This is a genomic window from Bacteroides hominis, assembly GCF_033042785.2.
In the GTDB taxonomy this organism is placed as follows: domain Bacteria; phylum Bacteroidota; class Bacteroidia; order Bacteroidales; family Bacteroidaceae; genus Bacteroides; species Bacteroides hominis.
Genome location: NZ_CP178829.1, coordinates 4,435,439 through 4,550,781, shown reverse-complemented (window position 1 = coordinate 4,550,781; position 115,343 = coordinate 4,435,439). Strand labels below are relative to the sequence as shown.

Sequence of the window (115,343 nt, the reverse complement as noted above, 5' to 3'; positions counted from 1 at the left end):
GGCAGCATGTGTAGTGACAGAGTATAGGGTTACTACTGTTATAAACGTTATATTAATAAACTTTCCCACAGTAATTGTTGTACTTCCGGTGTTTGTTTTATGCTTGTTTATGATGCATGTAGTGCAAAGCTAAATAAAAAGAGTGAGAATCAAACAGAATCTCACTCTTTTTTTTATGTTTTGTTCACAAAAGGACTTTTTTAACTGTTCATGCTCATCAGGAACTCGTCGTTGTCTTTGGTTTTTTCCAGTCGGTCTTTTACAAAGTCCATTGCTTCGATCGGGTTCATATCCGACAGGTACTTGCGCAGGATCCACATGCGGTCCAGTGTCTGTTTGTCGAGCAGCAGATCGTCGCGGCGTGTGCTCGATGCCACAATGTTGACAGCGGGGAAGATACGCTTGTTGCTCAGGTTGCGGTCGAGCTGCAACTCCATGTTACCTGTACCCTTGAACTCTTCGAAGATCACTTCGTCCATCTTAGAACCGGTGTCGATCAGGGCGGTAGCGATGATTGTGAGCGAACCTCCGTTTTCGATGTTACGGGCTGCTCCGAAGAAACGTTTCGGTTTGTGAAGTGCGTTTGCATCCACACCACCCGAAAGTACCTTACCCGATGCCGGAGATACAGTGTTGTATGCACGTGCCAGACGTGTAATCGAGTCGAGGAAGATAACTACGTCGTGTCCGCACTCTACCAGTCTTTTGGCCTTCTCAAGAACGATGCCGGCTATTTTTACGTGGCGTTCGGCGGGTTCGTCGAATGTAGAAGCAATCACTTCGGCATTGACGCTGCGGGCCATGTCGGTAACTTCTTCCGGGCGCTCGTCAATCAGCAGCATAATCATATATACTTCCGGATGATTGGCAGCAATGGCATTGGCAATTTCTTTCATCAGGATGGTCTTACCCGTCTTAGGCTGGGCTACGATCAGTGCACGCTGTCCTTTACCAATGGGCGAGAAGAGGTCTACCACACGTGCCGACATGGAGTCGGAATAGCCACCTTTGCAAAGCTTGAACTTTTCGTCCGGGAAAAGCGGAGTAAGGTGGTCGAACGGCACACGGTCACGCACGAAAGCAGCGTCACGTCCGTTGATTTTAGAAACCTTCACCAATGGGAAGTATTTCTCACCCTCTTTGGGCGGACGGATTACACCTTCTACTACATCACCGGTTTTCAGTCCGAATAGTTTGATTTGTGATTGAGATACATAGATATCGTCCGGTGAAGAGAGGTAGTTGTAATCTGATGAACGGAGGAATCCGTAGCCATCCTGCATGATTTCCAATACACCGGTTCCGGTGAGGATATCATCGAATTCGTATGGTTTTTCGCGTTCAATCACACGGCGTTCCTGAACAGGAGCGGGCTCAGTTGCATTTTGTTGCGGCATGGGACGTTGTTGTACAGGAGGACGCTGGTTGTTGTTGCGCTGATTGTTATTATTGTTGTTATTATTGTTATTGCTGTAATTGTTGTTGTCGCGTGGGCGAATGACACGGGGACGTTGAGGTTGTGCAGCCGGTTCGGGAGTGGTGGTTACCGGTTCTGTTTTTGTTGATTCGAATTTGCCGAATAATTCGGTAGGCAGTTCTACTTTTTCTGAAGGCAGATCTTCGATGGGGATAAAATCATCATCTGCATCCATATCCGAGAGGATTGAGCTTTCTTCGTCTACAACGGTTGGTTTCGGTTTGAGGATCGGTTTGCTGATAGGGCGTTTTTCCGTTTCCGGTTGAGCAGCCGGCTTTTCTTCCTGTACCGCTGGGGCTGTTACAGGTTTGTCTGCTGTAACCTCTGCAGGTTTGGTTTCTGCTTCCACTGCGTTTTTGCGGGGACGTCCCGGTTTCTTTTTCGGAGTGGCATAAGGGGTCACCTTTATCGATTCTGCCGGAGTGGCGCTCGTTTCAGTGCTCATCTCTTTAGTTGCTTCCTTAGTCGGTTCTGTTGTCTTAGCTTGTGCTTTGGTTGCAGGTGCGTTGGCATCTGTCTTGGTCAGTTCGCCATTTTTGGTAGAAGAGAAAACCTTGTCGGCGTTTTCCTTCTTTACTGTCACTCGAGAGCGTTTTTTCTTGTCTTCTTTACGTTCCTCTTTAAGTTTGTCAGCTGCTACTTTTTTAGTAGCTCCGGCTATAGCTTGTTCATCAAGGATTTTGTAGACAAGTTCTTCTTTCTTAAGTGAGTCTGTTTTTTTGATACCCAGTTCCTGGGCAATAGTTTGTAGTTCCGACAAATTTTTGTCGTTCAATTGGATAATGTTATACATACAGTATATGTGAGTTATTTAATATTTTAATTTTATTTGTTGAAATACGTACGGCCGAAGCTACGACGCAATGGCCGGAAGCTTAACAAACGCAACAGTTTTTATATGATGAATTTGGGATGTTTTGTTGAATCGGAAATCCGAGTTTCGTCTCCCGTTGGAGGATTATCGGAATGTTTCAACGCCGCAAAGATAATAAATAAATTTGGTTTTTATGATCGTTTACTCTTTTTTTCTTCATAAAAGTGTACCTTTGTTGCACAAAACATAACTATTATGACAGCAAACGAAGTCCATCTGATTTATTTCTCGCCTACCCACACCTCAAAACAAGTTGGAGAGGCAATTGTTCGTGGAACTGGAATAACAAATGTGATAAACACGAATTTAACACAACAGGCAGCTCAGGATTTAGTAATTACCGAATCTGCGTTAGCCATTATTGTCGTACCTGTATATGGAGGGCGTGTGGCTCCTCTGGCCATGGATCGTCTGGCAAGTGTACGCGGGAATAATACTCCGGCAGTTATCGTGGTGGTATATGGTAATCGCGCTTATGAAAAATCGTTGATGGAACTTGATTATTGGGCTATTCAACAGGGATTTAAGGTGATTGCCGGTGCAACCTTCATCGGAGAACATTCATATAGTACAGAGAAATATCCCGTAGCTGCCGGACGTCCTGATGAACGTGATCTTACTTTGGCAGCTGATTTTGGAAAGCAGATCTCGGATAAAATAGCATCTGCTGCCGAGCCGGAGAAGCTGTATGCAGTGGATGTCCGTAAAATCCGGCGTCCGCGCCAGCCTTTCTTTCCGCTGTTCCGTTTTTTGCGAAAGGTGATTGCTTTGCGTAAGAGCGGTGTCCCACTTCCGCGTACTCCTTGGGTAGAAGACGAATCCTTGTGTACTCATTGTGGTGCATGTGCGAAGATGTGTCCCGTGAGTGCTATTATAAAAGGTGACGAGTTGAATACAGATGCCGAACGCTGCATTAAATGCTGTGCCTGTGTAAAGGGGTGTCCTCAGAAAGCAAGAGTATACGATACTCCGTTTGCCGTGCTGCTGTCACAATGCTTTGTTAAGCAGAAAGATCCTTGTACATTGCTTTAAAAAGGTCGGAGCACTGACTTTTAATCTTAATTTCCTCATTTTCCGGTTGGGTGTATCAGTGCTCTTCATTAACATTGTTAACGCCCTCTTCCGGCCATTTTATTCTTAGATGCAAATAACAAGTCTTTTGCATTTAAAACACTTGTTATTTGCATCCAAAGAACAAACTTTAACTCTGTGTTAAAGCAAAGCTTTTACCGACAGGAATCTTGTACATTAAAAGCGCTGTGTTTTAGTTTTTTAAGTACGCTCTTTGCTTCTTTGTTTCACTGAATCCCTTTCAGACCAAAAGTCTGGATACTTGCTTTTTTGTCAACTACAAATCGGAGACTAACACTTCCTGCTATCTTCTTTTCGCCTTGTTTAGCGCCGCTATCAGATACCTTCCTTTTGCCCCTATGTCACTCCAGCAAGTGTTGGCAATCAGCCGCCACACCGTCGTTCCCTTCCTTCCATAGTCCGACAGCCTGAGTATGGAGTTTACTTCCCCGGTGTCGGTAATGCTCAATCTCTTCAGCGTGTCCATCAGTCCCGGATAATTGTGTGTCATCGTATTGAAGGCGTATCCCGGTATCGGAAGAGAAGCGGAATCATCCTTCCTTTCTTCCTCCTTCCCCTCGGGGGGAGCTGAGGGGGGTAATTCTTTATTTTCCTTTGCTTTACTTTCCTTTACTTTACTTTGTCCGGAATTGCATGCATTTTTTGCGTCAACGGCTACATGATGTACTACATTTTTCGGGTTAACAGGTGTTTTTTCCCCTTTGAACAGCTCCGGTTGCTGAATTTCCTGTGTTATAGAAGGAGTATCGGGTTTTCCGTTTTCCTTTTCCGTTTTTACTATTAGGTAGGGGAGTTCCGACAGTTCTCTCTTCCTTCGCTTCGTTGCCTCCAGCCATACCTTTTGTATGTTTTCTGAAGTCAGTATTCCGTTTTCCAGATAACTGTTTCTGTCCAGTATCCCTTTGATAAAGAGAATTTCGATAATTCCCTGCACCTCCTCGGCCTGCACTTCCCTTCCTGCCTTGTTGGCAAAGATCAGGCACTGCTCCTCATCCCACCGTATGAAGTATCCCTCCTTGTATATTTTGCAAAGGAGCTTCAGTACGATTGCGGGGCCTTTGATTCCGTATTTTGCCTCTATCACTTCCATTGCGTTCTCTTCCATGAAGTTTACGCCCATCGGGAAATAGTTGATCCCGTCGTATGCTATTGCCATTGTATTTTCAAATTAATCGTTTGTACTTTCAATAAAACATTCATCACAAATTACCCCGGATTCCCAAAGACGTTTTCACTTGATTCCTCAAAATAGAAATAATTCATCTGTGAAAATCCGTGTAATTCTGTGGTGCCCACCCTATGCCATCGGCCTCCATTCCATGAAGTTCTCCACCTGGAACGTTGTCCACCGCTGTTCGTCCACATTCCAGTAGACTACGGCACCTTCTATTTTTGTGGGATCATACTTCTTGTGGAATTCCGCTTCGTAATAGATCAGTGTCGCCTTCACCAGCCTGAAGTCTCCGTTCTGCTTCTGATAAGCAATAACTGCGTGCCCGTATTGCAGGTGGTCTGTTAATGCTTCCAGACGCTCTGCCATCCATTCGGCACATTGTTCGGTATATCCTTTCTCAAAGACAATCCGTTTCTTCCATCTCAGTTTCATGGCTTCACTCTGTGATGCCGGTCTTTTTTTTCGTTTCATACGTATATTTTTTAAGTTGATAAAATGTTATCGCCACGAAGATAGGGGGCGTTTCATGTAAGGCGGATTATGATAATTCATTGTGCGTATTTTTGTGGATGGCGGGTTTGTGCTGTCTATCCTTTTCCACTTCTTCCCAAATGCTGCTGATATAGACTAATATTGAACTGATGGATAATGGTTTAAATACTCCGTTTTTAATATTTCCGATTAGTCTTTTTTCATTGATGTAGCGTGCGAGTGAAGCCTGACATGTATTGATATTTTGTATATTCGCATCCTCTATGTAGGATTCTATCAACGCTTTGATAAGTTCTTCTTTATGTGAAATTATTCCACGTATCGGTATTCCTTTCTTTCTGCCTCTTGTTTCTTTAACTATTTCTGTAATAGTTGATTGCGTTTTGCTAATAGCGTTTTTTTACACTTTTGTCTACGGCTTGAAATACTACTTTTTGTTTCTTCATTGTGATTTTTATTTTATTAAAAACTAATTTGTGTTAATGTGTTGCAAAGGTAGAAAGGAATCTCTCAGCGGACAAGTAAATGTGAAATTAAAGAAAAAATGAACGTTCTTTCGTTGGTTAAATATTTGATATATAGTTTGATATGGGATGGAAATGTGAGTGTTTCAATAGACGTTCGTTTAATTGAACGCAAAGATAGAGGGTATTTTTAGAACTACAAAATGTTTAATAAAAAAAATAATATTCCTCTTTCACTTATTACATTAATGCACTAATATATAGTTGTTTATGAATTAATAAAAAACTATTTATTATCTGTCTGATTTTGTTTGTCTGATACTTTTGATTTATTTACAAAAAAGGTGTTTCAAAAGACGAACGTCTATTGAAACATTTCTGCTTCATAATACGCTTGTTTACAAAATCTAAGATCAAAAATTCCCTGCTTCTTTATGAAGATGGTCTTTTTTGCTCTGAATCCCTTTTCAAACCGTCTCTCCTGCGATAGGGGAGTGCCTGATGAAATGATATACGCTGCAAGGCAAATAATAGAATTAGCAAACTTGACCGGAAGGTATTTCACTACCCCGGTGTCCCCCAATCATATCCTTTCGTGAACAACAGCATTGATAAATCCTGGTACGCCCTTCGTATCACCTATAGCCGTGAGCTTGCCTTTAAGGAATACCTGGACTCCCGTGGAGTGAAGAATTTTCTTCCCATGCGCTATGAATACGTATTCCGTGGTGAGCGTAAGATCCGTAAATTGGTTCCTGTTGTTCACAACCTGGTTTTTGTTTATGCTACCCGCAGTGAGGTTGACGAAATGAAATCCACTGTCGGCGCTTCTCTTCCCATTCGTTATATCATGGACCGTGAGAGCTGTCAGCCCATTACCATTCCTGAAGTCCAGATGCGTAGTTTTATAGCTGTTGCCGGTAATTACGATGAACAGGTTGTTTATCTGGACCCTTCCGCCGTTTCCATGAAGAAGGGAGACCGTGTTCGTGTCACCGGTGGCATCTTTGAGGGTGTCGAGGGTGAGTTTGTCCGTATTAAAGGTGACCGCCGTGTGGTGGTTTCCATCCAGGGGGTTATGGCGGTTGCCACAGCCTTCATTCATCCCTCTTTAATCGAGCTAATAAAGAATTAAAAACTCAGTGAACTCTGTGCCCTCTGTGGTGCATATTCCAATACGTAAATAAATCACCATGTTGTCTTTGCAATCAGAAATCGATTCTTTGTGCGCTGTTTCGCACGAACTTCTCCATTTAGGTCTGGATGGCGAACCCATCTACTCCGACCGTTTCCGCCAGTTGAATACGGATGTGTATCATCGTTGTGAGCATCTTTTCGGTTCACACGGACGTACTCTTGAAGAGGAAGCTTCTCTTTGTATCGCTTTGTTGACCGGCTATAATGCTACCATTTATAATCACGGTGATAAGGAAGATAAAATCCAGTCGGTTCTCGATCGTAGTTGGGATATCTTGGATACACTTCCCGCCTCGCTTTTGAAATGCCGTTTGTTGGTAGCCTGTTACGCCGAGGTCTTTGACGAAGAGCTGGCAGCGGAGGCACACGCAATAATAGACGGTTGGAAGGAGCGGGAATTGACAAGGGAGGAGCTTGAGATGGTGGAGCATTTAAAGAGTTTGGAGGAAAATCCGTATCCGAATATGGATATGGAATAATATCATTTGTGAAGTATTTATCTCGTTGAATAGTGAAGTCACGTTTTGGCTGAGGCCTCGCCATAAGTGATTTATCTATATAATTATCTTTGTTTCTTAACTATTAAAATTCAGCATTATGAAAAAACAATGGTTTGTATTTACTTCTCTTGAGAATCCACAAGAGACGAAAACAGCTTCTCCGTATCTTGATTATCTGACTTGGAATACTAAAGGCCGTTGGACGGCGGAGTACAAAGATGGCAAGTTCTATCATTATGAAAATGGTGCTAAGGATAAATGCCATACAGATTCCATCTTGAATTACATATCGGATGCGGGTGAGAACTGGCAGATGAAGATAGAGGGTGATCATTTTGTCCATGCTCCCAATGGTGACTATTCACGTGCGCATACAGACACGGTAATGCATTATATTGGTTGGGATGGCCGTAAGTGGCGTGCTGAACTTCTGACTTTGATTGACAATCTTCATCCAGAACTGGCTTCCGACTGTCCGGAAGGTATGCTCCTCAAAGCTGACAATGCGGATGCGGTTTATTTGGTTCAATTCGGTAGCCTCCATCACATTCCCAATCCGGATGTTTATTTTGCCTTATTTCCTGCCTGGGATAAAATCACGGTGAAAAGTCCGGAGGAAGTGAATGCTATTCCTTTGGGTATTCCTCTCTCTTTGGATGCTTGTCTGATTAAAGCCAATGACTCTGATCCGGTGTATCTGAGTACGAATGGTGTGAAAAGTCACATTAAATCTGTAGAAGATTTTAATAAGGTCGGTTTCGATTGGGATAAAATCAAGGTGATGTCTCCGGCAGAAGTGGATGCAATCCCTACTGCTCCGGAATATGAGATCGTTAATTGGTAATTCATTCGGTTGAAAATAAAATCATAAGGGGGAGGATGTTTTCTTTCCCCTTTTGCGGACCCTCTTTATTTATCATAAATATAATTAGTTATTAGTTTATATTTAACTTAGACTTTGGTTGAACGATTCGTTTTTACATAGGTGATGTGAAAAGTAAAATCTTTTTCTAAATACATACATCGTAATAAAATGTCGGCTACTGAATCCCGAACTGCTAAAAGCATAAAGAACGCTAAGGTTGCGTTATTTTTCTATTTTATAAATTTACTCCTTCAGTTTTTTTCCCGGAAAATATTTTTAGAATATTTGGGCGCAGAAGTGTTAGGATTAAATACTACAGCTCAGAATTTACTTGGATTTTTAAATTTAGCAGAATTGGGGATTGGCAGTGCAGTAGCATATAATCTCTATAAACCTATTTTTGAGAAAGATATACAAAAAGTTAACGAAATAGTTTCTGTACAGGGTTGGTTATATCGGCGAGTAGCTTATGTCGTTATAATTGGAGCTTGCTTACTGATGTGCTTTTTTCCGTTAATATTTGCGAAAGCTGAAGTTCCTTTATGGTATACTTACGGTTCATTTGTTGTTTTGTTAGTTGGTGCACTTCTTAGTTATTTTATTAATTATCGGCAAATTGTTTTGACCGCTAATCAAAAAGAGTATAAAATAACACTTAATGTACAGGGGTTTAAAATATTGAAAGTAGTCTTTCAAATACTTGCTATCCGTTATTTGGTAAGTGGGTATGTCTATTGGATGTTTTTAGAGTTTCTTTTTTCAATTATTGCCGCAGTAGTTTTAGATAGGATTTTGAAGCGAGAATATCCATGGTTGAAATCCGTCCCTGGACAAGGTAAGGAATTGAAGAAAAAGTATCCTGAGATAATTACAAAAACGAAACAAGCATTTTTTCACCAAATAGGGGGATTTGTGTTAAGCCAGACCAGCCCGCTGATTATTTATGCTTATGCTTCATTAACATTGGTAGCTATTTATGGTAATTATATGTTGATTGTTATTGGAGTAACAATGTTGGTAAATTCGTTGTTAAATAGCGTTGGTGCCGGGATCGGAAACTTAGTGGCTGAAGGGGATAAGAAACGAATAAAAAAAGTATTTTGGGAGTTGACTTCTTTTCGTGTCTGGCTGTCATCTGTTGTTTGTTTTGGTGTTTATAAGTTGGGGCACTCTTTTATTATACTTTGGGTAGGTGAACAGTTTGTTTTAAAACAGTCTGCTTTTATAGTCCTTATTCTCATAACTTTTATTTCGTTATCTCGGACTAATGAAATTTTCTTGTTTGCATATGGGCTATTTCAAGATATATGGGCACCTATTGCTGAAGCTATATTGAATTTGGGATTATCTATTTTGTTGGGGTATTTCTTTGGGCTAACAGGCATTTTGCTAGGTGTCGCTATCAGTTTGTTGATAATAGTATGTGGATGGAAGCCTTATTTTCTTTATAAATCGGGTTTTAGGGAATGCATATGGGAATATGTTTTACACTGGGGAAAGTATCTTCTTTTAATAATAATTTCTTTTTCTGTGACTTCTGCTTTATCGAATATATTACTTGTAATGGATGTGTCATCTTACTTTTCATGGGGGATCTATGCATTGGGACTTTTGTTATTGTATTCAATGATTAGTCTTTTTTTATTCATTTCTACAGATGCTGCTTCGCGTTCATATGCAAAAAGATTCTATACTTTCTTTACTTCTAATAGAAAGGTTTGAAAGGTTTTAAGTATAAATACACTGTGATATGAAAAATGATATTGTTTTATTTCTCTTTATTAAGGATATAACTTTGGGAGGGGGAGCAGAGCGGGTAGTAGTTAATATGGCCAATGAGTTTGCTGAAATATATGGCAGGGTACATATAATAAGTAAATACAGAAAAAACCCAGAGATAAAATATGCTTTAAATCCTTTAGTTATGGTGCATTATCTCAAACCGAAATCAAAGTATGATACATGGAGATGGCAGGATAATCCGGTAACTAGACTAATGGGGACTTGGATCTACTCATTGGGATTTACCAGGAATATGTATCGTATTGTAGAGGAATATACGCAGCCCCAAGATACGGCTGTTATTCTTTTAAATAGTTATGAGATTCCTCTGTATCACAAAAGACATACTGTTTTAGTAGGTGTTGATCATTGCTCTTTTCCGTATATGGTGGATGCATACCGAAGGCAATCGTGGCTACGTCAGATATACTCTTATTTTGAGAGACTGCTTCCACGGAATATAGATATAGTGACTTGTCTTACTGATGCTCAATTAAATGAATGGAAGTCTTTAAATAGACCTGTGTATGTAATGCCAAATTTTGTGGGAGAGATACCATATAGAATACCTACATATGCTTCACGCAAGAAAATTATTTTATCTATGGGGCGCATGTGGGACGATATTAAAGGGTTTGATCGACTAATAAATATATTCTCAAAAGTAGTTGCTCAGTTCCCTGACTGGAAACTTAGGATATTAGGCGAAGGGGTTCTAAAAGAAGAATATGAGAAAATGATTGATGAAAAGGATTTAAGAGCTTATGTTGAGATATTAGATTTTACACAAAATCCATTATATGAATATCAAATGGCTTCTATTTATGCTGTGTGTTCACGTTTTGAAGGATTTTCTATGGTACTAGCCGAAGCTATGGTGAATGGTCTACCCGCAATCTCTTATAAAACGTTTGGTCCCAACTCTATTATAAAGGATTCAGTGACAGGGTATTTAGTTTCCAATGGCGATGAAAAATCTTACTGTGAACGATTAATTCAAATGATGGAAGATTGTGATCTTAGAGAACAGATGGGGAAAGATGCCCGAGAAGACATTATAAGTCGTTTTTCTCCAAGTGTCGTTGTGAAAAGATGGATTGATTTATTTGATAAAATATGAATATATCTATTATTGTTCCTGTTTATAAAGTTGAACATTTCGTTGAGCGCTGTATTACCACCATTATAAATCAGACTTATACGGTAGATGTAGAATGTATCATTGTTGATGATTGTTCTCCTGACAATAGTATGGAAGTGGTAGAAAAAATTATAGCTCATTATAATGGTCCGATACAATTTCAGCTGTTATCCCATGAATATAATAGAGGTTTGGCTGCGGTTCGTAATACTGGTATGCGTGCTGCGACTGGGGATTATATTATCCATATTGATAGTGATGATTATTGTGAGTTGAATATGCTGGAAAGTATGTATTTGAAGGCTTTGGAGGAGAATGCAGATATAGTTATTGCTGATTATTTCATAGATCATGTAAATGATAACATAGAATATGTAGAACAAAAATGTGATGTGGATAATGTATCTAATATAAAAAAACTTCTCAATGGAGAGTTGGGAGGGTATATGTGGAATAAATTGATAAAAAGAGAAATTATACAAGAGAAACATATACATACTGTTGAGGGAGTGGATTATGGAGAAGATTTTCTTTTTTCAATCTCTTTGTTTTTCTTTGCGAAGAAAGTCGTTTCCATTCATCAAGCATTTGTACACTATTGTCAATATAATCCAAATTCTTATTGTAAGAATAGAACTCTAAAGAGTTTTAATGATTCTATTAATAGTAGTTTGCTGATAGAAAGTAGAATAAAGGAATATGGATTAATCGATTTATGTTATAAGGAATTATATTCAAAAATATTGAGTACAAAGATAAGCCTATTGGTATTCAATGAAGGCTGTCTACGTAGGAAATGTAATGCTTCTCTTTGTATAAAAAGAAAGTATATACTTTCTGCTATGTATGTGAATGTATTTTGGAAAATTTGTTTGTTGCTAGCTTCATATAATATTTTATGGATATATACTCCAATAAAGAGTATATTAAATATGCGAAATAAAATCTTGACATGAAACGTATAAAAATTAAATTTGTTGATTTTTGGCCTGGATTTGATTTAGATTCTAATTTCATAGTGAAGACTTTATCAATAAAATATGAGGTAATTCAGGTAGAGTCTCCAGATTATTTGTTCTTTTCTTGTTTTGGCTTTACTCATTTATCATATGAGTGTGTAAAAATATTGTTTGTTGGGGAAAATTTAGTGCCGGATTTTAATATCTGTGATTACGCATTAGGATTTGACTATTTGAGTTTTGGTGACCGTTACTTAAGATTACCTTTATATGTAACTTATGATAGTTTTGAGTGTTTGAAGGAAAGTAAACTAATCGATAATGAGAAATTGCTAAATAGAGAATTTTGCAGTATTGTTGTCTCTAATAATCATTTAGCAGATCCTATGCGCGAACGTTTCTTTCAATTATTATCAGAATATAAAAAAATAGATTCTGGTGGGAGAGCTTGGAATAATATTGGAGGGCCGGTGGATAATAAATATGAATTTATAGCTAAGTATAAGTTTAATATTGCCTTTGAAAATAGTAGTGTAATGGGATATACGACGGAGAAAATAATGGAACCGATGACTGTAGGCTCTATCCCGATATATTGGGGGAATCCTTTAATTAGTAATGAGTTTAATACGAAATCTTTTGTGAATTTGCATGATTTTAAGTCATTGGAGGAAGTGGTGGAAAAGATTATGATACTTGATACTATAGAGGAAGAATACTTAAAGGTGTTGAAGGAACCTTGGATTGTAAATGACGATATTTTGAAATGGAGAGAAAAACTTTTGGATTTTTTATCGTCCATTATTGAAAAACCCTTATGCAGCGCTAAATATCTGGTAAAGTATGGCCGTTCTGAAATGTATAGAAGGAATATGTTAATGTCTGAATGGTGCAATAATAGATTTAAAATAGGACGTTGGGTTTATGTTGTAAAAGAATCACTATTTAATACTCATTGAGATGAATTCTATAATGGTTTCAATAATAATCCCCGTTTATAATGTAGAAAAATGTATTGGTAAATGCTTAGAGTCTGTTTTTACCCAATCTTATACTAATATAGAATGTGTTATCGTAAATGACGCAACTCCGGACCATTCAATGTCCATTATCAATGATTTATTAAGTCTTTATTCTGGAGATATTAAATTTAAAATAATAGTCCATGAATATAATAAAGGATTATCTGCGGCTCGTAATACGGGAGTGACAAACGCTACAGGAGATTATGTCTTTTTCTTGGATAGCGATGATGAATTACCAGAAAGATCGATAGAGTCATTTATTAGGTGCTTGGATAAATATGGAAATGTAGATTTTTTAATTGGAAATTTTGATGTAATTGGTGATTTTTATTACAAATTATTGCACTCTGAAATACTTTTAAGATCTAATGATGAAATTTTGAGAAGGTATATTTCTGGGGATTTGTATGTGATGGCTTGGGGTAAGTTAATAAACCGTTCGTTTTTTACAGAGAAAGGAATTTGGTTTATTGAGGGCATTTTACATGAGGATGAATACTTTTCTTTTTGCCTTGCTATGAAATCGAATACTGTTGTTATGATTGAAGATATTGTATATCGATATATTATTCGTCGTAATGATTCTATAACAGCTTCGAAAAGTAAAAGAAATTATTGGGATTATCTGAAAGTGATAGAAATGAAAATCCAATTGGCGCAAGAAATGAAAGTTTCTATAAAAGGGATGTATTCTTATTTGATGTCTATACTATATGGTTTTGTAACTTATATGTTTGAAAACAACTGTTTAAGTATGAGAGATAAAAGGACTATGCTAAAGCAAATTAGATGTTTGAAAAAAGATATAAAGCTGAATGATAGGAATTTATCTATGCGAGATTGTATAAAAGGAATGATTATAAAATATTCTTGGACTATTTTGTGTATTGTTGCTAATGTTAGAAAAGTAAAAAGTAGAATGAATGTCTTAAAATAGTATGGAGGATTTAGTATTAATTTCCATAATCGTACCTGTTTATAATACTGGTCGATTTCTGAAAAGATGTTTAGATAGTTGTCTTTCACAGACTTATCAGTATGTTGAAATTGTCGCTATTGATGATGGTAGTACAGATAATAGTTTGGAGATATTATTGGATTATTCACGAAAGGATCAGAGAGTTCGGGTCATTAGTAAAAGTAATGAAGGATTGATCTTAACAAGAAAACGTGGCGTCATAGAAGCTTTGGGGCGATATATCTTTTTTTTGGATAGTGATGATTATATTCCTCAAAACTCCATCGAAATATTATTTTCTGCATTAAAATCAGCTAAGGCGAAAATGGTCATGGGGCAAGCGTACTATTTTTGGGATGATGGGAAGTTTGCATTAAAAAATAAATATGATCCGATTGGGGAGTCAGATATTGAATTGTATGCTTCTCTGATGCAAGGGCGTATTGGAGGACATATATGGGGGGCATTAATTGAGAAAAAAATATTTGATTTGATCGATTTTCCGAAAGAGTTGATTGTTGGTGAAGACTTGGCTTTACAAATGCAGTTGAGGTATCTTACGACCAAAATTGTTTATATTCCGGATGTAGTATATTATTATTATCAAAATTCTGGCTCTATAATGCATAAACAAACGGAAAAAATATTACGATCTCATTTAGCGTTTTGTAAATGGCAGATACGATATGTTGATACATTATCCTTTAAAGGAGATGCTTTAATTCAAGGAACTTTGGCTTATAGCGTTTTGAACGGGCTTTTCACATTTATATTTAATGGGGGACACCAACAAGAATATTGTGACTATGTGAAAATGGTTAATTCAACTTATTTGAGAAATCGGTTTGCAAAAGCTAACTTACCTTTTTATAAATGGGGAAGTCTCTATTTAAATGCTTTCTTTCCTTTTTGGGGAACCCTTCTTATTCGAAGTTTGTATTATCTGAGAATTACAGTTAAACGATAAATGATCGTGTTTTATTCTCGATAGTATAGCTTTATAATTTAATACTTTGTTCTTGTATACTTATATTCTATTATGTAGCAAAGGCTGCGAATAAAAATTGCGATGATAAATAGTAATTATAAGCAGTGTTTTGAACTAGTAAAAAGCGATTACTTTAGATATAGAGGAAAAGATTCTTCTTGGTTGTTAATCATACTTTATGCTTGTTGGAATCATTCTTTCGCTTACTCTGTTTGGCTACGATTTTCTTCAAAAACAGGATGGCTTTATCCTTTGAGCTGTTTTATGTTGAATAGATTGTCTCGTAAATATGGCTTGCAAATTCCTCGTAATACCCAAATTGGTTATGGACTGTATATTGGTCATGGGATAGGGATAGTCATAAATCCTACGACAATCATAGGAAATAATTGTAATTTGAGTCAATTTACGACGATCGGCTCAAATCATGGAAAAGCTGCAATTATAGGAGATAATGTCTATATTGGACCTTCGGTGTGCATTGTTGAGAATGTAATTATAGGTAATAATGTAACGATCGGGGCAGGTGCTGTTGTGGTTAAAGACGTGCCTGACAATGCAACGGTAGCTGGCTGTCCGGCTAGAGTTGTATCTTATAAAACTCCGGGGCGATACATTCATAATAGATATATAATAGAAAAAGGAAGATAGTTTATGCCAAAAGTATCTGTTTTAACTCCTGTGTATGGTGTCGAAAAATACATTCGGAAGTGTGTTAATTCATTGTTTTGCCAGACCTTGCAAGATGTAGAGTATATTTTTGTGGATGATTGTACACCAGATGGGAGTGTAGCTGTTATAAAAGAGGTTTTAGATCAATTTCCCAATTACAGATCTAAGGTAAATATTTTACATCACTTAGAGAATCGAGGCTCTGCTGCGGCCAGGAATACGGCCTTAGAAGCTGCATCAGGTGACTACATTATTGTCATTGATGGAGATGATTATATAGAGTCTACAATGCTGGAAGATTTGTATAATATGGCTATAAAAGAGAATGCCGATATTGTTATTTCCGATTATTGGATTGATTATAAAAATAAAATAATATATAAGAAGCAGTTTGCTCCTTCCGTGGGAATGGATTGTTTGAAGGATTTGCTGAACGGTAAGTTGCATGCCTCAACTTCTAATAAACTAATCGCTAAAAAATTATTTATAGAAAATAATATAGAACATGTTGAGGGAGTTAATGTCTGTGAGGATATGTCTATACTATTTCGCTTATTTTATTATGCAAAGAAAGTGGCATATTGTCCACATGCTTATTTACATTATGTACAGTATAATACTTCTTCTTATACAAAACGGCTTTCAGAGAGAGTTCGCCAAAATATTATTAGTGTAGTTGATCTTATTTATGATTTTTTTATTAATAACAACGTGAGGGATAAAGATTTGTGGCAAGCTTTTGAATATTATAAACTGACTGTGAAGTCTATTTTGCTGATATCAAGTGGCAGGAAAGAAAGAGAGAAATATTATACTATATATAATGACTCTGTTCAACATTTAAATACGCATCCCGGATTGGCCATATATTATAAATGGATTGTGCGTATGGCTTCTGAAAATAATGTAGTCAGACTCAGTTCGTTTTTGTTCCTTTTTAATATAATAAGGAGATGGATAAAATGAAATGGAGTAATATTCAAATTTTTACTCTTTTGTTTTTTATATCTCCATTATTGAGCTTTCCATTAATTATATATTACGTTTATCATGGAAAGAGGTATGCTTATACTTTTTTAGCTTTATTTTTAGGGTTTATTGCTTTATTGTATGCTCCTACACATGATTTGTTTCGGCATAATTTATTTTATTATGATTGTGTTTCTTCTGTAGTAGACAATGGAGTTGTATTTAAGCAAGACTTGATATTGTACACCTTAACAGCTTGGTTTGCAAAGTGGAATATCAATTTTGAATTTATTCGGTTTCTATTTGTTTTTATTTCATATCAATTATATTTCTTAGTCTATCTTTCTTTACAAGAGAAAAATGGATTCTTGAAAAACAGTAGAAGTACTAGTTTTTTCTTGTTCTTGTTGTTATTATTTTCTATACGTTTCTTCGTGATATGCTGTGGGTTACGTCAAGGGATGGCAACAGCTTTGGCAATATATGGAGCCTATGTATTGTTAGTGGAAAACAGAAAAATAGCATATTTATTTTTGGTATTGGCTCCTCTTACTCATTTGTCCTTGCTATTGGTATCTTTAAGTGTCCTGTTAATTAAAATAAATGTGATTCGCTTTAACTTTAAAATAGGGTTGTCTTTAGCCGTAATACTATATTGGTTGAGTTTAGTGCTTATGGGGTATTTGGCATCCATATTGGGTGGAGATGTAGGAAATGCTATAGAGGTATATACTACAGGGTATTGGGGAAGTGGAGGAGAAGCAGAAGGTCAAATATCTTTTAATGGATTGGTTGCTTCTTCTTTTAATAAAATTCAAATGCTTCCATTACTTTATTTTTTGTATAAAATGGAAATAGCTAACAGATATTATTCTTTTGTTATAGTTTGTTTTATTTTCTGTGCTGTAACCTTACCTTATTTTGCAGTTGTTGATCGGATGATAATGCTTTTTGTTACTTCTTCTATTATTTATTTTTTGAAAAATTATAATGGCAGTCAATTTCATGGAAAAATAGCTAAAGTTGAATTTGTTTTAGTCGCTATTTTCTTTTCTATTTCTTTATATGCGGAGAGAGGGACAATGCGTTTAAGTCGTGAATATAAACTTTTAGCTCCTGTTCCATATATAATGTCGAATAATTTTAGCGAGCAGTGGCTTTGGGAGAATATGGATAATTGGAGAAAGTGACTTGATTATGAAAATAGCTTATATTGTACCTGCTCTAGTTAATAGGGGGCCTGTTATTGTTGTGAAAGAATTAGTGAATCAAATGTTGAAAGCAGGTAATGAATGTTGGGTCTTTTACTTTGATGGCATGACAGAACTTACTTTCCCTTGTCCAACTATTCGAGTACATTTTTTTGAAAAAATTGAGTTTGATCGATTTGATATTGTACATACTAATGGCTTACGCCCTGATATATATGTTTATTTTCATAGATCAAGTTGTGATAAGGCGCGATTTTTGACAACTATCCATAGCTATGTATTACGAGATCTCACTTCTCAATATAATAAATTAGTAGCTTTTGTTTTTGGAAATCTGTGGATGAGATTATTGAAAAGACATGATTTGATTGTTTCTTTAAGTGAAGATGCCATGAAATATTATTGCAAATGGTTTGATAAATCTCACCTAACATATGCCTATAATACTCGAGAGCTTTCTTTGAATGCGATTTTAACTTCAGAGGAAAAAAAGCAGATACTTGATTTTAAGGGTGAATGTATATTGATTGGAGTTAATGCGCTTTTATCACCGATTAAAGGTATTGATTTGTTGATAAGGAGTCTTGAGGTATTGCCTGAATATAAACTATTCATTGTGGGCGATGGTAAGTCTAGAAAGTACTTATGTGATTTGGTTGAAAAATGCAAATTGGGAAATAGGGTAATGTTTGTTGGATACAAAAGAGATGCATATCGTTATTTATCTTACTATGATATATTTGCAATGCCTAGTCGAAGTGAGGGCTTTCCTTTGGCTTTGTTGGAAGCCGCTGCGATAAAAGTGCCTACAGTATGTTCCAATATTCCAATATTTAAAGAAATTTTCAATTCTACCGAGGTGGCTTTTTTTGAACCTGAAAACATTGATGATTTAGCAAGGGCTATCATGAATGCGAAATATAATTTAGAAATGGCTGATCTTATGAATAGGAGGTATCTATCAATGTATTCCCCAGCCGTGTTTGCTGAAAGGTATATTGATATATATATGTCTTTGATGAAATAGACCCTAGTTTGAATATTATGAAATTCACCGTTTTAATGTCTGTCTATAGTAAGGAAAATCCTTATTATTTAAAATTAGCTTTAGATAGCATTTATGAATCGTCTTTATTACCTAATCAAGTAGTAATTGTAAAAGATGGTTGTTTAACAAAGGAATTGGAGGATGTCTTGGATCATTATACTGAAGTGGATTACTTGTTATTAGATGAAAATAAAGGACTTAGCTGTGCTTTAAATGCAGGACTTTCTATTTGTAAAAATGAGTTAATAGCTCGTATGGATACAGATGATATTTGTCATTCAGAACGTTTTAGAAAGCAGATAAATTATTTAAAGCAGAATCCTTCGGTTGATATTGTGGGAACTTATGCTGTAAGGATTGATGCTGACAATAAACAGTGTGGAATATTAAAAGTTCCAATAACACATACAGATATTTCCAAATATATCTGGGCATGTCCTTTTATACATCCTACTGTTATGTTTCGGAAGTCCAGTATAGAACGAGTGGGAGGATATAATCCAAATTCAGGTTTGCGGCAAGATGATTATGAACTGTGGTTTAGATGTGCTTTTTATAACTTGAATTTTGCTAATATTCCTGAGGTATTATTTTATTATCGTTTTTTTCAAAATAGCGTTAGTAAGAATAATGTAAAAGTTGGATGGGATCGTTTAAAAGTCGGTATAAAAGGATGTCGTAAGTTGCATTTACCTGTATGGACTTATTTAGGGGTTGCAACTCCTCTTTTTAGGGCTATACTTCCTTATCCATTTAATATTTTATTTAATAATTTGATGGTTAAATTTAATCCTCGGAGTAAGTGATTCTATCTTACTGTTTTGTGTGTATTTATAGTGGAAAATGATGAATGTTCTGATTACAGGTATTAGTGGATTTGTTGGCTCTAATTTAGTAAGTAAATTAGTTAATGATTATCGTTTTTATGGATTAGATATTATAAATTTTGATAGAATTAATGTGTCTAAAACTTTTTCTTGGCTAGATATCGAATCCACATCTTTTCCTTTTCAAACTCTTCCCCAATTCGATGCCATTATTCATCTTGCCGGAAAGGCCCATGATACGAAAAAACAATCGGCCGCTCAGTTCTATTTTGATATCAATACCGGTCTGACTCAAAAGATATTCGACTTCTTTTTGGAGTCTTCCGCCAAGAAATTTATTTTCTTTAGTTCGGTGAAAGCTGCTGCCGATAGTGTAGTAGGAGACGTGCTTACCGAAGATGTGATTCCTACTCCGGTCGGTCCTTATGGGGAGAGTAAGATTAAGGCGGAAGAATATATAAAAAATCATTTTATGTTTCCAACTGCTTCTATTGGTGAGGATCGGTCTTTGCGGTTGGAGAAAGATAGGGGGAGGATGCCCAAGAATAAACAGGTGTATATTCTTCGTCCCTGCATGATTCACGGACCGGGAAATAAAGGGAATCTGAATTTATTATATAATGTAGTGAAAAAAGGAATCCCTTGGCCTCTTGGCGATTTTGATAATCGTCGTTCGTTTACTTCAATCGATAACCTTTGTTATGTGATTGAGGGGCTTTTGAATCAGGATGTACCTACGGGCATTTATCACATGGGGGATGATGAAGCTTTGTCAACAAATGAATTGATTGCCATCATGTGCGAGGCAATGGAAAAACAACCTCGTATCTGGAAGATGAATAAGCGTTTTATGGAAGCTTGTGCCGGATTGGGCACTTTACTCCACTTGCCTTTAAATACCGAAAGACTTCGTAAACTGACGGAAAATTATGTGGTAAGTAATGCTAAGATCAAAGCAGCTTTAGGTATCGATAAATTACCTGTCACTGCTAAAGAAGGATTAATGAAGACTATTCGTTCATTTGAAGAAACTGAATAACTTATGTATTATCTGATAATCTTAGTTCTGCTATTTTTGGCAGAACTTTTTTATTTTCGTATTGCCGATAAATGTAATATTATCGACAAACCGAACGAACGGAGTTCGCATACCCGGATTACTCTGAGAGGTGGAGGAATCATATTCTATTTGGGTGCATTGACTTTTTTCCTGACGAATCAGTTTGAATACCCTTGGTTTATATTGGCTTTGACCTTGATCACTTTTATCAGTTTTGTAGATGATATCCGGTCTACTTCGCAGGGTTTGCGTTTAGTCTTCCATTTTACGGCAATGGCCCTGTTGTTCTATCAATGGGGATTGTTCAGTTTACCTTGGTGGACGTTGCTTGTCGCTCTGATTGTCTGTACGGGGATTATCAATGCCTATAACTTTATGGATGGCATTAACGGCATTACCGGCGGGTATTCATTGGTTATCCTGGTTTCTTTGGCATATGTGAATGCGGAAGTGATCTCCTTCACAGAACAGAGTTTTATTTATACGATGATTTGTTCTGTGTTGGTGTTTGACTTCTTTAATTTCCGTAAGAGAGCGAAATGCTTCGCCGGTGATGTGGGTTCGGTCAGTATAGCTTTTGTAGTCCTGTTCCTGATCGGGAGTTTGATTCTTCAAACGAAAGATTTCAGCTGGCTTGTATTGCTTGTTGTGTACGGAGTGGATAGTGTGTTGACGATCGTACACCGCCTGTTACTACATGAAAATATTGGTTTGCCTCACCGGAAACATTTGTATCAGATTATGGCTAATGAATTGAAGATTTCTCATGTAACTGTATCATTGACTTATATGTTCGTACAAGCCATGGTTGTGGTAGGATATCTGGTATTACGAGAGCATGGATATTATTATTTATTAGGGATTATCTTACTGTTGGGTATGTTATATCTTCTATTTATGAAGAGATTTTTCTATTTACATAAATCTAATTAATCAGTTATGAAAAATATAACAGAAAATGATTTTTAATATGCAGTAGATTGGTTGGAATTGGAGAGGCTATCAGTGGTGTTTTGTTAATTGAGATTCTGTTTGGGGGAACTATTCTTTTCTATCTTTGTTTTTAAAGAAAAACGTATAGAACACAATTTCCTCAATATCTATGTTGACATTTACCGATAACTTTGAGAATGATAAAGAGTTGATACTCCGTGATCATTTGGCACTTGAAAGAACAAAGTTGGCCAATGAAAGAACTTTGTTTGCATATATCCGCATGGCACTTTATCTCTTGACTGTAGGAATAGGGATCTTTCAAGTTGAAAGTATCTCACGTCTGCATGGGCTGGCGTGGGTGTGTATTATGGCCGGGATCATTTTATTCTTTTTAGGCTTTGTCCGCTTCGGGCAGATGAGAAAGCATCTGAAACAGTATACGAAAACATGTCGTGAGGCTGAGAGTAAGTCATTGCAGGAGAAGTAATCCCTGTTCTCAATCATCCAATCCGATTGGTTTGTTTTCGTGTATTTCTATGGTTTTGGTGGCTACCGCATATTCATCGGGGAAAATCTTACCACCCATTTCGTTTGCCCATGCTTTGGTGAACTCTGCGCCTGTATATATGATGATGGAAGAATAATAAATCCACGTAACGAAAACGACCATGAATGCTGCTGCTCCGTAAACGGTTCCTACGTTTGCAATCCCTATATAAAATGAGATTCCCCATTGACCTACCAGTAGCAGTAATGTGGTCACAATCGCTCCAATAAAAACATCTCTGCTTTTTATTTTGGCATCGGGCAATATTTTGAAAATCAATGTGAAAATGATGGCCGTTACACCTATATTTATAATGATTCCTACTACCTGAACCAATGACCCGGCTATTTCAGGATAATTAACCATAAACTTTTTACTCAATTCTCCGATGATGCTGGTGATGGTAAATGTAATCAGAAGGATGAAAGCAAATACAAGTATTATGGAAAAAGAGAGTATTCTGTTTTTGATAAACTTGAGCCAGCTTTTTTTAGGAACAGCTTTTATTCCCCAGATTGTGTTCAATGAACTTTGTATCTCTGCAAAAATAGTGGTAGCACCGAAAATAGAAATGCCTAAGCTGACAATGGCAGCAGATCTGGAAGAATCTGTATTTTCTGCATTTTCTATAATGGAGCGAAGTGCTTCGGTAATTTCCGGTCTTACAATGGGTTGTAACTGGACATAAAGCTGGTTGGCCAAATCCATATGGAAAAAGACTCCGACAGTGACCAGGAGAGAAAGAAAAGGGATAATTGAAAACAATGTCGCATAAGCCAATGAAGCGCTCAGCCTCATAACGCTGTCGTCTATAAATCCCCAAACTGTATCTTTTATTATTTTGAACAGTAGGGGTAAGCTAAGCTTTTTCTTTCTCTCCGAATGAATTTCCATTTTAACTTTTCTTTATCCAAACGGCAATATTACGGGCATTAACAGAGAATTTTCCGTTTCCTTTCTCATCTAAAGTGACCTCTTCGGGAATGCTTCCGGTGATTTCATGCCATACTTCACCTTCATGTTCCTCACCCGGATTCATCATTTTGCTACCGGCTTCATCATTTGACATTAAGAAGACCAGACCGGAGCCGGTGTGTTCTTTATCTCCCGTACGGATGAAACCAATGGTAGAAGGATGGTCGAAATATTCGATTTGATCACCGTAGGCATATTTTCGCCTTGCATTCAGTAAAATATCAATGATCGGGGCATGGGGAGACTTTTCGCCTTTTACACCATAATAGTCTCCATAGAACAGGCAGGGATAACCGTTTTTCATCAATAATATCAAACCATAGGCCAGTGGCTTGAACCAGTTCTCTATTTGTGATTCTAACGAACTGCCCAATTGTGAATCGTGATTGTCGACAAAGGTGACTGCTAAATCGCAATGATGTTCGACCAATGTGCCCTTCAAGATATTCTGCAAATCATAATTTTTGCCTTCCTGTGAAGCCTGAAACATATTGTAATGTAACGGAACATCAAATAAGTTGACTTTATGGCCCACAGATTCTATGTATGCATCGAGTGTTTTCAGATCTCCGTTCCAGTATTCACCTACAGCGTAAAAGTTGTTTCCTCTTTCACTCCTTACCGCATCCAGAAATTGTGCGATGAACTTATCCTTCATGTGCTTGATGGCATCCAAACGCATTCCGTCAAGGTTCAGTTCTTTGGAAACCCATTTTCCCCAGCGATTCAGTTCGGCAATTACTTCCGGATGATCCAGATCGATATCGTTACATAGCAGGAAATCATAGTTTCCATTTTCGCTATCTACACCCTCGCTCCATGCTTTGCCTTCTCCTTGTATCTGGAAGATGCCGCTCCGCTTTTTGGCATCGTCAAAACCGGTTCCGGAGAAGTGATACCAATGCCATTTGAAATCAGAATATTTATCCTTGCGTCCATGGAAACTATATCCGGTCCAGCTTTGTATCTCGAACGGCTTTCCCAATCCTTGGGTTCTGTCATGGGGATCGACTTCCACAACCATAAATTTTTCAGTGAAATCACCTCCGGCTTTATGGTTGAGTACTACATCCAGATATACTGAAATATGGTTTTTATGTAACTCGTCGATCGCTTCTTTCAATTCATCTTTTGTGCCATACTTCGTTCTTACGGTTCCTTTTTGTTCGAACTCGCCAAGATCATACAAGTCATAGGTTGCATAACCTTCATCTTGTTGCTCGTCGGCTTTATAAGCAGGCGGAATCCAAACTGCTGTCACACCGATTTTATGTAGATGTGATGCGTCTTCTTTTAATTGTTTCCACAACTTTCCATCGTTTGGCAGATTCCATTCAAAATACTGCATCATTACGCCATTTTCCATCATCTTAATGCATTTAATTATCAGCAAATAACAAAAAAAAGCGGCATAAGGTTCCTTTGTATTTGCAAAAAAGCACTTTGGGCTATTTTGCTTTAAAAAGCTATCTGATGTTGACGGTGGCGTGATTATGACTTTCTGTGGCTAAGCTTGTGTGCTGGTGGCGTTATTTATCTTTCCGTCATATCCCCATTTCACGTAGACGGCTCCCCAGGCAAATCCGGCTCCGAAAGCGGTAAAGATCAAATTATCACCTTTTTTGAGCTTATCTTCGAAATCCCATATACATAATGGAAGTGTGCCGGCACTGGTGTTGCCATAGCGTTCGATATTGATCATGACTTTTTCTAATGGCATATCCAGGCGTTGGGCGACAGCATTGATAATGCGTTGATTGGCTTGGTGGGGAATAACCCAGTCGATTTGGTCTTTCGTTAGCTGATTTCTTTCGATAATCGATTCACAAGCATCTGACATATTGGCTACAGCATATTTGAATACTGTACGGCCTTCCTGATAAAGATAGTGCATGTGATTGTCTATCGTAAAATAAGAAGGAGAACATACGGAGCCGCCGGCTTTCATATGTAAAAAAGGGAGTCCTTTGCCGTCTGTTCTTAAAACAGAATCTATAATGCCTAAATGATCCGTAGTAGGTTCCAGTAAGAAAGCTGCTGCACCATCACCAAAAATAGGACAAGTGGCGCGATCGGTGTAATCTATCACCGATGACATCTTATCGGCACCAACTATGATGACCTTTTTGTATCTTCCCGAACGGATAAAGTTGGCTCCGGTCTCCAGAGCATATAAGAAACCACTGCATACTGCCTGCATATCAAAGGCGAATGCATTTTTCAATCCCACTCTTTCACACAGAATGGAAGCTGTTGAAGGAAGCCGATAATCGGGAGTGGTTGTAGCGACAATTACCAGATCGATGTCATCCGGATGGCTTTTTGTACGTTGCATCAATTGCTTCACAGCCTTACGTGCCATGTATGAAGTGCCAAGACCTTCTTCATTCAGAATACGTCTTTCCTTGATGCCAATACGCCCCATGATCCATTCATCGGTGGTATCTACAATTCTGGATATCTCATCATTAGTCAGGATGTAATCGGGTACATATCCTCCAACTCCTGTAATTACTGCATTGATTTGTTTCATTAACTTTGTCTAAATAAGTAAGTTCTTAAGTGGGGGAAGTATAAAATGACTCCGAAAACTTACGACTTTTCGGAATTGCATCTAAAATACCGGGCGCAAATATACAGAAAAGAAAGACTTATTCTATATTTTGTAATCTAAATGCATTGATTTTCGTAGTGAGATTAGGATAAGTTATAATACTGAAAATAGAATTAGGGAAATGATAGAGAAAAGGAGAGGTGGTTTTTGTTTAAAAAGGAAGAAATAATCTATTCTGATTTATACAATAAAAAACTCCTGCAATCATATGACTGCAGGAGTTTGTCAATATAGAATGGCTTAAATTACTTTGCCAAAGCCTGAGCTACGTCAACTGCACAAGCTACTGTACAACCTACCATCGGGTTGTTACCAATTCCTAAGAATCCCATCATTTCTACGTGAGCAGGAACTGAGGATGAACCGGCGAACTGAGCGTCTGAGTGCATACGACCCATTGTGTCTGTCATACCATAAGAAGCAGGACCAGCAGCCATGTTGTCCGGATGAAGAGTACGACCTGTACCACCACCTGAAGCTACTGAGAAGTATGGCTTACCGGCCAATACACGTTCTTTCTTGTAAGTACCTGCAACCGGGTGCTGGAAACGAGTCGGGTTAGTAGAGTTACCTGTGATAGATACGTCCACGCCTTCTTTCCACATGATGGCTACACCTTCACGTACATCATCTGCACCATAGCATTTTACTTTTGCACGAGGACCGTCAGAGTAAGCAATTTCACGTACTACTTTCAGTTCGCCTGTGAAATAGTCAAACTGTGTCTGAACATAAGTAAAGCCGTTGATACGAGAGATGATCTGAGCAGCGTCTTTTCCAAGACCGTTCAAGATACAACGCAGAGGTTCTTTACGTACTTTGTCTGCTTTTGCAGCGATTTTGATAGCACCTTCGGCAGCAGCGAAAGATTCGTGACCTGCCAGGAAAGCGAAACATTTAGTTTCTTCACGCAACAACATAGCAGCCAGGTTACCATGACCGATACCAACCTTACGGTCGTCGGCTACAGAACCCGGGATACAGAATGCCTGCAGACCGATGCCGATAGCTTCGGCAGCGTCAGCTGCATTTTTGCAACCTTTCTTGATAGCGATAGCAGCACCTACTACGTAAGCCCACTTAGCATTTTCAAAACAGATCGGTTGAGTTTCTTCACACGTTTTATAAGGATCAACTCCAGCAGCTTCGCAGATAGCGTTAGCTTCTTCGATGTCTTTGATACCGTTAGCGTTCAAGGCTTCGATGATGCCTTTGATACGGCGGTCCTGACTTTCAAATTTTACTTCTCTAATCATAATTTCTTTTCCTCCTTATATTATTCGTGACGTGGATCAATGTGTTTAACAGCTCCCTGTTCTGCAGTGAAGCGTCCGTAAGTACCGGTAACTTTCTTCAATGCTTCATTCGCATCAGTACCCTTCTTGATTTCGTCCATGAATTTACCCATGTGGACGAATTCGTATCCGCAGATTTCATCGTTTTTGTCAAGAGCAATTGTCTTGATGTAACCTTCAGCCATTTCAAGGTAACGAGGACCTTTAGCCAAAGTACCGTACAATGTACCTACCTGGCTACGCAGACCTTTACCCAAGTCTTCCAGACCTGCACCGATGATCAGACCACCTTCTGAGAAAGCTGACTGAGTACGTCCGTAAACGATCTGCAGGAAGAGTTCGCGCATAGCAGTGTTGATGGCATCACAAACTAAGTCTGTGTTCAATGCTTCGAGGATAGTTTTTCCCGGGAGGATTTCAGCAGCCATAGCAGCTGAGTGAGTCATACCTGAACAGCCGATAGTTTCAACCAGAGCTTCCTGGATGATACCTTCTTTTACGTTCAGAGTCAGCTTACATGCACCCTGCTGAGGAGCACACCAACCCACACCGTGTGTCAGACCTGAAATATCAACAATTTCTTTTGATTTTACCCATTTTCCTTCTTCGGGTATGGGAGCCGGTCCATGGTTAGGACCCTTCTTTACAACACACATGTGTTCCACTTCGTGTGAATAAGTCATAATTAGCTCTTTTTTTAAGTGATATAATTAAAAATACGTAGTCACGATTCTCAAATCGCTCACAAAGGTAGTCGTTTTATTTGTTTTTGCAAATCGGGTTTTATTACTTTTTTATGAAAAGGGAAAAATAGAAATTTCAGTTTCGTTAGATTGTAATGTGGAGATGACATTTTAGATAATCTTTATTTTGTTGAACTATTACTCTGATTCTTTGTTTCTTTTGAGAAAAATTGATCGGTTATGAATTTGAATGAAGTAGATATACATTATTTAATAGCAGCCATTTGTGTGATAACTTCTGCATTGGTGTTTTACACAATAGGAGTGTGGGGAGAGCGGTTGCAGAAGAAACTGAAATTTTGGCATCTGGTCTTTTTCTTATTGGGGCTATTGGCCGATTCTGTGGGAACAGCTTTAATGGAGAATATTGCGCGACTCACACACCTGCATGATGAAATACATACTGTGACCGGCATTATCGCTATCTTGTTGATGTTTGTTCACGCTATGTGGGCTATCTGGACGTATGTAAAAGGGAGTGAAAAGGCTAAAGAACATTTCAATCGTTTCAGTATTGTTGTGTGGTGCATTTGGTTGATACCCTACTGTATAGGCGTATATCTTGGTATGTCGTTGCATCATTGAAAATAACCTTATTTGAGAAAGTAATAAAGCTTCATCTCAGCCGCTAAGATGAAGAATTATCCCGTAAGAGAACCATTGAAGACCTCAAGGGATATATCCCAAAGCGATTGGGGAATTTTTAATTATGGGCTTTAAAAATAGGACAGTTTCTAAAAAACTCTTCAAAAAGCCTTTCTGAACCATATATTTCCGTATTTTTGTTTCCTGATATTTATAAATGTAGAATTTACCTTATTATATATAGTGGAAATGATAGAAGTTACGGATGCCTCCTTGCAAAAAGCTGCGGGCGAGGGAATGGATGAATTTATCCAGGTGTTTACAGATAAGTATAAAGAAGTGATTGGCGGGGAGCTTACTGCCGAAACAATGCCACTATTGACAGGAGAGCAGCACTCTTTGTTGGCCTATCAGATTTTTCGGGATGAAGTCATGTTTGGTGGTTTTTGTCAATTGATTCAGAATGGGTATGGAGGTTATATCTTTGATAATCCTTTTGCGAAAGTGATGCGTTTGTGGGGAGCCGAGGATTTCTCGAAGTTGGTTTATAAAGCTAAGAAGATATACGATGCCCATCGCCAGGATCTGGAGAAAGAGCGTACGGAGGATGAATTTATGGCGATGTACGAGCAATATGAGGCCTTTGATGATCTTGAAGAAGAATATCTGGATATTGAGGAGGAGGTTACAGCACTGGTAGCAAGCTATGTAGACGATCATTTGGAGTTGTTTGCAAAAATAGTTAAGTGATGGATGCAGTATTTTTTAAGTCTCTGCATTTACTTATTGTGAATTAGAATTTATATCTTTGCAAACTCTAAAAAATAGATTTATGAAACAATTGAAATTAATGGTGTTGGCCTTAACCCTGTTGATGGGTACTATGTTTACTTCATGTATGGATTCCGGAGAAAACGGTCCTCAGCAGTGGGCTGGTGTGGTGAAAGTTAATGATAGAATGGGTTATGTTACGTTTACAGATGCCGCCGGTACGGAACTTATCCCCACTAACACAGTTCCTGTTACTTTGAGTGCAAGAATGGCCTATATTTATTGTCAGGTTGATGAAGGTCAGGACCTCTCGACAAATCCTAAACAGATTAAGGTTACGCTTTTAGCAGATGCGACTGGAATCGATGCTCCTGCAGTTACTACTACGGCTGTCGGTGGTTCGGGAGATGTGACTACTAATGCACCAATTGGTTCATTGAGTTTTGCATCAGGATATTCAACGGTAGCCCCATTCCAGTTTAGTGAAAATACAATTGTATTGCCGGTACTTTACCGTGTGAAAAATGTAACTACTCCGGAAGATGTTAAGAATGAACTCGCTAAACATTCTTTTACTCTGGTTTGCTATACAGATGATATTACTTCAGGTGCTACAGAACTGAAACTCCATTTGCGTTATGCTGTTAATGATGAAACTACTGCTATAGTAGAACGTGCGACACGTACTTCCAGCTTTAAAGCTTATGATATCACTGAATTTTTGAGAGAATATAAGCAGAAGAGTGGACAAGATAAACCAGCCAAAATTATTGTGGTGGCACAGCAGAATGAATACAACAATAAAATAGAAGATTCTTCTACTACAGGGAAGGCGTATGAAATAGAATATAAAACCGCTAAATAATTTGAATTACAAAGCATTATTTCAAATAGCAATGTCATTGATTTCCTCTCCGGCCAAGGCCTGGGAGGAAATTCGTTTAGAGGATAGACGGGCAGTTCTTACTGTTTTTGTCTATCCTATGATTGGTTTATGCGGTTTATCCGTATTCATTGGTGCTTTGTGGACCAATGGATGGGGAGGACCGCAAAGTTTCCAATTGGCCATGACGCAGTGTTGTGCAGTGGCGGTAGCTTTGTTCGGAGGCTATTTTCTGGCAGCTTATGCCATCAATCAGATGGGGATAAAAATGTTTGGCATGTCCAATGATATCCCTTTGGCACAGCAGTTTGCAGGCTATGCATTAGTTGTCACCTTTTTGTTGCATATAGTGACCGGATTGCTTCCGGATTTCAGTATTATCGGTTGGTTGCTCCAGTTTTATATCGTTTATGTGGTATGGGAAGGAGCAAGAGTCGTGATGCTGGTGGAAGAAAAGAATCGGTTGCGTTACACCATTTTCTCGTCGATTTTGTTAATACTATGTCCGGCGGTAATACAAGTTGTGTTCAACAAGCTAACAGCTATATTAAATTAAGAAAATAAAATGAAACTGGCTCCTATAAATATAAAGAATAAACGTGCTACTTTCGACTATGAGTTGATCGATACTTATACAGCAGGTATTGTGCTGACAGGAACGGAGATTAAGTCCATCCGTTTGGGAAAAGCAAGTCTTGTAGATACGTTTTGTTATTTTGCGAAAGGTGAATTGTGGGTGAAGAACATGCACATTGCCGAATATTTTTATGGTTCGTATAATAACCATGCGGCCCGACGTGACCGTAAATTGTTACTGAGCAAAAAGGAGCTGAATAAGTTGGAACGAGGGACGAAAGACGCCGGATTTACCATTGTCCCGGTTCGTTTGTTTATTAATGAAAGAGGTCTGGCCAAAGTAGTTGTGGCTTTGGCAAAAGGTAAAAAGCAATATGACAAGCGGGAGGCTTTGAAAGAAAAAGACGACCGCCGCGATATGGACAGAATGTTTAAACGATGATAGGTTTGTACCTTTAGCAATGAAAAGAACTATTCAACAGCTGGTACCCGAACGTATCCTTATATTGGATGGCGCTATGGGTACTATGATTCAGCAATATAATCTTAGAGAAGAGGATTTCCGCAGTGAGCGCTTTGCGCATATTCCCGGTCAACTGAAAGGGAATAATGATTTACTTTGTCTCACGCGCCCTGACGTGGTTCAGGATATACATCGTAAATATCTGGAAGCCGGTGCCGATATCATTGAGACGAATACATTTAGTTCCACCACAATTTCTATGGCCGATTATCATGTACAGGAGTATGTGCGTGAAATCAATCAGACGGCCGTGAAGCTGGCACGAGAAGTAGCCGATGAATATACGGCACTCAATCCCGATAAACCTCGTTTTGTGGCCGGTTCGGTTGGTCCTACCAATAAAACATGTTCCATGTCTCCGGATGTGAATAATCCGGCCTATCGTGCTGTGACTTATGATGAAATGGCCGATGCTTATCAACAGCAAATGGAAGCGATGCTTGAAAGTGGGGTAGATGCTTTGTTGATAGAAACTATTTTTGATACGCTGAATGCAAAAGCTGCTATTCTGGCAGCGGAGCGTGCTATGCAGGCAACCGGGCTTAAAGTACCGGTTATGTTGTCGGTGACGGTTTCTGATACAGGGGGGCGTACTCTTTCCGGCCAGACACTGGAAGCTTTTCTGGCTTCGGTACAACATGCCGATATTTTTTCTGTCGGTCTGAACTGTTCATTTGGTGCAAAGCAATTGAAGCCGTTTTTGGAGCAACTGGCCGCACGTGCTCCTTACTATATCAGTGCATATCCGAATGCAGGTTTGCCTAACAGTCTGGGAAAATATGACCAGACCCCGGCGGATATGGCACATGAAGTAAAAGAATATATCCATGAAGGTTTGATTAATATCATTGGCGGATGCTGTGGTACTACCGATGCTTATATTGCCGAATATCCCGCGTTGATTGCCGGTGCCAAACCGCATGTTCCGGCTCGTAGGCCGGATTGTATGTGGCTTTCGGGATTGGAACTGCTGGAAGTAAAGCCTGAAATTAACTTTGTCAACGTTGGTGAACGTTGCAATGTAGCGGGTTCCCGTAAGTTCCTCCGTCTTATAAATGAAAAGAAATACGATGAAGCATTGTCTATAGCCCGGCAGCAGGTGGAAGACGGGGCGCTGATTATCGATGTCAATATGGATGACGGACTGTTGGATGCGAAAGAAGAGATGACAACTTTCCTGAATCTGGTGGCTTCGGAACCTGAAATAGCTCGTGTCCCTGTGATGATCGATTCTTCAAAATGGGAGGTTATCGAGGCCGGCTTGAAGTGTCTCCAGGGAAAATCAATTGTGAATTCCATTTCGTTGAAAGAAGGAGAGGAAAAATTCCTTGAACATGCTCAAATAGTTCGTCAGTATGGCGCGGCTGTAGTAGTGATGGCCTTTGACGAAAAAGGACAGGCTGATACGGCTGCCCGTAAAATAGAAGTTTGTGAACGTGCTTATCGTTTACTTGTAGATAAGATTGGGTTTAACCCGCACGATATCATTTTCGATCCGAACGTGCTGGCTGTAGCAACAGGTATTGAGGAACATAATAATTATGCGGTAGACTTTATAGAAGCAACTGCCTGGATTAAAAAGAATCTTCCCGGAGCACATATCAGCGGAGGAGTAAGTAACTTATCGTTCTCATTCCGTGGAAATAATTATATTCGTGAAGCTATGCATGCCGTATTCCTTTACCATGCCATTCAGAAAGGTATGGATATGGGGATTGTAAACCCTGGTACTTCTGTGCTGTATACGGATATTCCGGCGGATGTGCTTGAGAGAATAGAGGATGTGGTATTGAACCGGCGTCCTGATGCTGCCGAACGATTGATTGAACTGGCTGATAAATTGAAGGAGGCTTCGGCAGGTAATGCTGCGGCAGGACAACCGGTGAAGCATGATGCCTGGCGGGACGGGACGGTAGAAGAACGGTTGCAATATGCTTTGGTAAAGGGGATCGGAGATTTTCTGGAAGAAGATCTTGCAGAAGCCTTGCCACAATACGATAAGGCGGTAGATGTGATTGAGGGACCGTTGATGGATGGAATGAATCATGTAGGCGAGTTGTTCGGTGAAGGTAAAATGTTCCTTCCGCAAGTGGTAAAAACAGCCCGTACGATGAAGAAAGCCGTTGCAATCTTACAACCGGTCATAGAGTCGGAAAAGGTGGAAGGAACCTCTTCTGCCGGAAAGGTTCTGTTGGCTACAGTGAAGGGAGATGTGCATGATATCGGTAAAAATATTGTTTCGGTTGTGATGGCTTGTAACGGCTATGATATCATTGACCTGGGAGTGATGGTGCCGGCTGAATCGATTGTTCAAAAAGCCATAGAGGAAAAGGTAGATATGATAGGCCTTAGTGGATTGATTACTCCTTCGTTGGAGGAGATGGTGCATGTGGCTATGGAGTTGGAGAAAGCCGGACTGGATATTCCATTATTAATAGGTGGAGCAACCACATCCAAACTACATACTGCACTGAAAATTGCTCCGGTATATCATGCACCAGTGGTTCATCTGAAAGATGCTTCACAGAATGCCGGTGTCGCTGCCCGGTTGATGAGTCCGAAATTGAAAGAAGAACTGGCGCAGGAGCTGTCTGGTGAATATCAGGTACTCCGTGATAAGAGTGGTCTGATGAAGCGGGAAACTGTTTCATTGAAAGAAGCTCAAGAAAAAAGGTTGAAACTATTTTGATAAAAAAGAATCTATGGGAACAAAGAAAGTGATTTATGCATGGGCGATTGGATTGCTTTGGATGATTTCATTCACTGCTTGTTCATCTTCTTCCCCAAAAGAAGTCCCGTCAGCATCCAATGCTGCCTTGGATAATATTTTTGCGCGTAAGAGTGTACGTGCTTATCTGGATAAGGAAGTAGAGAAAGAGAAAATAGACTTGATGTTACGTGCCGGTATGGCTGCTCCGTCAGGAAAAGACCTTCGTCCCTGGGAGTTTGTGCTGGTCACTGATCGGGTTGCTCTCGATTCTATGGCTTCTGCATTGCCTTATGCAAAGATGTTGACTCAGGCTCGTTATGCCATTGTTGTATGTGGTGATGTGGCCCGTTCTTCTTATTGGTATCTGGATTGTTCGGCTGCTGCGCAGAATATTCTGTTAGCTGCTGAGGCTCAGGGATTGGGTGCAGTATGGACAGCTGCTTATCCTTATGAAGACCGCATCCGGGTTGTCCGCAAGTATACGGAGCTTCCGGGAAACATAGTGCCCTTATGTGTGATTCCTTTCGGGTATCCGGCTGCTCTGCAGGAACCTAAGCAGAAATACGATGAGAAGAAGGTTCATTACGAGAAATATTAAACCGTAAATTGATTTTTCTGAAAGCTGCCCTGATAAAAAGAGGCGGCTTTTTTATTTTTGTTCCTTTTCTTTTTTTATAAATTCTGCCTTTTGTTTTTCCATTTCAATAAATTCCTTACATTTGCACCAATATTAATCGAAATCTAATACAAGAATGTTTGGAATAAGCGACTCTCTTATCATTTTGCCATATCTGCTTTCGGTAGTATGTGTGCTTTTTGCTGCCTGGTTTGGTCTTAAATATTGGAATAAAGACGACGAAAAAGATAAAACACGATGAATACATTTACACTTGGACTGATTGTGATAGCTTACCTGCTATCATTGGCTTATCTTGGTTTTTTAGGTTATAAAAAGACAACTTCCGCCAGTGATTATCTGGTAGGGGGGCGACAGATGAATCCATTTGTCATGGCACTTTCTTATGGTGCTACTTTCATATCTGCTTCTGCCATTGTCGGTTTTGGTGGGGTGGCTGCTGCCTTCGGTATGGGTATTCAGTGGCTTTGTTTTCTGAATATGTTTATCGGGGTGGTGATTGCGTTTATCTTTTTCGGCCTCCGGACACGCAGGATGGGAGCCAGACTGAATGTCAGTACATTTCCACAATTGTTGGGCAGGCATTATCGTTCACGGGGGATACAGGTGTTTGTGGCCGCAGTTATTTTTCTTGGAATGCCTTTGTATGCGGCAGTGGTAATGAAGGGAGGAGCAGTTTTTATCGAACAGATTTTTCAGATTGATTTTAATGTCTCGCTTTTGATATTCACCCTGGTGATAGCGGCCTATGTGATAGCTGGAGGAATGAAGGGGGTGATGTATACGGATGCTTTGCAGGCGGTTATTATGTTTGGCTGTATGCTGTTCTTGCTTTTTTCATTGTATCGGGTACTGGATATGGGCTTTACGGAAGCTAATCAGGCGCTGACAGATATTGCTCCTTTGGTTCCGGAGAAATTCAAAGCGTTAGGACATCAGGGATGGACTGCCATGCCTGTTACCGGTTCACCTCAATGGTATACATTGGTCACTTCTTTGATTCTGGGAGTTGGGATCGGTTGTCTTGCTCAACCTCAACTGGTGGTTCGTTTTATGACTGTAGAGAGTAGTAAACAACTGAACCGGGGAGTCCTTATCGGATGTTTTTTCCTGATTATCACCGTAGGTGCTATTTATCATGCAGGGGCACTAAGTAATCTTTTCTTTCTTAAAACCGAAGGTGTAGTGGCTACAGAAGCAGTCAAAGATATGGATAAAATTATTCCATACTTTATAAATAAAGCAATGCCGGACTGGTTTGCCGCACTTTTCATGCTTTGCATTCTTTCTGCCAGTATGTCTACACTGAGTTCACAGTTCCATACGATGGGTGCCTCGGTCGGTTCTGATATTTATGGTACTTACAAGCCTCGTTCACGTGGCAAACTGACTAATGTAATTCGTCTGGGAGTGCTGTTTTCAATATTAGTGAGTTATATCATTTGTTATATGTTGCCCAATGATATTATTGCCCGTGGAACTTCTATTTTTATGGGTATCTGTGCAGCAGCTTTCCTTCCCGCATATTTTTGTGCCTTATATTGGAAACGCGCTACCCGGCAGGGAGTGATGGCAAGCCTTTGGATAGGAACTATAGGAAGCTTATTTGCTTTAGCCTTTCTTCATCAGAAAGAAGCGGCAGCTATGGGGGTATGCAGATGGATTTTCGGTAAGGATGTGTTGATTGAAACCTATCCTTTTCCGATGATAGATCCTATATTGTTTGCATTACCATTGTCAGTGGTAGCTGTTATCATTATAAGTTTGCTGACAGGAAAAGGAAAAAAATAAAAATGCGTTGTCAAGAGTCTGCAATTTTTTTGATTGCAGACTTTAGAAGCATTTCAGCTTTTTATTTTTTTCTTGTACGATTCGTACCTCGAATTGATATCTCTCACAAAATTATATGTTTCTATTCCACGAAAATATCCGTTTTTACACACCGGATCGGTGAAGTACTCTTCATTGCTTTTCAGTAGGATGTAATTTTCTACATTATCGGTCCATACCGTTTTATTTTTGCCATATTTATCTGCCAGTGCAATAGCGTCAAAAATATGTCCCAATCCGGCATTATATGAAGCGAGGATAAATTTAATCCGCTCCTGTTTATCCGGAACTATACTCAGACTACGGTCTGTGGCTGCAATATATTTTACGGCAGCTTTGATACTTTCTTCCGGATTTTGTTCTTTTCCCGGTGGGACTCCCATTGCACGTGCGGTAGCAGGCATTAATTGCATCAATCCCTTTGCTCCCGCCCATGATACGGCAGTAGTATCGAAATTGGATTCTGTATAAGCTAAAGATGCCAGCAGGCGCCAGTCCCAGCCAATCTCTTTGGCGTATTTTTTGAATAAGTTATCGTAGTGAGAGATTTTGCCTTCTTTTAGGGACAAGATGGGAGAGTGGGGCATTGCTTTGCTGATTTCGAAATATCTTTTCATACTGGCTGTATACGCAGGTGAGGTCATATTTTCTTTATGCCATTTGTTTGCTGCTTCTGCCAGTTGCGGGCAATCTTTACGCACTGCCCATGCAGCCCGTTGGTCAAAACTGATAGAAAGGCCGGTATTCAGATTGGGATAATAAGTAGCATTCAGTTTGGCTACATCATTATCCGCAACTGTATAGGGGATTTTACCTTGTGCAACCTGAGTTATCAGATCTTCAGCGGTAATGCTGTCATTAGTTACTTTATGAATATGAATACCCCCGCCAAGCTCTTTATTCAGATTGACCAACCGCTCGTAATATTTGCCAGGTTTCACGTATATATCTTTGCCGATCAATTCGGTTACATCCTTCAGTGGTTTTATTTTTCCGGTGTTTCGCTGAACAATCACCTGGTGAGTGATCACTTCTTCACCGCAATAAATCAGACTGTCTTTTAATTCTTTGGTAATTGGAATATTATATGCGATAAGATCTCCTTCACCATTCAGCAATTTCCGGATTAATTCCGGTACATTCTTGGCAACCTCTATGCGTAATTTTACGCCTAAATTTTTAGCGAATTGTTCACTGAGCTCATACTGGAAACCCATGTCTTGCCCACGGTAAATGAAATAAGATGTTGAACTGTAAAGAGTGAGAACGACGAGTTCGCCACTATCTTTGATTTGCTCCAGATCGTGTGCCGAGGTATCTTCTGTAACGATTACCTGCTTATTACGGCAGGACAGTATACAGAAGAGCAGGAAAAAGAGAGAGTAAACTACGAGGTGCCGTTTCATGACTAACCGATGTGTTTTTTGATGTACATGGTCAATATATCGATAGCTACTTGATTGCTTCCCCCTTCAGGGACAATCAGGTCGGCATAACGCTTACAAGGTTCGATGAACTGCAAATGCATGGGTTTCAGGACGCGTGTGTATCGCTCCATTACAGCTTCTGCCGTACGGCCCCGTTCCACTACATCACGTTGGATGACGCGTATCAGCCGTTCATCCGGATCGGCATCGACGAATATTTTCAGGTCCATCATATTACGCAGTTTTTTGTCGCATAGGGCCAGGATACCTTCGATAATGACAACTTCACGTGGCTTAATATGTATTGTTTCGGGCTGACGGGTACAGGTCAGATAGGAATAGGTGGGCTGCTCAATGCACTTGCCTTCTTTCAGCATGGAAACATGTTTAGACAAAAGGCTCCACTCAAAAGCATCCGGATGATCAAAATTGATGTTCTGCCGTTCCTCCACCGGCACATGACTGCTGTCTTTATAGTATGAATCCTGTGGCAGTAATACTACTTCGCCAGCCGGCAGACTCTCAATGATTTTCCGTACGACGGTGGTCTTTCCTGAGCCTGTTCCGCCTGCTATTCCTATTATTAACATCCTTTTATAGTGTATATTTGAAACAAATAGAGTAATTTTGCAACTGTAAAAAACAACTTTGGCTGACAAATATAAAAACAAATAATTAAAATAACAACGTAATGGTAAAACACATTGTATTATTTAAGTTAAGAGACGATGTTTCTGTAGAAAAGAAACTCGTTGTGATGAATAGTTTTAAAGAGGCTATCGAAGCATTGCCTGCTAAAATCTCTGTGATCCGTAAGATTGAGGTCGGGCTGAATATGAACCCGGGGGAAACCTGGAATATTGCGTTGTATAGTGAATTTGATAATCTGGATGATGTAAAGTTCTACGCTACCCATCCCGAACATGTGGCTGCCGGTAAAATTCTGGCGGAAACGAAAGAGAGCCGGGCGTGTGTAGATTATGAATTTTAGTTATAAAAAATGATAGCTATTTAAGATTTGCCGAAAACTCAAACCCGGAAATTTGGATAGCTGTTATATTTTTAGAAACATCATAAACAATTTAAAGAATGAAAAAATTATCCTCTTTTCTGCTTTTACTGCTGGTTGTGTTTACGGCACAGGCGCAGATACAAGAGCCTGTAAAGTTTAAAACAGAGCTGAAAACCCTGTCGGGAGCTGAAGCGGAAATCGTTTTTACTGGTACGATTGATGCCGGTTGGCACGTATATTCTACCGATCTGGGTGATGGCGGCCCTATCTCTGCAACTTTTAATGTAGAGAAGATATCAGGTGCCGAAGTGGTTGGTAAATTGGCCCCGAGGGGAAAAGAAGTTTCGAGCTTTGACAAACTGTTCGAAATGAAAGTGCGTTATTTTGAAAAGACGGCCCAGTTCGTACAAAAGATAAAGTTTACTGGCAGTGATTATTCGATTGAAGGTTATCTGGAGTACGGAGCTTGTAACGATGAGAATTGCCTGCCTCCTACACAAGTCCCTTTCAAACTTTCGGGTAAGGCGGTTGCGACCTCTGCAGCTTCGGTAAAAGAGACCCCTGCAGCACCGGTTGAAGAGCCTGTTGCATCAGTTTCTGATAGTATTATAGAACCGGTAGCTACTGCTGTAACTTCTGCTGTAGGCAGCATTGATTTATGGAAGCCGGTTATTAATGATTTGAAGAAGTTCGGAGAAGCAAATTCTCAGGAAGATATGTCTTGGATCTATATCTTTATTACAGGATTCCTGGGAGGTTTGCTGGCCTTGTTTACTCCTTGTGTATGGCCTATTATACCGATGACGGTAAGCTTCTTTTTAAAAAGGAGCAAAGATAAAAAGAAAGGTATCCGTGATGCATGGACTTATGGTGCATCTATCGTTGTGATCTATGTGGCATTGGGACTTGCCATTACTTTGATATTCGGTGCCAGTGCGTTGAATGCTCTTTCTACCAATGCGGTCTTCAATATTCTGTTCTGTCTGATGTTGATCGTATTTGCCGCCTCTTTCTTTGGAGCTTTCGAACTGACACTTCCTGCAAAATGGAGTACGGCTGTAGATAGTAAAGCAGAAGCTACCAGCGGATTACTGAGTATTTTCTTGATGGCATTTACATTATCGCTTGTATCTTTCTCTTGTACAGGCCCTATTATCGGATTCCTGTTAGTACAGGTTTCTACTACCGGCAGCGTAGTTGCTCCTGCGATTGGTATGCTCGGTTTTGCCATTGCGCTGGCTCTGCCGTTCACTTTATTCGCCTTATTCCCGTCTTGGCTGAAATCAATGCCTAAGTCAGGAGGCTGGATGAATGTGATTAAAGTAACATTGGGCTTTTTGGAATTGGCTTTTGCTCTAAAATTCCTGTCTGTTGCCGATTTGGCATATGGATGGAGAATTCTGGATCGTGAAACTTTCCTTGCTTTGTGGATTGTGATTTTTGCTTTGCTTGGTTTTTATCTGTTAGGCAAGATCAAGTTTCCACACGATGACGATGATACGAAAGTGAGCGTTCCTCGTTTTTTCATGGCACTGATCTCTTTGGCTTTTGCCATTTATATGATTCCGGGCCTGTGGGGAGCACCTTTGAAGGCTGTCAGTGCGTTTGCACCACCTATGAAGACTCAGGACTTTAATCTTTATACCAATGAGGTACATGCTAAGTTCGACGATTATGACTTGGGTATGGAATATGCCCGCCAGCATAACAAACCGGTGATGCTCGATTTTACAGGATATGGTTGTGTGAACTGTCGTAAGATGGAGCTTGCCGTATGGACTGATCCGAAGGTAAGTAGCATTATCAATAATGATTATGTATTGATTACCCTTTATGTTGATAACAAGACTCCACTTACCGAACCGGTGAAGATTACAGAGAATGGAACAGAACGTACTCTGCGTACGGTAGGTGATAAATGGAGTTATCTGCAGCGTGTGAAATTTGGTGCCAATGCCCAGCCTTTTTATGTTCTGATTGATAATGAAGGTAAGCCGCTGAACAAGTCATATGCTTATGATGAAGATATATCCAAGTATATAGACTTCTTGCAGACCGGACTTGAGAACTACCGGAAAGAAAAATAAATAGTGTGTTCAATGAATGAAAAGAAAGGCTGCCTTCGCATAAAGCGGGGCAGCCTTTCTTATGTTTTATTATTGCTTTATCGCATTGGTACTTCCATTAACAATAAAGTTGCTTCCTGGATTACCTCCACTTTAAAGTTTTTCGTATCCCAGAGTCCGATACCGTCACGCTTTGATAACAGATTATCTGCAACCTTCACATCCCCTTCGATGATGAAGATATAAACTCCGTTACCTTCTTGGTGCAATTTGTATTCAAAGCTTTTTCCGGCATCAAATGTTCCCATGGAAAACCAGGCATCTTGTTTGATGGAAGCAGGTACCTTACCGTCAGGCGAGATAATCAAGACCGGTTCGTTTCTTTTCAGTAAGGGGCGGATATCGTAGTTGTTATATTCCGGTTCTGTATTCTCGATTCTCGGAAATATCCATATTTGTAGGAATTCTAACTGTTCTTTATCGCTGCCATTATATTCGCTGTGAAAGATACCTTTACCCGTACTCATTACTTGGATATCGCCGGGAGTGATGGTTTGGGTGTTTTTTACACTGTCACCATGTCTCAGATAACCTTTCAAGGGAATAGAAATCACTTCCATATTCTGGTGAGGATGTGTATCAAATCCCATTGATGGAGCTACACTGTCATCATTCAGCACCCTCAATGCGCCAAAATGCATTCTCGATGGGTTGTAATAGTTTGCAAAGCTAAATGTATGGTAGGTTTTAAGCCAGCCATGATTGAAATAACCTCTGGAGGAGGATTTGTCTACTACTGTTTTCATATTTTTCCTTTCTTCAATAGAATATCCGTATAACAAATGAATGATAGATAAAGTTCTGGTAGCGAGAATTGTGCATTTTACAAAAAGATTTATATCTTTGAGCAATTTAAAACAGAAAAGTATGAAAAAGATTATTAATCCTTGGAAGGGAATGGAAGGATATAATTGCTTTGGTTGTGCTCCCAACAATGAAGCCGGTGTGAAAATGGAATTTTATGAAGAGGATGATGAAGTGATAAGTATCTGGCGTCCGCGTCCCGAATACCAAGGATGGATTGATACGTTGCATGGAGGCATTCAGGCGGTACTTCTCGATGAAATCTGTGCCTGGGTGGTTCTCCGGAAGTTACAGACGACAGGAGTGACATCGAAAATGGAAACTCGCTATCGTAAGTCGATCAATACTAATGATTCGCATGTAGTACTCAAGGCACATATTAAAGAGGTGAAACGCAATATTGTACTGATAGAGGCACGTCTTTATAACAAAAATGGAGAATTGTGTACGGAAGCGATCTGCACTTATTTCACTTTTCCGAAGGAAAAAGCTAAAGAAGAGATGCACTTTTTATCATGTGGAGTAGAAGATGAAGAGATACTCCCTTTGATTTGAAAGAAAAACGGAAGTTTTTCTGATAATTGTTTGGTGATTCGGAACTAATAGTTTATTTTTGTCGCATAAAGAATGAAGATATGAACATTACTATTACACATCGCCATCATCATTACTCGATCGAATAACTCGGTGGGCAGGATGATATTGTGTATATATATGATAGAATACGAGGCTTACCGATAAGGTGGGCCTTTTTTATTTTCCGGATATTGAATTTAAATTGTAAATTAAGATATTGTAATTATGTTAAGAATCGCAGTACAAGCCAAGGGGCGCCTTTTTGAAGAAACGATGGCCCTTCTTGAAGAATCAGACATCAAACTGAGCACAACTAAACGTACTTTACTCGTACAGTCGTCTAATTTTCCAATTGAGGTGCTTTTCCTCCGTGATGACGATATTCCACAATCTGTGGCTACGGGAGTTGCTGATCTTGGTATAGTGGGAGAAAATGAATTCGTAGAAAAACAAGAAGACGCAGAAATTATTAAGCGTCTTGGATTCAGCAAATGTCGTTTATCTCTGGCTATGCCCAAAGATATTGAATATCCCGGTCTAAGTTGGTTTAATGGAAAGAAAATTGCTACTTCATATCCGGGAATTCTGGATAATTTTATGAAAAGTAATGGAGTTAAAGCCGAGGTTCATGTCATTACCGGATCTGTAGAGGTTGCTCCAGGCATCGGACTGGCGGATGCTATTTTTGATATTGTCAGTTCCGGTTCTACGTTGGTCAGCAATCGTCTGAAAGAAGTGGAGGTCGTGATGAAGTCGGAAGCTCTGCTGATAGGCAATAAGAATATGAGTAAAGAGAAGAAAGAGGTATTGGACGAATTGCTTTTCCGTATGGATGCCGTGAAAACAGCCGAAGATAAAAAATATGTATTGATGAATGCACCTAAAGATAAGCTGGACGATATTATTGCCGTATTGCCGGGGATGAAGAGTCCTACCGTAATGCCATTGGCACAGGAAGGCTGGTGTTCTGTGCATACAGTACTTGATGAAAAACGATTTTGGGAGATTATAGGTAAACTGAAAGCACTGGGAGCAGAGGGAATTTTAGTATTGCCTATTGAAAAGATGATTATTTAGGCGAGTCTGTTTGTTGAACTTTTAATTAAAAAATAATGAAACTGATTAAATACCCCGATAGATCGCAGTGGGATGAAATTCTGAAGCGGCCCGTACTCAACACAGAAAGCCTTTTTGATACTGTACGTGATATTATTAATCGTGTAAGAGTTGGTGGAGACCGGACGGTGATGGAGTATGAAGCTATGTTTGATAAAGCCGAACTCACTTCACTGGCCGTTACACTCGAAGAGATTGAAGAAGCTGAAAAAGAGGTTCCTATAGAATTGAAAGCTGCCATTTATCTGGCTAAACGCAATATTGAAGCTTTCCATGCTGCACAGCGTTTTGAGGGAAAAAAGGTAGATACTATGGAAGGGGTTACTTGTTGGCAGAAGGCAGTAGCCATTGAAAAGGTCGGCTTATATATCCCCGGAGGAACGGCTCCTTTATTCTCTACCGTGCTTATGCTTGCAATTCCTGCCAAGATTGCCGGCTGCAAAGAGATTGTACTTTGCACACCACCTGACAAAAATGGGAAAGTGCATCCGGCAATCCTTTTTGCTGCCCATCTGGCCGGAGTCAGCAAAATATTTAAGGCGGGTGGAGTACAGGCCATTGCTTCCATGGCATACGGAACAGAGAGTATTCCTAAGGTTTATAAGATATTTGGTCCGGGAAACCAGTATGTTACAGCAGCCAAACAACTTGTCAGTTTGAGGGATGTAGCCATTGATATGCCAGCCGGACCTTCAGAAGTAGAAGTGCTGGCTGACGAATCTGCTAATCCAGTGTTTGTTGCCGCTGATCTTCTGTCTCAGGCGGAACATGGAGTGGATAGTCAGGCTGTGTTGATTACGACGTCTGAAAAATTGCAAACGGAAGTCGTATATGAAGTTGAGCGACAGTTGGGCTATCTGAACCGTCGCGACATTGCCGAGAAATCTTTGGCCAACAGTAAGTTGATATTAGTGAAGGATATGGATGAGGCGCTGGAATTGACTAATGCTTATGCGCCAGAACATCTGATTATTGAGACTAAGAATTACATGGAAGTATCCGGACGGATCATTAATGCCGGTTCTGTATTCTTGGGAGCCTTCTCTCCCGAAAGTGCAGGTGATTATGCTTCGGGAACTAATCATACCCTGCCAACGAATGGTTATGCCAAAGCTTATAGTGGGGTAAGTCTCGACAGTTTCATCCGTAAAATTACCTTTCAGGAGATACTCCCTGATGGAATGGCTGCTATTGGTCCGGCTATCGAAGTAATGGCTGCAAATGAACATTTGGATGCACACAAAAATGCAGTAACCGTTAGATTAAAGGAGATAAGAAAATGAGAACATTGCAAGAATTAACCCGGTCGAATATCTGGAGGCTAAAACCTTATTCTTCGGCTCGTGACGAATATAACGGAGCGGCTGCATCCGTCTTTTTGGATGCTAACGAGAATCCCTATAACTTACCGCACAATCGTTATCCCGATCCGATGCAGCGGGATCTGAAATCGGAGTTATCCAAAATCAAAAAAGTACCTCCCGCCCATATATTTCTCGGGAATGGCAGTGATGAAGCTATCGACCTGGTATTCCGTGCTTTCTGTGAACCGGGTGAAGATAACGTAGTAGCCATTGATCCTACATACGGCATGTATCAGGTTTGTGCCGATGTCAATGATGTGGAATATCGCAAAGTGTTACTCCACGATGATTTCCAGTTTTCGGCTGAAGAGTTGTTGGCGGCGGCGGATGAACGGACAAAGATGATTTTTATTTGTTCTCCTAATAATCCCACGGGAAATGATCTGCTTCGTTCTGAGATAGTAAAGGTCATTGGCGGATTCGAAGGATTGGTTATTTGGGATGAAGCTTACAATGACTTCTCTGACCAACCGTCATTCCTATCCGAGTTGGATAAATATCCGAATCTGGTTGTCTTACAGACCTTTTCCAAGGCATTTGGGTGCGCAGCCATTCGTTTGGGAATGGCCTTTGCTTCCGAAGGGATTATCGCAATCCTGAACAAAATTAAATATCCGTATAATGTGAATCAGTTGACCCAGCAGCAAGCTATAGAGATGCTTCACAAATATTACGAGATAGAACGTTGGGTAAAAACGTTGAAAGAGGAGAGGGGATATCTGGAAGAAGCTTTTATTGAGCTGCCTTGCGTGTTACAGGTGTTTCCGTCGAATGCGAATTTTTTCCTGGCGCGTGTAACCGATGCGGTGAAGATTTATAACTACCTGGTGGGAGAGGGAATTATTGTACGTAACAGAAATTCCATTTCATTGTGTGGTAATTGTCTTCGTGTAACTGTAGGTACACGGGCTGAGAATGCCAGACTGATTGGAGCACTGAAAAAATATCAATAGGAAAAATGAAAAAAAAAGTACTGTTTATAGACCGTGATGGCACTCTTGTCATCGAACCTCCCATCGACTATCAACTCGATTCTTTGGAGAAGCTTGAGTTTTATCCTAAAGTCTTTCGTAATCTGGGATTTATCCATAGTAAACTCGACTTTGAATTTGTTATGGTGACCAACCAGGATGGACTGGGTACTTCTTCTTTTCCGGAGGAGACATTCTGGCCGGCCCACAATCTGATGCTGAAAACTTTAGAGGGAGAAGGTATTACGTTCGATGATATATTGATAGACCGTAGTATGCCGGCAGATCATGCACCTACGAGGAAGCCGCGTACCGGTATGCTGACTAAATACATTTCTAATCCGGAATATGATCTGGAAGGCAGTTTTGTCATAGGTGACCGTCCGACAGATGTCGAACTTGCCAAAAATTTAGGTTGCCGTGCTATCTATCTTCAGGAGAACACTGACTTATTGAAAGAAAAGGGATTAGAATCCTACTGTGTCCTTGCTACTACAGACTGGGACCGGATAACTGAATTTCTTTTTGCAGGAGAACGAAAAGCAGAAGTGCATCGTACGACAAAGGAAACGGATATTTGGGTAGCTCTCAACTTGGATGGTAATGGTGCCTGTGAAATTTCTACCGGATTGGGCTTTTTCGACCACATGCTTGAGCAGATCGGTAAGCACTCCGGCATGGATCTGAGCATTCGGGTGAAGGGTGATCTGGAGGTAGACGAGCATCATACCATAGAGGATACGGCCATAGCTTTGGGCGATTGTATTTATCAGGCGCTGGGCAGTAAACGTGGAATTGAACGTTATGGCTATGCTTTACCCATGGATGATTGCCTTTGCCAGGTATGCCTTGATTTCGGAGGTCGTCCTTGGTTAGTATGGGATGCCGAATTCAAACGTGAAAAAATAGGAGAGATGCCCACTGAGATGTTTCTACACTTTTTTAAGTCGTTGAGCGATGCTGCCAAGATGAATTTGAATGTCAAAGCCGAGGGACAGAATGAACATCATAAGATAGAAGGTATTTTCAAAGCTTTGGCCCGTGCACTGAAAATGGCATTGAAACGGGATATTTATCATTTTGAATTGCCATCCAGTAAAGGGGTACTGTAAAGAATTAAGGATTATCTTTGCTTTTTTAATTATAAATCCCCCTTTTGTAATAAATGCACGTTTATTATAAAAGGGGGATTTATGAATAACTCTGTAACTTTCCTTATAGAACGTTTTGTGTAAGCTGAAAAAGAAGGATCTCTATTTCTTTTTCACGAACGAGTCCGGATAGGTGCAGACATTTAGCTTTTCCGTATTTTCTTTCTCACGAAGCCAAGTGTCGAATTCCCGTTTACCTTCTTTAAGAACGATCATACGGCTGCCGGGTGTTTTGTCACCATAAGTGTTTTTACCGCCCGAAGCGCGTCCGTACCCCAAAGCGATATTGTAAAGTGTAGCGATGTAGTCGTTCACATGGTCATGACCGGCAAAAATTCCCATCACATCACCGCATTCCAGCATTTGGGTAAACATTCCGCTATTTATGTTTGGGCTGCATTCTTTCTCGTTGCGGTCGCCGTATCGTTTGGTATCAAATGACTCCCATGCCTGAGTATATTCCGGCAATGGAATATGGAGGAAAGCTAATGCGGGCAGAGGTTGTCCTCCGTTCTGCTCGGTATATTTTTGGCTTTCACGGGTATACCAGTTGATTTGTGATTGTCCGATCCAATCGTATCCTTTCACTGTTTTGAGTTTTGAGTAGGCATTCGTGTCCAGACAGTAGAGCAGTGCAGCTACTTTTTTGTTATCTGCCGAACCATAGATTGGGATAATGTGATTACCTTCTCCCTTAATACCTTCAGCGATGTTTTTTATCATACAATAAGGTTGTTGCTGGATGATACGTATAATCTCATCCCGTTTTACTGCATATTCATCATCGTGGTTACCCAAGACGGCAGTCCAGGGGAGCTGGCGAGTGGCGAGTTCGCCGGCTATGGCTTCCCATGCCTGGCTGACCTCGTCCATCGTGGTAATGTCTCCTGTGAAAACCACAAGATCCGGCTTTTCAGAGTCAAGTACTTCTTTTATCATGTCTGCTACAATCATGTTTTTTTCCTGGTCATGTCCCAGGTGCATATCGGTAAACTGTGCAATCTTGAATTCTCCGTTCTTATTGAAGTTTATTTTTTCTGGAGCCTGTTGTGCCTGTCCGCATAAGCTTGCCAGTAGCAGTGCACTGCTTAGAATTATTTTTTTCATCGTTATAACTTTTTTGAATTTGGGTTAGTCTTTTTTTTGCCACCAGGTGGTTTGATTGATTTTATCATTTCCTGTACCAAACTGCCGCATGATGGCCGCTTCTACGTTAGCTCCGTTGTTGTCGTACTCACCTTGCGGATACATCCAACGTTTAGGGATCTCTGTTCCGGCAGGCCGGCGGAAGTCCGGGTAACCGGTGCGCAATTGTTCGTAGAAAGAATCCCAGTTGCCTTGATAGAAGGTTACAAGGTACTTTTGCATAATGATGCGCTCTATCTGTTCGTCTACGTTGGCAGCTTTGCCGAAGGCGACCAAAGGTTCCTGTAAGTATCGGTTGACCGCATCGGCATTGAGATAAGAGGCGTAGGCTTTGGCATGTGTTTCATAAAAGGAGAAAGAGGCACGGATACCATTCTCATAATATGTTTGCGCATTGCCATTGATCCATCCTCGTACGACAGCTTCGGCGAGAATCTGTTGCAGTTCTGCATACCCCATTAACATGGTTGGTTCTACAATAGGGTCTGTGCGGAAACGGTCATTGATAGGTGATATGGTTCCTTCACTTACTTTAATGATAGCATCACTGTAAGGAGCTGCCGGGTCACCTCCTTCGTAAGAGCTGAAATCGTCGATGGCCTTTCCTTCAGTCTTTCCTTTATTGGTTTGTGCGCTGAAGATAAAAAGCCGTGGATCCCGACGTTCACGCATTCGTTGGATAAAAGTATCATCCATGTAATAGCCGGACCATTGTGCGTTAAATTGAGGGTATCGATTCCCTTGTTGATCCAGATAAACCAGCTGCCCGTTGTCGGTCAGGCTTTCCATTAGTGGGCTGCCTGTTGCAATGGCCTTGAATTCGGAGGCAATATTAAGATTCCCCACAGTCGTATGGTTCGAAAGAGTCATCAGTACTTTCAACCGGAAAGAATTGATCAGCTTTCTCCATTGATTGCCATTACCATTGTAAATAATATCACCATCAATTACAGAGGCGTCATTTGCCAGTATTTCATCTGCCTCTTTCAGTTCTTGAAGGATGCCCGTGAAAACATCTTCCTGAGTATCGTATTCAGGAGTATAGATCTCTTCTTTTTCTCCTTTTAAGGCTTGGCGGTAAGGAATGTCCCCAAAGCGTAAGGTCAGTTCGTAGAAGTAATAGGCACGGAAGAATTTGGTAAGCGCCGTATATACCGGAGCGTTCACACGTTCGGCTTCTTCACCCATTTTTTGTACATTTCTCAGGTTATCGTAGTAGCCAAAGCTTCCCCGTGTCCATTTGTAGTATTGGTCGGCACTTTCTCCGTCAGTCTGAATCACTTTTTTAGTAGCATACATTCCGTCGGTTCCTCTTTTGAATGCATTCATACTGATTTGTGTCAGCAAAAGTTTGGGATGGGTTTGAGTGGCGTTGTCCGGATCTATATTTATCTTTTCCAAGTTTCCGCAGGATACGCACATCCATATGGATGCCATAAATAATAATATCTTTTTCATTTTATAAATTCTTATTGGTTTCATAACATGTTTAGAATTTTATGTTGACTCCCATACCGATATAGCGTGCAGTAGGATCGTTGGCCCCTCCGTCATTGCTGTCTCCCGTATAGTCAGGATCGACGAAAGGAACTTTCTTCCATACAGCAAGATTGTTGCCGAAGATTGTGGCAGTCAGTCCTTTCACGGGACTTTGTTTTGAAAGTAATTTAGTGAAGTTGTAGGTCAGGGCTACTCGGCGCAATTTAATGTAACTACGGTCGAATACATTGGCAAACTTCGCATTCTCTTTGGATGACACATAAGCCTGATAAGGGTAATTCTGACACCATTGCTGCCAATCGACGGCTGTTGTATTACGTCTGTATGTACGGGTATCCGAGATGACATTTCCGTCAATGTCACGTTTCAGTTCACCTCCGGTTACCACTACACCGTTGGGCACATATACCGGATGTCCGGCTGCGTATTGTGCATCTCTGTATTCAACAGACTCCGGATGTTTACCACCCCACCATAACTTTTCGCTCAGTACGGAATAGATGACTCCTTTGTACGCACCATCCAGATCGACAGACAGGGTGAAGTCTTTATAACGGAACGTATTCTGCATACCCATACGGAAGTTGGGGTCCAGATGTCCCAGATATTGTTTGTAGGCGTCTTTGGTCGGCATGCCATTTTCATCGAGAATCAGTTCTCCATCAGCACTTTTTTGCCATTGTGAACCGTAGAATGCGTCGGCACGGTCGCCTACTTTCAAGTCACCGAATTTTTTTTGTCCACCATATATTTCTGTCAGCTTCTTTATGCTTTTGCTCCAGTTCAGGGCAAATTCCCATTGGAAATCTCTATTTTGGATTGCCTGTACGTTTGCCATGATTTCCCATCCGTTAGTGGTATATTGATTACCGTTCACTTTACGGCTGGTGAAACCCGAAGCATTCGATATGTTCAGGTCGATGATCTGGTTCTCGTCAATCGTGTGATAATATGTCAGGTCGAAGGAGAGACGGTTCCGGAAAAAAGAAGTTGATAAACCTGCTTCCCAAGAGGTCGTTTTCTGGGGTTTGATGTAATAGTTCACCAGAGACGAGGGATAGGAGATAGACGGGTTTGAACCATAGTTGGTATCTTTAGTGTAGGTAGATATAATCTGGTATGGAGACAAGTCGGTAGAAACGACTGCCCATGAGCCATACATTTTAAGATAATCCATGAATGTAGGTAGTTTGACATATTCAGACACCATTGTACTGATTGCTACGGAAGGATAAAAGTAAGAATTGCTGCCTTTTGCGAGAGTGGATGACCAGTCATTACGTCCCGTCAGGGTCAGGTAAGCATATTTATAAAGGTCGAGGTTGACAGAGCCATAAATACTGCGGATGGATTTCTCGTTCCGGTTGGCATCGGTAATGGATGGTCCTTGGGTGTTTTTGATACTGTATACGAAAGGAACGATCAAACCGTCGGTAGACTGGTACTCTTGACGGTAATTTCGGTAAAATACAGAGCTACCCGCATTCAGTGTAAAAAGAATATCGGGAGTAAGGTCTTGTGTATAGGTAGCCAGTATATCAGCATCCACATTGGTCTGGTGGTCATTCCAGACTTTGTAGTCGCCTTCACGTGAGTCACCATAGTTCATGTAAGTTTTGGGAACTTTCATTTCCTGTAGAATTGTCTTCTGACGTAAGGCTGCGCGTCCCTGAATGTTCAGGTTGGGCAGGAGTTGATAATTGAGACGTAGTTGACCGTTCACTACATCACGGTTTTCCGACTGCTGAAGCTCTTCGGCGGCAAAATAAGGGTTGTTGTACCATGCGTAGTTATAGCTGGCCTGGCGATATCCCTCCTGTCCCGGAACATATTTATGTTTACGGAGTTCTTTACCGTTCACATCGTCTCCCATCCATACAACAATGGTGTACATATGGTTTTTAGGTCCGTATCCATAGCGTGGATAGCTTGGAGAAACCACCTTGTTATACGCCAGATTGGCGTCAAGTTGCAGGTTTTGAGCAAGATCGAAAGTGGAGTTGAAGTTGACCCCTCCGCTGTGCATTTGTGTAGAGGGTACCTGTCCTTTTTGATAAGCATACTGTCCGGTTACAAAGTAGCGTGCTTTCTCTCCTTTATAGGCGATAGAGATGTTGTTGTTGGTTACTAATCCTGTTTGCAGGAAGTCTTTCAGGTTATCATGAGATACCCAGTCGATAGGAACTCGTTCGTAGCGTGATTTGTCATCATATTGAGTCCCTTTCACATCTCCCCACCAAGGAATTTCTTTCCCGGTCACTTTGTCTCGGATGGGGCTATTCCATTGGGCTACTTTGGTCCCGACGTTTAGTTTGGGACCCCATGTCATATCACCATCTGAGATACCACCGTCGGCACCGTCCCAAAATTCGTATTTGCCGTTCGAACCACTACCATATTGATGCTGTGTTTCGGGTAATACGGCAAAACCGGCAGTAATCATATTGTTGGTGGAAAAGTTGATTTCCAACCCTTCTTTCTTGGCTGTTTTGCTGGTAATTAAGATAGCTCCGTTTTTTCCGCGTGAACCATATAACGCCGAAGCTGCTGTACCTTTCAACACGTTGACACTTTCGATGTTCTCACTCGATATATCGAAAAAGTCCGTTTCTACCGGAACACCGTCTAATACAATCAAAGGAGTATTACCGCGTAATTTGAAACTTGGTGCCTGAAAAATACCGGTCGGATTGGCTACCAATAAGCCGGCTACTTGCCCGGAAAGTGCAGAACCGACATTCAGGCTGGGAGTTGCATTCAACACGTCACTGTTGATTTGCTGGGTGGTGTAACCGATCTTTTTCTTTTGTTGTTTGATACCGATAGCAGTTACTACTACTTCATCTATAGCCTGTACATCGTCTGTCAGTTCAACGTTGATCATAGGATTATTGCTTTTCACTTCTTTTTCTACCGTATTGTATCCGACGAAAGAGAAAGTCAGGATATCACCTATGGAGGCCTCGAGACGGTAACGTCCGTCTATGTCGGTGACCGTACCGTTCGTTGAGTTTTTTACCATGATTGTGGCACCGATTACCGGTCCCATTTTGTCTGTTACTGTTCCTGTTACTTTGATTGTCTGTGCAAAAGCAAGTGATGTGCACAAAAACATACAACAAAGAAACAGATAAAATTTACTGTTCATAAGTTATGTACTAATTTAGTGTTTGGGCATAGCAGATGCCGGGACAAGAGATTTACCATTGTCCGAGGCTTGCTACAAGTATAAGTTTACCTATTGAAAAAGTTTAAATATCGGTTAGTTTTACGTTTTGGAAAACGGAAAGAAGGGCGGCTGCATTTTTGCGATTTTGTTGTAAAGCGTCTTCGAATGATTCGGTTTCAGAGTCGAAAGCAGAGATGGCTATTTTGAGTACATTTGTAAATTCGGCAGTTACTTGTTCCTGCCCCATTTTGTTACTTTTGAGTTCTCTGTTCAGTTGTTTTTCGATAGAACGTACGGCATTGTAGATAGTAGGTTTCCGAATGACGGTACGACGGGTAGGATCACCCGGAACTACTTCTTCCCTTACCACATAGATATTCATGAACTGGTTATAGAGATAACCGGCTTCTTGTCCGAATTTGTAATTAGTTACATTGGCCAGTGCTTCTGCCGATGGCTGTTTAATGGCAGAATAGAACTCCCATGTTGTTTTTACGACTGAGCTTACTTCCGCTTTATTCTTGTTGTCGGATTTGTCATCATCCGGCACTGAATTTGCAGCGTTCAGGGCAATACTGGATACAAATAGTACAAATGCTAAAATAAATTGTCTTTTCATAACTTTACCTCTTTTTAATATGACGTTGCAAAGGTCGCGACATCATATTAAAAAGAGGTATCGTCATTGTTACAATTCGGATACTTCTTTCAACCATGCAGCCGAACTGGCATCGCTTGGCATACGCCAGTCACCTCTCGGACTGATGGAGACACTTCCTACCTTTGGACCATCGGGCAGACACGAACGTTTGAATTGTTGATTGAAGAACCGGCGGAAAAAGGTTTGCAGCCATTTTTTTATGGTTTCAGCATCGTATATTCCGTTGAATACGGTTTGTGCCAGAAAGTATATTTTCGACGGGCGGAAGCCGAATCGCAGGAAATAGTACAGGAAAAAGTCGTGGAGTTCATAAGGACCTACCAGATCTTCCGTTTTTTGTTTGATTTCTCCATTCTCATCTGCCGGTATCAGTTCAGGACTGATAGGAGTGTCTACAATGTCCAGCAGGGTTATTTTAGATTCCCCGTCGACTTCATTTTCAGCTACCCATTGTACAAGATGTTGTACCAGTGTCTTGGGTATGCTTGCATTGACGCCATACATCGACATGTGGTCACCGTTGTATGTGGCCCATCCCAATGCAAGTTCAGAGAGATCACCCGTCCCGATTACTAATCCACAGATTTGGTTGGCTACATCCATCAGGATTTGCGTGCGTTCGCGCGCTTGTGAGTTTTCGTATGTTACATCATGTACGTTGAGGTCATGTCCGATGTCTTTGAAGTGCTGGATACATGCTTCCCTAATACTGATTTCGCGAATCGAAATCCCTAACGAGTTCATCAAAGCGATGGCGTTATGATAAGTGCGGTCGGTCGTTCCGAACCCCGGCATGGTTATACCTAAAATGTCTTTACGGGATAATCCCAGCTTGTCGAATGTTTTGACGCATACTAATAATGCCAGTGTAGAGTCGAGCCCTCCGGAAATTCCCACTACAGCTGTTTTGGCTCCTGTGTGTACTAAGCGTTGTGCCAGTCCGGCGACCTGTATGGAGAAGATTTCTTCGCAACGGTTGTTGAGTTCAGCTCCTTGTGGAACAAAAGGGTGTGGGTTGAATGTACGGGTAAGATTCAGATCTTTACTGTTGGTATATTCCGTAGAGACTCTGATTGCTTCTTTACCCGGGCAATTGGCTTTGTTGGCAGCAAAAGTTGTATTAATACGGCGTTCGGCACGGATACATTCTACATCTATTTCGCTGATAACTAATTGCTCTTCCAGGCAGAACCGTTCACTTCGTGCAAGCAGGCCACCGTTTTCGTATATGAGTCCGTTTCCTGCAAAAACCACATCCGTCGTTGATTCGCCGAAACCACTGGATGAAAAAACATAACCGGAGAGGCACCGTGCGGATTGCTGGCTGATCAGAGAACAAAGATAGCTATGCTTGCCGATCCCTTCATCGTCGGCAGAAAGATTAAAAATGATTTCAGCCCCTTGCAGCGCCAGTGAAGAACTTGGAGGAACCGTAGACCAAAGGTCTTCGCATATTTCTATTCCAAAAGTTGTTTCTGCTGTTTCAAACAACAGGTTGTTGCCCATCGGAACAATTTGTCCACACAAACGTACACTGGTTTCCGAGACCTGCAAAGCAGATGTAAACCAACGCTGTTCATAAAACTCTTTATAATTAGGTAGATAGGTTTTAGGTACTACTCCCAGTATTTTGCCTTTCTGGATAGCGACTGCGGCATTGATAATCGTGGAATTGACTACTACCGGCATACCCAATATAGAAATGATGTCCAACTGGCGGGTATTGTTCAGAATCTGCATTAACGCCATTTCTGCTTGTTCAAGCAGAAGTTGCTGGGCGAACAAATCTCCGCAGGTATATCCGGTAATACACATTTCGGGAAAAGTAAGGATCTGCACCCCTTTGCCTTCGGCAATGGCAATAAGACCCTCCAGTCTTTCTGAATTAAATTTGCAATCTGCAACCTTTACGCGGGGAACAGCCGCCGCAACTTTTACGAATCCGTAGTTCATTTTCTATCAGGGTTTATCATTTCTACCGGCAAAAGTAGGCATTTAAATCGAATCTTTGTATTTTTGTCAAATTTGAATTGATACATTATAATATTAAATCGCACAAAAACATGAAGAAGATGCTTATGGCTGCCGGAATGGCTGCCGTGATGACTGCTTGCGGCACAAGTGCACAGAAAGCAGCCACCGATGCCGGAAACCCTTTTCTGGCTGAGTATTCAACTCCTTTTGGTGTTCCACCGTTCGACCGGATCAAAGTAGAGCATTACAAAGAGGCTTTCCTGAAAGGGATGGAAGAGCAGAAAAAAGAAATCGATGCTATTGTAAATCAACGTTCGGTTCCGGATTTTGATAATACTATTGCTGCATTCGATCAGAGTGGAGAGTTATTAAATAAGGTGAATACAGTATTTTATGGGTTGAACAGTTGTAATACGAACGATGAAATGCAGACCCTAAACAAAGAGCTTACCCCATTGCTTTCGGCACACCGTGATGATATTAGTCTGAACCCTGCTCTGTTTGCTCGTGTGAAAGAGGTTTATGAACGACGCGAGCAATTGGGTTTAGATAAAGAACAGAATAAATTACTGGAAGAGACTTACAAGAAATTTGTTCGTGGAGGTGCTAATCTCGATTCTGTTGACCAGGCAAAGTTGCGCCAGTTGAATAGCGAGATTTCAATGTTGCAGTTGACTTTTGGGCAGAATCTGCTGAAAGAAACCAATGCCTTCCGGTTGGTTATAGATAAGGAAGAGGACCTTGCCGGATTGCCGGAAAGTCTCGTGGCATCTGCAGCCGAAGCAGCTAAGTCAGAGGGGCTGGAAGGAGAGTGGCTTTTTACTTTACACAATCCGAGTGTGATGCCTTTTTTGCAATATGCAGATAATCGTGAGTTGCGTGAAAAGATATTTAAGGGATACATCAATCGTGGCAATAATGGTAACGAGACAGACAATAATGAAATTGTGAAGAAATTGGTTACTTTACGTCTGGAGAAAGCTAAACTGATGGGATATGCCGATTATGCTTCTTATGTTTTGGAAGACCGTATGGCGAAGAACGAGGAGAATGTGTATCGTTTACTGAATCAGATCTGGACTCCTGCAGTTGCGAAAGCTAAGGAAGAGTTAGTTGACATTCAGGCTGAAATTAAAAAAGAAGGAGCTAACTTCACCCCTGAAGGATGGGACTGGCGCTACTATTTTGAGAAAGCAAAGAAAGCAAAGTTCAGTCTGGACGAAAATGAAATACGTCCCTATCTTGAATTGAATAATGTTCGTGACGGCGCCTTCTATGTGGCTAATAAACTTTATGGTATCACTTTTTCCGAAATAAATGACATACCAAAACCGCATGAAGAAGCACAGGCTTTCGAGTGCAAAGATAAGGACGGTAGTCATCTGGGGGTGCTTTATATGGATTTCTTTCCCCGTTCAAGCAAGCGAGCAGGTGCATGGTGCGGGACTTACCGCTCTCAAACCTATCGTGACGGCAAACGTTTGGCACCGGTAGTAACAATTGTGTGCAACTTCACCAAACCCTCTTCGGGTCAGCCTGCTTTGCTCAGTGCAGATGAAGCCAGCACTTTATTCCACGAGTTTGGGCATGCATTGCACAATTTGTTTAAAGATGTACGTTTTTATGGAGTATCCGGAGTGCCGCGCGATTTTGTAGAGCTACCGTCCCAAGTTATGGAACATTGGGTATTTGAGCCGGAAGTACTGAAGGTATATGCAAAACATTACCAGACCGGTGAGGTGATTCCTTCTGCTTTGATTGAAAAACTTGATAAGAGTGGCAAGTATGGACAAGGATTTGCTACGACCGAATATCTTGCTGCTTCTTTGCTTGATATGGATTATCATGTGCTCAAAGAAATTCCCGGAGATATGGATATCGTTAAATTTGAAACAACTGTACTTAAAGAACGAGGGTTGCCGAATCAGATACCTCCCCGTTATCGTACTACTTATTTTAACCATATTATGAATAGTGGATATACGGCTGGTTATTATAGCTATATTTGGGCTGAAGTGCTTGATAGTGATGCTTTTGAAGCCTATAGGGAGACTGGAGATCTTTTTAATCAGGAAGTAGCATCCAGATTCCGTCGCTATATTCTCACTCCGGGAGGAATTGACGATGCTATGAATATGTATAAGAACTTTCGCGGAAAGGAACCGGGTATAGAACCTTTGTTACGGAACAGAGGATTGTAGATTGGCTTATACAGGGCTTTTACATTGTACTATAGGGGAAGAAACAATCTTCCCCTTTTATTTTTTGCTAAAAATAAACGCAGAAAATATAAAAAATACAAATAATAGTTATTATATTTGCAGCGGTTTATTGAAATAAACACAAAATACCAACAATTATTAACTATTAAAAGAATTAGAAAAATGAAAGAGTACATTGATGTTTTGAAGAAGTGGAAAGACTTTGACGGAAGAGCCAGAAGACGTGAATACTGGATGTTTGTCTTGTTTATGGCTATTTTCGCTATTGTTGCAGGTATTATTGATGGCATTTTAGGTACAGTTTGTGTATTTGTAGGGCTTTATTATCTGGCTATGCTCCTGCCTATGATTGCTGTTAGCGTGCGTCGTATGCACGATATCGGTAAAAGTGGATGGTGGTTGTTTATCACTTTTGTGCCGGTAATCGGTAGCCTTTGGTATCTCTTCCTGACTATCCAGGATGGACAGCCGGGCAGCAACCAATATGGTGAAAATCCCAAAGGAGTTTAATACGTACATATTATTGTCATAAGAAACGGCATGCAAAAGTCATTTTGTATGCCGTTTTTCTATTTTATCAAAAAAATATCCGTATTTTGTTTGCGAAAATAAAAGAACTCTTTATCTTTGCATCAGATTTAAAATTGTAATGAATACAATTTTGTAAAAGAGGAAGAAGATGGAATCATACAACCGATTATTAGAGCATAACATTAAACCGTCCATGCAGCGTATTGCTATCATGAACTATTTGATGGAACATAGGACACATCCGTCGGCTGATGAAATATACACTGCATTATCTCCCTCTATGCCAACACTTTCGAAGACAACGGTTTATAATACTCTTAGACTGTTTTCGGAACAGGGAGCGGCACAAATGCTTACTATCGACGAACGGAATACCAATTTTGACGGAGATACTTCACAACACGCTCATTTTTTGTGTAAACGTTGTGGACGTATTTATGATTTGAAGTGCCAGGTTGAAATGAAACAAGTAGAAGGACTTCAAATGAATGGACATGAAGTAAGTGAAATGCATTACTATTATAAAGGTATTTGTAAGAATTGTTTAAATGATATACGTATTGACTAATTAATTTAAAATTAAGACGAAATGAAAAAGTTTAGATGTACTGTCTGCGGTTATGTTTATGAAGGTGACGCAGCTCCTGAGAAATGTCCTTTGTGTAAAGCTCCTGCAAGCAAATTCGTAGAAGTTGTTGAAGAAGAAGGTGGTGCACTCACTTTTGTTGACGAGCACGTAATCGGTGTGGCTAAGGGTTGTGACGAAGAAATGATCAAAGACTTGAACAATCACTTCATGGGCGAATGTACTGAAGTTGGTATGTATCTGGCTATGAGCCGTCAGGCTGACCGTGAAGGCTATCCTGAAGTAGCTGAGGCTTTCAAACGTTACGCTTGGGAAGAAGCTGAGCATGCTTCTAAGTTTGCCGAACTGCTGGGAGATTGCGTATGGGATACTAAGACAAACCTTGAAAAGAGAATGAATGCTGAAGCCGGTGCTTGCGAAGATAAAAAGCGCATTGCTACACGTGCTAAAGCTTTGAATTTGGATGCTATCCATGATACAGTGCACGAAATGTGTAAAGACGAAGCTCGTCACGGTAAAGGTTTTGAAGGACTTTATAACCGTTATTTCGGTAAGAAATAAATCATATAGATGATTATAGAAAAAGGCTTGTATCTATACGGATACAGGCCTTTTTTGTTAAACTTTCTTTTGAAATGGGGCCGTTAACTGATGATTTTTTTATATTTGTATTTCACTTAAAAGAAAAAGGATTATGAAAAAACTACAGTCTTTAGTGTGTTTTCTTCTTTTGTCAATGACAATTTATGCTGCCGATCAGGTGATTCAGCTGCCCAAGCCCAATATAAATCGTAGCGGACAGTTAATGAAAGCGTTATCCGAGCGCCATTCTGTCCGTGAATATGCTTCCCAAGCTCTGAGCAACACCGATTTATCCGACCTGTTGTGGGCCGCCAATGGAATTAGTCGTCCGGCAGAGGGCAAGCGCACTGCTCCGTCGGCCATGAATCGTCAAGATGTTGATATCTACGTAGTCCTTCCGCAAGGTACTTATTTGTATGATGCTAAAGGACATAAGCTTAACTTGATTTCTGAGGGCGATTATCGTTCGGCAGTTGCAGGGGGACAGGCTTTTGTCAATAGTGCTCCGCTATCATTGGTACTGGTCAGTGATTTATCAAAATTGGGAGATGTGAAAAATAATCGCACTCAAATGACAGGAGCTATGGATGTAGGGATTGTTTCTCAGAATATTTCATTATTTTGTTCCGCAGCGCGACTGGCTACGGTTCCACGCGCAACAATGGATACAACCCAGCTCAGAAGTGCCTTGAAATTGAAAGATGGTCAGATTCCGATGATGAATCATCCGGTTGGATACTTTAAGTAATTGATAAAAGGGTATGGTTTGCCAAAGACGGCACCATACCCTTTTATCATGTTTTTTATTAAAACTTTATTTCTGTTTCAGCAAAAATTCGTCTATTGCTTTTTTATAAGTGGCTTTATCTGCTGCTCCACGGAACAATTGAGGTTCGCCTTCCATGGGAATAAATACAAAAAGAGGAATGCTTGTTGCATTGAACAGGGCAGCCAATTCTTTTTCTTTATCTACATTCACTTTATATATCACGATCTTCCCGTCATACTCTTTAGCGAGCGATTTCATGATAGGGGCTGTCATGCGGCAAGGACCACACCAATCGGCATATAAGTCGATGATAGCTGGTTTATCACCTTTGTATTTCCACTCTTTTGAGTTTTGGTAATCAAACACATCGTTGATAAACATCTCTTTATTCATCACAATGACTTCACCGCTTTTTGCTTCCTTTTTGTTTTGATTTGTCTTGGCTCCATCGTTTACAGCAAACATAATGGTGCTGATCATGGCCAAAGCTACTAATGATAATACTTTCTTCATTCTTTGTCTTTTATTGTGTATTGTTCAATAACTCCTTTCAGTTCGCTACCTTGGATCATACCGGAATGTCTCCAGACTGCTTCTCCCGTTTTGAAAAGGATGAAAGTAGGCACTGCCTGGATTCTGTATTTTACCGCCAAGTCCTCATGGGTATCCACATCTATTTTTACAATGCGGGCTTTTTCTCCTATCTGTTGTTTCAAATCTTCAAGAATCGGTTTCATTGCTTTGCAAGGTCCACACCATTCTGCAAAAAAATCTACTAAAACGGGACTTTGTGACTGTATTAAATCTTCGAATTTTTCCATAATTTTTTCCTTTCTTTTGATAAATATAAGCCCTCGTTTAGACAGGGCAAATATAGCTATTTGTTTTATTATAATAACAGAGAAACCCCGATTTTGTTCATCATATAGTAACCTTGCATTCATCCTCCTGTAATCTGAAAACAGGATCTTTGCGTAACGAAAAAACAAAAAGTTATGCATTTACGCACGTATTATCCCACAGTAGTTCTTTCGGATATTCATCTGGGAACACAGCATTCTAAAACAGAAGAGGTTACTCACTTTTTGAAATCGATTAATTGTGACCGCCTGATCCTGAATGGTGATATCATCGATGGATGGCATTTACAGAAAAGCGGTTTGGGAAAATGGAAAGCTAAACATACGGACTTCTTTAAAGTGATTATGAAAATGATGGAGAATTTCGGAACACAGGTGATTTACGTTCGTGGCAATCATGATGACTTTCTGGATAATCTGGCACCTTTGAACTTTTATAATGTCCAAATTGTGAAAGACTGCATCTATGAGAGTCATGGCAAACGTTATTATGTGACCCATGGAGATATTTTCGATACAGTGACCACCCAAATGAAGTGGTTGGCGAAACTGGGAGACACTGGATATACTTTTCTGTTGTGGTTGAATAAAGTTTATAACGCCCGCAGAATGAAGCAGGGTAAGCCTTATTATTCTCTTTCTCAATCTATCAAGAATAAAGTGAAGACCGCTGTTTCTTATATTTCTGATTTTGAAAAAGAGCTTGTAGGACTGGCAAAAGTTAAAAGGTGTGATGGGGTGATATGCGGGCATATTCATCACCCTGCCAATACTTATTGTGATGGTATTCATTATCTTAATTCGGGTGACTGGGTAGAAACACTTTCGGCTTTGACAGAAGATGAAGAAGGAAACTGGACTATCCGTTATTTTGATAGTGAACTATTGAAAGAAAATAATAACAAAGAGAAAAAAACTACACCAATAACTAAAGCATCATGAAATTTTTGTTTATCGTTCAAGGAGAGGGGAGGGGACATTTTACCCAAGCCATTACTCTGGAAGATATGTTGTTGCGTAATGGACACGAAGTAGTGGAAGTACTTGTCGGGAAAAGTTCATCACGTACTTTACCCGGTTTCTTTAACCGAAGTATTCAGGCACCCGTAAAGCGCTTCACCAGTCCGAATTTTTTGCCTACCACTGAGAATAAGCGGGCTAATCTGAAAAAGAGTTTTGTTTATAACCTGATACGTACACCGGAATACTTTCGCAGCATGTGTTATATCGATCAGCGTATTAAGGAAACAGGGGCGGAAGTCGTGATCAACTTCTACGAACTTCTGACCGGACTTACCTACGCACTCTTCCGTCCCTCTGTTCCTTATGTCTGCGTCGGGCATCAATATCTGTTCTTGCATAAAAACTTTGAGTTTCCACGGAAATCTATGATCCAACTTTCCATACTTCGCTTTTTTACACGTTTGACGAGTCTGCGTGCCAATAGGCGGTTAGCGCTTTCTTTCCATAAGATGAATCCGGACCGGGCAGAAGGTATAACCGTCGTTCCTCCTCTGCTTCGTAGGGAAGTGACTGCCATCCAACCGGAACAAGGCAATTATATTCACGGATATATGGTTAATTCCGGTTTTGCAGATAGTGTAGAAGCCTTTCATGTCTTACATCCTGAAGTACCTATGCATTTTTTCTGGGATAAACAGGATGTTGACGAGGTAATCAAGGTAGATGCTACCCTAAGTTTCCATCAGATTGATGATGTGAAATTCCTCAACCGAATGGCCGGTTGCAGAGCATATGCCAGTACGGCCGGTTTTGAATCTATTTGTGAGGCAATGTATTTGGGAAAACCTGTACTGATGGTACCTGCCCATATCGAACAGGATTGCAATGCCTATGATGCTTACCGGTCCGGTGCCGGAATTATTGGCGAATCTTTTGATTTGGAGTCGTTGCTACGTTTTGCCGGGACGTATGTTCCCAACAAAGAGTTTATTCGTTGGGCCCGTAGTAGTGAGCGGCAGATTATAGGAGAACTCGAACGACTTATCGACCAGCAGTCGGTCATTACTGTACCTACATTAACTAATTATTTTCCGATATGAAATTGAATAAAACTGATTATGTGCTTGAACGTACATCCGATGGAGGTTATTATGCCTGGCTTACTGTAAGTATGCAGTGTAATGCGTATGGTGATTCACCTGAAGAAGCGGTAATAAATCTGGAACAAACCATGGAAGATATGGTTGAAGAGATGTATTTGGTAGAAGATTTTGTCTGAAGCTATCAGGTAATCAGTGGGAGTGAAGAATTTTATTGAGAAATACTTCCATTGATATTTTAAAGAAAGAGAGTACACTTTAAGCGAAGTGCACTCTCTTTTTATATTATTCCACAATATCGAGTTCTTTGATGATATGTGAAGCGCCTGCATATTTATCAATAATAAATAGAGTATAGCGGATGTCAACCACTGCTGCACGTTGTGAAGAAGGACGGAAAGCAATATCTCCTGTCAAACCTTCATAATTACGGTCGAATCCGGTACCAATCAGTTGACCTTTTCCATTGAATACCGGACTTCCGGAGTTTCCTCCTGTGTTGTCTGTATTGACAATGAAACATACTGGCATTTCTCCGTTTTTCATAGCGTAGCGTCCGAAGTCTTTCGCCTGATATAGTTGTTTCAGTTTGGTGGGTACTACAAACTCCCAATTGCCAGGATCTTCTTTCTGCATCACACCTTTCAGAGTCGTATAGTAGTTGTATACTGTTCCGTCAGCAGGTTCGTACGGCAATATCTGACCATAAGTCAATCTGAGAGTCGAGTTTGCATCCGGATAGATAGGTGTGCCGGCGGCCTGGCGCATGTCCATCATACCTTTCACCCATACTTTGTGGGCGGCATCATAGTTTTTATTGGCATCTTTCATTGCAAGAGCTGTTTGCAGCAATCCGTCTGTGATGGAGTATTTGAAGAGAATCATCCAGTCCTTATCGAGCTTGTTCAGGGTAGGACGAGCGATAAACTTGTCGAAGTTTTCTTTCGACCCGAAGATTGAATACTTGAAGCAAGCATCGATAAAGGCATTCTTGTCTCCTTTGAAACGGCTGTTTATTACTTTGAAAATACCGATCTGTTGATCTTCCGGAATATATCCGGCATAGGTTTCGAGCATTTTTTTGCCTACGATTTGTTCTACTTCCGGGAAAGGGACAGATGCAAAATATTTATCTGCTGCAATTTTCAGTTTATCGGTTTCTTCTTTAATTTTTGAAGCATTTTTACTTTCAAGCGCTTTTTTCAATCCGTCGGTTGAAGGGATTTTCATAAAATCAAGTGCAGTTACCAATGCTTCGTTAATAGCCTGTTGATGATACATCGCATCATGGCGGTGAGCTACAATCGAACGTATTTCGTCGAAGGCCTTCTGGTAAGAATCATTTTTCTTCTCACGTCCCATTGCCAATAACTGTTCTTGTTGCTTTTCTTTGGTATCCAACACTTTCAGGCGAACAAGCCCTTCGTTCATGCCAATGGCATTTTTCCAGTAATTAGCTGAAGAGGCATATTTGCTTGCGTAATGTATGCGCACCGCAGGATCTTTCAGCATTTGTTCCATCAGTACAGCTTGTCTTGCTTCGCGTACATGATGGCGCATGAAGTTAGTGGTTTGCATCCGTTCTTTTACTTCGTCGGCAATCATGTAGCGCCAGTTGCGTCCGGGAAATCCCATAACGAAGGTGAAGTCACCCTCTTTTACTCCTGCCAAACTAATTGTCAGGTGTTTTTTTACTTGTAGGGGCACGTTGTCTTTAGAATATTCTGCCGGCTGGCCACTTGGGTCTGCGTAAATGCGGAATAAAGAGAAGTCTCCTGTGTGACGCGGCCACATCCAGTTATCTGTGTCAGCTCCGAATTTGCCAATAGAGGAGGGAGGAGCACCTACCATGCGGATGTCACTGTAGACGGTCTTTACAAACAGATAGTACTTGTTACCGCCATAAAACGGTTTCAGTTCCAGGCGTGTTGCCGGTGTGATTTGGATTTTTTCCGCCTTTGCGAAACGGTCGGCAACCGTTGCCAGATATTTGGGAGACAAATAATTGACTCCGTTAGGATCATCATCTTTTTTGAGCTGTTCATTTACATAGTCCGTTACGTCGAGAATACGGTCGATAAAGGTTACTGTCAGTCCTTTGCATGGTAACTCTTCGTTTCGGCTCATTGCCCAGAATCCGTCTGTCAGATAGTCATGATCTACACTGCTGTGTTGCTGGATCGCCCCATATCCGCAATGGTGGTTGGTCAGTACCAATCCTTCCGCTGAGATAATTTCACCGGTACATCCGCCTCCAAAATGCACAACAGCATCTTTTAAAGCTATTCCGTCCGGATTGTAAACCTCTTCAATGGGGATTTGTAATCCAAGGTCCATCATGGCAGCTTCATTCTGCGCTTTCAGGTCAGTAAGCATCCACATTCCTTCGTCGGCACTGATGGTCAGTGCCATCAGTGCGAACGTAGTAGATAATAATTGCTTTTTCATCATTATTCAACAATCGTCATTTCGTTAATCAAATGTCCGCATCCTCCCAGTTTTTCAAGGATAAATAGTACATAGCGAATATCCAGATTGATACAGCGTTGCAGGTTGTTATCGAAATTGATGTCGCCACTCAGTGACTCCCAGTTACCATCAAACGCACAGCCAATCAGTTCTCCATTTTCATTCAATACCGGACTTCCGGAGTTACCGCCGGTAATATCGTTAGTAGACAGGAAGCAAACAGGCATTTCACCATTCGGTAATGCGTAGCGTCCGAAGTCCTTTTTCTCAATCAGCTCTTTCAGTTTGGCCGGGACCACGAACTCACGGTCTTCCGGGTTCTCTTTTTCAAGGATTCCATCGGTTGTTGTGTAATATTTATAATATACACCGTCTTTGGGGCTATATGGCTTCACATTTCCGTAAGTCAGTCGGATTGTGAAATTTGCATCGGGATAAGATGGTGTAGGCAATTTCATTTCACCCAATCCACGGATATATGTTTTATGTAATAAAGCCAGTTCTTCCGGCAGTTTGCCCATCTGTGCAGCCAGGTCGGTATATTTATCAAATTTAGCACGTGAGTATTGTGTGGCTATATCTTTTTCGATTGCCTTTACAGTTGGCTTTTTGATAAACTTATCAAAATTAGACTGATTTGCTAAAATTGAAGTATCATACATTGCATCCACGTATGCATTGTAGTCTCCTTTATATTCTTTTTCAATCACCTCGTAGATAGCGGGACGCTGTCCGGCAGGAACCATCTCTGCATAAAGTGGTAGCAAAGCTTTGGCTACTTTACGATCTACTTCGTGGTCGTAATCTTTATTATGGATGTTGTCAAACACCTCTTTTAATACCTTGATGTTAGCCTGAATATTAGAGTCGTTTTTCTGCTCTAACGCTTCTTTCAGTTTATCCATCACCAGATAAGGACTGCCAAATTCAATACCGCCGAAGAATGTTTCGGTCAGGCAGGTCTGCTGATATTTGATCGGAGAGGTTTTTGATACGGCTTCATTGATCTTAGATACAACCTGCATATAGTCAGTGTTATTTTTTTCTTTGGCGAATTGCGCAAATTTTGCTTCCTGGTCTGCTTTCGTGCCTAAAACATTATTATCGATAATGGCTTTGTTCATACCGATAGAATTTTTCCAATAATTGCTGGAACCTGCATATTTGTTGGCATATTGAATACGTACTTTGTCGCTGGCATTCATGGCTTCTTTCAGTACGTCCTGACGGGTGCCGCGGATGCGGATACGGGGAGCATTGCTTGCTTCCATACGCTCTTTTACTTCCGATACAGTGAGGTAACGGCTGGTACTTCCCGGGAATCCCATAATCATTGCATAATCTCCCTCTTTAAGCCCTTTGATAGAAATGTTCAGGTGCTTTTTAGTTTTCAAGGGTACATTGGAAGCATTGTATTCTGCCGGTTCTCCGTTGGCATCGGCGTAGATTCTGAACATTGAGAAGTCACCGGTATGGCGTGGCCACATCCAGTTGTCGGTTTCTCCGCCGAACTTGCCGATTGATGAAGGCGGGGCGGCAACCATGCGTACATCCGGATATACTTTCTTATAAAACATGTAGAATTTGTTTCCGGCATAGAAAGGCAATGCTTGCGGAACGATTCCTTTTTTTCCTTTCAGGTCACTCTTTTCGAACAATTCCTTGGCCAGTTTATTGAGAAAAGCACTGCTGAATGATTCTGTCTCGGTGATTTCTTTTGCAGCGATTTTGGCATTTACGATATTAGTGATGTCTTCTATACGTTCGATAAATGTAAACTTTAACCCCGGTGTAGGCAGCTCTTTGTCTCTTGAGGTTGCCCAAAAGCCATCTGTCAGATAATCGTGTTCAACAGAACTATGTTGTTGGATAGAAGCGTATCCGCAGTGATGGTTAGTTAATATCAATCCTTCCGGTGAAATGATTTCTCCGGTACATCCCCCACCGAAGATACCTACAGCATCTTTCAGTGAAACTCCGTTCGGATTATACAGGTCTTGGGCTTCAAGTTTCAGTCCCTGTTTTTTCATCATATCGATAGAGTGTTGTTCCTGCATCAGTTGCAGTAACCACATACCCTCGTCCGCCTTTGCGGAACAAACGACCAACGCAGTCAGCGCCAGTAAGTAAAGTTTGAGTCTGTTCATTAGTTTATTAAAAAATTAGTATGATTTGTTGCTTTTCTATTTTAATCTATGATCAATTTGTTTCCTTTGATAGCGTCCATCACATTAGCGGGCGGACGTTGGTTTATTAGTTCATTTTTCATAAAGTCCATGTAAGGAGCCACATGTTTGAAGAACTGATGATATCCTTTGCACAGGTAGTTGAGCCCCGGTTCGCCGTTTGCTGTGCGGCTGAAGCGATTCTTAGGGCATTCGCCATTGCAGGCAAACAGAAATTCGCATTCCTTGCATTGGGTGGGCAGTGAATTCTGTTTCATTTGTCCGAAAGACGTCTGGCGTTCGCTGTACATCATTTCTACCAGAGTCTGATTGTAAATGTTTCCCAATTTGAATTCCGGAAACACAAAATGGTCACATGAATATACATCGCCATTGAACTCCATTACACCGGCATGTCCGCAAGTTTTTGCCATAGAACAGACACCCGGTTGTTCTCCTACCCAGTTGGCAAGCGTTGAGTCGAAAAGTTGGATATAATAGTTACCTACATCTTCTTTCACCCACTCGTCGAAAAGTGTACAGAGAAAGTTTCCCCATTGTTCAGGAGTAACGGAGAATTCAGCTATTTTTCCATCTTCCCGTTGTGTCAGGGATGCCAGATGGCGTCCGTCTTTATGGGGAAAAATTCGTTCCACTATTGGGGCAAACTGAATATAATGGCAATCTAACTCCTTGAAAAAATGATAAAAGTCGAGCGGATAGTCTGCATTAAAATCGTTCACTACCGCCATGGCATTCCATTCTACTCCATGCTTTTTTAAAAGATTGATACCATTCATGACTTTCACAAACGATGGCTTTCCAAGTTTGTTCTTTCGGTATTCGTCGTGAAATTCCTGAGGCCCATCTATCGAAACTCCTACCAACCAATTGTTCTCACGAAAAAAATCGCACCACTCGTCGGTTAGCATGGTACCGTTGGTCTGTATACAGTTGTCTATGCTTCTTCCGCGAGCATATTTCTTTTGCAGTTCCATCGCTTTCTTATAGAAAGAGAGTGGACGCATCAATGTCTCTCCTCCGTGCCAGGTGAAGAGTACCTGCGGCATAGTTTGCGAATTGATGTATTGTTCGATGAACTTTTCGAGTAATTCATCACTCATCACATGTTTGGGATTTTCTTGATAAAGTCTGGACTTTTCCAGATAATAACAATAATCACATGCAAGGTTGCATACAGCCCCTACGGGCTTGAGCATTACGTATAGCGGCTTGGCAAAGGGTGCGTAGGTAGTAGACATTTTCTATATTATACGATTACAATTTTACGGGTTAACGGGCTGACTAATTCAATAACTCATTGACTATTTGTCAACTCCGAAAGTGCAAATTTAGATAAAGTAAATGAAAAATCCGTCCTTATATAGATGTTTATAAGGATTATTAAAGAAAAGAGTCTTACAAGTTTTAAATATTGATAAAATGTTTCATTTGCTTACGAATCCGTTGTACCTTTGTCACCGAAAAAGTTGTGTATCCTATGAATAAAGTATTGCCTTTTTTACTTTTGCTTTTTGTTTTCACTTCTTGTAGCCGTAAGTATAAGATTGAAGGCGCCTCTTCTGTAACCAGCCTGGATGGTAAGATGCTTTTTATTAAAGTGCTTCAGAACGGTGAGTGGCTTAATATTGATTCTGCAGAAGTGATACATGGATTGTTTTCGATGAAAGGCAAAGTGGATTCGGTAGTGATGGCTACACTTTATATTGGCGACGAGAGTATCATGCCTTTGGTAATTGAAAAAGGTAATATTCAAGTTTCAATTACAAATACTGAATTGGTTGCGAAAGGCACCTCCTTGAACAATGCACTTTATGCTTTTATTGATAAAAAGAACTCATTAGATATCCAGATAGAAGAGTTGCAACGTAAAGAGGCACGCATGGTGATGGATGGTGCTGACTTGGCAGATATTCATGAACAACTGACTCACGAAGGTGATTCGTTGATGCAGGATATGAATGGTTTTATCAAAAAATTTATTTCCGATAATTACGAAACGGTTTTAGGTCCAAGTGTATTTATGATGCTTTGCAGTACTTTGCCTTATCCGGTTATGACTCCCCAAATTGAGGACATCATGAAAGATGCTCCTTATTCTTTTAAAAATAATAAATTAGTAAAAGATTTTATTACAAAAGCGAAATCAAACATGGAGCTGATTGAAGAGCATCAGCGCATGGAACAAAATGCAACTTTAAATCGTTAAACTTTAAGTTTTTTCCGTATTTTTGCGAAAAACTTAATGAAAATGAACACGCACTTACGATTTAGTTATCTTTTTGTTGTTTTATTTGGTCTTTTGGTTGTATCATGTCATTCGACACCGGATACAGTTGTATTATCATTGTCTCAAGCTGAGAGAATAATGGAATCTGATCCGGATAGTGCTATGACTATTTTAAAGCACATCCCAACTCCTGAAAGCCTTCATGGCAAAGCTCAAGCAGATTATAGCCTGCTAATGACTCAGGCTATGGACAAGAATTACATGAAATTTACTTCGGATTCCCTCATTAAATTTGCGGTTGGTTATTATGGATCTTATACTGAAGATATTGTATCCAAAGGAAAAGCTTTCTATTATTATGGAAGAGTGATGGAAAGTCTTGATAAAGTGGAAGACGCTATGAAATTTTATTTGAAGGCGAAAGATGTATTAGGAAATAGCCATGAATATAAATTGTTAGGATTGATGTCTGAGGGAATAGGAAACTTAAATAGAAAACAAAAGCTTTTTGATGCTGCATTAAATGACTTCAGAGCTTCTTTACAATTTTATTCTCAAATACCAGATTCTTTAGGGATTAGTTTTGCTTATAGGAATATCGGTAGGGTATTTCTATATAAAGAACAATTGGATAGTGCATATCACTATTTTGATAAAGCTTTGCATATAGCTGATATTAAAAAATATCCGTCTGCATCCTCGATATTGTTAGAAGTCGGAGTAATACATCGGTCTGCAAATGATTATTTGGGCGCTGAGAATTGTTTTTTATCTTTTATAGAAAGGGAAATTAATAAAGACAACCTGTATTCAGGTTATTTAGCTTTGGGAAACTTATATCTTTATATGAATCGGCTAAAAGAGGCTAAAATGTATTTAGCTTTATGTCTTAAAAGTCCAAATATTATTGTAAAGAGAGATGCTTGTGAATGTTTATATGATTTAGAGAAAGAATTAAATAACTTTGGAGTAGCTATTGGTTATAAAGATATAGCTGACTCTTTACAATCAATAACTCAAGATATTGATATTCGAAATACCATAGCTGATTTGCGGAGTAAATATGATAGTGAAAAATGGCAAAAAGAAAGTTTGCAAGCCAGTATTGAGAAAAAGAATATTCTTTTGACAGGTTCATTTGTAGGCTTTATTGCTATATTAGTCATTATATATATTTATTATAAATATCGAATTAACCAGAAGTTAATCAGAGATATCAGCCAAAGGATTCGTCAGAATGCTACTGAGATAGAGATGTATCAAGAGCAAATACTCAATTATAGAAATTTACAAAAAGAAACATTAAAAGATTATCGAAATCAGATAGGAGAATTGCAAGGAAAAGTGTCTGTGCTTGAGGACCAGAATAAGACATTATCTATTCATTTAGTTGAAAAGAAAGGGAACATACCAGATAGTGACGATAATGATCTTTATTTGCTATGTCCGGAAGGTGAGAAATCCAGTTTGGTTATAGTAGATTGGGAAGGCAGGCCAATAGCGCGTTATCGTTTGGATGAAAAGATATTTTTCTTTTTTATCGATTCCGGCCGAAATCTTTTTTGTGGTATTAATTCGAATCATGAGCGGTCCTTTTATTTTCTCGATTTGGATATAAATTAGTAGATATTTATGAAATATTTGTATGTATTGTTAGCTTTTTCCTTTTTGTTTTCTTGTAAAGATGAGAACAAGAAACAAGCGGAGTCTATTTTGAAAGAATGGATGAATAAGGAAATTGTTTTTCCAAAGAAAATGTATTTTAGTATTCAAGGTAAAGAGAATGTTGATTTTCGTATAAAAGACACCGAATATAAGATTGTCGCCTATGTTGATTCTGCCGGTTGTACCAGTTGTAAGTTACATTTATCTAAATGGAAAGAGTTAATTCACTATATGGATTCTGTGCAGCCTGAGCATGTGCAGTTTTTGTTTTTCTTTTTTCCTAAGAATGGTAGAGATATATATCATACTATGCGGATGGATAAATTTACTTATCCGGTTTGCATTGATACTCTTGATCATTTCAACCAATTAAATCATTTTCCTTCAGATGTAAGATTCCAGACCTTTTTACTTAATCAAGATAATAAGGTTGTGGCAATGGGTAATCCTGTGCAAAATCCTCAAATAAAAGATTTGTATTTAAAGATTATTTCCGGTGGTAAAGCTGATTTAAAAGAAAATCGCACTCAGACCGATGTCGAGCTTGAAGACACATTAGTGGATTTGGGAATTTTCGATTCTAAGAAAGAACAAAAATGTATTTTTACTATACAGAATACCGGTAAGAATCTATTAGTGATTGATGATATCAACACTTCGTGCGGATGTACTACCGTAGAGTATTCAAAAGAACCGGTTCAATCAGGAAAATCGATAGATATAGCGGTAACTTATAAAGCTGAGCATCCGGAGCATTTTAATAAAACAATCACGGTTTATTGTAATTCGGAATCTTCGCCTTTGCAACTGAAGATAAAAGGAGACGCTAAATAAAGGTAAAAATATTGCCGGCTGACGATTGGGTTGTGGTGGACAAATAACCAAGGGGGGCGATTTTGTTCAATGGTTTATTTCTAGGAGTAGTTGGTAAACTTGCTGCAATTCATTGTAAGCCGGCTTTTTATGAAACATAGTATGATTGGGGTATCAGGAAAGAAGAAAATTATGATAAAGATCTATTTGCTTTGCGGATTATTGGGTGCTGTTGTCTGCTGTTCTTGTACGGAGAACAAGCGGCTGAAGTATGCTCTGGAGTTTGCCGGAGAGAATAGGGGAGAACTTGAGAAAGTTTTGGAACACTATAAGGATAGCGGGCTGAAACAGGATGCCGCACGATTCCTGATTGAAAATATGCCTCGTTATTTTAGTTATGAAGGGTGGCAGTTGGATACTTTAAAAGCAATTCATGCGGCTACAGTACATACGGATGGTTGGGTAAATAAGGAAGCTCGTAAAAAGTGGGAGCATTTCTCTTATCGGACTTTAAAAAGGGTATATGATGCTAAGGTAATTAGAGCTGAGTTCCTGATTCATCACATTGATCAAGCATTTGAGGTTTGGGAAAAACGACCTTGGAATAAATATTTGCCGTTTGATGATTTTTGCGAGTTGATTTTACCGTATCGGGTCGGGGATGAACCTTTAGAGGAGTGGCGTAGTTGGTATAAAGAGCGTTATGAATCTATATTGGATTCACTCTACCAAGGGACAGATGTTGTGGAAGCTACTGATTGTTTGGGAGCTTATTTGCGTCAGGAAAAAGATTTCAGGTATAGTGTCGAGCTGGAACTACCGCATCTGGGTGCAGGATTTTTGCTGGCCAATAGGGTTGGAAGTTGTGAGGCTTCTTGTGATTTTACGGTTTATGTCTTACGTGCTCTGGGTATTCCCGCCGCTACAGACATTTATCATTATGGTCCCGGGAAAGGGGCCGGACATGTCTGGAATGTATTGAGGGATACAACAGGGGGATATGTACCTTTCTGGTTTATTCAGACTAAAGTGGAACGGGGAGGAAATGATAAACGTGAAAAAGGGAAGGTGTACAGGCAATGCTTTGGAGCGCAGCAGGAAAAGATATCGGGTATCCGGCGTGATCAGTCGGTTCCGTTCCCACTGAAAGATCCGTATCTGAAAGATGTGACTGATGATTATTTTCCGGCAAACCAGGTTGAAATCGAAATTGATTCTCAGGTTAACAAGAAATACATTTGTTTAGGCGTGTTTACGTTGGAAGGGTGTATGCCAATAGATATTACATTGCAGAAAGGAAACAAAGCTACATTTACAAATGTGGAACCGGGCATTTTGTTTCAACCACTTTATTTTAATGGCCTTAAGTGGGTAGCGGCCGGATACCCTTTTCTTGTGGATGAAAAGGGAGAGGTGAAGTATCATAAGCCTGATTTTTCCAAAAAAGAAAGTATGGATCTGAATCGTAAATTCTTGTTACGGCAATATCTGAAAGATTATCTCAGTGCTGTGGTGGGAAGTAAGATAGAAGGGGCTAATCATTTGGACTTCTCGGATGCTTGCCTGCTGTATCAGATAGTAGATACTCCTAAAGTAAGCTATCAGGCAGCTTATCCGCCATCGGAAAAGAAGTATCGGTATATTCGTTACACATCACCTCCCGATAAGCCACTTCAACTGGCTGAACTACAGTTGTTCCGAAATTCAGATGATCAAGAGAAGCTTTGTGCGAAAGTTGTTGGTGGCAGTAATACTTTTATTGCGGATGACCGGTTCGATAGTTTAAAAGTGAATGATGGCGATGGGCTAACTTTTTTTCTCACCAAAGAAAAAGGAGCTTTTGTGACACTTGATTTAGGGAAAGCGGAAAAGATCGGAAAGATTGTCTATATGCCTCGTAACGATGATAACTTTATTCGGTTAGGAGATCAGTATGAGTTGTATTATCAGGATGGATTTAATGGTTGGATCTCGTTGGGTAAGCAAGTGGCTACAGAATTAACATTGCATTATGATAATATTCCCCAAAATGCAGTGCTTTGGCTCCGAAATTTATCAAGAGGAAAAGAGGAAACTGTATTTCGGAACGAGGCAGGTCGGCAGGTTTTCTTTGTGAAGTGGTAGAAAGATGAAAATATCAGACCATAAAAAGAAAACTATGTTGATTTTCTTTGTCGGGTATGATACAAATGCTCAAATGACCTGAATTTACTGCTTTTTGACCTGTAATTGTCCCTTAAAGCCCTTTTTTTTCTCAAACTTTGTGGCGTAAAGCTGACATAAAAGTTTGATTATCATGAAAAAAAGATTGAGAGTTCGTGGAATTTTATGGGGGATTTTATTGATAGCTGTATCAAGTTGTATAGAATCTGATAGGATTATGCATTATGCTCAATTTGAGCATACCATAAATTTGAAATCCGGTAGAGTACAGGTTCCTTCGGTGTTATTGTATCCACGGAGTTTAGTTTTATGTGATAGTAATCTGATAGTATTCAATGAAAAAATGGATACTATGTTTCAATGCTTCCATTTGCCGGATTTGACTTTTCAATATAGTTTTGGAACACAGGGGCAGGGACCGAATGATTTCGTTCTCCCTTCTATTACCCCTGTGAAATATCAAAAGAATGGATTTGTCATGTTAGACGGAATTAACCTGAAACATATTAGTGTTGAGAAAGATAAAACTACCGTACAGACTTCGACTTTAAATTATGGATTTAATTGTTTTAATGACTTGATAAGTATTTCCGATAGCAGCTACTGTTGTAATGGCGGCTTTGAGAATGAAAAAGAATTTAGGTTTCTTTATCCTGACGGAAATCATGAATCATGGGGAGAATATCCCGAAACAGAGGAACGTTTCGGATCTGTTTTGGGCAGGAATCAAGCGTATATAAAGATGACCGTCGCCAAGCCTGATAAGAGTTGTTTCGTTTCGTTCTACCAACATATACGCCGTTTCAGAATTTATGGCCAGGATGGAAAACTAAAAAGAGATGTAATTTTAGATCTTTTCCCAGGACAGGAATGTCCGGAGGTAGATGATAATATGAGGCTTATACATCCTATATGTGTGTACACGACGGATAATTACATTTATACGCTAAATCTGGATATGACAACAGAAGATGTAGAGGATAGGAAAACAACCCCTAATATTCAAGTCTTTGATTGGGAAGGGAAACCACTCATACAATATAAACTCGACTGTTTTATTAACACTTTTGCTGTTGATGAAGTTGCACATAAGATTTATGGCGTTTTTGTGGAGGACGAAGATCATATTTATGTATTCAATTTACCCCAGTTATGAAATTGACAGCTTTGCTTCTTTTAAGTTTTTTATTTTGTGCTCAGGTTGTTGCGCAAGTTTCTCAACCCCACGGAGATCTTTTGCGTGGTGAGACGTATGTGATTGAAGTGCCTAAAGGATGGAATCGCCCTTCTGCTGTGCGTTCCTGTGATGAACCTTTGAGGCGTACAAGAGAAGGGTATGAAACGACAAAGTTTATGAGGGTATATTCTAAGCGTAAAGATCGTTGTGGTTCTGTTTTGACTATTATAGAAGTACAAAACTGTAAATGTTATCAGGAAATATTTGAGAGGGACAGTGTTTCGGCATTAGCAGATGCTACTCGGGTAAAGGTTATATATAGATCGATTAATGGTAGAAAAAAGATGATTGTCTCTTCTTAATAAAGCCGATCGCCATCCGGAAACTAATGAATTATCAGCGCTACAGAAAGTCGAATGGTATTTGCAAGGGAATAAATGCGTGTATTATATTAGTTTCTCATCCTGTTCTATGTTTCTGGAGTTACTTCCACAGGTCAAAGGGATTGTAGCATCGTTAAAGGAAATCTGAGCGGAATTGATAATTTAGTATAGTATAAATATAGCATTTTATTGGTATTATGATAATGATTAGGAGTTTTGTATTTGTAGTTTTATTGGGGATAGTTGTAGGTTCTTGTCAGCAGGATAAGAAAACTGTAATTCATAGAACTGATGATTATACATTAGTAGCGAAGGAAGATAAATGTTTTCCGTTGGACAGTGAAACGGTTCAATTATCAGATTATTTACAATTGATCTATATGGATGGAAAACTGGTTTTTTCGTTTATAAATAACTATGATAACTCGATTGTACTGTATGATTACGGGACTGTGAAAAATATGGGTAAGATTAAGTTTGAGCAGGAGGGCTCGAATGGAGTTGGCAGTATTACTTCATACTTGTTTTTGAATAAAGATTCGATTTATTTGTATGATAGGATGACACGTTATCTGTACCTGACGAATGATAGTAGTCATGTGAAAGATAAGAAACGAATAGACATTGTCAGACGTTTGAAAGGAGATTCCATTTTTGCACCTTCTGAATTGTTTCCGCGTACAAATTCTCCTATTTTAAAAATAGGTGATGAATTATTGTTGTCCGGAACTCTTTTTTATGAATTTGAGGGTGAGAATGATTCAAATCGTCCTGTGATGGCTTTCTATAATTTGCAGAAGAACACTATTAGGTATTCTGATAGTTATCCATCTATGTATCATTCTGGAAATTGGGGAGGAAGTTTTACATATCGTTTCCCTTATTATACCTTGTCTCCTAATAATGAACTGGTTATTAGTTTTGCTGCCGATCATAATATAAGAGTACATCATGTAGACTCACTGCAATATCATGAGTTTTATGCCGGAACTAAAGAAGATATCGTTATTGAACCAGTTGAGAAAAGTCTTGATTTCGAACATTTTTCTCCAGAAGCCGATAGAGATCACTATGTCCATAGTTTGAATTATGGATGCATTCACTATGACTCATATAGAGAGGTTTACTATCGTTTGGCAGGACATCCAGACAGTAGTATTGATCCTAAAGAGGGGGTGCTGCGCAAACCAATGTCAGTGACTATTTTAGATAAGAACTTTCAAATTGTGGGAGAAACAATGTTACCCCAAGAACTTTATTTATTAAATCAATGTTTTGTCGGTCCGGATGGATTTCACATTCAAGTGGAGTCAGAGGATGATGATATAATGCGTTTTAAAACATTTGAACTATTAAAATTATGAGGAAACTGGATATAGTATGGAAATATTGTGATTATATCTAATGTGGGCTGTGGTGGATGTATTTCGGAGTCAGAGGCTTTTTTGAAAAGGAATATAAATGATAGTATTGCAGGTTAGCAATCCTAAAAAAGTAGAGTGGGATTTTGGGGATCCAGGGAACAGTTTTGAACAAACTATCCATATCCACAACGAAGATTATTCTAAAATGATATCGAAAATGTTACTTTATTAATGCGCTTATAATAAGGATGTTACGTCTTTATTCTGCACCGTTATCTGAGTCTGTGTACCCGGGCTTGTGGGCCTGTGTACCCGGGCTTATGGGCCTGCATACCTGGGCTCATGGGCACAGGTATGCGGGACGGGATAAAGAAAAGACCATTTTCACTAAAGATAGCAAGAAAAACAAAATACAATAATAGACATAAATAGATAAAAAACCAACTATATGTATGTGCATATCAGATATTTATAGCTTATTTATCCCTTAAAAACGGAGGTGGAAGATGGAAGATGGAGGTGGAAGATAAATGGCTTAAAAACACGATCTTTCACCATGCTATTGTACTGATTATTAATAAATTAAACTTAAAAAGGTGGAAGATGGAAGATCGAAATGCGTTTTTTGTAGGAAAGTGTCTTTTCACCACAGGATTGCACAATACGGAAACCTTCTTAATCTTTTGTTTCAATCATTTTTAAACAGGATCTAAAACATTTGGTAATGTTTTTACGAATAAGATGTGTTTATAATTTAAAATGTATTATTTTTGCGAGTATAGAAAAAATATCATAATATGTAGCCTTGACTAATATATGTGGAAGAAGTTGTTATTGTATGTTTGTTTAATAACTATTTTGTGTTCTTGTCAGAAACAACATAGTGCTTATGCACCTCCTACGTTTCCGGAAGTAAAGAACATACATGCTCATCGTTTGTCGGACGAACTGCTGATCAGCTATCCTTTGGATATGGCTGTTAGTGAGGACTATATCTTTATATTGGCTTTGGTTGATAATACATGGTTGCAAGTATATGATAAGAGCACAGGCCAATTGCTTGGAAGTTTTGTAAGAAGGGGACAGGGACCGGGTGAAGTGACTACTGCAAACATGTGCTATTATGATGCACGTGAAAAGAACATTTCGGTGTATGATGAATCTTCTATGAAGTTATTGACTTATCAGTTTGATAAAGAGGATGATAATTGGGGAACATTGATAGAAGAACAGCCTTTTTATAATTTAGGAGCTACAGTACGCCGGGTGTGGGGACTTCGGGATGATAAATTTCTGGTGGATGGTCAGTTGGGAACAAAGTCGGATCAGCAAAAACGTTTTCAGATGCTGGCAGATGCCGAAGTGGTGGCTGATTACAGTGATTTTCCTATAGATACTCCGGAAGAACGTGCCGTTTGGTCATCGCCTGCAATTGCGGTATCTCCGGATTGTAAAAAAATGGTTGTGGGAACTTTATATGGAGGAGTCCTTGAATTATTTGATTTATCAAAAGGCATAGAATTAAAAGCAATCCGGAAATTTTATCCTCCGGTTGTGCAATATTTATCCGGAACTATCCAAAGCACAGGGGAGACTGTTTGGGGCTTCTCTGCGTTATGTGCCACGGATGAAAAGGTTTATAGTGTATTTATAGGTGACAAGAATCCCAATTTATTCAATAACTTATCTGTTTTTGATTGGGACGGCCGGGAATTAATCAAATATAATACTGATTGCCTCATTCTGAGAATTTGTGCTTCGATCCGGGAACCTAATAAACTTTATGGGATTGCTTTTTCTAAAACCCGGGAATTTTATTTGGTCTCTTTTACTTTCGATTCTTGACGGGAGATCGTATTAAAATATATATGTAGATATGAAGAAAGAAGTTTGGGTGAAACTGGTGAAACGAATCGGAAACTGGATTGTGAATATCTGTTTCTATTCTTGTGTGGCTTTTGTAGCCTGGATGGTATTACAGGTATTTTGCCTGACTTCTTTCAAGATCCCTTCAAACTCGATGGAACCGGCCTTACTTTCGGGAGATAAGATATTAGTGGATAAATGGACCGGAGGGGCACGACTGTTCAATATCTTTGCATCGTTACGGGGTGAGGACGTTCCTATCTATCGTCTGCCGGGCTTTGGCTCGTTTAAAAGGAACGATGTGCTTGTATTTAATTTCCCTTATCAGGATGGGAGTGATAGTATCGGATTCGATATAATGAAGTATTATGTGAAGCGGTGCATTGCTCTTCCGGGAGATACGTTGGAAATACGCAGGGGATATTATCATATCAAGGGGATAAAAGACAGTTTGGGGAATGTGAAGGCTCAACATCGGATTTCTCGGGTCAGAAGAGAGGATTCGCGAGGGATTGTGATAGATGCTTTTCCGTGGGACGGGCGTTTGGGATGGACCATTCAGGAGTTCGGTCCTCTTCCGGTGCCGGCAAAGGGGCAGGTAGTGAAGATTGATACGTTGTCCCGTTTACTTTATGGAAGATTGATTCATTGGGAGCAGAAAAAGAGATTGCAACAAAAGGGGAATTCAGTTTGTCTGGGCGATAGTGTGATAAGAGAATATAAGTTTATGGAGAATTATTATTTCGTATCGGGGGATAATATGGAAAACTCAAAAGATTCCCGCTACTGGGGCATGCTGCCCGAATCATATATTGTGGGAAGAGCATTTACGATATGGCGTTCGGATGATCCTTTGCGTGAAAAAATTCGTTGGGATAGGGTATTTAAAAAAATAAAATGACGGAGATGAGGGTAGATTATATACATATTATACTCCGTGGGGGACTTTTAGCGATAGTGTGCACATTGCTGTCTGTGGTATGGGTAAATGATCCGATGCTTCCGGCAGGTGAACTGTCCGGACAATGGGCTTATCTGGCAAAGGCCGCTATGGGGACTGCTACAGGACTTTTATTGTTGGCTTTTGTCTATTATAAAAAGAGGTATGATATGGGGAGGGATTTTTATCAGGTAGTTGTCTGGAGTCTTATAGCGTTGGCTGCTTCCGAGGCTGTTTATGGATTAAGACAACTTTATGGTTTTACTTCTTCCCATCATTCTCTATACTCCCTGACCGGGTCTTTTTTTAATCCGGGGCCTTATTCCGGTTATCTGGCCATGGTCTTTCCGCTTTGTCTGGATCAATGGCTAAAATTGCGAAAAAGGATAAATAAAAACTGGATCGAGTGGACCGGATATTATGGGGCATTGGCAGTATTGTTTCTTATACTTTGTGTGCTTCCGGCAGGTATGAGCCGTTCGGCATGGTTGGCTACGATTGTTTCCGGTATTTGGGTATATGGTGTACATAAGTCCTGGCCGGTACATCTGAAGAGGATATGGATGCGTAAAAAAGCAAAGATGATAGCAATTGCTTCGGCTCTGTGCATAGTCGTGCTGGTGGGGGGAGTTTGTCTGTTTTATCTGAAAAAAGATTCAGCCAGTGGACGATTGTTCATGTGGAAAATCAGTACGCAGGCTGTTATGGAAAAACCATTTACAGGCTATGGTCAAGGGAGTTTTGCACTTGCATACGGGACAGCTCAGGAAACTTATTTTGCAAAAGGAGATTATTCTCTACGTGAAGAACTGGTGGCAGGAAGTCCGGAGTATGCTTTTAATGAATATTTGCAGATTGCAGTCGAACGGGGAATTCCGGTTTTGTTCTGTTTCCTGGCTTTTGTTGGTTTTTGCCTGTGGCGAGGTGTCGGCTTGAAGCGTTTAGGCGCATGTGGTGGAATAATCTCGTTGCTGGTGTTTGCTTTTTCTTCTTATCCGATGCAGTTGCCCGCCTTTGTTATCTCTTTCGTGGTTTTATTGATGGCTTGTGTCGCAGATCGTTTTCTTGCCTGGCAACTGGTCTTTGCCTGTGTATTGGGGATTTCCGGATACTATTGGCAGCAGGCGGACGTATATAAAGAGTGTAAAGACTGGGCTAATTGTCGCATGTTATATCAGGCAGGAGCTTATCAAAGTGCCAAAGAAGGCTATGAGCGTTTATATCCGAAGTTGAAGAAAAGAGGGGCCTTTTTATTTGAGTACGGGCATTGTTTGCATAAATTAAAGGAGGCGGATGCTTCAATTTTATTATTAAAAGAGGCTTCTACCCGAAGTTGCGATCCGATGATACTAAATATTATTGGTAAGAATTTTCAGGAAAAGGGAGAATATGCTGAAGCCGAAAAATGGTTATTACGTTCCACTCATTTATTGCCGGGCCGGATTTATCCATATTACTTGCTGGCAAAACTGTATGCTGTTCCTGAGTATTTACAACGGGATAAATTACAGAAAATGGCGGAATTGGTCTTGACTAAAGAACCTAAAGTGCAGTCGACTGCCGTAAGAGAGATGAGAGAAGAAGTTAGGAAGTTACTTGTAAATGTAAGTAACGAAAAAAATCGTAAAAAGCAGAAAGGTAAATGATTAATATGTTTTAAATGCAAAAAAAAGTCTGCTTTTTCTTTTGGCATTTTAAATATTAGCAATTATATTTAGGGTCTCGATTGAGGTCATTCCGGCTTTGGTTTCAGTGCCGGCTATATTTGTTCTCCGGAAATAGGATATCAGATAAGCAGGTTTCTACCGTGAAGAGGAATGAGCATAATAGTGAGAATAGAGGATGAAATGTGATAGGATTATCTGATTTTTTACGGATTAACCGGGGTGAAATGTTTTTTGTCCACCTCTGTTTGTAACGTAAAAATCGTAAATGGCAAATTATCAGTATTTTAATGGCAGTGTGCCAGCAGAATTTAGTCCGCCATTTATTTTGTGTGTTAGAAAATAACCAACTATATTTGCAACCATAAATTAATAGAGAAAAGTTTAATAACATTATGAAAAACCAATATCCCTTCTATACGCTTTGCCTGGCATTGGCAATGCTGACAGCTTGTTCCGGTGAGAAGAAAGAAAGTGCTTCTGAAAAAGGAGTGGAAACTGTGTTGCCCGACACGAAAAATGAAGTGTCCGTTATGACCTTGAAGAAGCAGGTATTCAACCATGAACTGGTGAGTAATGGAAAAGTATCTGCCAAGGGAATGGCTGATCTGAGATTTGAAAGTGGTGAGGTGATAGCTCATATTTGGGTGAAGAACGGAGACCGGGTGCAGAAGGGACAAAAGTTGGCAGAGTTGGATAAGTTCAAACTTGACAATCTGTTGTCACAGGCAGAAGATGCTTTGAAAAAATCCGAGCTCGAGTTGCGTGATGTGCTTATCAGTCAAGGTTATCCGGCAGATGATATCAGTCAGGTACCTGAAGAAACCATGAAATTGGCGAAGGTGAAGAGTGGTTATGACCAAAGTAAATCGCAATATGAAATGGCAAAATACAATGCAGAGCATGCTACATTGATAGCACCTTTTGCCGGGGTAGTTGCTAACTTGTTTTCGAAGCCTTATAATCTGGCGAATACTTCGGAAATATTCTGTACGGTGATCGATATGCAGGGAATGGAAGTAGACTTTACCGTGCTGGAAAGTGAGTTGCCTTTAATAAAGAATGGAGATAAGGTGGTGATTAAACCTTATTCTGATGCGGCGACAGTACATGAAGGAAATATATCGGAAATCAATCCATTGGTGGACGATAAAGGAATGGTGAAGGTGAAAGCCCGGGTGAACGGGGCAGGCAGACTGTTTAGCGGAATGAATGTGCGTGTCAGTGTGCACCGTTCGTTGGGAGAGCAGTTGGTGATTCCTAAAAGTGCAGTGGTGCTTCGGTCGGGCAAACAGGTTGTGTTTACTTTGAAAGATGGAAAGATGGCTCAGTGGAACTATATTCATACCGCTCTGGAAAATGCTGACAGCTATAGTGTTGCCGATGGACTGACAGAAGGAGATACTGTAATTGTAACCGGAAACATCAATCTGGCACACGAAGCTCCGGTCACTATCATTGAATAAGGATGAATCACTAACACAAAACAATTATGATTAAATTCCTGATACAACGTCCCATTGCCGTATTGATGGCTTTTACGGCTTGCTTCATAGTGGGGTTGGTGACGTATTTCACGTTGCCGGTATCGTTGCTGCCGGATATCTCTATCCCAGAGATTACCGTACAGGTAGCAGCGAAGAATACTTCGGCACGTGAATTGGAAAACACAGTAGTGAAGCCTATCCGCCAGCAATTGATTCAAGTGGCTGCTTTGAAAGACATGTCCAGCGAAACACGTGATGGTGCAGGTATTATCCGGCTTAATTTTGATTTTGGTACCAATACGGATTTGGCGTTCATAGAGGTCAATGAAAAAATTGATGCGGCTATGAATTATCTGCCAAAAGATACAGACCGTCCGAAGGTGATTAAGGCAAGTGCAACCGATATTCCGGTGTTCTATCTGAACCTGACCCTGAAGACGGACAGTGCTTATGAAGAGACAGATCAAAGGGCATTTCTGAATTTATGTGAGTTTTCCGAATCGGTCATCAAGCGCCGTATCGAACAATTGCCCGAAGTGGCAATGGTAGACGTTACCGGATTATTGGAAAGACAGTTGCAGATTGTGCCTGATATGGACAAACTGGCTATGCTCGAATTGTCTATTGAAGATATTGAAACGGCTTTGGCACAAAACAATGTGGAGCCGGGGAGTATGACTGTGCGGGATGGATACTATGAATACAACATTAAATTTTCTACTTTACTTCGTACCTCGGAAGATGTGGAGAACATTTATATCCGGAAGGGAGACCGTATCATACAGTTGAAAGAATTCTGTCGCATAGCGGTGGTGCCGGTTAAAGAAAAAGGAGTATCCGTTTCGAACGGAAAGAGAGCGGTGACTCTTGCCATCATTAAGCAAGCTGACGAAAACATGGATAAAATGAAGGAGGCACTGTCGGAAACGATGGACTATTTCAAAAAGATCTATCCGGATATCGAGTTTAGTGTGAGCCGAAATCAAACTGAACTGCTGGATTATACGATATCCAATCTCCAGCAGAATCTTTCACTTGGTTTCTTCTTTATTTGTATTGTTGCCGTACTGTTCCTGGGCGATATCAAATCTCCTTTTATTATTGGACTGAGTATGGTGGTATCCATCGTCATCAGTTTCTTGTTTTTCTACTTGTGTAAGATGTCTCTCAACATCATCTCCCTGTCCGGATTGATCCTTGCATTGGGTATGATGATCGACAGTTCGATTATTGTAACTGAAAATATATCACAATACCGGGAAAAGGGCTATTCGTTGAGGAGAGCCTGTGTGGCAGGAACAAGCGAGGTGGTAACTCCTATGCTTAGTTCTTCTTTTACGACAATTGCCGTATTTGTGCCTTTGGTATTTATGAGCGGTATCGCAGGTGCTATTTTTTACGATCAGGCCTTTGCCGTAACGGTAGGACTGATGGTTTCATATTTTACAGGTATCATGTTGCTTCCTGTTTTGTATATGTTGGTCTATCGTACCGGAATAAAAGGAGGGCCGAAGTGGCTGAGGCTGAAGATTAACAATCCGTTGAAAGAACATACCTTGGATCGTTTCTATGATAAAGGAGTCGATTGGGTATTTAGCCATAAAACGCTGAGTGTACTGTTCTGCGTTATTTCTTTCCCGCTATGTATTTTCTTTTTCTTCTTTATTGATAAGGAGAGAATGCCGGACATCGATGAAAATGAATTGATCACCCGTATCGAATGGAACGAGAACATCCATGTGGACGAAAATCAGCGTCGTGTAGACGAGTTGTTCCGTGAGTTGCAGGGGCAATCTGTAGAGCAGACGGCCTCCATCGGGCTGCAGGATTACATCTTAAATCGTGAGCAGGAGTTGTCGTCATCAGAGGCAGAACTGTATTTTAAGACAGAAACTTCGAAGGAGATTGCTCCGTTGCAGTCAGAGATTTATAAAAGGCTGAAAGAGCGCTATCCCTTGGCGGTAATTTCGTTTTCTCCACCGGAGACTGTTTTTGAAAAACTGTTTGTGACAGGGGAGGCTGATATTGTGGCCGAGTTGTATGCCCGTAATAAAGACAAGGCACCCGAACCTGGTACCTTACGCGGACTGGAACAGACGTTCAGGCAAAAAACGGGAATACCTCCGACGGGTATTGCTTTCGAAAATCAGTTGAATCTTAGCATTAACCAGGAAAAGTTATTGTTGTATCAAATCTCTTATAATGAACTGTACCGGGTGCTGAGAACTGCTTTCAAAGAGAACAGTGTAGCTATGTTGCATTCTTATCAACAATATCTGCCTATCAGCATTGCAGGAGACGAAAAAACGGTCAATCAGGTTTTGCAGGAAACATTGATTCAGACCCAGCCGGATAGTAAGACGGGAGAGGTGAACTTCATCCCCTTGCGTGAGTTGATAAAGGTAACTCCCGCCGAAGATTTAAAGAGCATCACGGCCGGAAGAAACGGAGAGTATATTCCTTATAAATTCTATGGAGTGGAGGATGCCGAACAACTAATGACTGAGGTGAAAGAAGTGACTAATGAAACAGGAGATTGGGACATCGGCTTTTCCGGTAGTTTCTTTTCCAATCAGAAGATGCTGGACGAGTTGGTCGTGATTCTGTTCATTTCATTGTTGCTGATGTATTTTATTTTGGCAGCCCAGTTCGAGAGCTTTATGCAACCCTTGCTGGTGTTGATGGAAATACCGATTGACGTGGCGTTTGCATTGGTACTGCTCTGGATATGCGGACATACATTGAATTTGATGTCGGCCATCGGGTTGATTGTGACTTGCGGTATCGTGATCAATGACTCTATCCTGAAGTTGGATGCTATTAATGAATTGCGTAAAGAAGGGGTACCTTTGCTGGAAGCCATTCACGAAGCCGGGCGCAGAAGGTTACGTCCGATCATTATGACATCATTGACCACCATCTTCGCAATGGTCCCGTTGCTGTTCTCGTACGACCTTGGATCCGAGCTTCAGAAGCCGCTTTCCATTGCCATGATTGGTACCATGACGATCGGTACACTGGTGAGTTTGTTTATCATCCCTTTACTGTACTGGTTTATTTATAGAAATAAAGTAAAACGATAGATATGAAGAAAAGATATTATATAGTAATGGCAACTTTGCTGCTTGGAGTTTCTGTAGCGAAGTCTCAGGATCATATAAAACTTGATTTGCAGAAAACGATACAATTGGCCAATGATAGTTCACTGGAAGCATTCCGCACACAGAATATGTATCTTTCCGGTTACTGGGAGTACCGGACTTACAAGGCCAACCGTCTGCCGAGCCTTACTTTGAATATGACTCCCGCCGAATATAACCGGGATATTACCAAGCGATACGATTCGGAAAATGACTTGGATGTTTATCGTAGTCAACAGTCGTTTTATGCTTCCGGTAATCTGGCTATCCAGCAGAATTTCGACTTGACGGGTGGTACTTTCTATCTGCAATCTCAATTGGGATATATGCGCAGTTTTGGCGGAAGTAAGTCGACACAGTTTACCAGTGTGCCCATCCGACTGGGATATTCACAAAGTCTGGTAGGATATAATTCGTTCAAGTGGGAAAGAAAAATAGAACCCCTTAAATACGAGAAAGTAAAGAAGGAGTTTGTATATAATGTGGAGGCTGTATCCGTGCAGGCTACTACCTATTTCTTTAACCTGGCAATGGCGCAGGCTGAATATAATCTGGCCAAAGAGAATATGGTGTCGTCGGATACGTTATACAGCATTGGAGTACAGCGTCAGAAGATAGCAGCCATTTCGAAGGCGGACCTGTTGACATTGAAACTGGACGTGGTAAATGCACGCAATACATTGCAAAATAAAGCGAGTGCCTTGAAACGTGCTATGTTTTCTTTGGTTTCTTTCCTGAATTTGGATAAGAATACGGTTATTGATATCGATTTGCCCGTACGTCCGCAGGAATTGGTGATACCTGTGGATAAGGCTTTGCAGATGGCACATGAAAACAATCCTCAGCTACTGGGATTGAAGCAGAATGTACTTGAAGCCGAACGCAATGTGGATAAAACCAAAAAAGAATCACGTTTTAATGCGAGTGTGAACGCCAGTATCGGTTTCAACCAGGTAGCTGATAACTTTGGGGATGTGTACCATAAACCCATGCAGCAGGATTTGGTGTCGGTCAGTGTCAGCATTCCATTGGTGGACTGGGGGGTAAGAAAGGGTAAGTATAACATGGCCCGCAATAACCTGAATGTGGTGAAGACTTCTGCCCGTCAGGATGAAATCAGTCTGGATGAAGAAGTGATTATGACTGTAAACGATTTCAATATCCAGCAAAACCTGATAACCAGTGCCGAAGAAGCACTTGATCTTTCCATTCTGGCTTATAACGAAACCCGCCAGCGGTTTATCATCGGGAAAGCGGACATCAACAGTCTGACTCTGTCCCTGAACCGTCAGCAGGAAGCACAGCAGAACTATATTTCCGCTTTACAGAACTATTGGCTGAACTATTATAAGATACGTAAACTGACGTTGCATGACTTTGCTACCGGAATCCCGCTGACTGAAAAGTTTGACTATGCGGGGGGACAATTGGTGAGATAGTGCTACCTAACATTGAAACGATGGATAATCCTTCTAAAATAAAAGCGCAGACGAAAGCCTCTTCTTTCACGCTGATTGTCGCCTTTATATGCGTGGCGTTGATTGGTTTGGCCTTGATTCCCCTGCTCCCCGTAAAACTGAATCCTTCAAGAACTTTACCGGGTTTTACGGTACAGTTCAGTATGCCCGGCACTTCGTCGAGGGTAGTGGAGATAGAGGCAACCAGTAAACTGGAGGCCATGTTGGCACGTATTAAAGGTATAAAGAACATCTATTCTACCTCCGATAACGGTTCGGGGAGCATCACCATTGAATTGGACAAGTATGCGGATATAGATGCGGTACGTTTTGAGGCATCAACCATTATCCGGCAGACCTGGCCTCAGCTTCCCGACGGAGTGAGCTATCCCTATATCAGGATGAAGCGTCCGGACGATAATGCCTCACGTCCTTTTATGTCGTTTACACTTAATGCTCCTTCTACTCCCATCTTGATTCAGCAATATGCCGATGAACATATCAAGACGAGGCTGGCACAGATTCAGGGTATCTATAAGATAGACTTGAGCGGAGCCACACCCATGGAGTGGGTGTTGGAGTATGATAGCGAACAACTGAGACGATTGGGTATTTCTTTGAGCGATATTCAGCAGGCTGTTGCCCGCTATTATCAAAAAGAGTTTCTGGGTACTTATAATATCGAGTCGGCTTCAGGTGGTAAAGAGTGGATCCGGCTGGCCCTGATGCCCGAATATAAAGAGGAAGGATTCGATGCTTCCCGTATCCGGGTGAAAAGTACAGAAGGAAAATTGATCAGTCTGAACGAGCTTGTAACGGTGAGCCACATGGAGGAAGCTCCTCAGAGCTATTATCGTATCAACGGACTTAACTCCATTTATTTGTCGATTACAGCCGAGGAAACTGCCAACCAGTTGCAACTGAGTACACAGGTTAAAGAAGAGATGGAGGCGATACAGAAAGTGTTGCCTGCCGGATATGAGATCCACACAAGCTACGATGCTACGGAATTTATTCACGAAGAGCTGAATAAGATTTATTTGCGTACCGGGCTTACGGTCCTGATTCTGCTGTTTTTTGTGCTGCTTATCACGTTGAATCCACGCTATTTGTTTTTGATCGTGGTCAGTCTGAGTATCAATATAGCCGTGGCGGTGATTTTCTATTACCTTTTCGGACTGGAAATGCAGCTCTACTCGCTCGCCGGTATTACGGTTTCGCTCAATCTGGTGATAGACAATACGATTGTGATGACCGACCATATCCTGCACCGGCGTAACCTGAAAGCCTTTATGTCCATTCTGGCTGCGACCCTGACTACAATGGGAGCTTTGGTCATCATTTTCTTCCTTGACGAGAAGATACGGTTGAATCTGCAAGATTTTGCAGCCGTAGTGATTATCAATCTGGCTGTATCTCTGTTCGTAGCTCTTTTCTTCGTACCGGCTCTGATCGAAAAGATCGGGTTAAGAAAGAGAAAGCGCCGTCAGACCAAATCCCGTTTCTTCCTTCTTCGTGCTTCTCTTCCGCGGAGAATAACAGTTTACTTTACCCGTTTCTATGGCTGGATGATACGTAAATTATGCCGTTGGCGTGTGGTTGTCTGCATCTTGTTGGTACTGTTGTTCGGACTTCCGGTATTTATGCTGCCGGAAAAGATGGAAGGTGAAGGGCGTGCCGTGGAGTGGTATAACAAGACCTTAGGATCATCTACTTACAAAGAAAAAGTGAAACCGGTTGTGGACAAAGCACTGGGAGGCAGTTTGCGCCTGTTTATCCAGAAGGTATACGAAGGCAGTTATTTCACCCGGAACGAAGAAGTGGTATTGTATGTTCATGCCAATCTTCCGAACGGCAGTACGTTGGAGCAGATGAATGAACTGATTAAAAAGATGGAGATTTATCTGAGTCAGTTTAAGGAAATCAAACAGTTCCAGACTTCGGTGTACAGTGCCCGTCGTGGTAATATTAATGTCTATTTTACCAAAGAGCATCAGAATAGCGGTTTCCCCTATACACTGAAAGCAAATATTATCAGCAAAGCCTTGCAATTGGGTGGAGGCAGCTGGGGGGTATACGGTTTGCAGGATCAGGGGTTCAGTAATGATGTGCGTGAGGGAGCCGGTTCTTTCCAGGTGAAGATGTATGGATACAATTACGATGAATTGTATGAATGGGCTGAGAAGTTGAAAGCCAAATTGCTGACTCACCGACGGATCAAGGAAGTTATAATAAACTCTTATTTCTCTTATTGGAAAGACGATTATCAAGAGTTCTACTTTGACCTCAACCGAGAACGTATGGCACAGGAGAACATCAATGCCAATATTCTGTTCTCTACGATCCGCCCTATTTATGGTAAGAATATGGAGATCGGATCGGTAGTGGCGGATAATGGTTCGGAAAAAATAAAGCTTTCCTCCAAACAGTCTCAGGAGTATGACATTTGGGCCATGCAATATTTTCCGTACGGAACGGATGACAAACAGTATAAACTGTCTGAACTGGCTACTATGGAAAAGGGACAAATGCCGCAACAGGTTGCCAAAGAGAATCAGCAATACAGGTTGTGCCTGCAATACGAATATATCGGTTCGGGGGAACAAGGAAATAAAATTCTGAAACGTGACCTGGAGGAGTTTAACAAAGAACTCCCGATGGGGTATACGGCTCAATCGGAGCGGGATAGCTGGGGATGGGGAAAGAAAGATAATAAGCAATATCTGCTTTTGCTGGTAGTGATTGCCATTATCTTTTTCACGACAAGTATCTTGTTTAATTCATTGAAACAGCCTTTGGCTATCATATTTATTATTCCGGTGTCATATATCGGTGTATTCCTGACGTTCTATTGGTTTAAGCTGAACTTTGACCAGGGAGGTTTTGCTTCGTTTGTTTTATTGTGTGGTATTACGGTGAACGCCAGTATCTATATTCTTAACGAGTATAACGCCATTCGTAGACGTTCTCCCCGAATGTCGGCCTTGAGGGCCTATACCAAGGCTTGGAATGCGAAGATCATTCCTATCTTCCTGACAGTTGTCTCTACGATCCTTGGCTTTATTCCTTTCATGGTAGGTACAGATAAGGAAGCGTTCTGGTTTCCATTGGCCGCAGGAACCATCGGTGGGTTAGTCATGTCAATCATCGGAATCTTCTTCTTCCTTCCGGTATTTGTGCTGAAGAAGAGAGTGGGGAAACGATGAACAAATACTCTTTCCACCACAGAGGGCACAGAGTAACACAGAGAAGAAATGAAGTTATTGATTGGGGATATTCCTAAAATAAGAAAATTAAAGGCAACTGATTCATTGCGGGTTAGTTGCCTTTTTTGTGTCTTTAAGCAGGGACATTTACTGAATATCCCTGCTTATCAATAAAAAAACTTTGTGTTACTCTGTGCTCTCTGTGGTGAATCCTGTTCATCGTTCAAAACCGTTTATAAGTCTTGATCTTCATTCTTCACCATCCCTTTGAATTTATCGGGGAGTGCACTTTCTACAGCAGTATAGGCTTCTGCCATGGTAGCTTTAATGTTATCCGCTCCCTGACCTTTCGGGGGGATAGGGTCATGTATGGTCAGAATCATGCGGTGGCGGTGAATCCATTTGCCGGTTCGTGGCAGGATTTCAAAAGATCCGTCTATGGTCACAGGAACTACGGCAAGTTGGAGGTCGTCCGCCAGTTGAAAAGCTCCTTTCTTAAAATATCCCATATGGCCAGTGAAAGACCGTGCCCCTTCCGGGAAGACCACTAATGACACACCGTCCTTCAGAGAGTCTTTGGCCTGGCGAATGGTTTCAAGTACCTTCTTCGGACCCGACCGGTCTACGAAAATATGTCCGGCACTTTCGCATGCTTTTCCTACAAAAGGTATTTTACGTAGACTTTTCTTCATCATCCATTTAAAGTTACGTCCTAAAAAGCCGTAAATGAGGAAGATGTCGAACGAGCCTTGATGATTGGGTACGAAGATGTAAGAGGTTCTTCCATGTAGCTTTTCGCGTCCACGCACTTTTACCGGAATCAACAGGAAAAGGCAGATCAACTGTGACCAGATTTTCCCCGGATAATATCCCCAGATGTGGGCACCTCCCAATAATGAACCAATGATGGTGACAATCGCCGTGAGGATAGTCAATACTAACAAAATGGGCAATGCAATGCAGATTTGATAAATATAGTATAGTATCTTCATAATGATTTTGGTTTTAGCTTGTGCAAAAATAAACAAAATAATATTGCTGTCCTGAATAATTGCTAACTTTGTTTCAAATTTCAATAGCATGATACGTATACTACATACAGCCGATTGGCATTTGGGACAAACCTTTTTCGGATATGACCGGACACAGGAACATGAACACTTTCTGGACTGGCTGGCCGGTGTCCTGACTAAGAACAAAATTGATGTACTGATTGTTGCCGGAGACGTTTTCGATGTTTCCAATCCGTCTGCCGCCTCGCAGCGAATGTTCTATCGTTTCATTCACCGGGTGACAACCGAGAACCCGGGATTGCAGTTGGTCATTGTAGCCGGAAACCATGATTCGGCTGCCCGGTTGGAGTCACCTCTGCCGTTGTTGCAGGAGATGAGGACAGAGATTAAGGGGATTGTCCGTAAGCAGGACGGAGAGATAGATTACAGTCATTTACTGGTAGAACTGAAGAATGAATCGGGGAGGGTAGAAGCTCTTTGCCTGGCAGTACCTTTCTTGCGGCAGGGAGATTATCCGGTGGTGGAGACTGAAGGCAATCCGTATGCGGAAGGAGTAAAGGAACTGTATGCCCGTTTGGTGGAATATGCTTTGAAGAAGCGGACGGACGGGCAGGCATTGGTGGCCGTCGGACATTTGCTGGCAACCGGTTCGGAGATTGCCGAAAAAGATCATAGTGAGCGCATCATCATCGGTGGTTTGGAGAGTGTATCGCCCGAGTCTTTTTCCGAACAAATTGTTTATACGGCTTTAGGGCATATCCATAAGGCTCAGCGCGTATCGGGAAGGGAGAATATCCGTTATGCCGGCAGTCCCTTACCTATGTCGTTTGCTGAGAAGCATTATCACCACGGAGTGGTAAAAGTGATTCTGGATGAAGGTTGGGCAGTCGAAATAGAGAAACTTGAATATACACCTTTGGTACGTTTGCTGAGTATACCCGCCAAAGAGCCAGCGGCTCCGGACGAGGTACTGGATGAATTGTGCAGACTGGAACTTCCGGAGAATGGACCGAAGCCCTATCTGGAAGTCAAGGTGAAACTAAGCGAACCGGAGCCGATGTTGCGGCAGCAAATAGAAGAAATACTGGAAGGCAAGCCAGTCCGGCTGGCCCGTATTGTTTCTTCTTACAGGCAGGCGGCAGAGGGGAGCGTGGAAGAAGAAGTCCTGACCGCCGGATTGCAGGAGATGAATCCCTTACAGATTGTGAAAGCAACCTTTGAGAACAGTTACCAGGCGGAGATGCCGGAAGAACTGGTAAATTTGTTCCAGGAGGCTTGCCGGACCATCAATTTAGAATGAATCAAATAGGAATTCACCACAGATTACCAGAGATTACACAGATCACCATTAGGATTCACACAGATCTTTTAATCTTTACTATCAACGAGATCATCTATTGATCTGTGTTAATCCGTGTAATCTGTGGTGAAAGCAAACCGAATAACCATGAAGATACTAACCATACGATTAAAGAACCTGGCTTCCATAGAAGGAACCTTTGAAATTGATTTCCAAGCCGAGCCTTTACGTTCTGCCGGGATTTTTGCGATATCCGGTCCTACGGGAGCCGGAAAATCGACAATACTGGATGCACTCTGTCTGGCACTGTATGATAAGATACCTCGCTTTTCTGCTTCGGTCGAGAGTCTTTATATGTCAGATATCGGTGAAAGTCGGGTGAATCAGGCCGATGTGAAGAATATCCTTCGGAGAGGGACGGGAGAGGGATTTGCCGAGGTTGATTTTTTAGGAGCGTCCGGACACTGTTATCGTTCTCGTTGGTCGGTACGCCGGACAGGAAGCCGGGCTAACGGTTCTCTGCGGTCGCAGACGATACAAGTGACCGATCTGACTGCCAATCAGGAACTGCAGGGAACAAGGAAAGAGTTGTTGGCACAATTGGTGACTTTGGTTGGTTTGACTTACGAACAGTTTACCCGTACGGTGCTGCTTGCCCAGAATGACTTTGCTACTTTCTTGAAATCCCGTGAGTCTGCCAAAGCCGAGTTGCTCGAGAAGCTGACCGGAACGGAGATATACTCCCGCATTTCCAGTGAAATCTATCTGCGTAGCAAAACAGCTGATGCAGAACTGAATCTGTTGAAAAGCAATGCCGCCCTGATCGAACTGCTTTCCGAAGAGGAAATCAGTCTTCTACGGACCGAAAAAGAGAGTCTGACCAACCTTCGTGAACAGGGAAGTAAAGCCTTGGTAGAATTGAATGCGCAACTATCGGTGCTGCATACTTTGAAGTTGCAACAGGAGCAGCGTGATAAGAAAGTGCAGGACATGCGGCTGGATGAAGAAAAAAGTAAGAAGCTCCGGGAAGAACACACACGCCAGTCCGACTATCTTATTCACTTCAGGGAACAGTGCGAAGCCGTGCAACCCGATCTTAGCCGGGCACGTGAACTGGATGTTCAGATCCAATCACTGGTCAGCCAATCTAAGCAGGCGGAGGAGATACTGCAAGGTGCTGAAAAGGCAGCGACTGCACAAGCCGATAAATTGCAATCTGTGCAGGGAACTCTGCATACTTCCTGCCATGCGTTGAAGAACCTGACGGGAGAGATCGATCTGCCGGTTACGGAAGAGACGGGGCTGTTTCTTGAATCTGTCCGGAACAGGCTGAAAGAGCAGGAAGACCACCTTGCCATTCTTCAGAAAGAGAACGAAGAGCGTGTGAACCGTCTGAACGCTTTTGGGGTTGAAGCGGTGACCGACGAGCAAGCCCGATGGATGCAGGAACAAACCCGTTTGCAGAATGCCCGCCAGCAAATGTTGGAATGGGGAAAGGCGAGGACAGAAGCCGAACGTCTGAAAGTACAGCAGGAAGAGGTGGTGCACAAACAAGAACAGATGCGGAAAGAAATGGCCGCTCTGACCACCCGGTTGGCGGAGAAGGAGACTGAACTGAAAGTGCTGCAACGCCTTTTTGAGAATGCCCGTATCGCGATGGGAAAGGACGTTCGGACATTGCGGCAGAATTTGCGTGAGAATGAACCGTGTCCGGTGTGTGGGAGCACTGATCATCCTTATAGAAACGAGGAGCAGGTAGTCCATACCCTGTATCACAACATCGAATTGGAGTATCAAACCGCATCTGGTGAGTATCAGCAACTAAATAACCGGAATATCGCCTTGAAACAGGATTTGCTCCATCAGACGGAACTGTCCGGACAGATAACCGTACAGTTGCAGGCGTTGCTCCAGGAGGTTGAGCAGAAACGTCCTTCATCGGAAGAGGAGCAAAATCCGGACTATTTTGAGAAACAACTGCATACCGTACAAGGGAAGCTAAATCTGCTCGCAGAGAAAATGCGCCAATACCAGCAACTCCATAAGGAATGGCAACAGCACGAGGAGCGGATCAGGACACTTCGCTCGGCTTGTGAGGCTTTGCGTGAAGGTGTAGCCCGCTGCCATCTGTTGATGCAGCAAGTTCTGGCTGCTAAAGAGCAATTTACGTTACTGAAAACGGCGGAGATGACTGCTCGGGAACAGTTCCGGGTGGTCAGTGAGCGGTTGATAACTCTCCGTCAGGAACGGGCTCCTCTGTTGAAAGGCAAATCTGTCGAGGATGCGGAAGCCGCCATTCGGAAAAAAGAGAAACAATTAAACGACTCCCTGGAACAGGTGCGCAAGGAGGGAGAAGAAGTCCAGTCGCGTATTTCCGGCATACAGGGAGAGATCAGGCAACTGAACAGTTCCATCGACGAACTGATGCTTCAGAAAGAACAGATAGCCGATCCGGAACATCTGCCGGAGACGATCGCCCGCCAGCAAGCAACCAATCAGGAGACGGAACGTCGTCTGTCCACCGTAGAGGCACGTCTTTTGCAACAGGAGCAAAACCAGAAGAAGCTGAGGCAGCTGGAACAGGAACTGACCGAAAAACAGGAGACGGCCAACCGATGGGGAAAACTCAATAAACTGATTGGCAGTGCGGACGGGACAAAATTTAAGGTGATTGCGCAAAGCTATACGTTGAATCTGTTACTGATGCATGCCAACAAACATCTGTCTTATCTTTCGAAACGTTACCGTTTGCAGCAGGTGCCGGGAACACTCGCCCTGCAAGTGATCGACTGCGATATGTGTGACGAGGTGCGTACCGTCTACTCTCTTTCCGGCGGAGAATCTTTTCTTATCTCCCTGGCGCTGGCCCTCGGGCTGTCGTCTCTTTCGAGCAATAACCTGAGAGTGGAGTCACTTTTCATCGACGAAGGATTCGGTTCGCTCGATGCCGATAGTTTACGCACTGTGATGGAAGCTCTCGAGCAGTTGCAGATGCAAGGACGGAAGATTGGAGTTATCTCGCATGTGCAGGAGATGAGTGAGCGCATTGCCGTACAGGTACAACTCCATCGTGCGGCGAATGGGAAGAGTGCTATCACTTTGACAAATTGATAATCGGAAATCGTTTGGCTGCGTTTTTTCAGGGCGGACGGCGGGCTGAACGGAAAAAACGCCTTATTTTAGCTTTTCTGATTACCGGATGGAAAGAGAATTTTCGTGTTTGCCGGTAGAATGTAAGTGAGGCTCCGCAATCTCTTCCGTAATGTACGTAAGAAAGGAAGAACCGTGTCTTTTTATTGTTCGGGTAAACTCTTGTAAGGACTCACAACTGGAGAAAAAACAGGTCCGATAAGCTAAAAAAATGCTAACAACAGATGTAATGAACAAAAACAATAGGAGATATTTGAAAAAGAAGTAAGCATATTCCGAAAATGCTTACTTCTTTCGGACCGAATGCTTACTTCTTTTCCGGGAAATGCTTACTGCTTTTGCCGAAAATCCCGGCTCTTCACCTCCGTAAGACCGGCTTTCCGGCTTTTCTTCCTCTGGTTTGCCGTTTTTTTAAAGAGAGTCTGTTTGTAAAACAGCTTATTTCCTTTCTTAATGTATTCCTATCTGTCGTGATTCCTTTCTTTATGATATTTCCCCTGTTCCCGGATATCGAACCCGGTTCTCCTCCGTATCCTCCTTTGTGGCGGATACTTTACTTGAACTGCTCTTCGTTCAGCGAGTAGTATTTTCCTTTCAGTGCGAGTAACTCCTGATGGTTGCCTTGCTCGATAATCTCCCCGTGTTCCAGCACCAGAATCGTATCAGCATTGCGGATGGTAGACAGGCGGTGAGCAATAATCAGGCTGGTGCGTCCTTGCATCAATTGGTCCAGTCCTTTTTGAATCAGTATTTCACTGCGTGTATCGATGTTGCTTGTTGCCTCGTCCAGCAGCAGGATGGCCGGATCGGCCACTGCTGCGCGGGCGATGTTCAGTAGCTGCCGTTGTCCTTGACTCAGGTTTGCCCCGTCATTTTCGAGTAGCGTGTCGTAGCCCTGTGGCAAACGTTTGATGAATGAATGGGCCGCTGTCAGCCGTGCAGCCGCCACTACCTCTTCATCGGTCGCGTTGAGGCGGCCGAAACGGATGTTCTCCCGTACCGTACCCGTGAAAAGATGTGTATCCTGCAGTACGATGGCCATCGATCGGCGAAGGCTGTCACGCCTGATACGGTCGATGGGATGATTATCGATGGTGATCTCTCCGGACTGAATGTCAAAGAAGCGCGGCAGCAGGTTCAGTATGGTTGTCTTTCCTGCTCCGGTAGCGCCCACCAAAGCTATCTTCTTTCCGGCAGCCGCATGCAGGGATACTCCTTTCAGGATGGTTTTTTCCGGACGGTAGCCGAAATATACATTCTTCAAGGCTACATCTCCTTTTGTTTTTTCGAGTGTGATGGCATCCGGCGCATCCTTCTGCTCCGGTGCTTCGTCTATGATCTCGAAGATGCGTTCGGCTCCGGCAATGGCTGCCTGTATGCTGTTGTAGAGGCTCGCCAGTTCATTGATGGGGCGTCCGAATTGCCGAGAATATTGCAGGAAAGCCGCCAGTCCGCCCACGTCGAACCCGCGGAAGATGGCCAGTAAGGCTCCCACGATGGTGATGATCACATAGTTCAGCGTATTCAGGTTTTGCATGACCGGCATCATCAGCCCCGAGTAGAATTGTGCCTTTAGCGATTTCTCCTTTAGGCTTTGGTTCAGTATCCCGAAGTCCGTTTCCACTTTTTGTTCGTGTCCGAAGACCTTCACCACTTTCTGTCCGCTGATCATTTCTTCCACATAGCCGTTCATCATCCCCAATGACTCCTGTTGTGCTTTGAAGTATTTCCGGCTTCGTTTTACGATTCCTTTGGCGCTGAGGAACATCAGGGGGACGGTAATCAGTGTTACCGCTGTCAGTATCGGACTGATGAAGAGCATCAGACAGAAAATGCCCGCAACTGTCAGTGCGCTCGACAACATGTCGGACAGGCTGTCGGTCAGTGCGTCGCTGATACGGTCTATATCATTGGTGTACCGGCTCATGACATCTCCGTGCTGATGGGTATCGAAGTATTTGACAGGCAAGCGTTCCATCTTTCCGAACAGTTCTTCGCGCATCCGGGTTACGGTGCGTTGCCCGATCTTATTCAGCAGAATATATTCGATGTAAGTAGCCGCTACCCCTGTCAGGTAAATGCCTACCAGTATCAGCAGGATGCGTACCAATCCGTGGAAGTCTCCCGGCAGGATGTAGTTATTGATAATCGGTCGGAGCATGTACGATCCGGTGAGATTGGCTGCGATGCTCACAACGATCAGTACACCGATTACGATCAGCAACCGTCGGTCGCAGGCCACGTATGATACCAGGCGGAGGAAAGTTTTCTTTCCCGCCTTAGGCTTTCCGCTGTATTTCAGATGATCTCCGTGTGCCATGGTCAGATAACGATTTGTTGTGAGTGATAGATTTCCCGGTACATCTCCGAGCGTTCCAGCAATTCTTCCGGTGTTCCGATGGATTCTACTTCTCCGTCGTCCAGTAGAATGACTCGGTTGGCCGATTGCATGGTATATATGCGTTGCGTGATGATAAGCACCGTGGTATCGTGCAGCCATGCATTCAGGTTGTTCCGGATGCGGAGTTCTGTTTCAGAGTCTACGGCACTGGTGCTGTCATCCAGTATCAATATCTTGGGTTTACGCAGCAAAGCCCTGGCGATGCAGATGCGTTGCTTCTGTCCGCCGGAAAGGTTTACTCCGCCCCGTCCTAACTGCGTGTCATATCCGGCAGGCAGCGAGCGGATGAACTCATGGGCTTCGGCGGCACGTGCGGCCTCTTCAAGTTCTTCCTGTGTGGCATCGGGTTTTCCCCACCGCAGGTTTTCTGCAATGGTTCCCGTAAAGAGCTCGTTTTTCTGCAACACCATGCCGATGTGGGCATGAAGTTCGTGCAGGTTGTAGTCTTGTACGGGGATGCCGTCAATCCGTATTTCACCGGAACTGACATCATACAGGCGGGGGATCAGTTGTACGAGCGAACTTTTAGCCGATCCGGTAGCACCTGCCACAGCTACTGTCTCGCCCGGACGGACGTGGAAACTTATGTTCCGCAGCACATCCGTCTCGCCTCCGCCATAACGGAAGCTGACCTTCTCAAAGCGAATCTCTCCCTTTTCGATCTGCCGGGTGCTCCGCATTCCTTCGGGCGTATCGGTAAGTGAAGGCTGTGTATCCAATACCTCCAGGATACGTTTCGATGAGGCTGAGGCACGGGCATAAGTCATGATAATCATGGACAGCATCATCAACGACATCAGCACTTGTGCCAGATAGTTGACAAATGATATCAGTTCGCCCACTTTCAACTCTCCTGCCATCACCTTCTGCCCACCCATCCAAAGGATAGCGATGATCGACAGGTTCATCACCAGTTGCATCACCGGAAAGATGGCGACAATGATGTTGGAAGCGTGAATCACCGTGTCGCGCAGGCTTTCGCTCTTGTCCTTGAACTTGCGTGCTTCGAAGTCCTCCCGCACAAATGATTTCACCACCCGGATGTTGATCAGGTTTTCGCGTACCACCTCGTTCAGTTGGTCTACTTTCTGTTGCACTTTCAAGAAGAAGGGGAACCCTTTCCGCAGGATGAAGAATACACTGAAACCCAACACCGGGATGGCAGCCAGCAGGACGCCTGCCAGTTCCAGGTTGATACGTACCACGAAGAACACTGCCATGACGAGCATCAGCGGAGAGCGCAGCATCAGACGCATCGATACCTGGATAACTTGCTGAATGCGGCTGATGTCACTTGTCAGCCGGGTGATCAGTGAAGCCGTACTGAACCGGTCTATATCGAAAAAAGAGAGTTGTTGTATCTTGCCGAACAGCTTGGTGCGCAGATCGGTTCCGAAACCGATGGAGGCTTGCGAAGAGACATATACATTGGCAATACTGAATATCAGTCCGACAATGGAAATAAGTACCATCTTTCCGCCTACGGCAGTAATGACGGAGAGATCCCGCTGCATCACTCCGTTGTCTATAATATCCGCCATGTACATCGGCTGAATGGTTTCGCACATTACAGACACGAGTACCAGTAGCGGACATGCCAGCAGACTTGCTTTGTAGCCTTTCAGTATTTGCCAGTATTTTTTCATTTATCCAGTGTAATCACGGTAATCTCCGGCCATGCCCCGAAACGGAAAGGCAGTCCGACGAATCCCATCCCTACGTTTACGTATAGTCCCCGGTTGCCTTCTTTGTACATGCCTCCCCATTCCGGATAGATCCAGGAAGCAGGTGAATGATGTCCGATGGCCAGCTGCATGGCATGCGTGTGTCCCGCCAGCATCAGGTCGATGTCCGATTCGGGCAACACTTCACGTCTCCAGTGTGTAGGATTATGACTTAATAACAGTTTGAACAGGCCGTTTGTTCCTGTCTGTGCCTTGGGCAAGTCACCGTGCTGTGAGAAAGGAGGTTCTCCTTCGTTTTCTACCCCGATCAGGGCGATGCTGTCGTTTCCGCGGTGCAGTAGAGTGTGCTCGTTGTTCAGTAACACCCAGCCCATGTCGGCTTGCCGTTTCTTCAGGTCGTTCAGGTTGTTTACCTGGTCGCGTTTACTTTTCCATCGATAGTAGGGGCCGTAGTCATGGTTTCCCAGGATGGAGTATACGCCGTCCCGGGCATGTAGTTGCGAGAGTATCTCTTCAAATCCGTCCAATTCTATGGCCCGGTTGTTTATCAGGTCACCGGTGAATACGATCAAGTCCGGATTTTGTGCGTTAACCAGGTCCACCATCTGTTGCAGGCTCTTGGCATTTCCTTGCCAGCTCCCGATGTGTATGTCCGACAACTGGACAATGCGGTATCCGTTGAAAGCTTCGGGCAGGCGGGAAGAACGGAAGGTGACCTCCTTTACTTCAAAACGGTCTTTGCCCACCATCGAACCATAAAGTATCAGGACTGCGTTGAGCACGGCCAGTACCAGTCCGGTTGCTATAAAAGGAGTCCGGGGCCAGTGCAGCCATCGGTTGAACGGGCGTCCGATGATGGAACAAATCGTAAAGAGCAGTTTCGGAGAGGCAAACAAGAAGAAGACAACGGCGAAGCGTCCTATCCATAACGTATGTTGTTCGGCGTATTCATAGTTGGCAAAGAAAGCTAACGATACTACTCCCGCCATCAGGAAAAGAGTGGGGAAGAAGTAAAGGATTCGCCAAAAAAGACTTAGAGTCATTTGTTTGATAAATGTCCGGTAAATGTAAATGTCCGGCAATACAAGGATTACGATCAGAAAGCCTAAAACTCGTTGCAGCATATTTTCTTAGCTATGGGTTGAATAAATAAAAAGAGGCGTAGGGTATGTCTCGGGGGGACTTGCGAACGCCTCTTCAAAGTTAGAGAGAATTTGTAAAGTACGGTTTAAGTTAAGCTGTATGATTTAATTCTTTTAACTCGTTTAGGTTCTTCTTTATTTCTTTTATATGTCTGAGGTTCCGGCGATACACCCACAGGCAGATTCCAAGTCCGACGGCCCACACGATCAGACTGCTGACGATTCCTGCAGCACCGTATTGCCAGACCTGTTTGTAGAAAGAGAAAAAGGTAGCCATCACAAGCAGGTAGAGTATGCCTATGATCCATTCGCGAACCATCCATCTGTGATATCGGTTGATACGGGAGATTACTGTGACCAGAGGCATTTCATCTATCCGGGTCCGCCCCAGGTAATGGGCGGAATACAAATCCCAGCAAAGGGCCGGGATGCACAGGAAGAGGGCGATCCAATAATAAAAGTCCGTAAGTGCATCATCACATATCCAGAAGATCACTGCCAATGCCAGTATGCCGATTGCGGCAAAACGCAGCTTTCTGTTGAACCGTTCTATGCTGTTAATGTTGTTCCGGGTGCGTCCCAACAATTGTTTCATTTCTTCTTCCTTGATGAACTCCTTGCCTTTGAGGTGTTCATCCAGTGCGTTCCACGATTTCTTCAGATCATCCAGTTCCATATCTTATTCCTCCTTTTTCATCTTTTTTAGTTTGTCTTTAATCCGGCTCAACTTGGTTGCTACATTGGTCACTGTCAGTCCGGTGATTTCCGAGATTTCCTCGTAACTTTTCTCTTCCAGATAAAGCAATATGATCGACTTATCCAGTTGTCCCAGTTGATTGATCATCCGGTACAGTTGCCGGAGCATTTCGGTCAGTTCGTCTTTTTCTTCCGTCAGCCAGTCGGCTTCGCGGGTGAGTGCCACGATTTCCGGAATGTTTTTCTCTTTGCGGATAAAGCTGATGCAAGTGTTCAGTGCGATCCGGTAAATCCAGGTCGAGACTTTGCACTCTTTCCGGAATCTGGGGTAAGCCTTCCACAGATTGAGAATCACTTCCTGATAAAGATCGCCGAGTGTGGCGTGCTGGGTGGTATAAAGATAGCACACCTTGTAAATCACCCGCTCGTACTCCCTGACTACGGAGAGGAACTCTTGTTCTACGGGTTCGTTGGCTTGCGGCGGACTGGTGGGGTTCATTGTCTTCTTTTCGGGATTACTTTTGTATGGTTAGTCGCAAAGGAAAGGAAATAATCACAAAATAAAAGCGGAAATTAGTGGGAATTTGGACTATTTCCGGATATTTATTATATTTGGAAACAATAAGAATCTGTGGGTGACGGAGTTTGTCAAGTATGAAACGTTTTAAATAAATCCGTATTTTTATGACTGGATGTACAAGTATGGCTTCAAATAGCGAGGACCTGAAGGCCTTTATTTTATCTTTGGAAGAACAAGCTCTGAAGTTATGGAATCGTGGAAACCCGGATGGGTTTATAGAACTGTCATCTGATGATGTTGTCTATATCGACCCCGCTTTCAAGAACAAACTGGAAGGTAAAAAGGCTCTGGAAGAGTATTATAACAGCATTCGGGGAAAAGTCGAGATCGACAGGTATAAAATGATAGAACCCACTGTATTGCTGTCATCCGATGTCGCTGTTCTGGCATATGATTATGAAGCTTATAGAGATGACCGGACATTCAGGATGCATTGTACGGAAGTATATAAACTGGATTCGTCTGAACAGTGGAAAATCATACATACCCATTGGTCTTTTTGTCCTGCCTGATAATGGCGGACAGAATGGGAATGGCCGGATCTTTTCCCTACAGGAGGATGCTGGGATATTGCGTTCCATAATATCCCATCCATACCTGAATCATGCTTTCTTCACAACAGTTTGTCTCTGTATCTTTGTAATGCTTCTTTCGGATATGTGGCTTTGTCACGTCTTCTTGTATGTCACTGGAAGAGAGGACAGAGGTACTTCGGATTTGTTTGGAATCAAACTGTTTTCTTTTGTTATATTTATAATAAATATTGTAACTTTGCCGGCAATTAACACTATAAATAGACAAAGATGAACAAGAGAAGATTACTGGGCTTGCTCTGCCTGATGGCATTGCTGGTCACCTCCTGTGACAATAAGGGGGATTATTGGGGAGCCATGGAAACTTCCAAGACAACATTGACGCTGGAGCGCATTTGTGATATGGCTACGCTTTCACAAGATTCCGTAAATCTGCTATCTGATATTATGGGAGTGAATACAGAAGAACTGTATCGGGCAGACGCTGTCATGATAGGAAAAGTGACAGGTGGGGAAGCAGGTCATTATTACTATCCCAGGTTTCTGATTGCTAAAGATAAAGAAATGAAGGAAGTGATTATGGAAGCCTATATCCGTCATAATACAGGAAATACCTTTTATGCTTTTCTGGATCCGGATATGCTGACTTTGGGCGAAACTTATTATTGTGCAATGAACGATTATCAGTATGGCTATAGCGGACGTCCGGGGTTGCTGGATCATGTATTGGGCGAAAATTCAAACAAAGAACGTTTTAGTGAAGTAAAAGCATTCCGCCTTTCTGGTCTGCCAAAACTGATTGTACACGATACCCAGTTCACAGGATACAGTTATTATTTATCTGCGGAAGTACGTTTTAAAACCGATGCCGGAATTATAGAGCAAGGTGCTTGTTATAGTTCAGTCAAAGAATTGCCGGGAATTACCGATCAGAAGGCATTGGCACGGGGAACGCGGATGTATAATTACTCTAATTTTGAGGTGGAGGTGATGGACCTGCTACCTGCTACCCACTATTATATACGCCCCTATGTGACTACTGAGGAGGGGACAGGCTATGGGCCGGTGGCTGAGTTCACGACCGAACGGGGTACAGAGCCGGTTATCAATAATTTTTCGTTGTATCAATATAATGGTACGGCGGTAGAGTTGTATGCTTCTTTCTATACAAATGATTTCCTTATTACAAATTATGGTTATAGTTATGGCGTTTATTCACAGGAAACGGGAGTGGTGACGAATGAACAGATGATAGAAGTACCTTTTACTGATGATTATAGACAGACGTTTGATGAAATCGTTACCGGATTGCGTCCCGGGACGCTTTATGCTTTCCGTGTTTATGCGAAAAATGGAGTAGGGATTAGTTACAGTAATTACCGGACCATTGAGATCCCTGCAGAATAAAATATAGATTTAAAGAACGAAAACAGATGAAAAGAATAATAATAGGAGTGATTGCCTGTATTTGTGCAATCACCGTGATGGCTCAGGTACAGACACACGATGTAAAAGGAATAGTATTTGACAGAAAGCAGCAACCCATTGTGGGTGCATTAGTCACAGCCAAAGGGACCAATATCAGCACAATAACCGATGTCGACGGTAAGTTCTTCTTGCAGGAAGTTCCTCTTTCGGTCAAAAAGGTGATTGTTACTTCCATCGGTATGGAGACCCGGGAAGTGGACCTGAATGTACCGGTACAGCTCACCGGAAAGCGTAAGAAGCTTTCGTTTGTGGCACATGCCGGGATCAGCATGAGTAAGTACACTACATATGGTTCCGATTTTAAGGTGGGATATGAGTTTGGTTTGGGTATTGAAGTGCGCATGTCAAAACGATGGGCTTTCCAGCCTACTCTGCAAATTTGTAACCGTGGAGCAGAGTTCAATGCCGAAAGAAACGGTGTGAAATATCAGGAAACTTGGAATCCGGTTTCATTGGATTTGCCGATGTTGTTCATTCTTCGTTATCCGGTAGCCCGTAAAATGAATCTGGCCTTTTCTGTGGGACCTGTGTTTTCGTATGGCTTTGCAGGAAAAGTAAAAGCTACGGAAACAGGTAAACCCGATGAAGAGTATGACATTTATAGCAAAGAGTATGAATATGATTATTATGGCGGGAAACATTCTTTGTTACATCCTTTCAGCTTTGGTGTTGCCTATGGCATAGGTGTGGAATACAAGAAGTGGTTGGTAGGTGTTTCTGGAAAGAGTATGTGTTTGGGACAGGATGATGAAGGTTTTGAAGCGAAGGAACATAACCTGGCACTTACTTTGGGACTTACTTACCGTTTCTGATCAAGCGGATATGGATAATCGGATGTTGAATGTAAAAAATAAAAAGATATGAAAAGATATATAGCATTGGCATTGGTCTGCCTGGCACTGACAGACGTTATGGCCCAAAAACAAAAAGTGGTAGAGAAGATCGTGGATGAAGATTACTATCCGGTAGACGGGGTGGTAGTTACCTTGAAACGTACGAACCAACAGGCTGTCACCGATAAAAATGGAGTTTTTGTACTGGAGGAAGTACCTGTCTATTTTGACTCACTACAGGTGACAAAAGGTAAACGCAGCGGATATGTAGATCTCCCGATGCGTATACAAATGCGTACACAAGTGATGCAACGCTTCTCGTTGATCGTGAAGGCAGGAATTGGAGCAGGTAAGTTTATGCAAGGACCCGAATCGAAACTGAAAGACGGTCTTAGTATCTATGGAGGGGTAGGGGCCGATATCCGGATGTCGAAACACTGGGCTTTCCAACCCTCACTTTTGTTGGTTTCCCGTAAAATGAAAGGGTATGATTTCTATGATTATTATACGGAAAATAACGGTGATGGCTCTTCATCCGTTTCTTATGATCAGGTGAGTGGTACTTACAATCCGTTCTATCTGGAGATTCCTTTACTGTTTGCACTGAAGTATAGAATAGGAAATGATCTGAATCTGGTATTCAGTTTCGGTCCTTATATTGACTTGGGGATCAGTGGAGATGTTAAGAAAGAATTTCGCAAGCGTTCTTATGATAGTAGTGGAAATTATAATAGAGTGGAATATGTTACTGAAAGCCAGTCATTGTTCGGCAAACGGTTTACCGGAGGATTTGCCTATGGAATCGGAGTGGAATACGGGCACTTCCTGATAGGAGGAACCGGAAGAGTGGGGTGTACTTCATGGAATCACTCGGAAGGTTTTCTGGATGTCGCTTTTGAAATAGGATATCGTTTCTAAGTTCACCACAGATTACACGGATTTTCACAGACTATTGGCAATTATGATCTGTGATAATCTGTGAAATCTGTGGTGATAACGTATTGTCTTTAAAATCTGTATCCTACTGTCAGAATCCCTCCGATCGGGTAATGTTTCTCGGTATCGCCTGCGTACAGTGTTCCTCCTTTAACCGGCTCCATGAATCCGTGCTGGAAAGAGGCATTGACCAGGTAATGTTTCCATATTTCAAAACCGATGCCTCCCTGAACCCCGATGTCGAAACGTTTCAACAAGGCATCTTTATTTTTCGCTTCAGCTAAGGAAGAGTAGGATTTGAAAGGGTTATGCGACTCACCTTTATGGCCGCCTTTGTTTGTCAGTTCATACTTTCCACCCATGCCTACGGCTAAATAAGGTCCGATATTGATTACAAACTTAACATGGTTTGACACATCCATCTTAAAAGCTGCCAGAATAGGGATGTCCAGATAAATAGGAGCTATTTTGGCTTTATAAGAGATAGGTTCGGTAGACGAGGACAGCGGAGAATACCCGTCGTACTCGGCAGTTGCTCCTTTGCTGGTTACCATCAGTCCCGATTGAATAGCCCAATGCCTGCTGAAATTATATTCCGCACCGACACCGGCACTGAATCCGGTGCGTTCGTCCAAGCCGTCCGGGCGGCGGAAACTGAACAGGCTGACTCCGGCTTTCACATTCCATGAAAAACCTTTCTCTACGGGCTGGAGCTGAATATAGACGTTGGGAGCTACGGCTACCTCTTTGCGTTCCATGCCTACGTGATAGACAACAAGCTGCTGTGCTGAAGCAGGTGCTTCTGCTATTACAAACTTGCCATCCACGTTGGTTACGGCACCAATATTGGTGCCTTTGACAACAATGGCGGCACCGACGGCGGGTTGGCCGTCACCAACTACAACAGTACCCGCTATCCGCTGAGTCTGTGCAAGGATCACTACGCTACAGGAGGGAAGTAACCATAATAACAGAATAAGAACCTTTTTCATAACTTTTTCTATTTTAAAGTATAGGATCAGTTACAAATATATCGAAAGAAAAGATTTACTGCAAGTTTGCTGCCAGAAATTTACGCATTTCTCCAACGCTTTTTCCTCTTCGCGCGGCATAATCCGCCAATTGGTCTTCACCGATCTTCCCCACCGAGAAATAGTGAGAAGCCGGATGTGCAAACATCAATCCGCATACTGAAGCGTGAGGATACATGGCTCCGTTCTCTGTCAGGCGGATACCGATCTGTTTCATATCAAGAATTTCGTCGAGAATAAAGTTCACAGACTGATCGGGTAAAGATGGGTAGCCTACAGCAGGGCGGATACCCTGGTATTTTTCGACAAGAAGATCGGGAATAGAGAGATTTTCGTCTTTTGCATACCCCCATACTTCTTTGCGGACATATTCGTGCATCTTTTCGGTGGCAGCTTCGGCCAGACGGTCGGAGAGTGTTTGTACCAGAAGATGTTTATAAGGGTCTTGTTCGTAAAGTCCCTCCATATCCGCATCAATGGAAGAGGCAAAAACTCCTACTGTATCAGTGATTCCCGAAGACAGAGGGCGTACAAAGTCGCTGAGGCATAAGAAAGGTTCGTTCTCTTTTTTCTTGACTTGCTGCCGGAGCAGCGGGAAAGTGATACCGTCGATAATCAGGTTGTCTCCGTCGGCATTGGCCGGGCAAAGTTTAAAAACGCTTTTCACTTCAAAGTCCCTGTCCAATTCGTCCAGCATCCGGTTGGCTTCTTTATAGAGTTGCATGGCTTCGGAAGCTTTGCCCCGTTCCTCTTCCGGAAAGGTTGTCAGCCAGGAAGCACGACAGGCGTCACATCCGTGGATATTGGCTATGGCAGCATAACGCGGCTGAAACCCCCAGGCGTGAAAAAAATAAATCCAGTTGATGTAGGGGGATAAATCATGGACACTGAACGATAAACGGTTTTCAAACGCTGAACGATCAACTGTTTCTGAACGATGGACGGGAGATGATGACGGGTTATGCTTTTCCATATTTGACTGTTTTAATGCTGGTGATAATAAGTTTCATTGATCCGTTTGCGTTGGCAAACATGCTTGAATATTCAGTTTCAGATAAATATTCGGTTTTAAATAACAATTCTTTCATTCAGAGACTTATGTAGGTTTACGATTCGTATCGCGAAAGCCCTGCTTTTATCTTTCAATATATTTCCCATTCTTCTGCATTTATCGTTCCCGGTTTACCCCCTTCTCCTTGTTTATCATTTAGATGGTTGATCGTTCAGAAATTGTTCATCGTTTAAAATAGATTTCTTGTCCGCGATAAGCTTCATCTACCTGTCCGTCAGTATACAATAGGTGTCCGTTGGCAAATGTCTTTTCTACTTTCCAGTCAAAGGTACGTCCTTCGAGCGGACTCCATCCACATTTGCTTAAGATTTGTTCTGCACTTACCGTCCATAATGCGTCCGGCCGAACCAGTACCAGGTCTGCCTGATAACCGGGACGAATGAAACCGCGGTTATGGATATTATATATCTGAGCGGGTGCATGGCACATTTTCTCAACGACTTTTTCAATCGTGAAGATACCTTCGTTCACCAGTTCAAGCATACTGATCAGAGAGAACTGGATCATAGGCATGCCTGACATTGCCTTTAACGGGCCTCCTTCTTTTTCACTGAGCAGGTGTGGTGCATGATCGGTGGCAATCACGTCTATCAGGTTGGAGTTGACAGCCTGACGAAGTGCATCCCGGTTGGTTTTAGCTTTGATGGAAGGGTTACATTTGATACGTGTACCTAATTCCGCATAATCCGAAGAGTCGAATAACAGGTGCGAAACACAAGCTTCTGCCGTAATCCTTTTTTCTTCCAATGGAATATCATTATCAAAAAGAGAAAGCTCTTTGGCTGTGGAGATATGCAGGATATGCAGACGAGCGTCTGCAATGCGTGCCAGGCGTACAGCCAGTTCGGACGACTCGTAGCAGGCTGCTATCGAACGTATCTTTGCATGGTAACCCATCGGAAGGGTTTCGTGGTGAACATGGTAGTACTGATAAGGATATTTTTCAATATATTCTCTTACGTATTTTTCCGTATTCTTTTTAATTGTTTCATGATTCTCACAGTGGGCGGCAATCAGCAAATCGGTTCCATTGAAGATGTTCAGCAAGCTGTTCATCTTGTCTACCAGCATATTGCCTGTACTCGATCCCATAAAGAGCTTGATTCCGCATACACGGCTTTTATCCAGTTTGTCAAACTCGGTATAGTTATTGTTTGTTGCTCCGAAATAGCATGAATAGTTGACACTGCATTTCTCGGCAAGCAAATCGAACTTGGCATTGAGTGCGTCCAGTGTGGTGGTTTGCGGATTGGTATTGGGCATGTCCATAATAGAGGTTACCCCTCCTGCTGCTGCAGCCCGGCTTTCGGTAGATATGTCGGCCTTATGGGTTAGGCCCGGATCGCGAAAATGCACATGATCGTCGATGACACCCGGAAGCAGATAGCATCCGTTGGCATGGATTGTCTCTTCACAGGGAGTGGCCGGTTTCTGTCCTTTCTCCAGTATCTCGGCTATTTTTTCACCTTCGATGACTACCGAACCGCGTGCGGAGCGTCCTTCGTTTACTATGATGGCGTTTTGTATTAATGTTCTTTTCATATCTTAATTCATTTTGTTTTCTGCGGAAATTTGTGGAACCAGCTGTTTACTTTCAGTTTGATAACTCCAAATACCGCTTCTCCGAAAATACTGCTATTCATTTTTGATGTGCCCAGTTCACGGTTAATGAAGATCACCGGTACTTCGATAATCTTGAACCCGCATTTGTAAGCGGTGAATTTCATTTCTATCTGAAAAGCGTAACCCTTGAAACGGATGTGGTCAAGATCGATGGTTTCGAGTACCTGACGACGATAACACTTAAAACCGGCAGTAGTGTCATGTATCGGTAGTCCGGTAACGATGCGAACATATTTAGATGCAAAATAAGACATGAGGACGCGTCCCATCGGCCAATTCACTACGTTCACTCCGCTTACGTAGCGGGAACCGATGGCTACATCTCCTCCTTGGTTGGCACAAGCATCGTAGAGCCGTGGCAAGTCATTGGGGTTGTGGCTGAAATCGGCGTCCATCTCAAAAATGTATTCGTATGAATGTTCCAGTGCCCACTTGAACCCAGTGATATATGCTGTTCCCAATCCCAGTTTTCCTTTGCGTTCTATCATAAAGAGACGGTCGGGGAACTCTTGCTGCAAGGTTTTTACGATGGTGGCGGTTCCATCCGGAGAGCCATCTTCTATGATAAGAATATGAAAAATCTTTTCCAGTCCGAAAACGGCACGGATAATGTTCTCTATGTTTTCCCGTTCGTTGTAGGTAGGGATGATTACGATGCTGTCCGATGTCTGCATATTGTGTCTAAATTTGAAGACAAATGTAACGCTTTTCCGCTACTAACCAAAGATAGCGCATTAAAACTAAGGATAATTTAGTACTTTTGCGGTGAATTTGCATCACGGGTTACATGGATTCACACAGATTGGAAATTGATTTTGAGCGATCTGTGTGAGTTGGTGCGTTTGTGATGGACTAAAATGCTATTTATGACGATTACTGAACTGCAACATCAATATGCCGGGCATCCGAATGTGGAAGCCTTGAACAAACTGTTGGGGGAGCCCGCAGTCAGACATATCTATTGCGGTGGCCTGTATGCTTCCGCTGCTTCCTTATTCGCTTCGGCACTGGTAGAGAAGAGTCCTTGCCCGTTTGTTTTCATATTGGGTGATCTGGAAGAAGCCGGTTATTTTTATCATGATCTTACTCAGGTATTGGGTACGGAGCAGATTTTGTTTTTTCCTTCTTCGTTTCGCCGTTCGGTGAAGTATGGACAAAAAGATGCGGCCAACGAGATATTGCGTACCGAGGTACTCAGCCGGCTTCAGAAAGGTGAGCAAGGGTTGTGCATCGTCACTTATCCGGATGCGTTGGCCGAAAAGGTAGTCTCGCGCCAGGAATTGAGTGAAAACACATTGAAGTTACATGTGGGCGAGAAGGTGGACACCGGTTTTATCACGGATGTATTACATAGTTACGGGTTTGAGTATGTCGACTATGTGTATGAACCGGGACAGTATGCTGTTCGCGGCAGTATTATTGACGTATTTTCTTTTTCGTCCGAGTATCCCTATCGTATCGATTTTTTTGGTGATGATGTGGAGAGTATCCGTACTTTTGAGGTAGAGTCACAGCTATCGAAAGAGAAAAAGGAAAGCATTGTCATTGTACCCGACCTTGCCGTAACCGGAAAAGTTACTACTTCTTTCCTTGACTTTATTCCGAAAGACACGACTCTGGCAATGCGTGATTTTCTCTGGTTGCGGGAACGCATTCAGGCTGTTCACGATGAATCGCTTACACCACAGGCTCTTGCTGCACAAGAGGCGGAAGAGAACGGAGGCATCACTCTGGAAGGCAAACTGATTGATGGTAGTGAATTTACTGTCCGTGCCTTAGATTTCCGGCGGATGGAGTTTGGCAACAAGCCAACCGGTACACCGGATGCCACGTTGACTTTCCATACTACGGCACAGCCCATCTTCCATAAGAATTTCGATTTGGTGGCAGAGTCTTTCAAAGATTATCTGAGCCGGGGATACACACTTTATATCTGTAGTGACAGTACGAAACAGACAGACCGTATCAGGGCTATTTTTGAGGACCGTGGAGACCGGATTCAGTTTACAGCTGTGGAACGGACACTGCATGAGGGGTTTGCGGATGACACTCTGAAACTTTGCCTGTTTACGGATCATCAATTATTCGACCGTTTCCATAAATATAACTTGAAGAGTGATAAAGCCCGTTCGGGAAAAGTTGCTCTTTCACTGAAAGAACTGAATCAGTTTACTCCCGGCGATTATGTGGTGCATACCGATCATGGAGTAGGACGTTTTTCCGGTCTGGTGCGTATTCCTAACGGAGATACGACGCAGGAAGTGATGAAACTGGTTTACCAGAATGAAGATGTGGTATTTGTCACCATCCACTCGTTGCATAAAGTCTCAAAATATAAAGGGAAAGAAGGAGAAGCTCCCCGGTTGAACAAGTTGGGCACCGGTGCCTGGGAGAAGTTGAAGGAGCGTACCAAGACAAAGATTAAAGATATAGCCCGTGATCTGATTAAACTTTACTCACAACGTCGTGAGGAGAAGGGGTTTGCATACAGTCCCGACAGCTTTTTGCAACGGGAGCTGGAAGCTTCGTTCATTTATGAAGATACCCCCGATCAGAGTAAAGCTACGGCAGATGTGAAACAGGACATGGAACGGGATATGCCGATGGACCGGTTGGTGTGCGGAGATGTGGGGTTTGGCAAGACAGAAGTGGCCATACGTGCCGCGTTTAAAGCTGTAGCGGACAATAAGCAGGTAGCCGTCCTGGTGCCTACTACGGTATTGGCATACCAACACTTCCAGACTTTCCGTGACCGTCTGAAAGGGCTTCCCTGTCGGGTAGAATATCTCAGTCGTGCCCGTACGGCAGCACAGGCAAAGGCAGTTATCAAAGGATTGGAAACCGGAGATGTAAATATTCTGATCGGTACTCACCGTATTCTGGGTAAAGATGTCAAGTTCAAGGACCTTGGCCTGTTGATCATTGATGAAGAGCAGAAATTCGGTGTGTCGGTCAAGGAGAAACTGCGCCAGATGAAAGTGAATGTGGATACATTGACGATGACGGCAACTCCGATTCCGCGTACGTTGCAGTTTTCATTGATGGGAGCACGTGATTTAAGTGTGATTTCTACTCCGCCTCCCAACCGCTATCCGATACAGACGGAAGTGCATACGTTCAGTGAAGAGGTGATTGCCGATGCCATTAATTTTGAAATGAGCCGCAATGGGCAGGTTTTTCTGGTCAATAATCGTATAGCCAATCTCCCGGAACTCAAAGCGATGATTCTCCGTCGTATTCCGGATTGCCGGATTGCTATCGGGCATGGGCAGATGGAGCCGGTGGAATTGGAGCAGATTATCTTCGGTTTTGTCAATTATGATTATGATGTGTTGATTGCCACCACCATTATTGAGAGTGGAATCGACATACCGAATGCCAATACTATTATTATCAATCAGGCTCAGAACTTTGGTCTGAGTGACTTGCATCAGATGCGCGGACGTGTAGGACGTAGCAATAAAAAAGCTTTTTGTTATTTACTGGCTCCCCCGTTATCGTCGTTGACGCCTGAAGCTAAACGTCGTCTGCAAGCTATTGAGAATTTCAGTGATTTGGGGAGTGGCATTCATATTGCCATGCAGGATCTGGATATTCGTGGTGCAGGAAATATGTTGGGAGCCGAACAAAGTGGTTTTATTGCTGATCTGGGCTATGAAACTTACCAGAAAATATTATCCGAGGCTGTACATGAACTGAAAACAGATGAATTTGCAGAGCTCTATGCCGACGAATTAAAGGGGGAAGGCATCATAAGTGGTGAAGAGTTTGTAGAAGAGTGTCAGGTGGAAAGCGATCTGGAATTGTTGTTACCGGCCAATTATGTGACAGGCAGCAGCGAACGTATGTTACTGTATCGTGAATTGGACGGATTGACTCTTGATAAAGATGTAAATGCTTTCCGTTTACGGTTGGAGGATCGTTTTGGCCCTGTTCCTCCCGAAACGGAGGAATTGTTACGTATTGTACCGCTAAGGCGTCTGGCTGCACGTTTGGGAGTGGAAAAAGTATTCCTGAAAGGGGGGCGTATGACTCTGTTCTTTGTCAGCAATCCGGATAGCCCGTATTATCAGAGTGCCGCTTTTGGCAAGATGATCGATTATATGATGAAATATACCCGCCGATGCGATTTGAGGGAGCAGAACGGACGTCGGTCTATGTTGGTGAAAGACATTCCGAATGTGGAAACCGCCGTCAGTGTGCTTCAGGAGATAGTGGCATTGCCGGTGAGAGAAAAAGAATAGACAGTTCACCTCGGAGGACACAGAGTATATACAGAGGATAAATTTTATCTTCAAACAGCGAAACTTTTGTGTCCTCTGTGTTCTCCGGAGTGAATAAAGCATGAATTATCTTTTTCCGTACAACTTGTCTATCAGGTCTGCCCGTCCGATGCGGCGCAGTTCATTGATGATGTTCCGTCGTTCTTCCGGTTTATACCAAAAAAAGAATTGTCTTTGGGCCAATTTTTCCCGTTGGGTTTTGGCACTGAATACCGGTTCGAGTGTGTATGGGTGGAAGCCGGTGTACCAGGCTTCGGTAGCTACGGTCATAGGGGTGGGAGTGAAGTCCTGCACCTGTTCCAAATGAAAATCCTGCCGCTTGGTAATTACTGCCAGCTCTGCCATATCCTCTTCTCT

The 115,343-nt window shown here is 41.7% G+C and carries 94 protein-coding genes and 1 pseudogene (1 of these 95 cut by a window edge); 63 read left to right on the top strand and 32 right to left on the bottom strand.

The features are described from left to right. Positions 1-200: 200 nt before the first annotated feature. Positions 201-2,270, bottom strand: coding sequence for a transcription termination factor Rho (rho, locus tag R3O62_RS19295; RefSeq protein WP_032531699.1), 2,070 nt, complete (start codon positions 2,268-2,270; stop codon positions 201-203). 276 nt (positions 2,271-2,546) lie between these two features. Here rho and R3O62_RS19290 point away from each other — a divergent pair, with 276 nt between their 5' ends. Beyond that, positions 2,547-3,383, top strand: coding sequence for a 4Fe-4S binding protein (locus R3O62_RS19290; RefSeq protein ID WP_005807526.1), 837 nt, complete (start codon positions 2,547-2,549; stop codon positions 3,381-3,383). Positions 3,384-3,726: 343 nt separating this feature from the next. On the opposite strand, the gene R3O62_RS19285 is transcribed toward R3O62_RS19290, so the two are convergent. Together R3O62_RS19285 and R3O62_RS19280 are read right to left on the bottom strand one after the other, a co-directional pair. Next, positions 3,727-4,599 (bottom strand): DUF4373 domain-containing protein, encoded by an 873-nt coding sequence (locus R3O62_RS19285; RefSeq protein WP_269110007.1) that lies wholly within the window; start codon positions 4,597-4,599, stop codon positions 3,727-3,729. Positions 4,600-4,740: 141 nt separating this feature from the next. Next, positions 4,741-5,088 (bottom strand): SH3 beta-barrel fold-containing protein, encoded by a 348-nt coding sequence (locus tag R3O62_RS19280; RefSeq protein ID WP_005780395.1) that lies wholly within the window; start codon positions 5,086-5,088, stop codon positions 4,741-4,743. Positions 5,089-6,168: 1,080 nt separating this feature from the next. Here R3O62_RS19280 and updY point away from each other — a divergent pair. The 17 genes from updY to R3O62_RS19195 all read left to right on the top strand — a co-directional run bounded on the left by updY (position 6,169) and on the right by R3O62_RS19195 (position 22,198). Further along, on the top strand, positions 6,169-6,708 hold the full coding sequence (updY, locus tag R3O62_RS19275) for a capsular polysaccharide transcription antiterminator UpdY (RefSeq protein ID WP_005780390.1): 540 nt from the start codon (positions 6,169-6,171) through the stop codon (positions 6,706-6,708). A gap of 58 nt (positions 6,709-6,766) precedes the next feature. After that, positions 6,767-7,249 carry a UpxZ family transcription anti-terminator antagonist gene (locus R3O62_RS19270; RefSeq protein WP_032543097.1) on the top strand — a complete coding sequence of 161 codons (483 nt, stop codon included), beginning with the start codon at positions 6,767-6,769 and terminating at the stop codon, positions 7,247-7,249. A 118-nt stretch (positions 7,250-7,367) separates the two neighbouring features. After that, positions 7,368-8,114 (top strand): DUF4751 family protein, encoded by a 747-nt coding sequence (locus R3O62_RS19265; protein WP_217497670.1) that lies wholly within the window; start codon positions 7,368-7,370, stop codon positions 8,112-8,114. A gap of 189 nt (positions 8,115-8,303) precedes the next feature. Beyond that, positions 8,304-9,857, top strand: coding sequence for a lipopolysaccharide biosynthesis protein (locus R3O62_RS19260; protein ID WP_269110008.1), 1,554 nt, complete (start codon positions 8,304-8,306; stop codon positions 9,855-9,857). Positions 9,858-9,885: 28 nt separating this feature from the next. Beyond that, a complete protein-coding gene (locus tag R3O62_RS19255) occupies positions 9,886-11,037 on the top strand; it encodes a glycosyltransferase (RefSeq protein ID WP_250708386.1) in 1,152 nt (383 codons plus the stop codon). After that, positions 11,034-12,014, top strand: coding sequence for a glycosyltransferase family 2 protein (locus tag R3O62_RS19250; protein WP_137569258.1), 981 nt, complete (start codon positions 11,034-11,036; stop codon positions 12,012-12,014). The genes R3O62_RS19255 and R3O62_RS19250 overlap by 4 nt, the downstream gene beginning before the upstream one ends. After that, positions 12,011-12,976, top strand: coding sequence for a glycosyltransferase family 10 domain-containing protein (locus tag R3O62_RS19245; RefSeq protein WP_250708385.1), 966 nt, complete (start codon positions 12,011-12,013; stop codon positions 12,974-12,976). The genes R3O62_RS19250 and R3O62_RS19245 overlap by 4 nt, the downstream gene beginning before the upstream one ends. A gap of 1 nt (position 12,977) precedes the next feature. Beyond that, positions 12,978-13,979 carry a glycosyltransferase family 2 protein gene (locus R3O62_RS19240; RefSeq protein ID WP_050550854.1) on the top strand — a complete coding sequence of 334 codons (1,002 nt, stop codon included), beginning with the start codon at positions 12,978-12,980 and terminating at the stop codon, positions 13,977-13,979. A 1-nt stretch (position 13,980) separates the two neighbouring features. Then, entirely contained in the window at positions 13,981-14,967 is a 987-nt protein-coding gene (locus tag R3O62_RS19235; RefSeq protein WP_032543106.1) for a glycosyltransferase family 2 protein, read from the top strand. A 102-nt stretch (positions 14,968-15,069) separates the two neighbouring features. After that, positions 15,070-15,639 carry a serine O-acetyltransferase gene (locus R3O62_RS19230; RefSeq protein WP_032543105.1) on the top strand — a complete coding sequence of 190 codons (570 nt, stop codon included), beginning with the start codon at positions 15,070-15,072 and terminating at the stop codon, positions 15,637-15,639. 3 nt (positions 15,640-15,642) lie between these two features. Continuing rightward, on the top strand, positions 15,643-16,626 hold the full coding sequence (locus tag R3O62_RS19225; protein ID WP_050550853.1) for a glycosyltransferase family 2 protein: 984 nt from the start codon (positions 15,643-15,645) through the stop codon (positions 16,624-16,626). Further along, positions 16,614-17,819 carry an EpsG family protein gene (locus R3O62_RS19220; RefSeq protein WP_032543104.1) on the top strand — a complete coding sequence of 402 codons (1,206 nt, stop codon included), beginning with the start codon at positions 16,614-16,616 and terminating at the stop codon, positions 17,817-17,819. The genes R3O62_RS19225 and R3O62_RS19220 overlap by 13 nt, the downstream gene beginning before the upstream one ends. Positions 17,820-17,826: 7 nt before the next feature. After that, complete coding sequence (locus tag R3O62_RS19215; RefSeq protein WP_032543103.1) at positions 17,827-18,867, top strand: glycosyltransferase family 4 protein; 1,041 nt, start codon at positions 17,827-17,829, stop codon at positions 18,865-18,867. Positions 18,868-18,884: 17 nt separating this feature from the next. Further along, complete coding sequence (locus tag R3O62_RS19210) at positions 18,885-19,694, top strand: glycosyltransferase (protein ID WP_050550852.1); 810 nt, start codon at positions 18,885-18,887, stop codon at positions 19,692-19,694. Positions 19,695-19,734: 40 nt separating this feature from the next. Continuing rightward, the gene (locus R3O62_RS19205; protein ID WP_137569279.1) at positions 19,735-20,754 is read left to right on the top strand and encodes an NAD-dependent epimerase/dehydratase family protein; all 1,020 of its coding nucleotides are present in this window, start codon (positions 19,735-19,737) and stop codon (positions 20,752-20,754) included. 3 nt (positions 20,755-20,757) lie between these two features. Beyond that, positions 20,758-21,708, top strand: coding sequence for an MraY family glycosyltransferase (locus tag R3O62_RS19200; RefSeq protein WP_269110010.1), 951 nt, complete (start codon positions 20,758-20,760; stop codon positions 21,706-21,708). 169 nt (positions 21,709-21,877) lie between these two features. After that, on the top strand, positions 21,878-22,198 hold the full coding sequence (locus tag R3O62_RS19195) for a DUF202 domain-containing protein (protein WP_005780368.1): 321 nt from the start codon (positions 21,878-21,880) through the stop codon (positions 22,196-22,198). A 9-nt stretch (positions 22,199-22,207) separates the two neighbouring features. Here the strand turns inward: R3O62_RS19195 and R3O62_RS19190 are convergent, their stop codons facing one another. From R3O62_RS19190 to R3O62_RS19170, 5 genes are all read right to left on the bottom strand, one after another. Further along, the gene (locus R3O62_RS19190; protein ID WP_269110011.1) at positions 22,208-23,152 is read right to left on the bottom strand and encodes a YihY/virulence factor BrkB family protein; all 945 of its coding nucleotides are present in this window, start codon (positions 23,150-23,152) and stop codon (positions 22,208-22,210) included. Position 23,153: 1 nt separating this feature from the next. After that, positions 23,154-24,599 carry an alpha-amylase gene (locus tag R3O62_RS19185; RefSeq protein ID WP_220654158.1) on the bottom strand — a complete coding sequence of 482 codons (1,446 nt, stop codon included), beginning with the start codon at positions 24,597-24,599 and terminating at the stop codon, positions 23,154-23,156. Between the two features lie 141 nt (positions 24,600-24,740). Then, positions 24,741-25,766 carry a beta-ketoacyl-ACP synthase III gene (locus R3O62_RS19180; RefSeq protein WP_032540756.1) on the bottom strand — a complete coding sequence of 342 codons (1,026 nt, stop codon included), beginning with the start codon at positions 25,764-25,766 and terminating at the stop codon, positions 24,741-24,743. A 326-nt stretch (positions 25,767-26,092) separates the two neighbouring features. Beyond that, positions 26,093-27,103, bottom strand: coding sequence for a GGGtGRT protein (locus tag R3O62_RS19175; RefSeq protein WP_005780364.1), 1,011 nt, complete (start codon positions 27,101-27,103; stop codon positions 26,093-26,095). A 20-nt stretch (positions 27,104-27,123) separates the two neighbouring features. Continuing rightward, positions 27,124-27,825 carry an iron-sulfur cluster assembly scaffold protein gene (locus R3O62_RS19170; RefSeq protein ID WP_005780363.1) on the bottom strand — a complete coding sequence of 234 codons (702 nt, stop codon included), beginning with the start codon at positions 27,823-27,825 and terminating at the stop codon, positions 27,124-27,126. 240 nt (positions 27,826-28,065) lie between these two features. On the opposite strand from R3O62_RS19170, the gene R3O62_RS19165 reads away from it, so the two are divergent. The 9 genes from R3O62_RS19165 to R3O62_RS19125 all read left to right on the top strand — a co-directional run bounded on the left by R3O62_RS19165 (position 28,066) and on the right by R3O62_RS19125 (position 36,361). After that, positions 28,066-28,470 carry an HsmA family protein gene (locus R3O62_RS19165; RefSeq protein ID WP_005780362.1) on the top strand — a complete coding sequence of 135 codons (405 nt, stop codon included), beginning with the start codon at positions 28,066-28,068 and terminating at the stop codon, positions 28,468-28,470. A gap of 249 nt (positions 28,471-28,719) precedes the next feature. Next, positions 28,720-29,220, top strand: coding sequence for a DMP19 family protein (locus R3O62_RS19160; RefSeq protein WP_005780361.1), 501 nt, complete (start codon positions 28,720-28,722; stop codon positions 29,218-29,220). Positions 29,221-29,302: 82 nt separating this feature from the next. Continuing rightward, on the top strand, positions 29,303-30,106 hold the full coding sequence (locus R3O62_RS19155; RefSeq protein WP_250714395.1) for a hypothetical protein: 804 nt from the start codon (positions 29,303-29,305) through the stop codon (positions 30,104-30,106). A 31-nt stretch (positions 30,107-30,137) separates the two neighbouring features. Next, positions 30,138-30,680 carry a Yip1 family protein gene (locus tag R3O62_RS19150; protein WP_005780359.1) on the top strand — a complete coding sequence of 181 codons (543 nt, stop codon included), beginning with the start codon at positions 30,138-30,140 and terminating at the stop codon, positions 30,678-30,680. A gap of 9 nt (positions 30,681-30,689) precedes the next feature. Further along, positions 30,690-31,142 (top strand): SsrA-binding protein, encoded by a 453-nt coding sequence (smpB, locus tag R3O62_RS19145; RefSeq protein WP_005780358.1) that lies wholly within the window; start codon positions 30,690-30,692, stop codon positions 31,140-31,142. Between the two features lie 19 nt (positions 31,143-31,161). Then, positions 31,162-33,912: a methionine synthase gene (gene metH, locus R3O62_RS19140; protein WP_005807469.1), complete on the top strand. Its 2,751-nt coding sequence runs from the start codon at positions 31,162-31,164 to the stop codon at positions 33,910-33,912. Between the two features lie 13 nt (positions 33,913-33,925). Beyond that, positions 33,926-34,531: a nitroreductase family protein gene (locus R3O62_RS19135; RefSeq protein WP_005807467.1), complete on the top strand. Its 606-nt coding sequence runs from the start codon at positions 33,926-33,928 to the stop codon at positions 34,529-34,531. 154 nt (positions 34,532-34,685) lie between these two features. Continuing rightward, positions 34,686-34,811, top strand: coding sequence for a symporter small accessory protein (locus R3O62_RS19130; protein WP_005780350.1), 126 nt, complete (start codon positions 34,686-34,688; stop codon positions 34,809-34,811). Next, positions 34,808-36,361, top strand: coding sequence for a sodium:solute symporter family protein (locus tag R3O62_RS19125; protein ID WP_032540757.1), 1,554 nt, complete (start codon positions 34,808-34,810; stop codon positions 36,359-36,361). Before R3O62_RS19130 ends, R3O62_RS19125 begins: the two co-directional genes overlap by 4 nt. Positions 36,362-36,414: 53 nt before the next feature. Here the strand turns inward: R3O62_RS19125 and R3O62_RS19120 are convergent, their stop codons facing one another. Further along, entirely contained in the window at positions 36,415-37,806 is a 1,392-nt protein-coding gene (locus tag R3O62_RS19120; RefSeq protein ID WP_186992794.1) for a transglycosylase SLT domain-containing protein, read from the bottom strand. 2 nt (positions 37,807-37,808) lie between these two features. Beyond that, a complete protein-coding gene (udk, locus tag R3O62_RS19115; RefSeq protein ID WP_005807461.1) occupies positions 37,809-38,417 on the bottom strand; it encodes a uridine kinase in 609 nt (202 codons plus the stop codon). 101 nt (positions 38,418-38,518) lie between these two features. Here udk and R3O62_RS19110 point away from each other — a divergent pair, with 101 nt between their 5' ends. Together R3O62_RS19110 and R3O62_RS19105 are read left to right on the top strand one after the other, a co-directional pair. Beyond that, positions 38,519-38,818 (top strand): Dabb family protein, encoded by a 300-nt coding sequence (locus R3O62_RS19110; RefSeq protein ID WP_005780342.1) that lies wholly within the window; start codon positions 38,519-38,521, stop codon positions 38,816-38,818. A 98-nt stretch (positions 38,819-38,916) separates the two neighbouring features. Next, positions 38,917-40,926: a protein-disulfide reductase DsbD family protein gene (locus tag R3O62_RS19105; protein WP_005807459.1), complete on the top strand. Its 2,010-nt coding sequence runs from the start codon at positions 38,917-38,919 to the stop codon at positions 40,924-40,926. Positions 40,927-41,003: 77 nt separating this feature from the next. Here the strand turns inward: R3O62_RS19105 and R3O62_RS19100 are convergent, their stop codons facing one another. Beyond that, complete coding sequence (locus R3O62_RS19100) at positions 41,004-41,711, bottom strand: pirin family protein (protein WP_186992793.1); 708 nt, start codon at positions 41,709-41,711, stop codon at positions 41,004-41,006. Positions 41,712-41,832: 121 nt separating this feature from the next. Here R3O62_RS19100 and R3O62_RS19095 point away from each other — a divergent pair, with 121 nt between their 5' ends. The 5 genes from R3O62_RS19095 (at position 41,833) to hisB (ending at position 46,908) form a co-directional block, all read left to right on the top strand. Further along, complete coding sequence (locus R3O62_RS19095; RefSeq protein WP_005780335.1) at positions 41,833-42,324, top strand: PaaI family thioesterase; 492 nt, start codon at positions 41,833-41,835, stop codon at positions 42,322-42,324. Between the two features lie 246 nt (positions 42,325-42,570). Further along, positions 42,571-43,422, top strand: a complete 852-nt coding sequence (gene hisG / locus R3O62_RS19090) for an ATP phosphoribosyltransferase (RefSeq protein WP_005807457.1) — start codon at positions 42,571-42,573, stop codon at positions 43,420-43,422. 35 nt (positions 43,423-43,457) lie between these two features. After that, positions 43,458-44,744, top strand: a complete 1,287-nt coding sequence (hisD, locus tag R3O62_RS19085) for a histidinol dehydrogenase (protein WP_032540763.1) — start codon at positions 43,458-43,460, stop codon at positions 44,742-44,744. Continuing rightward, complete coding sequence (hisC, locus tag R3O62_RS19080) at positions 44,741-45,778, top strand: histidinol-phosphate transaminase (RefSeq protein ID WP_317472797.1); 1,038 nt, start codon at positions 44,741-44,743, stop codon at positions 45,776-45,778. The genes hisD and hisC overlap by 4 nt, the downstream gene beginning before the upstream one ends. A 5-nt stretch (positions 45,779-45,783) precedes the next feature. Continuing rightward, a complete protein-coding gene (gene hisB / locus R3O62_RS19075) occupies positions 45,784-46,908 on the top strand; it encodes a bifunctional histidinol-phosphatase/imidazoleglycerol-phosphate dehydratase HisB (RefSeq protein ID WP_005807455.1) in 1,125 nt (374 codons plus the stop codon). Positions 46,909-47,049: 141 nt separating this feature from the next. Here hisB and R3O62_RS19070 read toward each other — a convergent pair whose 3' ends face one another. The 5 genes from R3O62_RS19070 to R3O62_RS19050 all read right to left on the bottom strand — a co-directional run bounded on the left by R3O62_RS19070 (position 47,050) and on the right by R3O62_RS19050 (position 55,376). After that, positions 47,050-48,054 (bottom strand): metallophosphoesterase family protein, encoded by a 1,005-nt coding sequence (locus tag R3O62_RS19070; protein ID WP_005780325.1) that lies wholly within the window; start codon positions 48,052-48,054, stop codon positions 47,050-47,052. Between the two features lie 24 nt (positions 48,055-48,078). Then, positions 48,079-49,551, bottom strand: a complete 1,473-nt coding sequence (locus R3O62_RS19065) for a SusD/RagB family nutrient-binding outer membrane lipoprotein (protein ID WP_317472796.1) — start codon at positions 49,549-49,551, stop codon at positions 48,079-48,081. Positions 49,552-49,582: 31 nt separating this feature from the next. Further along, a complete protein-coding gene (locus R3O62_RS19060; RefSeq protein ID WP_005780320.1) occupies positions 49,583-52,741 on the bottom strand; it encodes a SusC/RagA family TonB-linked outer membrane protein in 3,159 nt (1,052 codons plus the stop codon). A 103-nt stretch (positions 52,742-52,844) separates the two neighbouring features. After that, positions 52,845-53,381 (bottom strand): hypothetical protein, encoded by a 537-nt coding sequence (locus R3O62_RS19055; protein ID WP_005780318.1) that lies wholly within the window; start codon positions 53,379-53,381, stop codon positions 52,845-52,847. A 69-nt stretch (positions 53,382-53,450) separates the two neighbouring features. Beyond that, positions 53,451-55,376 carry an NAD(+) synthase gene (locus R3O62_RS19050; RefSeq protein ID WP_005780316.1) on the bottom strand — a complete coding sequence of 642 codons (1,926 nt, stop codon included), beginning with the start codon at positions 55,374-55,376 and terminating at the stop codon, positions 53,451-53,453. Positions 55,377-55,486: 110 nt separating this feature from the next. On the opposite strand from R3O62_RS19050, the gene R3O62_RS19045 reads away from it, so the two are divergent. The 5 genes from R3O62_RS19045 to R3O62_RS19025 all read left to right on the top strand — a co-directional run bounded on the left by R3O62_RS19045 (position 55,487) and on the right by R3O62_RS19025 (position 60,066). Next, on the top strand, positions 55,487-57,598 hold the full coding sequence (locus R3O62_RS19045; RefSeq protein WP_032540764.1) for a M3 family metallopeptidase: 2,112 nt from the start codon (positions 55,487-55,489) through the stop codon (positions 57,596-57,598). A gap of 183 nt (positions 57,599-57,781) precedes the next feature. Then, positions 57,782-58,129 carry a DUF805 domain-containing protein gene (locus R3O62_RS19040; RefSeq protein WP_005780313.1) on the top strand — a complete coding sequence of 116 codons (348 nt, stop codon included), beginning with the start codon at positions 57,782-57,784 and terminating at the stop codon, positions 58,127-58,129. Positions 58,130-58,298: 169 nt separating this feature from the next. Further along, complete coding sequence (locus R3O62_RS19035; protein ID WP_005780312.1) at positions 58,299-58,718, top strand: Fur family transcriptional regulator; 420 nt, start codon at positions 58,299-58,301, stop codon at positions 58,716-58,718. A gap of 21 nt (positions 58,719-58,739) precedes the next feature. Beyond that, the gene (locus R3O62_RS19030) at positions 58,740-59,297 is read left to right on the top strand and encodes an NADH peroxidase (protein WP_005780311.1); all 558 of its coding nucleotides are present in this window, start codon (positions 58,740-58,742) and stop codon (positions 59,295-59,297) included. Positions 59,298-59,430: 133 nt separating this feature from the next. Next, positions 59,431-60,066: a SagB/ThcOx family dehydrogenase gene (locus tag R3O62_RS19025; protein ID WP_005807443.1), complete on the top strand. Its 636-nt coding sequence runs from the start codon at positions 59,431-59,433 to the stop codon at positions 60,064-60,066. A gap of 66 nt (positions 60,067-60,132) precedes the next feature. Here the strand turns inward: R3O62_RS19025 and R3O62_RS19020 are convergent, their stop codons facing one another. Beyond that, complete coding sequence (locus R3O62_RS19020) at positions 60,133-60,600, bottom strand: thioredoxin family protein (protein ID WP_005780298.1); 468 nt, start codon at positions 60,598-60,600, stop codon at positions 60,133-60,135. Next, positions 60,597-60,908, bottom strand: coding sequence for a thioredoxin (gene trxA, locus R3O62_RS19015; RefSeq protein WP_005807441.1), 312 nt, complete (start codon positions 60,906-60,908; stop codon positions 60,597-60,599). The genes R3O62_RS19020 and trxA overlap by 4 nt, the downstream gene beginning before the upstream one ends. 174 nt (positions 60,909-61,082) lie before the next feature. Here trxA and R3O62_RS19010 point away from each other — a divergent pair, with 174 nt between their 5' ends. From R3O62_RS19010 to R3O62_RS19000, 3 genes are read left to right on the top strand one after another with little or no spacing between them, the layout of a single operon-like run. Then, the gene (locus R3O62_RS19010) at positions 61,083-61,889 is read left to right on the top strand and encodes a UDP-2,3-diacylglucosamine diphosphatase (RefSeq protein WP_005780295.1); all 807 of its coding nucleotides are present in this window, start codon (positions 61,083-61,085) and stop codon (positions 61,887-61,889) included. Beyond that, on the top strand, positions 61,886-63,010 hold the full coding sequence (locus R3O62_RS19005; RefSeq protein WP_005780293.1) for a glycosyltransferase family protein: 1,125 nt from the start codon (positions 61,886-61,888) through the stop codon (positions 63,008-63,010). Before R3O62_RS19010 ends, R3O62_RS19005 begins: the two co-directional genes overlap by 4 nt. Continuing rightward, positions 63,007-63,189, top strand: coding sequence for a type II toxin-antitoxin system HicB family antitoxin (locus R3O62_RS19000; RefSeq protein ID WP_005780291.1), 183 nt, complete (start codon positions 63,007-63,009; stop codon positions 63,187-63,189). The genes R3O62_RS19005 and R3O62_RS19000 overlap by 4 nt, the downstream gene beginning before the upstream one ends. Before the next feature lie 106 nt (positions 63,190-63,295). On the opposite strand, the gene R3O62_RS18995 is transcribed toward R3O62_RS19000, so the two are convergent. The 3 genes from R3O62_RS18995 to R3O62_RS18985 are packed head-to-tail and all read right to left on the bottom strand — an operon-like array spanning position 63,296 to position 68,906. Next, positions 63,296-65,458: a S46 family peptidase gene (locus R3O62_RS18995; RefSeq protein WP_317472830.1), complete on the bottom strand. Its 2,163-nt coding sequence runs from the start codon at positions 65,456-65,458 to the stop codon at positions 63,296-63,298. 2 nt (positions 65,459-65,460) lie between these two features. Next, the gene (locus R3O62_RS18990) at positions 65,461-67,626 is read right to left on the bottom strand and encodes a S46 family peptidase (protein WP_186992787.1); all 2,166 of its coding nucleotides are present in this window, start codon (positions 67,624-67,626) and stop codon (positions 65,461-65,463) included. 41 nt (positions 67,627-67,667) lie between these two features. Continuing rightward, the gene (locus R3O62_RS18985; RefSeq protein ID WP_032530728.1) at positions 67,668-68,906 is read right to left on the bottom strand and encodes an anaerobic sulfatase-maturation protein; all 1,239 of its coding nucleotides are present in this window, start codon (positions 68,904-68,906) and stop codon (positions 67,668-67,670) included. Positions 68,907-69,145: 239 nt separating this feature from the next. Here R3O62_RS18985 and R3O62_RS18980 point away from each other — a divergent pair, with 239 nt between their 5' ends. From R3O62_RS18980 to R3O62_RS18915, 14 genes and pseudogenes are all read left to right on the top strand, one after another. Further along, on the top strand, positions 69,146-69,874 hold the full coding sequence (locus R3O62_RS18980; protein ID WP_005807430.1) for a DUF4369 domain-containing protein: 729 nt from the start codon (positions 69,146-69,148) through the stop codon (positions 69,872-69,874). 42 nt (positions 69,875-69,916) lie between these two features. Continuing rightward, positions 69,917-71,518 carry a tetratricopeptide repeat protein gene (locus tag R3O62_RS18975; protein WP_317472795.1) on the top strand — a complete coding sequence of 534 codons (1,602 nt, stop codon included), beginning with the start codon at positions 69,917-69,919 and terminating at the stop codon, positions 71,516-71,518. Positions 71,519-71,527: 9 nt separating this feature from the next. Further along, complete coding sequence (locus R3O62_RS18970; RefSeq protein ID WP_022012457.1) at positions 71,528-72,394, top strand: DUF1573 domain-containing protein; 867 nt, start codon at positions 71,528-71,530, stop codon at positions 72,392-72,394. Positions 72,395-72,535: 141 nt separating this feature from the next. Further along, entirely contained in the window at positions 72,536-74,497 is a 1,962-nt protein-coding gene (locus R3O62_RS18965; RefSeq protein WP_269110042.1) for a transglutaminase domain-containing protein, read from the top strand. 184 nt (positions 74,498-74,681) lie between these two features. Beyond that, positions 74,682-75,692 (top strand): BF3164 family lipoprotein, encoded by a 1,011-nt coding sequence (locus R3O62_RS18960; RefSeq protein WP_317472829.1) that lies wholly within the window; start codon positions 74,682-74,684, stop codon positions 75,690-75,692. Then, positions 75,689-76,075: a hypothetical protein gene (locus R3O62_RS18955; protein WP_317472794.1), complete on the top strand. Its 387-nt coding sequence runs from the start codon at positions 75,689-75,691 to the stop codon at positions 76,073-76,075. The genes R3O62_RS18960 and R3O62_RS18955 overlap by 4 nt, the downstream gene beginning before the upstream one ends. Before the next feature lie 218 nt (positions 76,076-76,293). After that, entirely contained in the window at positions 76,294-77,460 is a 1,167-nt protein-coding gene (locus R3O62_RS18950) for a DUF4221 family protein (RefSeq protein WP_032535768.1), read from the top strand. An 816-nt stretch (positions 77,461-78,276) separates the two neighbouring features. Further along, positions 78,277-79,305 carry a BF3164 family lipoprotein gene (locus R3O62_RS18945; RefSeq protein ID WP_234212359.1) on the top strand — a complete coding sequence of 343 codons (1,029 nt, stop codon included), beginning with the start codon at positions 78,277-78,279 and terminating at the stop codon, positions 79,303-79,305. A gap of 31 nt (positions 79,306-79,336) precedes the next feature. Further along, the gene (lepB, locus tag R3O62_RS18940; protein WP_032535770.1) at positions 79,337-80,227 is read left to right on the top strand and encodes a signal peptidase I; all 891 of its coding nucleotides are present in this window, start codon (positions 79,337-79,339) and stop codon (positions 80,225-80,227) included. Then, positions 80,224-81,916 (top strand): annotated as a pseudogene (locus R3O62_RS18935) (O-antigen ligase family protein). Before lepB ends, R3O62_RS18935 begins: the two are co-directional and overlap by 4 nt. 409 nt (positions 81,917-82,325) lie before the next feature. After that, positions 82,326-83,396: an efflux RND transporter periplasmic adaptor subunit gene (locus R3O62_RS18930; protein WP_005780239.1), complete on the top strand. Its 1,071-nt coding sequence runs from the start codon at positions 82,326-82,328 to the stop codon at positions 83,394-83,396. 26 nt (positions 83,397-83,422) lie between these two features. Beyond that, complete coding sequence (locus R3O62_RS18925) at positions 83,423-86,500, top strand: efflux RND transporter permease subunit (RefSeq protein ID WP_005780238.1); 3,078 nt, start codon at positions 83,423-83,425, stop codon at positions 86,498-86,500. A gap of 2 nt (positions 86,501-86,502) precedes the next feature. Next, complete coding sequence (locus R3O62_RS18920; RefSeq protein ID WP_005780236.1) at positions 86,503-87,996, top strand: TolC family protein; 1,494 nt, start codon at positions 86,503-86,505, stop codon at positions 87,994-87,996. A gap of 20 nt (positions 87,997-88,016) precedes the next feature. Then, a complete protein-coding gene (locus R3O62_RS18915) occupies positions 88,017-91,220 on the top strand; it encodes an efflux RND transporter permease subunit (protein ID WP_005823413.1) in 3,204 nt (1,067 codons plus the stop codon). Between the two features lie 233 nt (positions 91,221-91,453). Here R3O62_RS18915 and R3O62_RS18910 read toward each other — a convergent pair whose 3' ends face one another. Continuing rightward, positions 91,454-92,212 carry a lysophospholipid acyltransferase family protein gene (locus R3O62_RS18910; protein ID WP_005780232.1) on the bottom strand — a complete coding sequence of 253 codons (759 nt, stop codon included), beginning with the start codon at positions 92,210-92,212 and terminating at the stop codon, positions 91,454-91,456. Between the two features lie 88 nt (positions 92,213-92,300). Between R3O62_RS18910 and R3O62_RS18905 the strand changes: the two genes are divergently transcribed. Then, positions 92,301-93,533: an exonuclease SbcCD subunit D gene (locus R3O62_RS18905; protein WP_234212361.1), complete on the top strand. Its 1,233-nt coding sequence runs from the start codon at positions 92,301-92,303 to the stop codon at positions 93,531-93,533. Positions 93,534-93,680: 147 nt separating this feature from the next. After that, a complete protein-coding gene (locus R3O62_RS18900) occupies positions 93,681-96,644 on the top strand; it encodes an AAA family ATPase (protein WP_317472793.1) in 2,964 nt (987 codons plus the stop codon). A 592-nt stretch (positions 96,645-97,236) separates the two neighbouring features. On the opposite strand, the gene R3O62_RS18895 is transcribed toward R3O62_RS18900, so the two are convergent. From R3O62_RS18895 to R3O62_RS18875, 5 genes are all read right to left on the bottom strand, one after another. Beyond that, complete coding sequence (locus tag R3O62_RS18895) at positions 97,237-99,003, bottom strand: ABC transporter ATP-binding protein (protein ID WP_269110022.1); 1,767 nt, start codon at positions 99,001-99,003, stop codon at positions 97,237-97,239. A gap of 2 nt (positions 99,004-99,005) precedes the next feature. Next, positions 99,006-100,730, bottom strand: a complete 1,725-nt coding sequence (locus R3O62_RS18890; protein ID WP_269110023.1) for an ABC transporter ATP-binding protein — start codon at positions 100,728-100,730, stop codon at positions 99,006-99,008. Beyond that, positions 100,727-101,893 (bottom strand): metallophosphoesterase, encoded by a 1,167-nt coding sequence (locus R3O62_RS18885; protein ID WP_195317173.1) that lies wholly within the window; start codon positions 101,891-101,893, stop codon positions 100,727-100,729. Before R3O62_RS18885 ends, R3O62_RS18890 begins: the two co-directional genes overlap by 4 nt. A 109-nt stretch (positions 101,894-102,002) precedes the next feature. Then, positions 102,003-102,587: a hypothetical protein gene (locus tag R3O62_RS18880; protein WP_022012447.1), complete on the bottom strand. Its 585-nt coding sequence runs from the start codon at positions 102,585-102,587 to the stop codon at positions 102,003-102,005. A gap of 3 nt (positions 102,588-102,590) precedes the next feature. Continuing rightward, positions 102,591-103,106, bottom strand: coding sequence for an RNA polymerase sigma factor (locus R3O62_RS18875; protein ID WP_005780219.1), 516 nt, complete (start codon positions 103,104-103,106; stop codon positions 102,591-102,593). A 185-nt stretch (positions 103,107-103,291) separates the two neighbouring features. On the opposite strand from R3O62_RS18875, the gene R3O62_RS18870 reads away from it, so the two are divergent. From R3O62_RS18870 to R3O62_RS18855, 4 genes are all read left to right on the top strand, one after another. Beyond that, positions 103,292-103,699 (top strand): YybH family protein, encoded by a 408-nt coding sequence (locus tag R3O62_RS18870; RefSeq protein ID WP_005780217.1) that lies wholly within the window; start codon positions 103,292-103,294, stop codon positions 103,697-103,699. A 291-nt stretch (positions 103,700-103,990) separates the two neighbouring features. Beyond that, positions 103,991-105,127, top strand: a complete 1,137-nt coding sequence (locus R3O62_RS18865; protein WP_195317174.1) for a fibronectin type III domain-containing protein — start codon at positions 103,991-103,993, stop codon at positions 105,125-105,127. A 26-nt stretch (positions 105,128-105,153) separates the two neighbouring features. Then, complete coding sequence (locus R3O62_RS18860) at positions 105,154-106,020, top strand: porin family protein (RefSeq protein WP_195317175.1); 867 nt, start codon at positions 105,154-105,156, stop codon at positions 106,018-106,020. Between the two features lie 48 nt (positions 106,021-106,068). Beyond that, entirely contained in the window at positions 106,069-106,959 is an 891-nt protein-coding gene (locus tag R3O62_RS18855; protein ID WP_032530354.1) for a porin family protein, read from the top strand. Between the two features lie 89 nt (positions 106,960-107,048). On the opposite strand, the gene R3O62_RS18850 is transcribed toward R3O62_RS18855, so the two are convergent. The 4 genes from R3O62_RS18850 to R3O62_RS18835 form a co-directional block, all read right to left on the bottom strand. Then, a complete protein-coding gene (locus R3O62_RS18850) occupies positions 107,049-107,969 on the bottom strand; it encodes a porin family protein (RefSeq protein ID WP_005823402.1) in 921 nt (306 codons plus the stop codon). A gap of 55 nt (positions 107,970-108,024) precedes the next feature. Next, positions 108,025-108,981: a vitamin B12 dependent-methionine synthase activation domain-containing protein gene (locus R3O62_RS18845; RefSeq protein WP_005807368.1), complete on the bottom strand. Its 957-nt coding sequence runs from the start codon at positions 108,979-108,981 to the stop codon at positions 108,025-108,027. A gap of 261 nt (positions 108,982-109,242) precedes the next feature. Beyond that, the gene (locus tag R3O62_RS18840; protein ID WP_101603311.1) at positions 109,243-110,622 is read right to left on the bottom strand and encodes a dihydroorotase; all 1,380 of its coding nucleotides are present in this window, start codon (positions 110,620-110,622) and stop codon (positions 109,243-109,245) included. A gap of 8 nt (positions 110,623-110,630) precedes the next feature. Next, positions 110,631-111,377, bottom strand: a complete 747-nt coding sequence (locus R3O62_RS18835; protein WP_005780203.1) for a polyprenol monophosphomannose synthase — start codon at positions 111,375-111,377, stop codon at positions 110,631-110,633. A gap of 192 nt (positions 111,378-111,569) precedes the next feature. Here R3O62_RS18835 and mfd point away from each other — a divergent pair, with 192 nt between their 5' ends. Beyond that, a complete protein-coding gene (mfd, locus tag R3O62_RS18830) occupies positions 111,570-114,947 on the top strand; it encodes a transcription-repair coupling factor (protein WP_122330498.1) in 3,378 nt (1,125 codons plus the stop codon). Between the two features lie 105 nt (positions 114,948-115,052). On the opposite strand, the gene R3O62_RS18825 is transcribed toward mfd, so the two are convergent. After that, positions 115,053-115,343, bottom strand: partial view of a YgiQ family radical SAM protein gene (locus R3O62_RS18825; protein ID WP_220576046.1) — the 3' portion only. 1,563 nt of this gene lie beyond the right edge of the window; the window shows 291 of its 1,854 coding nt (coding positions 1,564-1,854); its start codon lies off the right edge, out of view; its stop codon occupies positions 115,053-115,055.

Bases quoted from the DNA above. Each gene is read 5' to 3' on its own strand.
- R3O62_RS19045 (WP_032540764.1), top strand. From the start codon at position 55,487: ATGAAGAAGATGCTTATGGCTGCCGGAATGGCTGCCGTGATGACTGCT.
- R3O62_RS19175 (WP_005780364.1), bottom strand. From the start codon at position 27,103: ATGATTAGAGAAGTAAAATTTGAAAGTCAGGACCGCCGTATCAAAGGC.
- hisD (WP_032540763.1), top strand. From the start codon at position 43,458: ATGAAACTGATTAAATACCCCGATAGATCGCAGTGGGATGAAATTCTG.
- R3O62_RS19215 (WP_032543103.1), top strand. From the start codon at position 17,827: ATGAAAATAGCTTATATTGTACCTGCTCTAGTTAATAGGGGGCCTGTT.
- R3O62_RS19130 (WP_005780350.1), top strand. From the start codon at position 34,686: ATGTTTGGAATAAGCGACTCTCTTATCATTTTGCCATATCTGCTTTCG.
- R3O62_RS19025 (WP_005807443.1), top strand. From the start codon at position 59,431: ATGAAAAAACTACAGTCTTTAGTGTGTTTTCTTCTTTTGTCAATGACA.
- R3O62_RS18850 (WP_005823402.1), bottom strand. From the start codon at position 107,969: ATGAAAAAGGTTCTTATTCTGTTATTATGGTTACTTCCCTCCTGTAGC.
- rho (WP_032531699.1), bottom strand. From the start codon at position 2,270: ATGTATAACATTATCCAATTGAACGACAAAAATTTGTCGGAACTACAA.
- R3O62_RS18840 (WP_101603311.1), bottom strand. From the start codon at position 110,622: ATGAAAAGAACATTAATACAAAACGCCATCATAGTAAACGAAGGACGC.
- R3O62_RS19195 (WP_005780368.1), top strand. From the start codon at position 21,878: ATGTTGACATTTACCGATAACTTTGAGAATGATAAAGAGTTGATACTC.
- R3O62_RS19245 (WP_250708385.1), top strand. From the start codon at position 12,011: ATGAAACGTATAAAAATTAAATTTGTTGATTTTTGGCCTGGATTTGAT.
- R3O62_RS19190 (WP_269110011.1), bottom strand. From the start codon at position 23,152: ATGGAAATTCATTCGGAGAGAAAGAAAAAGCTTAGCTTACCCCTACTG.
- R3O62_RS18865 (WP_195317174.1), top strand. From the start codon at position 103,991: ATGAACAAGAGAAGATTACTGGGCTTGCTCTGCCTGATGGCATTGCTG.
- R3O62_RS18955 (WP_317472794.1), top strand. From the start codon at position 75,689: ATGAAATTGACAGCTTTGCTTCTTTTAAGTTTTTTATTTTGTGCTCAG.
- R3O62_RS19040 (WP_005780313.1), top strand. From the start codon at position 57,782: ATGAAAGAGTACATTGATGTTTTGAAGAAGTGGAAAGACTTTGACGGA.
- R3O62_RS19260 (WP_269110008.1), top strand. From the start codon at position 8,304: ATGTCGGCTACTGAATCCCGAACTGCTAAAAGCATAAAGAACGCTAAG.
- R3O62_RS19210 (WP_050550852.1), top strand. From the start codon at position 18,885: ATGAAATTCACCGTTTTAATGTCTGTCTATAGTAAGGAAAATCCTTAT.
- R3O62_RS19270 (WP_032543097.1), top strand. From the start codon at position 6,767: ATGTTGTCTTTGCAATCAGAAATCGATTCTTTGTGCGCTGTTTCGCAC.
- mfd (WP_122330498.1), top strand. From the start codon at position 111,570: ATGACGATTACTGAACTGCAACATCAATATGCCGGGCATCCGAATGTG.
- R3O62_RS18975 (WP_317472795.1), top strand. From the start codon at position 69,917: ATGAACACGCACTTACGATTTAGTTATCTTTTTGTTGTTTTATTTGGT.
- lepB (WP_032535770.1), top strand. From the start codon at position 79,337: ATGAAGAAAGAAGTTTGGGTGAAACTGGTGAAACGAATCGGAAACTGG.
- R3O62_RS18880 (WP_022012447.1), bottom strand. From the start codon at position 102,587: ATGGAACTGGATGATCTGAAGAAATCGTGGAACGCACTGGATGAACAC.
- R3O62_RS19065 (WP_317472796.1), bottom strand. From the start codon at position 49,551: ATGAAAAAGATATTATTATTTATGGCATCCATATGGATGTGCGTATCC.
- R3O62_RS18855 (WP_032530354.1), top strand. From the start codon at position 106,069: ATGAAAAGATATATAGCATTGGCATTGGTCTGCCTGGCACTGACAGAC.
- hisG (WP_005807457.1), top strand. From the start codon at position 42,571: ATGTTAAGAATCGCAGTACAAGCCAAGGGGCGCCTTTTTGAAGAAACG.
- R3O62_RS18965 (WP_269110042.1), top strand. From the start codon at position 72,536: ATGATTGGGGTATCAGGAAAGAAGAAAATTATGATAAAGATCTATTTG.
- R3O62_RS19230 (WP_032543105.1), top strand. From the start codon at position 15,070: ATGATAAATAGTAATTATAAGCAGTGTTTTGAACTAGTAAAAAGCGAT.
- R3O62_RS19035 (WP_005780312.1), top strand. From the start codon at position 58,299: ATGGAATCATACAACCGATTATTAGAGCATAACATTAAACCGTCCATG.
- R3O62_RS19200 (WP_269110010.1), top strand. From the start codon at position 20,758: ATGTATTATCTGATAATCTTAGTTCTGCTATTTTTGGCAGAACTTTTT.
- R3O62_RS19160 (WP_005780361.1), top strand. From the start codon at position 28,720: ATGATAGAAGTTACGGATGCCTCCTTGCAAAAAGCTGCGGGCGAGGGA.
- R3O62_RS18915 (WP_005823413.1), top strand. From the start codon at position 88,017: ATGGATAATCCTTCTAAAATAAAAGCGCAGACGAAAGCCTCTTCTTTC.
- R3O62_RS19285 (WP_269110007.1), bottom strand. From the start codon at position 4,599: ATGGCAATAGCATACGACGGGATCAACTATTTCCCGATGGGCGTAAAC.
- R3O62_RS19005 (WP_005780293.1), top strand. From the start codon at position 61,886: ATGAAATTTTTGTTTATCGTTCAAGGAGAGGGGAGGGGACATTTTACC.
- R3O62_RS19125 (WP_032540757.1), top strand. From the start codon at position 34,808: ATGAATACATTTACACTTGGACTGATTGTGATAGCTTACCTGCTATCA.
- R3O62_RS18945 (WP_234212359.1), top strand. From the start codon at position 78,277: ATGTGGAAGAAGTTGTTATTGTATGTTTGTTTAATAACTATTTTGTGT.
- metH (WP_005807469.1), top strand. From the start codon at position 31,162: ATGAAAAGAACTATTCAACAGCTGGTACCCGAACGTATCCTTATATTG.
- trxA (WP_005807441.1), bottom strand. From the start codon at position 60,908: ATGGAAAAATTCGAAGATTTAATACAGTCACAAAGTCCCGTTTTAGTA.
- R3O62_RS18920 (WP_005780236.1), top strand. From the start codon at position 86,503: ATGAAGAAAAGATATTATATAGTAATGGCAACTTTGCTGCTTGGAGTT.
- R3O62_RS19290 (WP_005807526.1), top strand. From the start codon at position 2,547: ATGACAGCAAACGAAGTCCATCTGATTTATTTCTCGCCTACCCACACC.
- R3O62_RS19240 (WP_050550854.1), top strand. From the start codon at position 12,978: ATGAATTCTATAATGGTTTCAATAATAATCCCCGTTTATAATGTAGAA.
- smpB (WP_005780358.1), top strand. From the start codon at position 30,690: ATGAAACTGGCTCCTATAAATATAAAGAATAAACGTGCTACTTTCGAC.
- R3O62_RS19180 (WP_032540756.1), bottom strand. From the start codon at position 25,766: ATGAAACAAATCAATGCAGTAATTACAGGAGTTGGAGGATATGTACCC.
- R3O62_RS19120 (WP_186992794.1), bottom strand. From the start codon at position 37,806: ATGAAACGGCACCTCGTAGTTTACTCTCTCTTTTTCCTGCTCTTCTGT.
- R3O62_RS19020 (WP_005780298.1), bottom strand. From the start codon at position 60,600: ATGAAGAAAGTATTATCATTAGTAGCTTTGGCCATGATCAGCACCATT.
- R3O62_RS19235 (WP_032543106.1), top strand. From the start codon at position 13,981: ATGGAGGATTTAGTATTAATTTCCATAATCGTACCTGTTTATAATACT.
- R3O62_RS19165 (WP_005780362.1), top strand. From the start codon at position 28,066: ATGAATTTGAATGAAGTAGATATACATTATTTAATAGCAGCCATTTGT.
- R3O62_RS19010 (WP_005780295.1), top strand. From the start codon at position 61,083: ATGCATTTACGCACGTATTATCCCACAGTAGTTCTTTCGGATATTCAT.
- R3O62_RS19280 (WP_005780395.1), bottom strand. From the start codon at position 5,088: ATGAAACGAAAAAAAAGACCGGCATCACAGAGTGAAGCCATGAAACTG.
- udk (WP_005807461.1), bottom strand. From the start codon at position 38,417: ATGTTAATAATAGGAATAGCAGGCGGAACAGGCTCAGGAAAGACCACC.
- R3O62_RS19095 (WP_005780335.1), top strand. From the start codon at position 41,833: ATGAAAAAGATTATTAATCCTTGGAAGGGAATGGAAGGATATAATTGC.
- R3O62_RS19255 (WP_250708386.1), top strand. From the start codon at position 9,886: ATGAAAAATGATATTGTTTTATTTCTCTTTATTAAGGATATAACTTTG.
- R3O62_RS19030 (WP_005780311.1), top strand. From the start codon at position 58,740: ATGAAAAAGTTTAGATGTACTGTCTGCGGTTATGTTTATGAAGGTGAC.
- R3O62_RS19225 (WP_050550853.1), top strand. From the start codon at position 15,643: ATGCCAAAAGTATCTGTTTTAACTCCTGTGTATGGTGTCGAAAAATAC.
- R3O62_RS18845 (WP_005807368.1), bottom strand. From the start codon at position 108,981: ATGGAAAAGCATAACCCGTCATCATCTCCCGTCCATCGTTCAGAAACA.
- R3O62_RS18860 (WP_195317175.1), top strand. From the start codon at position 105,154: ATGAAAAGAATAATAATAGGAGTGATTGCCTGTATTTGTGCAATCACC.
- R3O62_RS18875 (WP_005780219.1), bottom strand. From the start codon at position 103,106: ATGAACCCCACCAGTCCGCCGCAAGCCAACGAACCCGTAGAACAAGAG.
- R3O62_RS19000 (WP_005780291.1), top strand. From the start codon at position 63,007: ATGAAATTGAATAAAACTGATTATGTGCTTGAACGTACATCCGATGGA.
- hisC (WP_317472797.1), top strand. From the start codon at position 44,741: ATGAGAACATTGCAAGAATTAACCCGGTCGAATATCTGGAGGCTAAAA.
- R3O62_RS19135 (WP_005807467.1), top strand. From the start codon at position 33,926: ATGGGAACAAAGAAAGTGATTTATGCATGGGCGATTGGATTGCTTTGG.
- R3O62_RS19150 (WP_005780359.1), top strand. From the start codon at position 30,138: ATGTCATTGATTTCCTCTCCGGCCAAGGCCTGGGAGGAAATTCGTTTA.
- R3O62_RS19100 (WP_186992793.1), bottom strand. From the start codon at position 41,711: ATGAAAACAGTAGTAGACAAATCCTCCTCCAGAGGTTATTTCAATCAT.
- R3O62_RS18990 (WP_186992787.1), bottom strand. From the start codon at position 67,626: ATGAACAGACTCAAACTTTACTTACTGGCGCTGACTGCGTTGGTCGTT.
- R3O62_RS18900 (WP_317472793.1), top strand. From the start codon at position 93,681: ATGAAGATACTAACCATACGATTAAAGAACCTGGCTTCCATAGAAGGA.
- R3O62_RS18950 (WP_032535768.1), top strand. From the start codon at position 76,294: ATGATAATGATTAGGAGTTTTGTATTTGTAGTTTTATTGGGGATAGTT.
- R3O62_RS19220 (WP_032543104.1), top strand. From the start codon at position 16,614: ATGGATAAAATGAAATGGAGTAATATTCAAATTTTTACTCTTTTGTTT.
- R3O62_RS18925 (WP_005780238.1), top strand. From the start codon at position 83,423: ATGATTAAATTCCTGATACAACGTCCCATTGCCGTATTGATGGCTTTT.
- R3O62_RS19110 (WP_005780342.1), top strand. From the start codon at position 38,519: ATGGTAAAACACATTGTATTATTTAAGTTAAGAGACGATGTTTCTGTA.
- R3O62_RS19050 (WP_005780316.1), bottom strand. From the start codon at position 55,376: ATGAACTACGGATTCGTAAAAGTTGCGGCGGCTGTTCCCCGCGTAAAG.
- R3O62_RS19185 (WP_220654158.1), bottom strand. From the start codon at position 24,599: ATGGAAAATGGCGTAATGATGCAGTATTTTGAATGGAATCTGCCAAAC.
- R3O62_RS18870 (WP_005780217.1), top strand. From the start codon at position 103,292: ATGACTGGATGTACAAGTATGGCTTCAAATAGCGAGGACCTGAAGGCC.
- hisB (WP_005807455.1), top strand. From the start codon at position 45,784: ATGAAAAAAAAAGTACTGTTTATAGACCGTGATGGCACTCTTGTCATC.
- R3O62_RS19205 (WP_137569279.1), top strand. From the start codon at position 19,735: ATGAATGTTCTGATTACAGGTATTAGTGGATTTGTTGGCTCTAATTTA.
- R3O62_RS18895 (WP_269110022.1), bottom strand. From the start codon at position 99,003: ATGGCACACGGAGATCATCTGAAATACAGCGGAAAGCCTAAGGCGGGA.
- R3O62_RS19250 (WP_137569258.1), top strand. From the start codon at position 11,034: ATGAATATATCTATTATTGTTCCTGTTTATAAAGTTGAACATTTCGTT.
- R3O62_RS19155 (WP_250714395.1), top strand. From the start codon at position 29,303: ATGAAACAATTGAAATTAATGGTGTTGGCCTTAACCCTGTTGATGGGT.
- R3O62_RS18985 (WP_032530728.1), bottom strand. From the start codon at position 68,906: ATGTCTACTACCTACGCACCCTTTGCCAAGCCGCTATACGTAATGCTC.
- R3O62_RS19105 (WP_005807459.1), top strand. From the start codon at position 38,917: ATGAAAAAATTATCCTCTTTTCTGCTTTTACTGCTGGTTGTGTTTACG.
- R3O62_RS18905 (WP_234212361.1), top strand. From the start codon at position 92,301: ATGATACGTATACTACATACAGCCGATTGGCATTTGGGACAAACCTTT.
- R3O62_RS19060 (WP_005780320.1), bottom strand. From the start codon at position 52,741: ATGAACAGTAAATTTTATCTGTTTCTTTGTTGTATGTTTTTGTGCACA.
- R3O62_RS18890 (WP_269110023.1), bottom strand. From the start codon at position 100,730: ATGAAAAAATACTGGCAAATACTGAAAGGCTACAAAGCAAGTCTGCTG.
- R3O62_RS18910 (WP_005780232.1), bottom strand. From the start codon at position 92,212: ATGAAGATACTATACTATATTTATCAAATCTGCATTGCATTGCCCATT.
- R3O62_RS18995 (WP_317472830.1), bottom strand. From the start codon at position 65,458: ATGAAAAAGCAATTATTATCTACTACGTTCGCACTGATGGCACTGACC.
- R3O62_RS18970 (WP_022012457.1), top strand. From the start codon at position 71,528: ATGAAATATTTGTATGTATTGTTAGCTTTTTCCTTTTTGTTTTCTTGT.
- R3O62_RS18930 (WP_005780239.1), top strand. From the start codon at position 82,326: ATGAAAAACCAATATCCCTTCTATACGCTTTGCCTGGCATTGGCAATG.
- R3O62_RS19055 (WP_005780318.1), bottom strand. From the start codon at position 53,381: ATGAAAAGACAATTTATTTTAGCATTTGTACTATTTGTATCCAGTATT.
- R3O62_RS19170 (WP_005780363.1), bottom strand. From the start codon at position 27,825: ATGACTTATTCACACGAAGTGGAACACATGTGTGTTGTAAAGAAGGGT.
- R3O62_RS18980 (WP_005807430.1), top strand. From the start codon at position 69,146: ATGAATAAAGTATTGCCTTTTTTACTTTTGCTTTTTGTTTTCACTTCT.
- R3O62_RS19265 (WP_217497670.1), top strand. From the start codon at position 7,368: ATGAAAAAACAATGGTTTGTATTTACTTCTCTTGAGAATCCACAAGAG.
- R3O62_RS19070 (WP_005780325.1), bottom strand. From the start codon at position 48,054: ATGAAAAAAATAATTCTAAGCAGTGCACTGCTACTGGCAAGCTTATGC.
- R3O62_RS18835 (WP_005780203.1), bottom strand. From the start codon at position 111,377: ATGCAGACATCGGACAGCATCGTAATCATCCCTACCTACAACGAACGG.
- R3O62_RS18885 (WP_195317173.1), bottom strand. From the start codon at position 101,893: ATGCTGCAACGAGTTTTAGGCTTTCTGATCGTAATCCTTGTATTGCCG.